This is a genomic window from Bradyrhizobium sp. JYMT SZCCT0180, from assembly GCF_018130165.1.
Lineage (GTDB): Bacteria > Pseudomonadota > Alphaproteobacteria > Rhizobiales > Xanthobacteraceae > Bradyrhizobium.
Genome location: NZ_JAFCLZ010000009.1, coordinates 55625 through 169219, shown reverse-complemented (window position 1 = coordinate 169219; position 113595 = coordinate 55625). Strand labels below are relative to the sequence as shown.

Genomic DNA, 113595 nt, shown 5'->3' with positions numbered 1-113595 from the left:
TGAATTTCAAAGCGCGCTTGCGACGATGCCGCCGAGATAGGCGCGCTGTACGGCATCGTTGGACATCAGCTCGGTCCCCGTACCGCTGCCGGTGATCTTGCCGTTCTCGATGAGATAGCCGCGATCGGCGATGGCGAGGCTTTCGCGCGCGTTCTGTTCGACCAGCAGCAGGCCAACGCCGCTCTCGCGCACCTTGCGCAGGCTTGCGAACAATTCGCGCACCAGGAGCGGCGACAGTCCGAGCGAGGGCTCGTCGAGCAGGAGCACGTCGGGATTGGACATCAGCGCGCGACCGATCGCGACCATCTGCTGCTCGCCGCCGCTCATCGTCCGCACCGTCTGTCCGAGCCGTTCACCGAGGCGCGGAAACAGCGACAGCACCCGCTCCCGCCGCGCCGCCTCCCCGTCACGCGCGCGCTTCGGGTTGGCACCCAGCAACAGGTTTTCCGCGACCGTCAAATCGGCAAAGATGCCGCGGCCTTCCGGCACCAGCGCCAGACCTGCCTCGACGATCTCGTGCGCCGGAAGACCTGCGATATCGCGCCCTGAAAGCGTGACGCGCTTGCCGGGAAGACAGGCCACGATGCCGGCGATGGCTTTCAGCAGCGAAGTTTTCCCCGCGCCATTGGCGCCGAGGATGACGACGATTTCGCCGCGGCCCACGCTCAAGCTTGCGTCCGTCAACGCGTGGTGCTGGCCATACGTGACGCCGATATTCGCGACCTCAAGCATTGGCGGGCGCTCCGAGATAGGCCTCGATCACAGCGGGATCGGACAGCACCTTGTCCGGCGTCCCCTCGGCAATCTTCCGGCCGCTGTTCATGACCACGCAGCGATCGCAAAGCGAACGGATCGCGTCCATGACGTGTTCGACCAGCAGGATCGACAGGCCTTCGTCCTTCAGCGAGCGGATCAGCGCAATGCCGATCAAGAGCTCCGAAGGATTGAGCCCGGCCAGCCACTCGTCGAGCAGAAGAAGCCGCGGCTTCAGCGCCAGCGCGCGGGCCAGCTCGAGGCGCTTGCGGTCGATATAGGTCAGTTCGGTCGCCATGCGCTGATCGGCATCTTTTAACCCGACCCGCTCCAACAACCGGATGGCGGCAGCGTCCATTTCGCCGCGTGCGAGGCGTGCCGGATGAAAAGCGAGGCCCGCCCTGACGTTCTCAGCGCAGTTCATGCCGTCGAGCACGCGGACCAATTGAAAGGTTCGCCCCAAGCCAAGACGCGCGATGCGATGCGTCGCCATGCCCGCAATGTCGTGACCGGCGAAGTGGATCGCACCGGAATCCGGACGCAGCACGCCCGAGACGAGGTTGAGCGCGGTGGTCTTGCCTGATCCGTTCGGACCGAGCAGCCCAACGATCTCGCCGGAGGCTACTGTCATATCCAGCGCATTGACGGCAACAAGGCCGCCGAACGCCCGGAGCAAGCCTTTGATCTCAAGAACAGTGGAAGCCGTCATGCTTTGGCCCCCTGCTCAATGCGCTGCGGCCGCCATTGCCGCCGGAAATTGTCCCACAGGCCGACGACGCCGGCGGGCAGCGCGTACACGATCAAGAGGAAGATGACGCCCATGATCAGCGTCGAGGCGGTCGGAAACCGCGCCGCCAGGAACTCGAACAGCAAGGTCAGCGGAATGGCGCCGAGCGCCGGTCCCCACAGCCGGTGCGCGCCGCCCAGCAGCGCCATGATCACGACTTCAAAGGAAATCGTGGCGTTGAAGGCGATCGACGGCTCGATATAGGTCCAGCGCGGCGCCATGATCGCGCCGACCAGCGTCATGAACACGGCGCTGATCGTGAATAGCGTCACCTTGGCAATGGTGACGTTGATCCCGCAATGTTTTGCGACGGTTTCGTCCTCGCCGATGATGCGCAGCGCAAAGCCGAGCCGCGAGCGCGCGATCAGCCAGCCGATCACGAACACCGCGACCGCCAGCACGAGAAGCTGCCAGTAGATATCCTTCTGGGTGATATCGACGAACACGTAGCGGCCGAGCACGCGGGACTTGTTGACTTCGAACCAGATCACGAGCTGGCGAATGAGTTCGGCGAGGCCAAACGTGAAGATCACGAAATGCAGGCCGCTGAGCCGCAGCGTGGAAAGGCCCACAATCACGGCCATCACCGCGCCGATCGCGGTCGCGATCAGCAGCACCACTGGCCAGGGCAGCAGCTCGCCGAGCACCGCCACCGTATAGGCGCCGACCCCGAAAAACGCCGTCGTTGCCAGCGAGACATAACGCGTTGGTCCGGAGAACAGGCCCCATGCAGTCGCCAGCACGGTGAATTGCAAAAGCCCGATCGCGAGAGCGAGGTAATAGGCGTCGACGTACGTCGGCAGCAGCGCCAGCACGGCGAGGCCAACGCAGGCCGCGAGCGCGGCGGCAAGGCGCATGGCGCTCATCGCTGCGCCCTCCCAAACAGGCCCGCCGGCTTGACCAGCAGCACGCCGAGGAACAGCGCGAAATTCACCGCCAGTGTCAGGCCCGGATCGACAAAGGTCGCGACCAGCGATTCACTCAGGCCCAGCGCAAGCCCGGCGACCAGACAGCCAAGCAGATTGCCGACGCCGCCCATGACGACCACGATCAGCGCCTTCATGGTGAAGATCACCCCCGATGACGCGCTGAAGGTCAGAAACATGCTGATCAGAACGCCGGCCGCCGCCACCAGCGCGCCGCCGAGTGCGAAGGCAAATGCGGAAGTTCTGACCACATCGATCGCCACCAGCTGCGCGGCCATCGGATCGACCGCAACCGCGCGGATCGATGTGCCAAGCCGGGTGCGGGTCAGCGCCAGATAGAGCGCCAGCCCGACCGCTACCGCCAGGCCGAACGCGATCAGCCGGTTCAAGGCGAGGATTTCACCGAACAGGCTGACCGGGATCGCGAGGAAGGAGTAGCTGAAGTAAGCACCGCCGAACATCGACAGCATGATGCCCTGCACGATGAACATCATACCGAAGGTCGCCAGAATGCTGTCGACTTCGAGCGCGCCCCGCGTTCTTGCCCGGCGCACCAATGGCGTGAGCAGGACGCGGTATAGCAACAGGCTCACGCCGAAACCGGCGGGAATGACGAGCGCCAGTCCAAGCAACGGGTTCAATGCCCATCCCGTGAACAGCCAGTAGGACGCAAAGGCCGCCGCGACGAGAAACTCGCCGTAGGACAGGTTCATGATCCGCGCCACGCCATATTGGAGCGTCAACCCCATGGCGATCAGCGCGTACATGCCCCCGAGCATCAGGCCGGTGAAGATGGCGTTCGTCATTTACTCAGTGCCGTCTGGAGCAATCGCCGATCACGGCGCCTTCCAGGCCGGCTTCGGAATAACAGGCGTCCGCGCGCCTTCGTTGGCGGCCGGTGCGACGCCGTAGAATTCGCCGTCCTGCCACTGCCCGACCCACCAATATTTGGTCGGCAGGTTGTTCTCGAACTTCACCTTGCCGATGATGGTGTCGAAGGTCCCGGTCTGCAGATCCTTGATGACGGCCTCACGGTCGATCTTGCCGACGCGCTCGATCGCCTGCTGCAGCATCTGCAGGCTGGCGTAGGTCACCGCACTGGCCCAGCGATCCGGCTCGGCGCCGTTCGCCGCTGACGCCTTGTGGCGCGCAAGATAATCCTTGATCGGTGCGCTGTCGCCGCTCCAGCCGCCGATCCCCATCACGCCCTGCGCATTGGCGCCGAACTTCTGCTTGAACAGAGGAAAAGCCGTGCCGACGCCGGTGTAGAAGATTTTTGGATTGAAGCTCGCGATCCGCGCCTGTTCGGTAATCCCGAGCGTATCCGGCGGATAGCTGAACGCGATGAAGACGTCGGGATTGAGCGCCTTGACCTCGTTGACAATCGGGCTGAGGTCCTGCGTGCCGACCGGATAGGTCTTGTCATAGGCCAGCTTGAAATTGGCTTTTGCCAGTGCAGGACGCGCCGCGCCCGACAGGTCGATGCCAAAACCGTCGGCGACGCTGACCATGGCGACGGTGTCGCCGATCTTGCCTTCACCCCGCAGCTTGACCAGGAGATCCACCAGCGTGTTGGCGGCGCCGGCGCTGGTGCCGAGCAGCCAGAAGCTGTTGGGCCAGCGTTTGGCCAGTTCAGGCGCGCGGTCGGTCACCGCGGTCGATGCGAGATGCGGATAGCCGGCCTTGTTGAGGATCGGCCCGACCGCGAGATTGAGGCCGGTGCCCCAGGGCGGCAGGATGAAGTCGACCTTGTCCTGGGTGATCAGCCGCTCGAGCGACCGCGCCGCTTCTTCGGCGCTGGAGCGATCGTCATATTGGACAACCTCGATCGGCACGCGCTTGTCGCCGAGCTTCAGGCCGCCCGCGGCGTTCACTTCCTTCACCCACATTTCGTAGTTCGGCAGCGTCGTCACCGCGGCGCCGCCGGCATTGGGGCCGGTGCGCGAAATCGCGTATCCGATCTTGACCGAGCTCTGCGCCAGCGCCGGCCCGTCGGCTGCGAAAAGGGCCGCCCCGGTGACGGCGAGTAATCCCGCTGCGAAGCGGGTGACTGATGACCCCATGTTCTCCTCCCAGAGACTTTTGCGTCCATCGCCTTGGAAGCGGCGTTCGACCGGATGCAGCCTATGGGAGTGCTCAGGCCATAGAATTGGACGTATCCGGGGATTGATTGTATCCTCCCGTCAAAGACCGCCTGCGACAAGCGGTAGATTGTCACGGTTGGGGGATGCCATGCAGTTGGGTTCGGTGCTGGAAGCCTTTGCGGAGAAGCCGATTCCGGCCCTCCATGCGGAGCGGTTTTCCGCCAGCCTTGCGCCGGCCCAATGGGTCATTCGTCAGCGCGGACTTCGCCGTTCCCATCTCATGGTGATCGAGGCGCGGCGTGGCGCCGTTGCGCTGCGCGGCACCCATGTCGCGTTTGAAGCCCCGGCGCTGCTGTGGCTGCCGGCAGATCTCGAGGGCGATCTGCAGGTCGAAGCCGGCGCGCAAGGTTATCTGATCGCGATCTCCGAAGATTTTCTCACCAAGACCGTCGCCGGCAGCGCCGAGGCGCTTCACCTCCGCCGCACCATCGACCGGCTTGTGCTCTTGAAGGCGGGACAGGTCGGCGAAGCGTTCAGCGCCGTGCTCCATGGCTGCGACGCGCTGGTGCGCGAACTGCATTCTCCCGGGCGTGGCAGTGCTACGATGACGTCATCGCATGTGCTGCTGCTCTGCCTGCATCTGTGGCGCTCCGTCATCTCAGGCGAGCCGCCCGACGAAGCCGCGCACCGGGGTGACGGCACCCGCCTGGTCGGAAATTTTCTCCAGATGGTCGAATTGCATTACCGCGATGGCTGGCAGGTCGCGCGTTATGCGGCCGCGCTGGGCGTTACCGAGGACAAGCTGCACGCCCACTGCAAGCGCGAGAAAGGCGTCAGCCCTCGCGCCGTCGTGCATCTGCGACTGATCGAGGAGGCCTGCACGCGCCTGCAGCAACTCGATCTTCCGGTCGAGCAGATCGGCTACGGTCTTGGATTTCGTGATCCCGGTTATTTCAGCCGGTTCTTTCGCAAGCACCAGGGCGTTTCGCCGGGCGTCTACCGGCGTCGTTCTCGACTGGAGCAGATGCGGCGCGGCGCGTCTTACGCGGCCTGGCCGTAACGTAACGTTTTCGAGCGCGGTATTATGGCGCAAACGCCACAAGAAAAATGAAGGGTCCACCGCCATCTAGGCGGCATGCCCCACGCCAAAATACTAACCAAGCAAGCCCTCTATACCCTCAGCCAACTGCATAGCGAGTTGGCGGGGAAGCTCTCCGCCAACCAGCGCGAGACCAAGCGGCTACGGCTGGCCATATTCCAGGTCGAAGCCGTCATGAAGATGCTCAGCCCGGACTTCAATATCCGGCTGATAGCGCCCAAGCGGCGGAATGTGGGCAACCCCTGGTTCAAGCGCGGGACGCTGGCTAGGGCCGTCATAGATACGCTGCGGAGGGCTGACGGGCCTATGACGGCCGACGATATATGTAAGGCGCTGCTGGCCGGGAAGACGCCAGCCGCCACCCGGAAGCAAGAGAACAACCTACAGGCGGCAATCTTGGCGGCCCTTCGGGCGCGCAAGGGCGGTGCGGTAGTTGCGGAAGGCTTCCCGCAACGCTGGCGTTTAACGTCAGGATGACGCCGCCTGAGTGGGGTGCCTTAAGTCTACGTCGATGAACTGGAGCATCCGGTCTGACAGTTGCCGCCTCTCAACCCAATATTGAGAGTCGGTAGGGTGATCTATCGCAAGCCACACTATCGACCCCCGCTCGGAAATCCCCGACGGCATTAGGTGAGATCGGTTCGGGTCGTCTTTATCGTACATGCTGTAATCGGGGGTGGCATCCAGCTCCGGAAACTGTTTCATCCGTATCGGGGCCTTCATTTCCTTATCTTTGGGAATCTCATATTTTTCGATCGGCATTCGCAATCGCTCAAAATCTGCGAACAGCGATTTGAAGTCATCACGTAAAGAAACGTCACGGGTTTGCAGCCCCACCTTCCGAGAGTGGGTCTCGCGCTGCCGGATAGACCGCAGAATTTCGTAGCCAGCCCCCACCCAAGTCTCAGAGAACGCGACTTGATAGGCATAGGCAAAATCAATTCCGTTGCCATCAGGATTAGTCGCGATCCGCTCCTGCAATTCGTCCTCTAAACACCGCAATAGCAGGTCTAGCTCGCCAAGCTTTTGGATATTGGCCCACATCCCGACCAAGCCCGATGGTGCCAGACGACCAGATAGCGAAGTCCAGCAAACGCTGGTTTCGTGGTACTTGGAACGAGCAATCGCGAACGCGGATTCTATGAACTGAGAAACAGTTGGTTTGATCTCAGGCATGGCAGCAGCCTCTAGGGCGGGCCATGCGTGCAGGCACCTGCACGGCCAAAGTTTACGGTCAGAAGCCCTTAGGAATTCCAGCCTGCTTTAAGACGGCATTGGCGGTATGCCGTGACTTGATCTTATTATCGACGGTGAAGCGGATGCCGGAGTGAGGGCTAAACCATATCTCATGGTCCCCTCGACCATGACGAACAAAATAGCAGCCAGCGTCCTCCAGAAGTTTTTTCAACTCCGGAGTGAAGCTGTTCATGCTGCTTGAGCGCCAACCCTAACTCGTCTTGAGTAACTGGCTATCACTTCAACGGGGATATCGAAGCCCTCGTCGTTGTCGTCGCAATCGTCCAAAAGGTCACGGATAAGATCGGGCAGTTTTGCGTCCAATTCATCTAGGCTGGACGCTTCGGTGACGAGGCCGGGAAGGTCTGGACTTTCAGCAGTCCACACTTTCACCTCGCTATCCCAAGTCGCTCTAACGACGATGAGATGGCCCATTTTAAAATTACCCCCTGCGGATGAGGTTTTCATCAAAGCAGTCCTTGTGAGTCATGGCAACCGTAGGCGGAGCAGGATGCCAGACAACGCTTTAAGCCTTAGTTAGTCGCGTCACACTAAAAAATAAGGCCCTTAGTTAGTATAACACATTGATTTGATGGACCATTTTGCTGGGTCGGGTTACCGAAACTTCATCTTGGGTTACCGCTCTTGTGGGCCACCTGTAGCCCAATAGGGTAATTTTCTCGCCCCAATGTGGTTTTTGCCTCACGCCTCCCGATGCCGCTGCCAGTAACCGGTGAAGTCCACTGACTTGCCGCGCTTCATTGCCAGCGCTGCTACACGGCTCACCTGATCGCCATTCGAGACGCGGCGGTTGTCCTCCCGCCATGACGACTCCTGCGCATAGCGCAGCAGGTACGCGCCAGCGATATGGTGGTGGATGCCGATCTCGGCACGGCGCAAGCGGCTGAAATATTCTTCAGCATAGTTCGTGCAAGCTCCGTCCAAGGAGTAGGCTTCTTGGTGATTGATTCGTTTCATTTCAAAGCGTTCGTGAAGTCCATCCCAAGAGGAGGCTTCGTCAGCATGAACGACCGTACCCTTGGCGATCCGAGCACGGATGAACGCGGCGGCTTGGCTTTCCGAGCCAAAAACTGCTGGCACAGAATTACCGCCCCGTTCACGGACGATAACTACGACCTTCCGTTTCCCATTTTGATTGCGGGCATAGCGGCGGTCGCGGCGATATTCTTTCTGATTTGCTGGCTTCACATAACCTCCAAAATAACCGCCATCTACTTCGGCCACCCGGCCTTCGCCGCCGACAACGCGACCCTTCATTTCCTCAGCCATTGCTTCACGTAGCTTGTGCAATAGGACGAAAGCGGACTTGTAGGAGAGGCCCAGGTCGCGGCTGAGAGCCAGCGCGGACTTGCCCTTCACTTCGTTGCAGAACACGGCAATGGCCGCCAGATAGCCACGCAGGGGCAGCTTGTGGCTGGCGAACAGTGTCCCGCTGGTGATGGTGAAATCCTTTTTGCAGCCCTTGCAGCGGAAGCGGAGTGCTCCATTTGGGCGGCGGGCTTCGTAGGCTTCGACCGAACCGCAGGACGGGCAAACCGGAGCACCATTCGTATCGGCCCAGCGGATAGCTTTGAAGGTCGTTTCGGCTTCCCCGTCAGTCATGCGGAAGACCTGAGCTAAGCTCAGGGTCTTTGCCGCTTTGCTGAGGAGGAAGTGTTGGGCCACGTTGTTACCTAACGAATACGATAGCTAACGAATATGATAGGTTTGACACTAGGTCAAGCGCAATCTATCATTTCCGTTAGGTAACATATTCGTTAGGAGGGGCCGATGGGCCTTGCAAAGACTGAGGAGGAATGGGCTACCCGCGCCAGCGCCTTCCTGAAGGCCAAAATGAAGGAAGCGGACGTAACCTATGCGGATTTAGCCAAAAGACTGAGGAAACACGGCCTAAAGGAGACCGAGGCCGGGATCACCATGAAGCTCAAACGGGGGACGTTCTCGGCAATATTCTTTCTGGCGTGTATTGCGGCCCTAGAACTCGAACAGGTAGTGTTGGAGGAAATCTAGGGGGCGGTAATGAAACGGCTGCGGTTTGGTTTGCTGTTTCTCATCGTTGCGCTCTATTTGCCAGTCGCGACCGCACTATCCCAAACTGACCATAACGCCGACGCTCAGAAGACCGAGCAGCCAGAGGCTATAAAACCCGATGCAAAGCCAGAGGGACCGCCGCCCTCTGCCCATAAACCCGAACGCAGCACCGAGGAGCGGGGTAAGCACGAAGAACACTGCGAGTATCGGGGGCCAGCTTGGTTCTCGGGCTTCTATTGTTTCTTCGCGCTCCATGACAAGTTTTGGGTCGCCTTCGGAACATTGATCCTTGCCGTAGGAACGGCAATCTTGGGCTTTGCGACAGTGTTCCTGTGGCGCGCTACGCGCCAGTTGGTTTTGGACGCCAAAGAAGCCAGCCAAAAGCAATTTACGGTCTCCGTGCTGGCTGCAAATGCCGCGAAAGAAACTGCCGATACCGCCAAAACCCAAGCCGAAGTGGCCCGCGACACCCTTTTCACAATGAGGGCGCAACTGCGGGCTTATCTCGTTGTTGAGGCGGATACGATTGAGGACTTTGAGACCGGGAGGGTCACAATGGGCCGCTTCTGGATTCGCAATGTGGGGCAAACCCCGCCGCGCGATGTCATTATGGCGACTGGCGTAGAGGTGGTCCCACGCGGACAAATCCCCACATTTGATGCCCCGCCTGCCGACGATCTCCGGGCGGAGCCAAATGCAAGAAGTGCCAATTTCTTCGAACAAATTTTGACCACGAAAGCCGCAACAAGGGTATTCCGCCAGGACGAAATAGACGCCGTTCTCGCTGACCGAAGCCGCGTCTGTGTGGGCGGTCGCGTTTATTACAAAGACATTTTCGGAGATGAGTGGCGCACGGATTTTCTGTACGTGTACTCCGGTCCAGAGACACGGACCATGATCCCGCAGCAGTACCAGTCCGGCAACAGGGCCACCTAACAGGATTGCGGCCAGCGCCGCGCGCGCCCACATGGCGCGCTCTATCTAATCAGGTTCCTCCCGGCCGCTTGTGGCGTTTGCGCCATAATACCGTTCGAGCGAAGCAAATCAGAACGGATGAACCGAGAGCGAGCTGAAGACGATGGCGGCGATGAGCGCAAACGAGCCGTAGAGCGCGGCGGTATGGAATCCGGTTCCGGTCCGGCGGGACAGGGAACGTGCATAGAGGTGCAGGCGGGCTTCCGCCGATAGTTCGCGCATTGTCGATTTCCAACGCAGCATGGGCTGCATATGGAATATCGTTCGCGCCAACTTGCAAGCGGGCCCGAAAAATAGTGATACGGCCCCTCCTCCGGACTCACTTTCCAGTGAAAAATTCTCTTGGCCCAATTCGGGCGAGAATTTTATTCGGGTCGATTTGAGCGAATTGGAACCCGCGGCGCTACGATTGTACCCCCATCAATAAACGTCCTGCTGGAACCTGCCCTTCTTCTTGAGTTCCGCGACAAACAGGACGGCCTCGTCGGTGGACCGGGCGCCGAACTGAGCGACGATATCGACCAGCGCGCGCTCGACGTCCTTGGCCATCCGCTTGGCGTCGCCGCAGATGTAGACGTTGGCGCCCTCGGCCAGCCACGTCCACACTTCGCGGCCGACTTCACGCATGCGGTCCTGCACATAGAACTTCTTGTCGCCGTCGCGCGACCACGCCAGCGACAGCCGCGTCAGCAGCCCCGACGTTTTCATCGCGTTGAGTTCATCCTGGTAGAAGAAGTCGCAGTCGCTGCGCTGATGGCCGAAGAACAGCCAGTTCTTGCCGGGCGCGCCGGTGGCGCGGCGATCATGCAGGAAGGCGCGGAACGGCGCGATGCCGGTGCCCGGCCCGATCATGATGATCGGAATTTTCGGATCCTCCGGCAGCGCAAAGCCGTGGGCCTTCTGCACGTAGACTTTGACCTCGTCGCCGGGCTGGATGCGTTCGGCAAGGAAGGTCGAAGCAAGGCCGAGCCGCTTGCGCTTGTTGATGACGTAGCGAACGCAGTCGACCGTCAGCGAGAGTCTTCCAGGCGTCGCGTTGTGCGAGGAAGAGATCGAATAGAGCCGCGGCTGCAACGCTTCCAGCGCTTCGACGAAGGCTTCGGGATGCGGCCGCACATTGGGAAACTTCTGCAGCACCGCCATCACATCGAGCGTCGCGGCATCGCCGTCGGGATCTTCACCTTGCGCCAGCGCCCTCGCCTTCTCACGCTGTGCGCCGCCGGTGAGGTAGGAGATCAGTTCGAACAGCGAATCCGGCGCCGGTGCCAGCGAGACATCGTCGAGCAACACTTCGCGCAAGGTCTTGCCGCGGACTTCGGTAGTGTGCGAGGCGCCGAGCAAGGCAATGATCTGATCGACATTGCCGAGATCGTTGCGGGCGAAGATGCCGAAGGAATCGCCGACGACATAATCGAGCCCGCAGCCCGACAGGTCGAAGTCGATGTGCCAGGTTTCCTTTTCCGATTGGCCCTTGTTGAGCAGATAGCGCCCGAGGAATTTGGCCGGCGCGGGATTGTCACGTGAACGGCCCGGCTCTCCGACGACCGCGGGCGCGGCAGCGGCAGGTGCCGTGGCAGCCGCCGATGGTGGCGCCGCCGGTGCCTTGTCCAGTTCCTCATACAGCGATTTCAGCATCCGGGCGGTTTCCTTGCCGCCGGGGACGCAGAGATTGAGCCGCGCCTCGGTCCTGCCGGCGATCGCGTCCGAATAGTCGTTGCAATTGTAGCCGCACTGGCCGCAGTCCTGCTGCGCCATCGCCGCCATCATCTTCCGCCGCAGCGGGCGGCCTTCCGCCAGCTTCATGCGGTCGGCAATCGGCATGGTCTGGTCGTGCCACGGCGCGCCGTCATCGACGTCGCCGCCGTCCATGACGGCGGCGCCCTGCTCGGCCGACAACGGCGTCGGCGCGTCGGACAAGAGACCGGCAAAGAATCCGTTCAGCCACGAGCGCTGCGCTTCGGAGAACGGCGCGCTGGAGGGAATGATCTCGATCTTGGGTGGCGGCGTGATCTGGTTCATGAGGAAACCTCAGCGTCGGCGAGCTTGCGCAGCGTCTCGCCGTCATGGCGGCGCGCAAAACTCAAAAACGTTTCATCGGGTGAAGCACGATTGGCGAGATAGGCCTTCAGCAGCCGCTCGACATAGACAGGCACGTCCTCCGCCATGACGTCGCGAAACACCTCCTGCCCGACATCGGCGTCCGGACCGAAGCCGCCGCCCGTAAAGACATGAAAGCCATCGACCGTGTCGTCGGTATCGCCGACCGGGACGCGCGCGCCGATCATGCCGATATCGCTGATGTAATGCTGCGCGCAGGAATGGTGGCAGCCGGTGAGATGGATGTTGATCGGCGTCTCGATCGGCGCCCTCGGATCGCACCAATCCGCGATCCTGGCGGCCGTGCGCTTGGTGTCGGCAAGGCCGAATTTGCAGCCCGCGCGGCCGGTGCAAGCAATCAGGCCGGCGCGGAGTTCAGAAGTCCCGATCGCAAGCCCGATCGCCTCGATTGCGGCCGTAGCCAGCGCAACCTTGTCGTCGGGCACACCCGGAATCAGCAAATTCTGCCAGACCGTAAGGCGGATATCGCCGTCGCCGAGATCCTGCGCGATCCTGGCGAGGCCACGCATCTGATCGCAGGTCACTTTGCCGAGCGGCAGAGCGACGCCGATCCAGTTCAGGCCTTCCTGCTTCTGCCTGTGCACACCGATATGGGCGGTGCGGTCGAAATTGGGCCGTGGCGCCAGCGCCTCCGCCGGCACGCGCGTAAACGCGTCGCCGAGTTTCTCCTCGACCAGCACAAGGAATTTTTCCATCCCCATGCCGTCGATGACATATTTCAAACGCGCCTTGAGCCGGTTGGTGCGATCCCCGAGATCGATGAAGACGCGGACAATGGCATCCGACACCCTGGTCGCATCTGCCGGCTTCACGATGATGCCTGTATCGGCGGCAAAATCCCGGTGACCGGTGATGCCGCCGATGCCGAGCTTGAACCAGACGCCGGGCTCGACGCCGAAACCGTCTTTCACCTCGACGGCGGAAAACGCGATGTCGTTGGTGTCTTCCAGCACCGCGATCTTGCCGGCGCCGTCGAAGGCGACGTTGAACTTGCGCGGCAATCCCGTCAGCGAACGGTCGTTGAGGACGTGATAGTGCCACTCGCGGGCGTATTCGCGGGTGTCGAGAATTTCCTGCGGATCGATCCCCGCCGTCGGCGTCCCCGTGACGTTGCGGATGTTGTCGGCGCCGGAGCCGCGCGAACACAGGCCGAGGTCCTGAATGCCTTCGATGAGCGCCACGGCGTTCTTCGGCGGGATTTCGCGCACCTGCAAATTCGCCCGCGTGGTGACGTGGCAGAATGGGCCGCACAGCTGTTCGGCGAGGTCGGCCATGCCGGCAAACTGCCAATGCTTCAAGATGCCGTTCGGGATCCGCAGCCGGCACATGTAGGAATCCTGCGCCGGCCCCACGTAAAACAGGCCGTAATAGCGCCAGCGGAAATTGTCCGCCGGCGACGGCCGCGCATCGACCAGCGCCTGTTGTTTCAGCCGCGGATAGACATCGAACGGATGCTCCTCGCGCTTCCACTTTTCCTGCTCGACGAGCTTCTTGCCGGCGGCGGTAACCCTGTCCTGTGCCTTGATGTGCGCGGCCTCAGGTCCGCTCGGCTCGGCATTCGCCTTGCCCGAACCGCCGCCGAGGCCGCGCCCGACCCTGCTGATCTGCAGGCCGGTGGTGAAGCCTTCGAGGTAGCGCTTCTGCTCGTCGGTAAAGTCGACTGTGAGCGTTTCCATTTTCATCTGACGTGACGAAGCTCCTGCGGCCACGATCGGTGGCGTCAACGAATGGGGTTTGACCGTTTGGAACTCGACGCAGCCGCGGTGCCGGGCTTTTGCTCCTGTTCGGTCCGACCAGCTTCGTTGCTGCGGAAATCCATCTTGGACTTGAGCCGACCGACATCCGCGTCGGTTTGGCTGCACTGCAACATACAAGTTGCGTGCCAAACCGATTGAGTAAAAAATATTCGAAATATCAGAGTGTTGGGATTTGGTTGGTGAAACTCTGAAGCTCGCTTCACAGCAACTTGGAAGGCAGCCAGTCTAATTATTAGGCAGTCAGTATGAGTGCCTAATTTTGCCTCATCTGGGTCAAGCCGTCACGGCTTCCAGCGGCCGATCTCGAACGCCGCCAGATGTCCGGCGATATCGTCGGGGGTGAAGGCGGGACCGGCAAAGGCACCGATCGCGTCCGCGCCGTTGCCCGACTTGCCAGGCTGTCCCATGGCCGCGTCATAGAGATCCGGCCTGAACACCTCCATAGCGGTCTTGAGCGCGTCCGGCCGCATCGCCGTCTGTCCCCAGCGCACCATCTGGGCGTAAAGCCAGGCGGCCTGGGCGGGATCGGGCCGCGCGGCGCCCTCGCGTCCGACCAGCAGATAGCGGCTGCTTTCGCGGATCTTGCCGTCGGGGGAAATCTTCAACCGGCCATCGAGCGTCCGCAGGATCACTTGGGCATCGACGCCGATATATTCCGGCTTTGCGAGGATATGCGCCGCCTCGCTGCGATTGTCCGGTTGCTCGATGAATTGCGCGGCGCGCGAGGCGGCCCGGATCAAGGCCGCCAGGACTTCCGGATTCTTGTCCGACCAGCTCTGCCGGACCGCGAGCACCTTTTCCGCGGCCCGCACCAGTATGTCGGAGACGAAATGCAGGATGTGACCGACGCCGAGATCGACGGCCACCGAATTCCAGGGCGCGCCGACGCAGAACGCATCGACATGCCCGTTGGCCAGGCTGTCCACCATGTAGGGCGGCGGCAGCACCACCAGATGGACGTCCTCGTCGGGATCGACCCCGCCCGCCGCCATCCAGAACCGGAGCTGGTAGTTATGGGTCGAGAACGGAAACGTCATGCCGAACGTCAGCGGCTCCGCGCCGGCCTTGCGCCGCGCCGCCACCACCCGGGACAGCGCCTGCGCCGTCACCAGCGGGTTGCGCGGGTCGCCGTCGATCTCGCCCATGATCGCCGCATGCAGCGCCGGCGAGATCGTAATCGCATTGCCGTTGAGCCCGAGATTGAACGGCGCCGCGATCGGCACCTTGACGTGGCCGAGGCCGAGACTCGAGGCGATGGCGACCGGCGCCAGCAGGTGCGCCGCGTCGAACCGGCCGATATTGAGCTTGTCGCGGACGTTGGACCACGACACTTCCCGCGTCAGCGTGACATCGAGCCCTTCGGCTGTGGCAAAGCCCTTGTCGACGGCGATGATCAGCGCGGAGGCGTCTACCAGCGGAATGAAGCCGATATGCAGCGGTGTGGTCATTTCAGCAGCTCCGACGCGGTCAGGATCGACTGCGCGATCTCGCCGATTTTCTTCTTTTCGCGCATCGCGGTGGACCGCAGCAGCACGTAGGCCTCGTCTTCCGTCAGGCCCTTTACCTTCATCAGGATCCCCTTGGCGCGATCGATGACCTTGCGTTCCTCCAACGCGGATTTGGTGCGGTCGAGCTCGTCCTGCAGCTTGGAAAAGGCATTGAAGCGCGAGATGCAGAGGTCGAGAATGGGCTTGATCCGCTCCTTCTTCAGGCCGTCGACGATATAGGCGGAGACGCCGGCATCGACCGAGGCCTGGATCGAGGCGGAGTCGCTCTGGTCGACGAACATCGCGATCGGCCGCCGCACGGCGCGGCTGACCTGGAACATCGCCTCCAGGACGTCGCGGCTGGGGTTTTCCAGGTCGATCAGGATGACATCCGGGTCTTCGGAATAGATCCGCGCCAGCAGGCTCTGCATTTCGCTGATATGGACCACGCGGGTAAAGCCCGCCTCCCGCAGCCCCTCTTCGAGAATGGCCGCGCGGATCGGGCTTTCGTCGACAATGACGATTTTCGGTGACGACTCAGCGCTCATCGATCAACTCTTAACCCGGCGAGCCCATCCATAGCACGTCATGGTCCCGCGCAAAGCCTTGTAATTGTGGGCAATTGGGACTAGCTCGTGCTGATCAATCAGGCAGATAAGATATGCAACAGGCCGCCGCGCCCAAGATCAGCTTTGTTTCGTTGGGATGCCCCAAGGCGCTGGTGGATTCCGAGCGCATTATCACGCGGCTGCGGGCCGAAGGCTATGAACTGGCGCGCAAGCATGACGGCGCCGACATCGTCATAGTCAACACCTGCGGGTTCCTGGACAGCGCCAAGCAGGAATCGCTCGGCGCCATCGGCGAGGCGATGGCGGAGAACGGCAAGGTCATCGTCACCGGCTGCATGGGCGCGGAACCCGAGCAGATCGAGGCCGCCTATCCGGGCGTGCTGTCGATCACGGGTCCGCAGCAATATGAGAGCGTGCTGGACGCGGTGCACCGGGCGCTGCCGCCGGTCCATAATCCGCATCTCGACCTGGTGCCGCCGCAGGGCGTCAAGCTGACGCCGCGGCACTACGCCTACCTGAAGATTTCCGAAGGCTGCAACAATCGCTGTAGTTTCTGCATCATCCCGAAGCTGCGCGGCGACCTGGTATCGCGCCCGGCGGGTGACGTGCTGCGCGAGGCAGAAAAGCTGGTCGCCGCCGGCGTCAAGGAACTGCTCGTGATCTCGCAGGACACGTCAGCCTACGGCGTCGATATCAAATATGCCGAAAGCCCGTGGCAGGACCGCCAGGTTCGCGCCAAATTCTTCGACATCGCAAAAGAACTCGGCGAGCTCGGTGCCTGGGTACGGCTGCAATATGTCTACCCCTACCCGCATGTCGACGAAGTCATCGGCCTGATGACCGAGGGCAAGGTTTTGCCCTATCTCGACATTCCCTTCCAGCATGCGAGCCCGGAAGTGTTGAAGGCGATGAAGCGGCCTGCAGCGCAGGAAAAGACGCTGGCGCGGATCAAGAAATGGCGCGAGCAATGTCCCGAGCTGACATTGCGCTCGACCTTCATCGTCGGCTTCCCCGGCGAGACCGATTCCGACTTTGCCTATTTGCTCGACTGGCTCGAGGAAGCCGAGATCGATCGCCTCGGCTGCTTCAAATATGAACCAGTCGCCGGCGCCTCCTCGAATGCGATCGGCAATCCCGTGCCCGACGAGATCAAGCAGGAGCGCTGGAACGCGCTGATGGCGCGGCAGCAGAAGATTTCGGCGCGCCGTCTGAAGCGCAAGGTCGGCACGCGGCAGCAGATCATCATCGACGAAGTCGGCCCGACCGTCTCGAAGGGCCGCTCCAAGGCTGACGCGCCAGAGATCGACGGCGCGGTCTATGTCTCAAGCCGCCGTCCGTTGCGGGTCGGCGAAATCGTCACCGCCAAGATCGAGCGTGCGGATCAATACGATCTGCACGGCAGCGTCGCGGGCTTCTGACCCTTCTGGTCAAGTCGACAGCCACGCCGGCACCCATCGTTCGGGCCGGGGCGCGCGGACAAGGTCGGCTCGCGCCTCTGCAATTGCGACGGGAACGTCATTGATCGCCGGACGCGTCTCATAATCGAAGCGCGGCAGGATGCGGCCATCGGCGCCCATCGAAAACGACATCGAATACCAAAGGCCGAGATCGGGTTTCGCCCGCCACATGTCGTCGCGCAGACCGCGCAGCAACGGTTCAATCGCGATGGCTTCCTCGATCGGCTGGCGGCCGCGATCCAGCACGCGCACCTGATATTGCTGGCCCGCCATCGCGACCTCGAAAATCGTGCGATCCCATGGCGTCTTGCCAGGTGGCCGGCGCGCAACCAGCTGGTCCGCCAGTCTGGTCATCGCCGGATGCGTTTCCCAAAACGCCTCGCGATCCCTGCACCATTTCTCCATCCATTGGCCGAAGTCCGGCAACCCGGTCGGCGGTTCCGTCAAACTCCTGAGGTCCCTCACACGGAAACGTTTGGCCAACCAGCCGGCGAGTTCGTGCGTCTCATCCTCTGCGTCTTCGTGCGGAGTAAAGTCGGTCCACACCACGTCTTCCTCAAATCGCTGGATTGCGATCTTGGCCAGCAAACCCTCGAGCGAAGCCGCGATGATTTCGTATTGGCCCTCGGAGCCCAGCACCACGATCGGCGCATTGGCGACGCTGACGCCGGCCCCATACCAGGCGCCGACGACCGAGCCTTCCGGCAACCGCGCAAACAGCGCGAATTGGTCGCGCAGCGGGCTGCCGTCGACGATCGGCGCATTGTCGGAAAAGTCCCCGACCAGCTCGTAGCAACCGGCATTGCCCCAATCGCGGCCTTTGAGCCAGCCCGCGAAATCAATCAGCAATGGCGGCACCTCGGTGCCAGGCGGAAATGCCCTGCGAATGCTCTCGATATCGATGGGATAGGAATAGTCGTCGGACACTGGGATGACCTTGTGCGGTTGGTGGGCCCGCCTTGGTCGGCTCCATTATCCAGCCGGTTCAATTGCGAAGCCTGGAAATGAACCGATCCGGCCGTTGCGGTCACAAAGGGAAACAATTTTCAGATTGGCAAAGCGGGCAGCGCGAGATCGAAGATGGCGAATTTCAAGAGCACTCAGATCGGCCTTGGCGCCGTAAAGGCCATGGTGTGTCTGTCGGCAGTGCTCACGGCCATGCCGGCTTTCGCGAAGGCACCGTCTCCCCTGGCGACGGCCCGAAGCTCATGCTTCAGCGGTGGCAAGGCCACTCCTGATCAGATCATCGCCGGCTGCACCGGCGTGATCGCGGCGAAAGGTACCAAGCCAAAAGACCTCGTCGGCGCCTTCCTCAATCGTGGCGCCAACTACCTCGCCAAGAACGACAGCGACCGCGCCATTGCCGATTTCAGCGAACTGATCCGGCGCAATCCGAAGCTTGCCGGCGCCTACACCAACCGCGGCGAAGCCTGGCGCCGCAAGGGCGAAGTTGTCAGGGCGATCGCCGATCTGGACCGCGCCATCGTGCTCAATCCGAAGGATTCATTCGCGTGGTTCAACCGCGGGATCACCTATAGCGACAAGGGTGAACCGGAAAAGGCCATCGCCAATTATGATCAGGCGATCCGGATCAAATCGAACGATCCCTGGTACTACAATAATCGCGGCAACTCCCATGGCGACATCAAGGAGTTCGCCCTCGCGATGGCCAACTATAATTACGCGATCAAGCTCGACCCGAAATTCGCGCTCGCTTACTTCAATCGGGGCACGGCCTATTCAAATCACGGAGACAAGGATCGCGCGCTCACCGACCTGAACATGTCAATCCAGCTCGACCCGAACTACGCCGCCGCCTATGGCAACCGGGCACGCTTGTTCAGGGACAAGGGTGACATCGACAGCGCGCTCGCCGACTTCGATCATTCGCTGCGGTTGGCACCGAATGAATATCGCGACGCCTATGCCCGCGGTATTGTTCACCTCGACCGTCACGACTTTTCGCGGGCGCTGTCCGACTTTGACCAGGCCATCCAGTGGAATCCGAAATACGCCGCCGCACTCAATGCGCGCTGCCTGACCCGGGCCATTGTCGGCCGGGCGCAGGAAGGCCTTGCCGACTGCGACGAGTCGCTCCGGCACCGGCCGGGCGACGCTCCGACCCTCGACAGCCGCGCGTTCTGCCACCTCAAGCTCGGCGAATTCGACGCGGCGATCGACGGCTTCACGGTTGCGCTCGGCGTCGATCCGAAGCTTGCTAACTCGCTGTACGGCCGCGGAATTGCCAAGCGGAAGAAGGGCGATGAAAGCGGCGCGCAGAGCGACATGGCCGCCGCCAGGGCCATCAAGGCCGACATCGCAGACGAATTCCGCGCCTATGGGATCGAGTGATGACCCGGCTCCCGCTTGACACGGCCGGCCATTCGGCTGTATGGGCCTGCGCCATGACATTGAACCGGACCATCCGCCGCGCAGCTTTCCGTCGTCGCTCCAGCGACGATGATGGGCTGCGCCATGTCCGACGACACCGCTGATCAACTAGTTCAGCAACGTTTTCGAGAAGGCCGCACCCGAAAAGTGCGGCCTTCTTGCGTTTCAGCCTGCCCTTCACCCAAACCCAACGAGGAGTTCGACATGACCAACGCTACCCAACCGTTCGACGCATTGATGAACATCACCGCGCGGCCGTCCACCGTCTTCGTCAAGGGCGAAGGCGCCTATCTGTGGGACGACAGCGGCAAGCGCTATCTCGATTTCATGCAGGGCTGGGCGGTCAATTGCCTCGGCCATTCGCCGGCCATCATCGCCGACGCGATTGCCGCGCAGGCAAAGCTGCTGCTGACGCCGAGCCCGGCGTTCTTCAACGAGCCCAGCCTCAAGCTCGCCAATGCGCTGGTCGCCAACAGCTGCTTCGACCAGGTGTTCTTTGCGAATTCGGGGGCGGAAGCCAACGAGGGCGCCATCAAGCTCGCGCGTAAATTTGGCACGCTGTACAAGGGCGGCGCGCATGAGATCATCACCTTTGTGGGCGGCTTCCACGGTCGCACGCTCGCCACCATGTCGGCGTCGGGCAAGAAGGCGTTTGAGCCGCTGTTCGAGCCCAAGGTCACCGGATTTCCCAAGGCGCAGCTCAACGATCTCGATTCCGTCAAGCGGCTGATTTCGAGCAAGACCGTTGCTGTCATGCTGGAACCGATGCAGGGCGAATCCGGCGTATGGCCGGCGACCGATCAATTCCTCAGGGAGTTGCGGGCGCTGACCCAGGAGCGCGGCCTGCTGCTGATCGTCGACGAGATCCAGACCGGCATGGGCCGGTCGGGAAAACTGTTCCACTACGAGCATGCCGGGATCGAGCCTGACATCATGACGCTCGGCAAGGGCATCGGCGGCGGCGTGCCGCTCGCTGCATTGCTGGCGACCGAATATGCGTCCTGTTTCGAGCATGGCGACCAGGGCGGCACCTTCAACGGCAACCCGCTGATGTGCGCCGCCGGCCTTGCGGTGCTCGAACACGTCGCAACATCAGGCTTCCTGAAGTCGGTGGTGGACACTGGTCTGTTTCTGGAAAGCGAATTGCAGAAACTGTCGGCGCGCCACGGTCTCGGCAACGTGCGCGGCCGGGGGCTATTGCTGGCGCTCGACCTCAAACTGCCGATCGGCGCCTCGATCGTCGCGCAGGCATTTGCGGAAGGCGTGCTGCTCAACTCGCCGCAGCCCGACGCGCTGCGGTTCATGCCGGCGCTCAACGTCACGCGCGAGGAGATCTCGATGATGATCGATTGTCTGGATTCGGTGCTGACCCAGATGGGAGCGGCGCGGATGGTGGCGTGATAGGCGGAGATTTGTAGGGTGGGCAAAGCGAAGCGTGCCCACCATACGGTCTCGCTGGGAAAGATGGTGGGCACGGCGCAAACGCGCCTTTGCCCACCCTACGCCAAAATCACGGCCTCAAAATAATCGCCCCGGTCGTCGCCCTGCCCTCCAGGTCGGTATGCGCCTTGGCGACGTCCTTCAGCGCGTAGGCGTGGTTGATCGGAACGTGCAGTTTGCCGTTGATGACGGCGGCGAACAACGTGTCGGCGCCCTCCAGCAGGTCACGGCGGGTGCTGACGTAATCGTTGAGTTTTGGCCGCGTCGCAAACAGCGAGCCGTGGTTGTTGAGCTCAGCGAGCGCGAACGGCGGCACCGGGCCCGAGGCGTTGCCGAAGCTGACGAACAGGCCGCGCGGCCGCAGGCAGGACAGCGAGCCCGGGAACGTGGTCTTGCCGACACCATCATAGACGACGTCGCACAGTTCGTTGCGGCTGATCTGCTTGACCCGCGCGACAAAGTCCTCCTCGTTGTAGAGGATGACGTGGTCGCAGCCATTGGCGAGCGCGAGGTCGGCTTTCGCCTTGGTGCCGACGGTGCCGATCACATGCGCGCCGAGCGCCTTCGCCCATTGGCAGGCCAGCAGGCCGATGCCGCCGGCGGCCGCGTGGATCAGCACGCGATGCCCGGGCTCGACCTTGAAGGTCTTGTGCAGGAGGTACCAGACCGTCAGGCCCTTGAGCATCAGCACCGCGCCCTGCTCGTAGGTGATGTGGTCGGGCAGCTTGACCAGCTTGTCCGCCGGGATCACGCGTTCGGAGGCGTAGCCGCCGAGATTAAAATAATAGGCAACGCGGTCGCCGGGATGGAAATTGGTGACGCCAGGACCGACCGCCACCACTTCGCCCGCGGCCTCATTGCCGGGGATGAATGGCAGCCCTGGCGCCTTGTAGAGACCGGTGCGGAAATACACGTCGATGAAGTTCAGGCCGACGGCGTGTTGGCGCATGCGGACCTCGCCCGGTCCCGGCGCCGGCACGTCGACGGCCTCATACACCAGGGCTTCCGGACCCCCTACCTTGTGCACGCGCACGGCCTTGACCATCACCTTGTCTCCCTCGGTATCGGCTTCAAGCGCCCCGGCTCGTGGCGGAGCGAAAGCCATCAAGGCCGTATTGTCAACTCGCGGGGGCCTAAACCCGCTGTTTGACGACTTTTTTGCGATTGCGCCGGGCCAGCACGTTGAACAATTCGACCGCGGCTGCGAACACGATGGCGAAATAGATGTAGCCGCGCGGGATGTGGAATTTGAATCCGTCCGCCACCAGCGCCACGCCGATCAGCACCAGGAACGCCAGCGCCAGCATCTTGGTGGTGGGGTGATCGGCCACGAACTTCGCCACCGGTCCCGACGAAACGTACATGATGAAGCAGGCGATCACGACGGCCGCGACCATGATCTCGATATCCTCAGCCATGCCGATCGCGGTGATGATCGAATCCAGCGAGAACACCAGGTCGACGACGATGATCTGCATGATCACCCAGAAGAACACGCTCGCGCTCGGCTTGGCCTCGGGCTCGGCCTCGCGCGCCTCCACTTCGGCGTGAATCTCATGCGTCGCCTTCGCGATCAGGAACATGCCGCCGCCGATCAGGATGATGTCACGCCAGGACAGCGTCACGGTTTTCACGGTCAGTACAGGTTCCGTCAGGCCGATCAACCACACCAGCACGCTGAGCAACATGATGCGGAACACCAGCGCCAGCAGCAAGCCGATCTGGCGCGCGCGATTGGCCTGCTCCGGCGGAAGCCTTGAGACGATCACGGACAGGAAGATGACGTTGTCGATGCCGAGGACGATTTCGAGCGTGGTCAACGTCAGCAACGCCACCCATGCTTCCGGGCTGGTCAGTAATTCCATCATGCCTTGAACGATTTCAGTTTGCGGATCACGGCATCGCTGCCGGCGACGTAGATGGCGATCGCACAGAGTCCGACGGTAATGGGAATGCCCACGACGAAGTCGCAGGCGATGGTGTAGGCCGCCAGCACGGCCCATGCTGCCAGCAGCCACAGGGTCAGCCAGCGCAGACGCACGACGCGGATCGGATGCAACACGTGGAACGGCGCGAAGGTCAGCGCGATCAGGACCGCTACGCCAAGAGTGGCAAGCACCGGCGATGGATGCAGCAGGAACAGATAGAATGCCGCGACGTTCCACACCGCCGGAAAGCCGCGGAAATGGTTGTCGGCCGCCTTCATGCGGCGGTCGGCAAAATAGAGCGCGCTCGAGGTCATGATGCCGATGCCGAGCAGCGGCGCCGCCAGCGGCAGCAGCAAGCCGCTTGCGGTGATGGCGTAGGCCGGAACGAACACGTAAGTGATGAAATCGACCACGAGGTCGAGCACGTCCCCGGACCAGTTCGGCTGCAGCCGCACCACGTCGAATTTGCGCGCGAGCGGACCGTCGATGGCGTCGATGATGAGCGCGACGCCAAGCCAGCCGAACATGGCGGCCCAGTGCTCGCGCACCGCTTCCAGCATCGCAATCAGGCCGATGCCCGCTCCAAGCGCCGTGAAGAGGTGGACGCCGAATGCGGCCGTCCGCATTCGCGTCGTAGCGGGAGATGCTATTGGTTCTTGAGTCTGGTCCATTGCTCCGGCAGTGCTAACAGGAATCGCCCCGATTTGCATACCGGCGGTTGCGGCGTTCCGCCGCGCAAATCGGTGGAAACATTTAAGAAGGTCAATGACTTGAAAATGCCGCCGCGAATGTCAATTGTTCCAATATGAACGATGCATCGCCAATTTATGACACCGTTGTGATCGGCGGCGGGCCGGCGGGACTGACCGCCGCCATCGCGCTGGCGGAGGCCGGTGCCAGGACCGCCTTGCTGGCCCGCCGCGTGCCCTATGCCGACAACCGCACCACGGCACTGCTGGGCGCCTCCACCGATCTGCTCGAACGTCTGGATGTCTGGCGCCGCTGCCGGGATCAGGCCGCGGCGTTACGGACCATGCGGCTCGTCGACGACACCGGCCGCCTGATCCGGGCGCCGGAAGTGCGGTTTTCGTCGCAGGAAATCGGCCTCGACCAGTTCGGCTACAATATCGACAACCGGACGCTGATGGCCGCGCTGGAAGAGCGCGCCGCCGAATTGTCCGGCCTGACGCGATTCGACGATGAGGCGGCAGCGGTCGATCCGCAGGATGCGATGGTTGCCATCCACACCCGTGCGGGCGGGTCGCTGTCGGCGCGGTTGGTGATCGGCGCCGACGGGCGGCAGTCCTTGTCGCGCGAGGCCGCCGGCATCGACGTCAAGCGCCGCGACCTGCACCAGTCGGCATTGACCTTCAACATCAGCCATTCAAGGCCGCACAAGAATATCTCCACCGAGTTTCATACCCCGCACGGGCCGTGCGTGTTCGTGCCCCTGCCCGGCAACCGCAGCAGCGTGGTGTGGGTTTCCGACGCAAAGGAAGCAGAGCGGCTGATGGCGCTCGGCGACGACGAACTGTCCGATGCTGCGGAAAAGCAATCGCATTCCATTCTCGGCAGCGTTCGGGTTGAACCCGGACGCAATCTGTTTCCACTCTCGATCGAGAGTCCAAAGCAGTTCGCCAGCCATCGCGTCGCGCTGGTCGGCGAGTCAGCCCATGTGCTACCGCCGATCGGCGCGCAGGGTCTCAACATGGGATTGCGCGACGCCGCCGACATCGCCGATATCGCCGGGCAAGCCCTGTCGCTCGGCGAGGATCCGGGCGCGCCGCAGGTGCTGGCGCGCTATCAATCCGCCCGCCGCGCCGATGTCGCCAGCCGGATGTTTGCCATCGACCTCGCCAACCGTTCGCTGCTCAGCGACTTCCTCCCCATGCAGTCGCTCCGCGCGGCGGGGCTGCACCTGCTCGGCTCGTTCGGCCCGCTGCGGCGGCTCGCCATGCGCGAAGGCCTCGCGCCGTCATGGAAGCGCGTGGGTTAGGCTGTGCACGCCTTGGGGCTTCTCTTGGTGCCTCCATAGAGGCACTAGATGTTCAAAGTTAGTGCTTATCCTCATCTACACTTTCCCAAAACTTCCCGTTGAAGCGAGACTCACGTAGCTGTTTGATTGGCTGATAGTCGCCAGGGCTTGTGTTCAGGGTTATCCCCGGCAGCAGAAGTGGTATCGTGAAGTCGTGCAAACTTGTCGCACGACGCATGATATTCTCGCGCGACAGATCATCCCCGCATTGTCTTAGCAAAAGGACCAATGCTGCAGCATATTGATAGCCGGCGGCTACAAAGGTGTCTTTCCCATCAGTATTCGGATTGTATTTCTGTACCCACTCAAAATATTCCTTCATGTCCGGATCGTCCTTCCACCTGGGGTCGGTCGGATCCTTCGCGAAGCTGGCTGATAAAATTCCGATCGCGTTCTCAAGTCCGGCTGGCTCGAGAACTCCCGAGATCGACTGAGATGTGTAGGTCAGGAACTGCAGCGGCCTCCAGGCCAGTTCGTTGGCTTTACGAATCGCCTGCGCCGCGAATTTTGGCCCGGCGGCAATGTAAAGAGTGTTCGCTCCTGATGCTTTCAGCGTCACCATCTGCGATTCGATTGTCGGGGCACCCACTTCGTAGGACAGTTCGCTGACAATAAGATGCTTTGCTCTTTCGCCCAGTCCATCCTTGAGCCCCTTTACATGCGCCTTCCCGTAGTCGTCGCTCTGATAGAGTATGGCAATCTTGGCATTGGGACTGTGCGCGAGGATGTATCTGGCATGCGTCTGCCCATCGAGTAGATAGGTCGGGATGATGCCGATCGACCACGGAAAATGTTCTGGATCGTTAAACTGTTCAGAACCGGAAAGCAGGAACAATTGCGGCACCTGGCGATCGTTGAGATATTTGCGCACGGCCAGATTTGCGGCGGTACCAAGCCCGCCGAAAATGACCGCGACGCCGTCTTGCTCCACCAGCCTGCGAGTCTGTTCGACCGTCTTCGGCGGACTGTAGGCGTCATCGAGGCTGATCAAGTTTATCTTCCGGCCGTTAACCCCTCCCTGATCATTGATCATCTTAACATAAGCAAGCTCGGCGCGGCCGATGGTACCCCACGCTGATACCGGGCCGCTGTAGGGCATGGTCTGCCCGATCTTGATCTCGTAATCGCTGACCCCGGGAGCGTATCTCTTCTGCGCCGTCGCAGAACCGATAGCGATGCCGCCGAAGATGATGGCTGCTGTCATCCATGTGCGTCGGAATTCCATCGAACCCTCCCTGGTAGCGGTGTTTAAGTAGCTGAAACGCATTCCCCCGATTCGACGAGCAAGGCCTTGGCCCGTTTGAGGTCGAGCGTGTTAAAGCCCTCGGTGAACCAACCGTAGATCGGCGCGAGAAGATCGTGCGCCTGCTGCGGTTTCCCCTGATCACACCACAGCCGCGCCATGTTTGTCGCCGCGCGCAGCTCCCAGGATTTTGCCTGCTGCTCACGCGCGACGCCGAGAGCACGCTCGAAATGCGCTTCGGCTTTCGCTGCATCGGGCGCTGGCAGCATCAGCGCAATTTTGCCGGCGACTCGATATGTTTCAGCCTGGCACCACTTGGACTTCGTTGTTTCCGACGCGCTCATCGCATCGCCAATACAGCGCCAAGCATCGTCAAACTGACCGAGCTCGGCGTGGCCGAGCGCCAGATATGATAGATTCAGTGGCATCCAAAGCGTTGAGCCCGTCCACCTCGTAGCGTCGATCCCGCACGAGATCATTTGGATTGCGTTCGGGGCGCTGCCGGTCAGCGCAAAGACGAAACCCTTAAAGATCGTACCCGCCGCCTTCCACAGTAATGTGCCTTTTTCGTCCGCCAACTTAACAACTTCATCAGCTTGCGCGATTGCTGCCGCGTAATCCCCGCACTGGATGCAGGTCAAAGGCACGTGGCTCAACGCAAACATCAGCGTAGTGGCCTGACCAATCGCACGCGCATTCTTGAGTGCACGGTGTGTGTCTGCGAGGGCAGCTTCGGGATAACCAAGCAACCACAGGGCCAACGCCCGAAATGATAAGATTGACACTTCGATGTCTTGTCCAAACCGCATCGCCAGTGGCCGATGCTCGGCTGGATTGTAAAGTGCGGCTCCCCGATCGTAATGCACCCTGGCCTCTGCGACGTCACCTGCGAGCAGCAGGGAATTGCCCATGATCCGATGCCCGATCATGAGCGGCACCGTCGCACCTTGCTTCTCCGCAAGAGCCAGGAACTGCCGCGCAAGCTCGCAGCAGATATCACCATTGAAGTTCACAAAACTCGCAACCCAGAAGCCATAGAGAACCGAAAACAGCAGTAATGGGTCGTCGGTAGACTCTCCGAGTGCCTCCGCTCGCTCGATAAACAGGCGCGCCCGATCGAGAGAAGCCTTTGTCTCAGGGGCCGCATAGCCTTTGGTGTGCATCATCGCATTGGCAAGCGCGACCTGGAGCTTGATTTGTTCACGGCGCAGCGCGGGCGTGGTAGGTAAGGTGGTAATCTGGTTGATGGCGCGTGTGAGCTGAGCCGCACCTTCGACCAGGGCCGAGCGCGCCAGTGACCGTTGCCCCGCCTCGCCCCACAGGCCCGCGGCCTTCTCGATCAGCCCGGCCTCGGTGCAATGATGAGCCAGCAGCTGCGGATGGGTTGCCACGACGTCCGCGAACTGGCCCTCAAGGGCATTGGCGATGCGGGCGTGAAGCGCGCGCCTCGGCTCGCGCAGCAGCGTGCCGTAGGCCGCGTCCTGCACAAGGGCGTGCTTGAACAGGTATGTCGCATGCGGCGGCACGCCCTGCCGGAACAGCAAACCGGCCGCAATCAGACGATCGAGCGCCGATCCGAGCTCCGCGTCCGGCTTGCCGGTCACTGCAGTCAGTAAGGCATACGAGAATTCGCGTCCAATTGCCGCCCCCTTCTGCGCGACCTCCTTGGCGGCGCCGAGCCGGTCGAGCCGCGCCATCAGGGATGCATGCAAGCTTGCAGGCACCGCCAAGGTGGGCGATGGAACCGCGGCGGCGGTCCGCCGTGCCTCGCCTTCGCTCTCCGCCTCCAGTACCGCCTTCGTCATCTCCTCCACGAACAGAGGGATGCCGTCGGCGCGCTCGATTATGTCCCGTCGGATGCCCGCCGGCAGCATCCGGCCGCCGACGATTCGGTCGATCAGGGAGACGATCTCGCGCTCCGCCAGCCGATTGATGGTGAGGGAAGTCACGTGAGGCCGCCCGATCCACGGTGGCTCGAACTCCGGCCGGAATGTCACGATCAGCAGCACCGGAAGGGCCTGAATACGTTCAACCACTAGACCGAGCACCTCCAGGCTCGTGGGGTCGGTCCAATGGGCATCCTCGAAGATCATCAGCACTGGGCTTTGCCGCGTCAGAGCCTCCAACTGAGAAACGAGTGCTTGCAGCGTTCTCTGCCGCTGTTGCTGGGGGGTCAGACCGAGCGCGGGGTAGCGGCCATCGTTGGGGAGCGACAGCATATTGGCAAACAGCACAATGTCGTGGCTCGACGTCGATGCCTGCGCAAGAAGGGTGTCGAGTTTGTCGCACTTCACCTGCGGTGCGTCGTCGTGCCTGAAGCCGGCGGCCCGTTCCATCTGACCGATGATCGGATTAAACGCGTTGTCCGTGTGCTGAGGCGAGCAAAAATAGCGCAGGCGCGTGTGCGGCTCACCGGCGAGCCGTTCCAGCAATGCGGCCGTGAGCCGCGACTTTCCGATGCCGGCCTCGCCCGAGATCAGCACGACCTGGCCTTCGCCGCCCCCTGCTCTGGACCAGCGCCGAAGCAGCAGTTCGCCTTCTTCGTCCCGTCCGACCAGAGCGGTCAGGCCCGTTGCGTGCATCGCCTCGAAACGACTTTCCACGGCACTCTCCCGGAGCGCCGCCCAGGCCCGCGCCGGGCCGACGATGCCCTTGAGGTCTTGTAGGCCGAGGTCCTCGAGCTCGAACAGATCGCCGAGAAGCCTTCGCGTGTTGTCGGCGATCACGACCATATTAGGCTCTGCGACCCCTTGCAGGCGCGCAGCGAAGTTTGGTGTCTCGCCGATAATACTGCGCTCCTGAGCCTCTCCTGATCCAATCAGGTCGCCGACCACCACCAGCCCAGTCGCAATACCGACCCGGGTTTGCAGTGGAACGGATGCCTGGAGTGCATTCACTGCCGCAACCACCTCTAGGCCCGCCCGCACAGCTTGCTCAGCGTCGTCCTCGTGCGACTGCGGATACCCGAAATAAATGAGCACGCCGTCACCCATGTACTTCGCGACGAAGCCGCCGAAGCGCCGCACGATCTCGGCGACGCAGTTCTGATACGCGGAAATCACCTCGCGCAAATCCTCCGGATCCAGGCGCGCGGAAAGCGCCGTCGAGCCGACCAGGTCGGAAAACATCACAGTAACTTGGCGGCGCTCCGCGAGGTCCGGCTGCCGCCCACCCACAGCTGTGCCGGCTGGTAGGCTGGCAGCTGCGGACGGGTGTTTCTCTAAATTTGCGAGATCTGCAATAGCGCGGAGAAGCTTGCGGCGATGGCCGAGTGACGCAACCCCGATCTTTTCGAGATCGGAATCATTCAGGTCACCCAGAATCGAAAGATCGATGTCGTTCTCAGCGAAGCAGCGCGTGTACCGCTCCAGGCCGAGACCCTTGAGCCAGTCCGCAACCTCCCGCATCGCAGCCTCCAACGCTCACGCTATGAGCTAAGGACCTTGGGAGCGAAGATCGGGAACACTATCCTGATAAGCTTCAGATCGCACCTCATTCATTAGGTCTTGGTAGCTGACCTACTGCGATCAGGATCGAAGCACGCGATTGTATGTTTGGCATTTCGTCATTTTACAAGGTACGGCCGGACCAAGTCGTAGGCCCAGGCGAAGCGAACATGTCCATGCTGGGTCATTCGCGTCGATTTGGCATGTCTGCGGCATGTCCGGTTAGGGGCAATCTCGGAAATGCAGGCTGATGAGTCCGCGCCCTGGTTAAGGCAGCGCCAGCCGTCCGCTCTGGATGAACCACATCACGCTGGTCAGCGTGACGACGGAGGCGAAGGTGCCGATCAGGACGGCGACCGACGCCGGCTCGATCCAGGTGTTGTTCTGCCGCGCGATCACGAACACGTTGAGCGCCGGCGGCAGTGACGCCATCAGGACCGCGGTGGCGGCCCAGGGCTGCGCGAACGGTCCGAACAGCAGCATCAGACCGAACACGATCAGCGGATGGATCAACAATTTGACCGCGATCACGCCGGGCACCTCCCAGGGCACGCGATCGAACGGGCGCAACGCGACGGTGACACCCAGCACGAACAGCGCCGTCGGTGCCGCGGCGTTCTGCAAAAACACCAGCGTGTTGTCGATCGCGACGGGGGGACGAAAATGCAGCGCCGCGGCAAGCGCGCCGGCGCCGGCCGACATGATCAGCGGGTTGAGCACGATCTGCCGCACCACGATGCCGAGCGTGTGCAGCAGCGAGCGATGCTCGCGATCGGTGAACGCGATCAGGATAGGTACGATCGAAAACAGGAAAATGCTGTCGCAACAAAAAATCAGCGCGGTCGGCGCCGCCGCCTTGGTGCCGAGCACGGCGAGCGCCAGCCCCGGGCCCATATAGCCGATATTGCCATAGGCGCCGGCCAGCCCGGCCAAAGTGGCCTTGCGCAGCGACAATTCGCCGATGACCCGGCCCGTCACAACGGCCGCGACGAAGGCGATCACGGTCCCGAGCGTGGTCGCAATCAGGAATGGCGGGTTGTTGAGTTCCGAAAACGGCGTCTTGGCCATGATGCCGAACATCAGGGCCGGCAGCGAGACGTAGAGCAGGAAGAAATTCATCCAGGCCAGCCCCGCCTCCGGCAGCCCCCTGGTCTTGCCGCAGGCAAAGCCGATGAAGATCACCCCGAAATAGGGAATCGCCAGATTGAGGATATCAGCCATGCAATGGGGGTCTTTTCTTCAACGTTTTCCGCGTGCTGGCGCCGGATGTGCCAGCTGGACTTGAGAGGTAATCAAGCTTTTGCCCCTAGCATCGGCCACAATCATGGTCTATTCGACGAGATATGATTAAAGCGCGCACCGCCAAATTCCAGATCGGTCAGATCGTCCGTCACCGGGTGTTTTCATTCCGGGGCGTGATTTTCGACATCGATCCGGTATTCAACAATACCGAGGAATGGTGGTTGTCGATCCCTGAGAACGTTCGGCCGCACAAGGATCAGCCGTTCTATCATCTGCTGGCGGAGAATTCGGACTCCGAATACGTCGCCTATGTCTCCGAGCAGAACCTGCTGCCCGACGAGTCCGGCGAACCGATCCGGCATTCGCAGGTCGCCGAGATCTTCGTCAAGGACAAGTCCGGCGGCTACCGTCCGCGCAATCCCTCGCTGAATTAGTCGCGTGTCCCGGACGCGGTGCAGCGTCCTTCACGCTGCTCCGCAGAGCTCAGATGCGCAATTGCGCATCGGGGGACCCATCTGGACCCCGGATCAGCAGCGCATCACCATAGCGCGTCAAAGACGCGCGTAAACGCGCTTTTGGCACTGCGCAGCATCTGGGGAACGACGACTGACTGGTCGTCCCCTGAACGAAAAAGGCGCCCGGACCGGGCGCCTTTTTGTTTGTCGATCGAAGCGGCGTTACTTGGCCGCCGGATTGGCATTGCCCGGCGCGCCGCCAGCGGGCGGGTTGGCCTCGAGCTTCTTGCGAGCTTCTTCAGCCCGCTTCTGCAGCTCTTCCTGCAACTTCTGCTGGGTCTTTTCGAATTCCTTGGGGTCGGTCGGCGGGCCGTCATAGGCCTTGGCGAATTCGGCGAGCGGCAGCGGCAGCGTGAGCGGCGCTCCGTTGGAGTTGATCGCCTGGACCACCAGGTTCTGGCCCTTCTTCAAGTTGGCCAGCAGTTCCGGGGTCACTTCGTAGTCCGACATGCAACCATTCTGGAAGCAGATCACATAGGGGCTCTGCGCCGGGGGATTGGCATCGACGATGACGCGGGTGCCGTGCACGAGCTGCATGCCGAGCGGCAGCGTCACGCGCAGGATCTTCTTCGGCTCGCCTTCCGGCTCGATGATGACGGCCGCGATGACCGGCTGGCCGGACTCGATGCGCCCGTCCTTGCCGGTGAAGCAGACCTGCTTGGCGCCGGCGTCCTGCCCCTTGAGGCAGAATTTGGTCCAGGGCGCATAGATCAGCTGGACCTGCTGGTCCTGCGTCTGACCGCCTGCGGGGGGAGCGCCGCCGGCAGCGGCCGGCGGGGCCGGCTGGGCGTTCGGGGCGGCAGGCGCCTGAGCCTTCGGAGCGGCTTTCGGGGCAGCCTTGGGAGCGGCCTTCGGGGCCTCCTTGGGCGCCGCTGCGGGGGCACCGGGGGCCGGAGCCGGGGTCTGGGCCTGCGCGCTCGCAACGAGCGCCGACAATGCCGTCGCCGCCAACAAGGCGGCAACCCGCCCACGCGGCCGGACGGCCAAAATACGGAAATTCATTGCGGAAAACCCTTTCTGAACGGGAGCGCCCGAAACCGCTGCAGGCACCGACACCTAGCCGTTTGGGCGGCTGTCTCCTAGTCAATTGAGGCGGATACGTGACAGCGCCACGCCCTGACCAATTGCACGCCTTCAATACAGCGGCAGACGAAAAGATCAATGCCGACAAGTATCTTTGGCTGCGGTCCCGGTGGACACCAAGGCCTATGGTCAAGGCCTATGGTAAAGCTCGCTGGTGTGTCATTCCGAATCAAATCCGCGCGTGCCGATGTTAGCCTTTGGACGTATCCGGCTTGGTATTCTCGCCAGCGTTGTGCTGGCGCTCGGCCTGGTGCCGATGGCGCTCGCGGGCAGGGCCCGCGCCGGTGAAAGCCATGCCATCTCCATGCATGGCGCGCCGGCCCTGCCCGCCGATTTTGCCCACATGCCCTACGCCAATCCGGATGCGCCGAAGGGCGGCCGGCTGGTCTGGGGTCTGCTTGGCACCTTCGACAGCCTCAATCCGTTCATCGTCCGGGGCCTCGCCCTGCAGCAGATCAGGGGCTTTGTCGTCGAGAGCCTGATGAGCCGCGGCAATGACGAGGCCTTCACGCTCTACGGCCTGCTCGCCAGGAGCGTCGAGACCGACGACGTCAGAAGCTATGTCACGTTCCATCTCGATCCCCGGGCGCGGTTCTCGGATGGCAAGCCGGTCGTGGCCGACGACGTGCTGTTTTCCTGGGCGCTGCTGCGCGACCGCGGCCGCCCCAACCACCGCCAGTATTACGCCAAGGTCGCCAAGGCCGAGGCGCCCGACCCGCTCACCGTCAGGTTCGATTTCGGCGGCGCGCCCGACCGCGAACTGCCGCTGATCCTCGGCCTGATGCCGATATTGCCGCGCCATGCCGTCGATCCCGAAACCTTTGAAGAAACCACGATGACGGGACCGGTCGGTTCCGGTCCCTACCGCGTCACTGCGGTGCGACCCGGCGCCAGCGTCACGCTGACGCGCAATCCCGACTATTGGGGCCGTGACCTGCCGGCGAACCGGGGCCTGTGGAACTTCGACGAGATACGGTTCGATTACTACCGCGAGTCCAACGGCCAGTTCGAGGCCTTCAAGCGCGGTCTGTACGATTTCCGCAATGAGGCCGAGCCGCTGCGCTGGCACGACGGCTATGATTTCCCGGCCGCCCGCAGCGGCGAGCTGATCCGCGACACCATCAAGCCGGGGATGCCGCAGCCGTCGGAGTATTTGGTGTTCAACACCCGCCGTCCGCTGTTTTCCGACGTCCGCGTGCGGCGCGCGCTGACGCTGCTGTTCGATTTCGAATGGATCAACCGCAACTACTTCTTCGGCCTCTATACGCGTGCCGGAGGCTTCTTCGCCGGGTCGGAATTGTCAGCCTATGGCCGCGCCGCCGATGCGCGCGAGCGCGAACTGTTGAAGCCGTACCTCGCGCATATTCCGCCTGACATTCTCGACGGCAGCTTCCGCCTGCCCATGTCAGACGGTTCGGGCCGCGACCGCGCGGCGCTGCGGGCCGCCCTCGCTCTGCTGTCCGAGGCCGGCTACGTGCTCGACGGCACCGTGCTGCGCCAGCGCGCGACCAAAACACCCCTCACCTTCGAGATCCTGGTCACGACGCGCGACCAGGAACGGATCGCGCTGGCCTACGCCAGAGACCTCAAACGCGCCGGCATCGAGGCCAGCGTGCGCGCGGTCGATCCGGTGCAATTCGACCAGCGCCGGCTCGGCTACGAGTTCGACATGCTGCAGAACCGCTGGGACCAGTCGCTGTCACCCGGCAACGAGCAGTCGTTCTATTGGGGCAGCCAGGCCGCCGATATATCCGGCACAAGGAACTACATGGGCGCAAAGGATCCGGCGATCGACGCCCTGATCGCGGCGCTGCTGGAGGCCCGCGAGCGGCCGGAATTCGTCTCGGCGGTGCGCGCGCTGGACCGGACCCTGATGTCGGGCTTCTACGCTATCCCGTTGTTTAACGTCGCCGAGCAATGGATCGCGCGATGGAATCGGGTAGAACGGCCTTCAACCATCGCTTTGACGGGCTACCTGCCGGAAACGTGGTGGCACAGACCGGACGCGCAAACCAAATGACGCAAGCCATCGATGTGACGCCGTGACCCAGCCAGCCGCTTCGCCCACGCTCGATACGTTGTTCAAGCGGTCGCTGGCACGGCAGCCGGATGCTATGGCGCTGGTCGATCCGCCGAACAAGCAGCGCGTCACCGGGCAGACGCCGAAGCGTCTCACCTACGCGCAGGCCGACCGCGCCATTTCCGCGCTGGCTGCGCATTTCATCGAATCCGGATTGCCCGCCAACTCCGTCGTCGCCGTTCAGCTGCCGAATACTATCGAATTCGCGCTGACAATTCTGGCCGCCTATCGCGCCGGACTGGTGGTCGCTGTGCTGCCCTTGCTGTGGCGGCAGTCGGAACTGACCATGGCGCTCAACCGCACCGCGGCGCGCGCGATCGTCACCACAAGCAAGGTCGATGGCATCGTCTATTCGGATCTGGCCATGAATGCCGCGGCCGAAGCGTTTTCGATCCGCCATGTCTGCGGCTTCGGCACCGATTTGCCGGAAGGGATGGCCTCGCTTGACAACGCGATCCTTCGGGAATCGACAACGGCGCGCGCGGTGATCCAGGATGGCCGCAAGGCGGCGCTGATCTCGTTCGATCTGACCTCGGACGGTTTCCGGCCCGTGCCGCGCGCCCACCTCGGCCTGATCGCCGGAGGGCTATCGGTCTCGCTCGAAAGCGACGTGCCGCAGGGCGCCACGATCCTGTCGGCGTTTTCGCCGATGTCGTTTGCCGGCCTCGCATCGACGCTGACGGTGTGGCTGCTGTCGGGCGGAACGCTGGTGTTGCACCATCCCTTCGACGAAGAAGTGATGGAGCAGCAGGTCAACGAGCATGCCTGCGACACGCTGATTGCCCCGGCCCAACTGGCGCTGCGGCTGGACGAACTCGACCTCGCGGGCAGCCTGCCCTCCCTGCGCAACGTCATCGGCTTGTGGCGCGCGCCGGAACAGGTGATGTCGAGCGCGTCCTGGTCGGCCCAGCAGGCAACGCTGACCGACGTCTATCTGTTCGGCGAAGTCGGTTTGTTCGGGGCGCGCAGGATTTCGGACGACGGTTCGCCGGCCCTGATCAAGTCAGGACCGCACGGCGCGCCGCGCGAACTGCCGGGCTCCTCGATCGCGGGCGACATCCTGCTGACGCCGCGGGGTACCCTGGGACTGCGCGGACCGATGATCCCGGTCGCGGCCTACGCGCCGCCGCCGCCACCCAGCGACTCGCTGATCGCGGCCCCGCCGCGCGATTACGTCGACACCGATTATTCCGCGCGGCTCGACCGCTCGACCGGCGCCATCAACATAACAGCGCCGCCGTCCGGCATCATGGCGGTCGGCGGCTACCGCTTCCTGGCGCAGGATCTGCAGGAATGGGCCCGGCGGCTCGGACAAGGCGCGCTGCTCACGGCATTGCCGGATCGCCTTAGCGGCCATCGGCTCGCCGGCCGCGCCCAGGACAACGCCCGCGCCCGCGACGCTCTGACGGAACTCGGGCTTAACCCGTTGATGGTCGAAGCGTTTCGCGACCGAGCCAACTCCACCTGAACGCAATCTGGCGGCTTGCGTTGACGCCACATTAAGCCCGGCAAACTAGGATCGCGCTCTCATACGTCGCGCGCTTGATCCGAGTTGTCAGATGTCCCAGCAAGGCCCGATCCTCGTCGTATCGACCGCAAGGCGGCCGTCGTTTGCCGCAGCGCTCGATGTCGCAAAGCTGTTTCCGGTCGTCGAGGCCGAATGGGCGGATGCGGTGCGCGCGGTCGAACAGATGCAGCCGGCCGCGGTATTGGCCGCCACGTCCGACGTAGATCCGACCACTCTTGCCGCATTGGCCGCGCCGATCGCCGCCCACCAACCTTACCTGCCGCTGATCGCGGTCGATCCGCAGGGAACGTTGCCTGAAAACGCCATTCCGTTTTTCCAGAGCCAAAATTCACAAGAACTCGGAGATTCCAGCCGCCTCGTCGCGCGCCTGCGCGCGGCGCTGCGTGTCCGCTCGCTGCACGCGACCGTGATGCGCCGGCTGGTGCCGGCCACCCGGATCGCGCTCTCGGACATCGACACCTTCCGGGACGCCACGGTGCTGCTGGTTGGCCGCGGCGGCGCCTACCCCACGCTGTCGGTCTCGCTCGGCGAGCAAACCGGCGTGGTCGGCGCCCTGAGCATCGAGGCTGCGGCGAAACATCTCAATACCCGCGACATCGACGGCATCGTGCTCAGCGAAGGCTTTAGCCCGCGCGTGGTCGATGCTTTCCTGACCGTGCTGGCGGAAGACGCCCGCTTCCGCCATCTGCCGGTGGTGGTGACGTCAGGCGATCTGTTGCCGGCCTATGAATTGCCGAACCTCGAAATCCTCTTGGGCGAGCCCGCACAAATGGTGGCGACCGCGTTGCCGCTGATCCGCCAGCATGCCTTCGAAGCGCATCTGAGCCGGACCCTGCGCTCGATCGACGCCGAGGGTTTGATCGACGCCCGCACCGGCCTGCTTACGCCATCAGCCTTCGAGCGCGACTTCGCCAGCGCCGTCTACCAGACCCAGCAACGCGGCGGCGGCCTGTCGGTCGCGCGCTTCGCCTTCGATCCCGCCCATCCCCGCGCCCAGTTCGACGGCGCGCGGATCATCAGCCGCCTGATGCGGCAGATGGATTTTGGCGCCGTTTGCGATGACGGATCGGTCGTGGTCGCCTTCGCCGAGACCGACCTCAAGACCGCACATACGATCGCGCGGCGGCTCTCCAGCGTGATGCGCCACACCAGCCATGGCAAGCGCGACACGCGCGCAGAACCAACCGTAACGGTCGCGACGCTGGACTCGAAGGATTCCGCGAAGGCGCTGCTCGCGCGCCTCGGCGAAGAGGCGCATCGCGCCGCGTCGTGAATGTTCTTCGGCTGTTGCGTTCCCCGGGCGCAATGCAGCATCAAAAGCGCGTTCACGCGCGTCTTCGACGCGCTATGGCGATGCGTTGCAGAACCGGGGTCCACATGACTGGCACGGGGCGGATGTGGGTCCCGGCTCTGCGGAGCAGCGTTGCACGCTGCGCCGCGTCCGGGACACGATCGAAACGCTACGCCGCCTTCTTGTTCTCCGCGAGATTGGCGAGCTGCCGCAAGATCTCCGTCGTGCCCATCAGCCGTTCTTCCGGCGTCTTCCATACCTGCAGGAACACCACCTTCATGTCGGGCCGCACCTTGGCGGCCTGGCCGTGCTGGCGGATGAAGAACACCAGCCGGTCCGGCTGCGCGAACTTGTTGTCGCGGAAGCTGATGACGGCGCCCTTCGGTCCGGCATCGACCTTCTCGACATTGGCCCTTCGGCAATAGGCCTTGATCGCGGCGACCTTGAACAGATAGCGCACCTCGTCCGGCAGCACGCCGAAACGGTCGCGCATTTCGGCGGCGAAATTGTCGATCTCCTCGTCGGTCTCAAGATCGGCGAGCCGGCGGTACAGCGACAGCCGTACCGCGAGGTCGTTGACGTAATCCTCCGGGATCAGCACGGGCATGCCGATGGTGATCTGCGGTGACCAGCGGTCGGCCGCGGGCTCGACCACACCGGCCTTGAGGTTGAGGATCGCCTCTTCCAGCATCGATTGATAAAGCTCGAAGCCGACTTCCTTGATGTGGCCGGACTGTTCCTCGCCGAGCAGGTTGCCGGCGCCGCGGATGTCGAGGTCGTGCGACGCGAGCTGGAAGCCGGCGCCCAGTGTCTCCAGCGACTGCAGCACCTTGAGCCGCCGCTCGGCCTGTCCGGTGATCTTCTGCTGCGCCGGCAGCGTGAACAGTGCATAGGCGCGCAGTTTCGAGCGCCCCACCCGGCCGCGCAGCTGATAGAGCTGCGCCAGGCCAAACATGTCGGCGCGGTGCACGATCAGCGTATTGGCCGAGGGAATGTCGAGCCCGGACTCGACGATCGTGGTCGAGAGCAGGACGTCGTATTTGCCGTCGTAGAACGCCGACATGATGTCTTCGATCACGGTCGGCGGCATCTGACCATGGGCGACAGCGACTTTCATCTCCGGCACGGTCTTGTCGAGGAAGTCTTTTACGCTCGCGAGATCCTCGATGCGAGGCACCACATAAAACGCCTGCCCGCCGCGGTAGCGTTCACGCAGCAGCGCCTCGCGGATCATCAGCGGATCATGCGGCGCCACGAAGGTGCGTACCGCGAGGCGATCGACCGGCGGCGAGGCGATGATCGAGAGGTCGCGCACGCCGGTCAGCGCCAGTTGCAGCGTACGGGGAATCGGCGTCGCGCTCAGCGTCAGCACATGGACCTGCGCGCGCAATTGCTTCAGCCGTTCCTTGTGGCTGACGCCGAAGTGTTGTTCCTCGTCGACGATCAGGAGGCCGAGATCCCTGAACTTGATCGCCTTGCCGAGCAGCGCATGGGTGCCGACCACAATGTCGACATTGCCTTCCGACAGCCCCTTCTTGACTTGCGTCAGTTCCTTCGCCGCCACCAGCCGCGAGGCCTGTGCGACATTGACCGGGAAGCCACGAAAACGCTCGGTAAAGGTCTTGCTGTGCTGCCGCGCCAGCAGCGTGGTCGGCACCACCACGGCGACCTGCTTGCCGTCGAGCGCGACCGCAAAGGCGGCGCGCAGCGCCACCTCGGTCTTGCCGAAGCCGACGTCGCCGCAGATCAGGCGGTCCATCGGACGGCCGCTTTCGAGGTCTTTCAGCGTGGACGTGATGGCGCCAAGCTGGTCCTCGGTCTCTTCATAGGGGAAGCGTGCGCAGAACTCGTCATAGACATGGGCCTGCACCGGCATTTTCGGCGCTTCGTGCAGATGGCGCTCGGCCGCGATCTTGATCAGTTCGCCCGCAATCTCGCGGATGCGGTTCTTGAGTTTTGCTTTTCGCGCCTGCCAGCCGCCGCCGCCCAACCTGTCCAGTTCGACATTGGCGTGGTCGGAGCCGTAGCGCGACAGCAGCTCGATGTTTTCGACGGGGAGGAACAGTTTGGTTTCGGCGGCGTAATGCAGCTCGAGGCAGTCATGCGGCGCGCCGGAGACTTCCAGCGTCTGCAGCCCGATGAAGCGGCCAATGCCGTGCTCGACATGAACCACGAGATCGCCGGCGGCCAGACTCGTGACTTCCGAGATGAAATTGTCGAGCTTGCGGCTCGCCTTGCGCGGCCGCACCAGGCGGTCGCCGAGAATGTCCTGTTCGCTGATGACGGCTACGTCGTCGGTCTCGAAACCGGATTCCATGCCGACCACCGCCAGCATCGCCTCGTTGCGCGGGGTCGCCTGCACCGTTCGCCAGGTGTTGACGCTGGTGAGGTTGAGCAGCTTGTGGTCACGCAGCATGCTGCCCATGCGGTCGCGCGAGCCCTCGCTCCACAGCGTGATCACGACCTTCTTGCGCTGCGCCTGCAACGCCAGCACGTGCGCCACAACGGCTTCGAACACGTTAACGGAGCTATCGGCGCGCTCCGGCGTAAAGTTGCGCCCCTGCCGTGCGCCGGCATCGAACACGTCAGAACTGCCGTCGGGCACCGCGAACGGCGTCAGCCGCGCCAGCGCGGCTTCCTCCAATCGTGTCGCCCACTCCACTTCGCTCAGATAGAGCCGGTCGGGCGGCAAAGGCTTGTAGATCGCGCCGCCGCCGGGATGCTCCAGCGCCTCGCGCCTTGCTTCGTAATAGTCCGCGATCTGCTTGAAGCGTTCCCGCGCCGCGTCCTCGCCCTGCGGTTCGATCGCGACCGGAGCGCCGTCGAGATAGTCGAACAGCGTGTCCATTCGCTCCTGGAACAGCGGCAGCCAGTGCTCCATGCCGGGATGGCGGCGGCCTTCGCTGACGGCTTCATAGAGCAGATCGTCGCGCTGCGGCGCGCCGAAGGTCGCGACATAGCCCATGCGAAAGCGGCGGATGGTTTCGGTGACCAGTTGGAATTCCGACACCGGCACCAGGTCGAGCGCGCGCATGTCGAGCAGCGTGCGCTGGGTTTCGGCGTCGAACGTGCGGATCGATTCCAAACTGTCGCCGAAGAAATCGAACCGCACCGGCTGGTCGAGCCCGGCCGGAAACAGGTCGAGAATGCCGCCGCGCACGGCGTATTCGCCGGGCTCGCGCACCGTCGAGGACCGGTTGTAGCCATTATGCTCCAGCCAGGCGACGATGGAGTCCATCGGCACGACGTGGCCGGGCGCCACCGACAGCGCCTGCGCCGCCACCACCTCGCGCGCCGGAACGCGCTGAACGATGGCGTTCACCGTGGTCAGCACGATCAGTGGCTTGTCGCTGCCGGCAAGCCGCGACAGCCGCGCCAGCGTGGTCAGGCGCTGCGCCAGGACGCCGCCATGCGGCGACACGCGGTCATAGGGCTGGCAGTCCCAGGCCGGAAACTGCATGACCGGCAAATCGGGCGCGAAGAACTCCAGCGCACGCGCCAATTGCTGCATGCGGGGACCGTCACGGCACACCACCGCAAGGCTCACCGCCGGCGGCTTCGGCTTGGCGGCGACCGCGCGTGCGAGATCGGCGACAACCAGCCCTTCCGCGCCCTCGGCGACATTGGCAAAGGTCAGCGCCCGGCCCGGGGCCAATAGCGCGGCAGGAGATTTCACAGGTGACTTCATGCGTCGTGGTCCACGGCGCGACGCGCCTTGATGCGATCGAACAGCGGGCTGGCGTATTCGGGATCGAGCGGCTTTTCGCCCGTCAGCGCGGCATAGAGATCGGGATCGGGCACCTCGAGCAGCCGTTCCAGTTCGGCCATGTCGGCATCAGACAGATCAGCGATCTCGGCATCGGCAAAGCGCCCCAGGATGAGATCCATCTCACGGGTGCCGCGATGCCAGCAGCGAAACAAAAGCCGCTTGCGGCGGTCATCGAGCCCATCGCTCGATCGTGTCGAACCCGTCATTGTCCCATTCCCATCCGAACGCCAAAAGCCCGGACGTGCCGGGCGGGGTTGATATAGCGATAGGAATGGCAGATGTCAGTACCTGTTCTGCGCTTCGCCGCTAGGCAAATCGTCATGGCCGGGCATAGCCGTCCAAAGGACGGCGTCGCTTACGCTCGCCTATGCCGGCCATCCACGTGTTGGCCACAAAAAAAGACGTGGATGCCCGGCAGCGCAGACAAGTGTACGTAGTCTGCGCCAGGCAGACTACTATGGCCGGGCATGACGATAGAAAACGGTCTTAGGCTTTCTAATGCGCCCTCCTCTGCTCAATCCGCTGTTTGCTCCGGTCACGACGCTTCCTGGCGTCGGGCCGAAGCAGGACAAATTGCTGCGCTATCTGCTCGGCCGCAGCGAGACGCCGCGGCTGGTCGATCTGCTGCTGCATCTGCCGGCCAGCGTGATCGATCGCCGCGCGCGGCCAAAAATCCGTGAAGCCGTGCAGGGAACCGTGGTGACGCTGGAAGTCACCGTCGATCGCCACCGGCCGCCGCCGCCGCGCAATTCGCGCGCGCCCTATCTCGTCTACGCCAGCGACGACACCGGCGACGTGGTGCTGACGTTCTTCCGCGCCAAGCCCGGTTATGTCGAAAAGCTGCTTCCCGTAGGCGAGAAGCGCTACGTCTCCGGCACCTTGCAAATGTACGACGGGATTCCCCAGATCGTGCACCCCACCAACGTCGTGGATGAAGCGGCCTTCGCGAAACTGACCGGCATCGATCCGGTCTATCCGCTGACCGAAGGCCTCGCGCTCGGCTCGCTGCGCCGCGCGGTCGCCCAGGCGCTGCAAAAGCTCCCCGAACTACCCGAATGGATCAGTCCGGAAGTCGTCCGCCGCTGCCACTTCCCGCCCATCCGGGAAGCGTTCACCCGTGTCCATGTCCCGGTCGAGCTCACGGACATCCTCCCGGATGGCCCGTTCTGGTCGCGGCTCGCCTTCGACGAACTTTTGGCGGGTCAACTGGCGCTGGCACTGGTGCGCGCGCAATTGCGCCGTCCGGCCGGTGACCGCCATGCCGGCGACGGCCATCTGCGCAGCAGGATCATCGACGCGCTGCCTTATGCACTTACCAAGTCGCAGCGCGACGCAGTCGCCGCCATCACCGATGATTTGCGCCAGCCGGTGCGGATGCTGCGGCTGCTGCAGGGCGACGTCGGTTCGGGCAAGACGGTGGTCGCCCTGCTCGCGGCCGCCGCCGTGACCGAGGCGGGCAAGCAGGCAGCATTGATGGCGCCGACCGAAATCCTGGCCCGCCAGCACATCAAGACCATCACGCCGTTGGCCGAACGGGCCGGCATGCGGGTGGCGATCCTCACGGGGCGCGAAAAGGGCAAGGAGCGGCGCGAAATCCTTGCCCAGCTGGAAGCCGGCGAGATCGACTTTTTGGTCGGCACCCACGCGCTGATCCAGGACGACGTGATCTTCAAATCGCTGGCGCTCGCCGTGGTCGACGAACAGCATCGTTTTGGCGTGCGCGAGCGCCTCGCGCTTACCAACAAAGGCGAGGCCGTCGATGTTCTCGTGCTCAGCGCGACGCCGATCCCGCGCACGCTGGTGCTGACCTATTTCGGCGACATGGACGTCTCGGAACTGCGCGAAAAGCCGGCCGGCCGGCAGCCGATCGATACCCGCACCGTTCCCAACAGCCGGCTCGACGAAGTCATCGACGGCGTCGGCCGTGCGCTCAAGGCGGGAAAACTGGTCTACTGGATCTGTCCGCTCGTGGAAGAGTCCGAGGCCGAGGGCATCGAGCACCTCACCAACGCCACCGAGCGGTTCGAGCGGCTGCAGCAGCGTTTTGGGGACCGCGTCGGCCTCGTCCACGGCCAGATGAAGGGCACCGAAAAGGACCGCGTGATGGCGCAGTTTGCCGTCCACGAAATCGGCCTCCTGGTCGCCACCACCGTGGTCGAAGTCGGCGTCGACGTCCCCGCAGCATCCATCATGGTGATCGAGAATGCCGAACGCTTTGGCCTCGCCCAGTTGCATCAATTGCGCGGCCGCATCGGCCGCGGGTCGGAGGCGTCCACCTGCCTGTTGCTCTACAAGGAGCCACTCAACGAGATGTCCACCGCGCGGCTGAAAGTGATCCGCGAAACGTCAGACGGATTCCGGATCGCCGAGGAAGATCTGAAACTGCGCGGCGAAGGCGACGTGCTCGGCATCCGGCAGAGCGGCCTGCCCGGCTACCGCATCGCCCGCTCCGAAGTCCACGGCCAGCTCATCACCCAGGCCCGCGACGAAGCGCTGCGGATCATGAAGGACAATCCGAAACTCAAAGGCGACCGCGGCGAAGCGCTGCGCTGTTTGCTGTATTTGTACGAGCGCGATGAAGCGATCCCGCTGATCGGGGCGGGGTGACTGGTTCTCCTCATGGTGAGGAGGCGCCCTTGCGCCGTCTCGAACCATGAGGCCACAGATGGGCCTGCATCCTTCGAGACGCGGCGAAGGCGCGCCGCTCCTCAGGATGAGGAGGAGTAGACGCCTGGCGCGGTGCCCTACTCCACCTTCGCCGGCTGCAGTGTGGCTGCATTCGCGGCGTTGGCGGCACGCGCTGCTTGCGCGGCCTGTGCCGTCGCGGCCAAGGCCGCGATCTTCTTCTGCGGATCGGAGCCGGGCTGCACCACGCCGCAGGACATGATCAGGGTTGCGGCGTCTTCGGCGCTCATGTCGATTTCGAGGATCTTGCTCTTCGGCACGTAGAAGAAGAACCCCGTGGTCGGGTTCGGCGCGCACGGCAGGAACACCGAAATGTGCTCGTCATTGCTGGGAAGACGACTGGAGATCTCCACGCTCGGCGATTGCGAGATAAGCACGATCGACCACATGCCCGGCGAGGGAAACTCGACCAGGCCGACGCGGCGGAAGCTCGACCCCTTCCCCGAGAACAAGGTCTCGAACACCTGCTTGACGCCGCGATAGATCGCGCGCACCGCCGGAATGCGGCCGAGCAGCCGTTCGCCAAGATCGACCAGCGTTCGCCCGATCAGGTTCGCGGTCAGAAAACCCAGCAGCGTCAGCGCCACCACGGCGATGACCAACCCGGAACCCGGCAGCCCGAAGGGCAGATAGGTTTCCGGCCGGTAGGCAATGGGCACGAACGGCCGCACCAGGCCGTCGACCCAGGTGACGAACCACCAGGTCAGGTAAAAGGTAATTGCGATCGGTCCGGCGACCACGAGGCCGGTGAGGAAATAGTTGCGAAAACGGGCCATTAGCCCGCGAGGGGCTTCCGGCGGGACGTCGGCCGGGTCGGACGGGGGCAGATCTTGGGGATTCATTGCGGTTCCAGGTCGCGGGGGCAGCCGGTCTTGTTCCAGCTAAGCCATCCTAGCAGGTTTTTGAAGGCCCGAGATGCCGGCAAGCACGCCCCTGCGGCTATTCGACCGTGACCGATTTGGCCAGATTTCGCGGCTGATCGACGTCGGTGCCCATGATTACGGCGGTATGATAGGCCAGCAGCTGCACCGGAACCGCATAGACCATGGGCGTAAAGGTCGCGGCCATGTCGGGCAGCACGATGGTGACCAGGGATTCGATGGTCGCCTCGGCAGCGCCCTTGGCGTCGGTCATCAGGATGATGTTGCCGCCGCGGGCGGCGACCTCCTGCATGTTGGAGACGGTCTTTTCGAACACCCGGTCATGCGGCGCGATCACCACGACAGGCATGTTCTCGTCGATCAGCGCGATCGGGCCGTGCTTGAGCTCGCCGGCGGCATAGCCCTCGGCGTGGATGTAGGAGATTTCCTTCAGCTTCAGCGCGCCTTCCAGCGCCAGAGGGTAGCTGGTGCCGCGGCCGAGATAGAGCACGTCGCGGCATTTGGCGATGTCGCGCGCCAGCTTTTCGATCTGCAGTTCGGTCGTCAGCGCCGCCGCCATCAGGCGGGGAACCTCGACGAGGCCATGGACCAGCTTGGTCTCGTCCTCGTCGGACAATTCGCCACGCGCCTTGCCGGCGGCAACGGCCAGCGCAGCCAGGACCATCAGCTGGCAGGTGAACGCCTTGGTCGAGGCGACGCCGATCTCGGGCCCCGCCAGCGTCTGCAGCACGGTTTCGCTCTCGCGCGCGATCGTCGAGGTCGGTACGTTGACCACGGACAGCGTGTGGACGCCCTGCGACTTCGCATAACGCAGCGCCGCCAGCGTGTCGGCGGTCTCGCCGGACTGCGAGATGAAGATCGCCAGATCGCCCTTGCGCAGCGGCGCCTCGCGGTAACGGAATTCCGAGGCGACATCGACCTCGACCGGCACGCGGGCGAGCCGCTCGAACCAGTATTTGGCGATATGGCCGGCATAGCTCGCGGTGCCGCAGGCGACGATCGCGATGCGCTGCACACCCCTGAAATCGAACGGCAGCGTCACCGGCAGCATCACGCGGTCAGTCGCCATGTCGACGTAGCGCGCCAGCGTATGGCCGACCACTTCCGGCTGCTCGTGGATTTCCTTGGCCATGAAGTGGCGGTAGTTCGCCTTGTCGACCAGCGAACTCGACGCCGTGTGCCTGATCGCGTCGCGATGAACGATCGCATTGTCCTTGTCGTAGATGGTGGCGCCCTTGCGCGTCAGCACCACCCAGTCGCCGTCCTCGAGATAGCTGACGGTGTTGGTCAGCGGCCCGAGCGCAATCGCGTCCGACCCCAGATACATTTCGCCGTCGCCGTGACCGATCGCGAGCGGCGGGCCGTTGCGGGCGCCGATCATCAGGTCATTGTCGCCGGCGAAGATGAAGCCGAGCGCGAACGCGCCGCGCAGCTGCGACAGCGCCGCTTTCACCGCTTCGACGGGGCCTACGCCCTGGCCGAGCAGATTGTCGACCAGATGCAGCACGATCTCGGTATCGGTTTCGGTCTTGAAGACCGCGCCCTTTTTCTCCAGCGCCTCGCGGAGTTCGCGAAAATTCTCGATGATGCCGTTATGGACCACGGCGACGCGTTCGGTCGCGTGCGGGTGCGCGTTGTTCTCGGTCGGCCGGCCATGGGTGGCCCAGCGGGTATGTCCGATCCCGGTATGGCCGGCGAGCGGTTCGGCCTCCAGCCGCTTTTCGAGGTTTTTCAGTTTGCCCTCGGCGCGGCGCCGCGCCAGATGGTCGCCCTCCAACGTGGCGACGCCGGCCGAATCATAGCCGCGATATTCCAGGCGTTTGAGCGAATCCACCAACTGCTCCGCGACCGGAGCGCGTCCGAGAATGCCGACAATGCCGCACATGCGGTTTAATATCCCCAAATCGTCGAAAAATTGCCGAAGCAACGCCATGTTCCCTTAACGGGAAACGCCGCCGCCCACCTACTCAATAATTATTGCGGATTGAGACAGTCTTAAGCGGCAAGATTAACGTCTACCATTGGTAAACGGCAGTCCGACGGACTTAGGCGAACGCGGCGCGGAGGGCAATGCGTCCTCCCTGCCCACCTCACCAAGCGTAGCGCACCACGCCCTTGCCGGCGTAGCTCTCGGTCACCTTCGAGAATTCGCCTTCAAACGTGCCTGCGATCGACCAGCCGTTGAGCCATTTCATTTCGGCGGAACCGGTCACCAGCGCCGCGTCGGCGGCTTGCCGCGCGCCATTGACGACGAAGCTGGCACCCGGCAGCGTCTGGAACGTGGCGCCGATTGAACGATCCGGGTTGTAATCATGCGCCCAGGCGGCGCGGCCGCGCAGCGTGAAGATGCCGTTCGGCACCGCGAATGATTTGTCCGTGCGGAGGCCGAGTTCGCTGCGGGTGCTAGTGACGCTCTTGGCGTTGTAGGCGAGTGCAAATGTGTTGGCGCCAACAATCGCCTGCTCGGTGTAAGCCGGCAGTTCGAACGTCGTGAACTGCCCGGCAGCGTATGGCGTCCAGCCAAAGCCTTGGCTGACAAAACGATAGCCGCCCTCGACGCGCCCCGACCACGCGTTGGCATTGAACTTCGCGCGCAATTGGTCGATGCCGGCGACCGTCACCGTGCGGTCGGTGGTGACATCCTGCCAGCCATAGGCGAGCGCGCCGGTGATATAGGCCGGACCGACATTGTGCCGGATGAACGCGCCGGCCTGGAACAGGTCGGAGCGACCGGAGCCAGCTCCGTTGACGCTGAAACTGGTGCCGCCGCCCGCCAGCGCGAAGCCAGCGAGCGTGTTCGGCGAGAGGCGATAGTCAGCGCCGACCGCGCCGGCCGCGAGGCTGCTGCGCGTGTTGTTCGATCCGAGTACCGTATTGCCGTCCGTGGTCTGCGAACCGCCAAAGCCTGCGGCCCAGACGCTCCAGCGTTGCTCGAAGTTTTGTACGATCGGCGGCGCCTTGGTGTAGATCGCCGCCAACGCATCGTTCGGCTTGCGTTTTGCCGCATAAGCCAGGCTATCTTCGGTATAGGCATTGGGATTGCCGCCACCGCTGACCGGATCGCCGCGGCCGGCGATGAACGGATCGGTCATCACCCCCATGAACTGGTTCATCGCATTGAACGTGGTCTGCTGCGATCCGGTTGCGGTTTCGCCGGAGACTTGCGAAAGCCCGGCCGGCGTCAGCGTACCGAACACCAGCGGGATGCCGCCGGTGGCATTGAAGAAGTTCGTCAGCGTATTGGCAACGTTCTGCTGGTTGCGGTTGAGGCCGCCAAGTTGCGCCAGCGCGAGTTGGAGATTGAGATAGGTATTATTGGCGTCGTAGCTCAGGCTCGACTGGAAGCTGCCGGGCAGATTGGTGTTCACGATCGATCCGAACGTGCCGCTGATGCTGGCGGCGTTGAGGATCGTGTACTTCTTCTGAACATAGCTGCCGGCCGCAAAATTCGCATTCACGGTCGCGCCGCCCAGCGTCGCGGTGCCGGTGACGTTGGTACGATCGGCGTTGGTTGGCGAGACCTCGACCAGATAGCTAGACGCCGCCGTGAACACGAGGCTGCCCTGCACGGTCAGGAGCCCGATCGAATTGCCCGGCGCCAGCGTGCCGCCATTGATCGTCGTGTTGCCGACCGTGCCGTTGCCGCCGAGCAAGCCGCCGGCATTCACGGTGGTTAGCGCCGACGACGCGGTCGAGCCGTTCACCGCCAGCAGACCTGCGTTGACCGTCGTGTTGCCGGTGTAGGTGTTGTTGCCAGTGAGGTTGAGCGCGCCGGCGCCGTCCTTCCGCAGCGCGCCGGCGCCAGAAACGACGCCGTCGAACTGGACCGCGTCCGAGCGGTTGAAGGCGAGCGTGCCGCTGTTCGCGACGTTGCCGAGGATCGAGCCGGTGGTGCCGCCGGCGCCGAGCTGCAGGGTGGCACCGGTCTGGATCGTCGTGCCGCCGGCATAGGTGTTGGTGCCAGTGAGGACGAGCAGGCCGGTATTGGGCACAACGAGGCTGTTGGGCGTCGCGACGGTGAGGGCTCCGGCGCCGGTGATCGGCCCGCTCGACTGGCCGCCGCCGACGAGCAGCGAGGGGCCGCTGATGACGACGGTGCCGGCCGACTGAAGATTGCGCACGGTCGCGCCGCCTGCATCGGCGAAATCGATTGTCGCACCGGCGGCGATGTTCGTGGCGGTTGCGAAGCTCGCGAAGAAATCGAGCGTGAAACTGTCGCCGCGCAACGTGCCGCCGAGGACATCCACCGTGAAGTTCGCCGCCACCCCGCCGCCGATGACGCCAACGCCGCCATCCAAGACCACCGTGCCGGTGCCGCCCGCCTCGCCGAATTGCATCCCGGCCGCGCCGACATGCAGGGCGAGCGCGCCCGTGAGCGTCAAGGTCTGGCCGTTGGCCGCGCTGATGCGGGAGGTCCCACCGGCGAAGACCTCGATGGCGTTTGTGAGCGTGCCGGTGATATCCGAGCGCAAGGCGCCAGCGGCGGTGGTGAAACTCACATTGCCGGTGCCGAGCGCGTCGGCGTCCCCGATCGCGAGCGTGCCGGACGTGATCGTGGTGCCGCTGGTGTAGGTGTTGGCATGATTCAGAATAACGGTGCCGGGACCCGCGATGGTCAATGCGCCGGCGCCAGCGACCAGGCCGTCGACTGTTAGACGCGCTGTGGAGCTCGCAGTGGTGATCACCGTATTGGAGTTCAGTTGCAGCGTTGTGTCGGAGCTAAAATCGTTTGTGAAATTGCTGCTCTGCACATTGATCGCCGCCGACCCAGCACTGACCTGCATGATCAGCGTACCCTGTTGAAAGTGATAGCCGCCGACGGCGACGGAACTATTGAGGTTCAGCGTACCGACCGTGAACGGACCACCGGTCAGATTAACGCTGAAGCTGACGCCGGGATTGACCGCGTCGAACGTCGCAGTTGCGTCGATCGCATTTGGAACGGTGGCGGGCGTCCAGTTGGCCGCGACGTTCCAGAATCCGATAGTGCCATTCCAGGTCTCTGCAGCAACGCGTTCGGTGAGAGCCACATTTGTCAGCACGGCGGCTGCGGCGCTGAACGCCCCCATCGCAATGGGGCGAACCAGCCGTGCGAGCGACCCCGCCAGTGCGGTGTCCGACTTGGCGCGATGGCGCGTGTTGAGCAGTTGGCGCGCCATCGCAAATTCCTAATAAATAACAGTCATGTACGACTCAGGCTTCAAGCCTATCGATGCGGGGGATCGGTAGCAACGCGACGGAACCGGGCCGACCGCTTTAAACGGTTGTGCGCCAATTGGGCAACAGCGGCCAATTGAACGAGGAGACAAGCGGGGTTTGCCGCGGGCGAACTAGCTTGTAGCGAGCGCCGTCGCCGTCACGCCTCACCAGGCGTAACGCACCACGCCCTTGCCGGCGTAGCTCTCGGTCACCTTCGAGAACTCGCCTTCGAAGGTGCCGGCGATCGACCAGCCATTGATCCATTTCATCTCGGCCGAGCCGGTGACGAGTGCAGCATCCGCTGCCTGCCGCGCGCCGTTGACGACGAACGACGCACCCGGCAGCGTCTGGAACGTGGCGCCGATCGAGCGGTCCGGATTGTAGTCATGCGCCCAAGCTGCGCGGCCGCGCAGGGTGAAGATGCCGTCTTGCACGGCGAAGGATTTGTCGGTGCGCAGGCCGAGTTCGCTGCGGGTGCTGGTGACGCTCTTGGCGTTGTAGGCAAGTGCAAATGTGTTGGCGCCGACGATCGCCTGCTCCGCGTAGGCGGGCAATTCGAATGTCGTGAACTGGCCGGCAGCGTACGGCGTCCAGCCAAAGCCGTGGCTGACAAAGCGATAGCCGCCCTCGACACGCCCCGACCAGGCATTGGCGTTGAACTGCGCGCGCAGACGGTCGATGCCGGCAACCGTCACGGTTCGATCGGTGGCGACGTCCTGCCAGCCATAGGCGAGCGCGCCGGTGATATAGGCCGGGCCGACATTGTGGCGGATGAACGCGCCGGCCTGGAACAGGTCGGAGCGGCCGGAGCCAAATCCGTTGACGCTGAAATTGGTGCCGCCACCGGCCAGCGCAAAACCCGCCAGCGTGTTCGGCGAGAGGCGATAGTCGGCGCCGACAGCGCCGGCGGCGAGGCTGCTGCGCGTGTTGTTCGAGCCGAGCACCGTATTGCCGTCCGTCGTCTGCGAACCACCAAAACCCGCGGCCCATACGCTCCAGCGCTGCGCGAACGCCGGGGCAACCGGCGGCGCCTTGGTGTAGATCGCTGCCAGCGCATCGTTCGGCTTACGCTTGGCAGCGTAGGCGAGGCTCCCCTCCTCCGCATACGCATTCGGATTGCCACCACCGCTGATCGGATCGCCGCGGCCGGCGATGAACGGATCGGTGATCAAGCCCATGAACAGGTTCATGGCGTTGAACGTGCTCTGCTGCGATCCAACGGCGGTCTCGCCCGAGACCTGCGTCAACCCGGCCGGCGTCAGCGTGCCGAACACCAATGGAATGCCGCCGGTGGTGTTGAAAAAATTGCTCACCGCATTGGCGACGTTCTGCTGGTTGGCGTTGAGGCCGCTGTATTGCGCCAGCCCGATTTCGAGATTGAGGTAGGCATTATTGGTGTCGTAGCTCAGGCTCGACTTGAAGCCGCCGGGCAGATTGGTGTTGACCGGCCCGTTGAACGTACCGTTCACGCCGCCGGTCGCGTTGAGGATGGTGTATTTCTTCTCGACATAGGTGCCCGCCGCAAAATTCGCATTCACGGTGGCGCCGCCCAGCGTCGCTACTCCGGTGACGAAGACGCGATCGGCGCTAACAGGCGATATCTCGACCAGATAGGTCGAGGCCGCCGCCATCGTCAGGCTGCCACTGACCGAGAGCGTGCCGATCGAATTGCCCGGCGCCAGCGTGCCGCCGGCGTTGACGATGGTGTCGCCGACAATCCCGCTGCCGCCGAGCGTGCCGCCGGCATTCACCGTGAAGGTCGACGCCGACGACATGTTGCCATTGACGCTCATCGTGCCGCCGTTGACGGTGACCGCGCCCGCGTAGGAACTGATGCCGGTCAGCGTCCAGTTCGAGGTGCCGGTCTTATCGAGCAAGGTCCAGCCGCCGAGGATCTTGCTGACGTTGAAGCTGTTGTCGGCGTTGCCCGCGAGGCGGAATGTGCCGCTGCCGCCGCCGAGCGCGTTGCCGTTCAGCGCGGCAGCCGCCCCGCTCATGATGAACGTATTATTGGCGCCGGTGAGAACTGCGGCGGTGCCGCCGGTCCCGGTGATGCTGCCGGTATTGGTGACGGTGGCTGTCCCGCCCGTCGCGATCAGGCCGATAGTGCCGGTGATCGAACCATTGTTCGCGATTGTATTGCTCGTGCCTCCGGCGACTGACACGCCGAAAGATGCCGTGCCAACCACAACCACGCCGGCGCCGACCGTGACGTTGATGTTGCCTGTTCCCGAAGCGGAGGAAATGCCGCTCTGGGCCCCCTGGATCGTCCCGGCGGTGACGTTCACGGTATTGAGTCCGGCGGCCGTGGAGGTGACGACGCCTTGGGTCACCGTCCCCGTCACATTGTTCGCGACGGTTGCGGTCGCCGTTCCCAGGCCGGACGCCGACACGAGCATGCCGACGGAGCCGGAAACGGTGCCTGCAGCCGCGACCTGCACATTGCCATTGCCACCTATGGCCGTTGCGAAAATGCCGAAGCCGCCGGTGGAGGTGACGTTGCCGACACCGCTCACCGTGACGTTGCCGCCGCCAACCGCGGAGGCGATGATGGCGGCGTTTGTGGCCGTCACGTTGCCGGTGCGGTTGACCGTGACGCTGCCGGAATTGTTGGTGCCGCTGACCTCCGCGGTGATACCGAAACCGCCGACGGCGTTGACGTCGCCGGACCCGCCCACCGTGACGGAGCCGTTGGTGCCGGCGAGGTTGTTGAGCTGTTTCGCTTCGATGCCGGTGCCCGCCGTGGCGGAAACGAGGCTGCCGCCGGTGACGGTGACGTTGCCGGTGCCGGCGTGGCTGGCGCTGATGCCCGAAGCGCCGGTGACGGTGCCGGAACGGTCGATCAGGATGCTGGACGCGTTCGTCGCCGTGAAGATGCTGGCAGCGATTCCGGCAGCGGCCGTGCCGGTGGCGCCGCCACTCCCGCTGATCGTGATGCCGCCGCTGGTGCCGCTATGCCCGACGACGATGCCAAAATCCGCGCCGGTCGCAGCGCCGCTGCCATTGACCAGGATATCGCCGCTACCTGCCGTCTTACTAGCCGAGATGCCTGAATTACTGGTGCTGAGCGCCGTCGCGTTGCTGGTGACCGTCACATTTCCTGCGCCGGCCGAACTTGCCGTGATCGCATCGGCTGCCCCGGTGACAGCGGCATTTCCGATATAGGTAACGGCGCCGAAGTTGTTGAGGAGAGTAACGCCGGAGCCGGCAATGTTGGTGATGCCAAATGTCGTGTCGTTGTTGTTGAAGGTCAGGCTGCCCGCCGCCGTGACGTTCGCGAACGCACCCCCAGCGTCGATCTTGCCGCCCGCATTGTTGTCGACGATGGTAGTGCCGTTAAAGGTCGTAGTGAGCGCGCCGGCGGTCGCCTGATTACCGGCATCGCAGGTCACGCTGGCCGTGCTCTCGCCGAGGCAGGCCGCTAACGCGCCCTGGGGATAAGCCACGATGGCGGCGACGAACGCGCCGGTGAAGGCCGTGCCGGCCAGCAGCGTGGTGCGGCGGCGCGGGGGAGAGAGCGTCGTGCAATCAGCGAATTGGGGTCCGTCCGGCCGCCCAACGAACCCCAAGAAGCGCATTTCAAATTTCCTAGCTAAACGCCTGCGGTCGACAGGACCGGCGCAGCCGTACCGATAACGAAAACGGTTAGAATCGGACTGTAGCAGCGCCGGATAACGCGCCCCCGGGTTTCATCGGGCTCTCGGTCGATTTGCCGGCTGGTGTGATGGCAGGGCAACAGCCGGTTGCAACTTATGCGGGCAACCGCCGAAGGAGACTGCACTACATGGTGGCGTTATGTTCGTCGAGCGATATCGCCGGGCGGTAAGTGCGACAAAACAACCCGACGGGCAAATCAATTACGATTTTCGGAAATCGTGTCAAGCCCCGAAATAAAAAATATTTCGCTTTCGCCGTCGGGCAAATCATCTCTACGAGTTCGCGTATCCCGTCCCACTCAGAGGGGCGTCGGCCGTCGTCACGACGAGGGGCGGGTTGCGGTGGACGTAACAGTTGCGATTGACGGTCGCGGCTGAAGCGTACGGCGAAAGCGTGTGGTCCTGGCGCCCGTAACGGCGTCAAGTCTTGCGGAGCGATCTGCGAGGCGACGGTGGCAATAGAGGCCGTCTCACCGGGGAGAGCGCGTCATAAGCCGTAAAGCCATTGCGCAGGGAATGTCGGATGTTCTCCGCTGCCCTGTATGCTCATGTGCAGCTTTCTTAGCACAATCGCACATGAGACCGCGGGTGCAGCGCGCATCCGGCATTCCCTGCGCCCTCTGAATTTCGGGGGGTAAGGAATTTCTGGCAAAGCTCGGGCGCAATGCGTCGCGAGAATGCGAAGGCATGTTTTGGATGATGGCGCCAACAACAAACACGGCTGTCGTCGCGGGCTTGACCCGGGACCCATAACCACAGGGAGAAGTTTTGCGGAAGGTATCTGCTATCGAGCCTTCACCGAGAGATCACGCGGTATGGGTCCCGGCCTTCGCCGGGACGACGACGACCAAGACGAGACGACGTCGCTCAACAACCTTCGCGCTTACCCCCTCAGCCTTCCTTCTTCGCCTTCGCCCGCAGCTTCATCTCGCGATACCTCGCTGCGCCGCCGTCGCGGTTGTTCTGCGGGCTGCGCTCGACGGCCAGCGCATCGTCGGGCACGTCCTTGGTGATGACCGAGCCCGAGCCGATATAGGCGCCTTTGCCGATTTTCACCGGCGCCACCAGCGACGAATTGGTGCCGACGAAGGCGCCCTCGCCGATGACAGTCTTGTGCTTGAAAAAGCCGTCATAGTTGCAGGTAATGGTGCCGGCGCCGATGTTGGAGTTGGCGCCGACATGGGCATCGCCGATGTAGGAGAGATGGTTGACCTTGACGCCGGCTTCGAGGTGAGCCGCCTTGGTCTCGACGAAATTGCCGATCCGCGCGCCATCGCCGAGCGAGGTACCGGGCCGCAGCCGCGCATACGGGCCGACGGACGCCTTCTTGCCGATCGAGGCCTGCACGATGTGCGAGAACGAATGGATCACCGCGCCGTCGGCGATGGTGACGCCGGGGCCGATCACCACGAACGGCTCGATGGTGACGTCGTTGCCGAACGTGGTGTCGGCGGCAAGATGCACGGTTTCCGGCGCGATCAGCGTTACGCCGGCGTCGAGCGCCGCCTTGCGCAGCCGCGCCTGCATGACAGCTTCGGCTTCGGCGAGCTGCGCCTTGGTGTTGATTCCGCGCACTTCATCCTCGCTGGTTTCAATCACGACGGCCTCCAATCCCATGTCCCTGACGAGAGTTACCGCATCGACGAGATAATACTCGCCCTTGCTGTTGGCATTGCCGATCCGCTCGAGGATCGAGAGCGCCTTCTTGCCGTCGAACGCCATCACCCCGGCATTGCACAGCGTCACCTTGCGCTCCTCGGCGCTGGCATCCGCATGCTCGCGGATCGCCACCAGGTGATCGCCTTCGATCAGCAGGCGGCCGTAACCGGTCGGGTCGGCGGCGCGAAAACCGAGCACGGCGAGGGCTGCGCCCTTCTCCAGCGGCGCGCGCATTCGCGCAAAGGTCTCGGCCGATATCAAAGGCGTATCGCCGAAGGCGACGATCAGGTCGTCGGCGCCGCGCGCCAGCGCCTCGCGGGCCGCCAGCACCGCATGCGCGGTGCCGAGCCGTTCGCGCTGGATGAAGGTCGCGGCATCGGGGCGTATCCGCGCAACCTCGTCGGCGACCACCTTGTGGTCCGGTCCGATCACGACGGCGACCGAGGCACCCGCGCCTTTCGGGGCGGCATTCAGCACATGCGCCAGCAGCGACTGGCCGGCGACGGGGTGCAGCACCTTGGGCAGCGAGGAGCGCATCCGCGTCCCCTCGCCGGCCGCGAGCACCACCGTCAGGCTGGATCGAGCAGTCATGAACAGTCCTCAAATATTAGGGCCAAACGCGCCGGCGCCGTCTTTAAGTGTTTTCGCTGTGAGTGGAAACCCGATTCGCCGTCCCGCAAAGTTCCGGATCCAAGATCATGGCAGAATTCCTGTTAATGTTTGACCTGTGATTCGGCAGGCCTCGGGAGGGCCAAGGACGTTTGGCCAAGAATTCCGACCATCGCGCTGGCGGCCTCGATACGGACAATACCGGCGGCGTGCTGAGCGGTTTGCTGGCCGAGGAAGAGGATCTCGACCGCCGCGCGCTGTGGCGGCTCGGATCGTGGGGCGTCGGTGCGGTGGCCGCAGTCGTCGTCGCCGTGATGGCCAACCAGACCCAGTTTGGATGGAAGCGCGACCAGATGGCCGCGGCCGATCTCGGCCAGCGCGCGCAGCAGATCCAGAATATTGCCAGTCAAACGGAACGCGAGGCGCGGCGGCTCGCAGCGGCCATCGATACGCTCAACAGCGATCGCGACCGGCTCTATACCCGCGTCACCGGCCTGGAACGCGGGCTGGACTCGGTGACCGGGTCCATCGCCCGCCAGAATTCCGCCGCGGCATCGTCCGCTGCGGCTTCGTCGGCCGAGCCCCAGGCTATCCAAAATCAGGCCGCGCAAACTCCCGCTCCCGCCGTGGCGCCGGTGGCAACGCAGACGGCTGCGGCAACGCCTGACAAACCCGTTGCCAATTCAATTGCTGCCGAGCCCGGCCCTGCGGCCGTTTCATCCATTGCCAAGGATTCCGCCAAGGAAACCACCAAGCCCGAGCTGCCGAAGATTGAAGCAAAGAAGACCGACCCGATAAGGTCTGAAGCCGCCAAATCTGAATTGGCCAAACCTGAGGCGGCCAAGCCTGAATCGGTAAAGCCTGAATCGGTAAAGCCTGAGGCGGCAAAGTCCGATACTGCGAAAATCGACACGGTGAAGATCGAGGTTGCGAAGGCCGACGCCGCGACGCCGGCGACGCCGCTGGTCGCCTCGCAGTCCTTCATGGCGCCGCCTGATCCGTCCGCCACCAAACTGGTCGAACCCACCAAGCCCCTGAGTTCGGTGATCGCAAGCCCGATCCCGGAAGTGATGGCGGCCGCACCTAGCACGGACGCCGAGGCGGACGAGGAAACCGGTCCGAAGGTTGCGATCCAACGGACTCAATTCGGGGTCGATCTCGGCACCGCCAATTCGGTCCCCGGCCTGCGCGCGCTGTGGCGCGGGCTGTTGAAATCGAAATCGAACGCGCCGCTCGCCGCGCTCCGCCCGATCATCGTGATCAAGGAAAGCACCAACGGGCTCGGCATGCAGCTTCGGCTGGTGGCCGGTCCCATCAACGACGCCGGAGCCGCCGCCCGGATCTGCGCCGTCCTGACCGAAAACAAGCGGAACTGCGAGACGGCGATCTTCGACGGCCAACGGCTGTCGTTGACCGGCGACAGCCCGGCGTCTGCGCCCGGGGCAAAACCCGCGCCGCGCCGGCGGGGTGCGGTGGCTAAACGAGCGGCCGTCGTCGTGGAGGACCCGGCAAAGAAGCCGGAAACAGCGGCAACGACCGCGGTCTCGTCCTGGTTCGGCAAGCGGAGCCAATAGATATTTCATTGCAATACAAGGGGTTGCGGCCAGACTCTGATCTGTTTTTGCTACCCCTTAATGTCCCGTGGTGGCTTGTCCCGGCGGCCATTCCCGACCATATTCGCCCCCCATCCAACCAAGCTCGAGAAAATGCCGCTGTGAAAAAAACTCCGTTCCGGCTGACGCCCTATCAGGTGCAGTTCCTGTTGGTGGTCGGCTTCGTCACCGTCGGCTACGCGCTGTATCTGCGCTATCTCGCGGTCGAGTTCTCGACCGTCGCGCTGGCGTGCGACGCCGGCTTGCAGACGATGATCTGCAAGGCCCGCACGCTCGCCACCACCCTGTTCAAAAATTCAGTGTTCGGCATCGTCGCCCTGATCATCGCGGTGCTTCACGTGATGCGGCCGTCGATCGTGCTGCTGACCGGCGGGCTGATCGCAGCCGGGCTCGGGATCGTGCTTTATAATGTCGTGCTGTCGGGGATCGCGATCGGGCTGCTTATTTTGGGATTTGCACGGCCCGCGCCCGCCACAGCGTAAGCGCGAGCAGCAAGTAGATCGCGCAGGTCCACATCGCCTGCCAGTTCTGCGCGCCTTCGTTCAGCCCGATATAGAGCGTGGTCACCACGAGCAGTCCGGCAAAGGCCGATTCAGCGATCGGGCGCGTGCCCTCCTTCGGCCGGTTGACCAGCATCAAGGCGGCAAACGGCACCACGGCCATGGTCAGCGAAGCGAACGGAAAATCGCGATAGCGCGGATCGAACGCAAAGCCGAGCGCGGTCTCCGCGCCGATCACCGTGGCGACGACCAGCGTCAGGCCGAGCAGCACTGACAGCACCGATCCGGTCCGGCCATCGCGCGGGCCGAGCAATTCGAGGAAGGTCGGCAGCGGCCGTCCGGACATCGCAGCGTTGGCGCAGAGCATCGGCGACGCGATCGCGGCCGCCAGCAGCGCCCCCCATTGCAGCCAGCCGCCGGTCCCGTAACTCTCGTAGAACATCTTGTCGGCGGCGACGCCGAGCAGCATGCCCGAGATTGTCGCCGAGGTGCCGACCGCAAGCCAAGCGGCAAGTCGCGGCTGCCAGGGCCGCCGCCGCAACGTCAGCCAGCCCGCGAAAAACACGAAAAAGCTGAGCGCCATGCCGCAGCCCATCTGCAGCTTCCAGAACGGGAAATTGCTGATGGCCTCGCCGGGCGGATATTTCACCGCGCGCTGCGCCGCGTCGATCAGGCCCCAATAGCCGCCGACGGTGCCTTCAAGTTGGCGCTTCCACGGCTGGTCGTAGGCCTCGATCAGGTTGACGCGAAAGCCTTCGCGCTTGGCGAGGTCGAGAATTTCGGAAACCACCCGCGCCTGGTTGGTGCGCGACGGCAGCGCGCCCTCGCGCATCCGCCCGGCGCTGGGCCAGCCGGTCTCGCCGATCAGGATCTCCTTGCCCGGAAAGGCGACCGCCATCCGCTTGCGGATCGAATCGACATGGGAGGCGGCAAACTTCGCGCGCACCGGCATGTCTTCCCAATACGGCAGGATATGAATCGTGACGAAGTCGACGGCGTCGTAGATCTCACGGTTGCGCAGCCAGAATTCCCAGACATCGGCATAGGTGACGGGAATGGTGACCTGCGGCTTGACCGCGCGGATATGGGCCGCGAGATCCGACGTCGTCATCTCGCCGCGCAGCAGCACTTCGTTGCCGACCACCAGCGCGGTAATGACCCCCGGATATTCCTTGGTCAGGCCGACCGCGACAGCGATCTGCGAATAGTTCTTGATCCGGTTGCTGCTCAGCCAGATACCCTGAATGACCTTGAGCCCGACCTTGGCGGCGATGGCCGGAACCTGGTCGAGCCCGTTCTCGATCGAATAGGTGCGCACGCAGTCGGTGATCTTGGCGAGTTGCGTCAGATCCTGGGTGATCTGTTCGGCATCGATATGCGTGGTCGGCACCAGCGGCGTCTGCTCGCCCCGGAACGGCGCATAGGAGACGCATTGCAATTTGGCGTTGGGATCGATCGGGGCGCGCACGAGCGTGATCGGGGTGGCCAGCCACCACCACAAAGCCGCGATCATACCTAGCGATGTCAGGAGAAGCGCCAGCGGCGTACGAGAAGAAATCGGTTCCATCCTCCGGGCGGGGACCGTCGATTAGCCGGTCACCGGCGTTCTGCCAAGAGTGATCTATCAGGAGGATAGACCTAATCCAAACAGCTGATCCAAAGAGCTGGTCCAGTGCTAGTCCAAAGGGCAGATCAAAGTCCTCCTCCACCTCTTCCCTGCGACGATTTTACCACGTGATGATAAAGTTGTGACTTTGCTGGACAAATTCCGAAATAACCGTCATGGGAATCCGGCAGCGTCTCCGCCGCAATGGAGACCTATTTGGACGGCAACTAGCCAAGCCATCACGAGCCGTGGGAATTGCCTTTTCGGTAATTCAGCGGCCATGTAACAAGTCGGGGAATGTATGCGTCGAAGTGGGCCTGATCTCAAAAGTGCGGTTTTGCGCCACCTCGCCGTTGCAGGCCTTGTCCTCCTGATCGGATCAGGCGGGGTTTTGGCCCAGAGCGGCACCCCCGCCCCGGACCAGCCCGGCAAGCCGGCGGCGGCTAGTTCGGCCGACGTGAACCGGGACAACCAGCGCAAGACCGACGAATTCGTCGAGGCCACGCAGGCCATCAACGGTCCGGCCGGAAACCCGGAATGCGTCTGGCTCGGCCGCCGCGTGGTCCGCCTGATGTGGCTGGACGACCTCGATACCGCGTTCCGGCACCTCGACCTCTATGACCGGTTCGGCTGCCCCGGCGGCCATGTTCAGGCCACCTTCCGCTGCCTGACCCGGTTTGGCGGCCAGATCGACCCCAAGGTCGCCGAAACCCTGTCGAGCCGGATCCATGCCTGCTGGATCAATCCCGGCGCCCAGCCCCAGGCGGCGGCAGCTGCCGCCAGCCCGGCCGCGCCTGCGGCCGCCGGCAATGCGGCGCCAGCGCCAGCCGCATCCCCCTCGCCGGCCCCCAGCGCCAGCCCCGCACCGGCGAAGTAAATCGCCAGTCGGATCAACGGCAACGCTCGCACGGAACGAACGGGATTATTCAGCGTTTGTTCAAGTCCGCGCCCTTAAAACGCCATGGCGTCATATCAGTTGTGAATTCGTGCGGCAGGATTATCCTTAATCTCGCCGCCGTGCCGGTCGAACCTAGGGGACGGGTTCGCTTTCCTCCCATTTTAGGCCCCGTATGGTTTAACCACCGATGCGTGCCGTCGTCGCCGTTCTGCTGTTTGTGACCGCAGCTCATGCTGCGTTGTGGGGTCTGTTCCAGGAAAAGCAGCCGGCGCCCGATTTCCGCGGCATTTTGCCGAGCGTCTCCTATGCGCCGTTCGAGGGATCTGCGCATCCCGACGTCGACAATATTCCGCAAGTCGAGAAAATCCGCGCCGACCTGAAGAAGCTGTCGACGATGACGCGCGCGATCCGCCTGTACTCCTCGACCGGCGGCGTCGAACTGGTTCCGCCGATCGCTGCCGAGTTCGGCCTCAAAGTCACCGTCGGCGCCTGGATCGACAAGAATTCCGACCGCAACGAACGCGAAATCGACGCGGCGATCAGCCTCGCCAAGCGCAACAGCAACGTCATCGGCGTCGTCGTCGGCAACGAGGTGATTTACCGCGGCGAGCAAAAGGTCGAGGACCTGATCGACCTCATCAAGCGGGTCAAGAAATCGGTCAATGTTCCCGTTACCACGGGCGAGATCTGGAACATCTGGCGCGACAATCCGGAACTGGCCTCGTCCGTCGACTTCATTGCCGCCCACGTGCTGCCCTATTGGGAAAACTTCACGGACAAGCAGGCCGTCGACCAGGCGGTCTACCTCTACCAGCTGCTGCGCGAGAAATTCCCGGGCAAGCGGATCGTGATCGCCGAATTCGGCTGGCCGAGCGCGGGCTATAATTTGAGAAATGCCGAGCCGGGTCCGTTCCAGCAGGCTTCCGTGCTGCGCAACTTCGTCGCCCGGGCCGACGCCATCGGCATGGATTACAACATCGTCGAGGCGATCGATCAGCCCTGGAAGTTCTTCGAAGGCGGCGTCGGCCCCTATTGGGGCATCCTGAACGCGTCGCGCGAACCGAAATTCGCCTGGACCGGCCCGATCGTAAACGAGAACTACTGGAAGCTCGCGCTGATCGCCGTCCTCGTCGGCATCCTGCTGTCGCTGCCGATCCTGCGCCTCGACCGGCCGACGGTCATGCAGGCCGTTATTTTGTCGGCCGCGGCAAACGGCGTCGGCGCCTGGACGGCCACCGTCTTTGCCTATTGGGATGGGCACTATTTCGTATTCGGCTCGGCCTTCGCGCTGACGCTGGGCCTGATTCTGCTGGTGCCGCTGGTCCTGATCGCGATGGCGCGAATCGAGGAGATTGCGGCGGTCGCCTTCGGCCGCGGCCCACGCCGGCTGATTACCAAGAGCGCGCCGCTGGCGCCCGCCACCATCGGCGAGAACGTCGCCTTCCCGAAGGTGTCGATCCACATTCCCGCCTATTTCGAGCCGGTCGAGATGCTGAAGCAGACGCTCGATGCGGTGTCGCGGCTCGACTATCCGAACTTCGAATGCGTCTGCATCATCAATAACACGCCCGACCCGGCGTTCTGGCAGCCGATCCAGGATCATTGCCGTACGCTCGGTGAACGATTCAAGTTCATCAACGCCGAGAAGGTGCAGGGCTTCAAGGCCGGCGCGCTGCGCATCGCGATGGAGCGCACCGCGGCGGATGCCGAAATCATCGGCATCATCGACGCCGACTATGTCGTGCATCCGGACTGGCTGAAGGACCTCGTCCCTGTGTTCGCGGACCCTCGCGTCGGCCTGGTGCAGGCGCCGCAGGAGCATCGCGACGGCGACCTCTCGCTGATGCACTACATCATGAACGGCGAGTATGCCGGCTTCTTCGACATCGGCATGGTCCAGCGCAACGAGTTCAACGCGATCATCGTGCACGGCACGATGTGCCTGATCCGCCGTTCCGCGATGGATATGGCTGGCGGCTGGTCCAGCGACACCATCTGCGAGGACACCGATCTCGGCCTGACCATCCAGCAACAGGGTTGGCTGACGCATTACACCAACGTCCGCTATGGCGAGGGCCTGCTGCCCGACACCTATGAAGCGTTCAAGAAGCAGCGCCACCGCTGGGCCTATGGCGGATTCCAGATCGTCAAGAAGCACTGGCGGCGCTTCCTGCCCGGCGCGAGCCGGCTTACCCCCGATCAACGCCGGGAGTTCTCGCTCGGCTGGCTGAACTGGCTCGGCGCCGAGAGCCTTGGCGTGGTGGTTGCGATCCTCAACCTGATCTGGGTTCCGATCGTGGCGTTTGCCGACATCGCCGTTCCCGACAAGATCCTGACGTTTCCGATCATCGCCTCGTTCGTCGTCTCGCTGGTGCATTTCATCGCGCTCTATCGCCTGCGCGTGAAGATCAAAGCCGGCCAGATGCTGGGCGCCATGATCGCGGCAATGAGCGTGCAGTGGACCGTGTCGCGCGCCGTTGCCCAGGGGCTGATCACCGAGCACCTCGCCTTTGCCCGCACCTCCAAGGGCGGCCTGTCGCGGATGTCGATCGAATTCCAGGCGTTCTGGGAAGCCGTGATCGGCGTGCTGCTGCTGATTGGCGCTGCCGTGCTGGTGGTCACGAACGGGTACAAGCAGGTGCACGAAATCTACGTGTTCGCTGCCGTGCTGGTGTTGCAAAGCCTGCCGTTCCTGGCCGCGGTAGCGATCGCGTTATTGGAAAACTCCCGCACCAACTCGTTCGCCTTCTGGCGCAACAGCGCGGTGCGGACGGCGGAACTGATCGGGATCCGCCCGGTCCGGCTGCCGACGGTCGCGCGCCCCTCCCAGCCGGTCGCATCCGAGATTCGCCGGGAAGCCAATTAACGGACGGTGAATCGATCGGCGCAGCCAGCTTGAAGAAGCCGGACTAACCGCAAGCCGAACCTCAGGAATTTGGATCGCACAGCCCATCATTTTCTGACGCCGGTGCTATTGACCCGCAGGGGTCCGCCCCCTACACAGCGCGTCGAGTGAGCGCGTAGCTCAGGCGGTAGAGCACGTGACTTTTAATCATGGGGTCGAGGGTTCGAGTCCCTCCGCGCTCACCATGTAATCAATTACTTATGTGATATTTTCGCTGTCGGAGGGTGCGCACTTTTTCTAACCTGTACACAACCTGTCCACATCTCGCGAGCTTTAGAGTTTGACGCCGTCACCATTGCGCTTAGTGCGATCGGCATCGTGGGGGCGGTGTTGGTCGTAGCGCTCTTGGCTTTGTTCGCCGTGGCTATCGCACTCACCGTCAAGGCTGAACAACACGGCGGCAGTGGGATCAAATAACCCTGCGTGCTTGGTGTTTCAGGGTCGTCGCTTTTGTTAGCGGTGTTAGAGTGTGCTCATGTCTAGCTTGAGTGCCTGCCGTGAAGGACTACCAACGCCAATTAGAAAAGCTCAGGGCCGACGCGGCCGAATGCAGACTGATTAGCGACCTGGCCACGGACCCGGCAAAGCGGGATCTGTTTGACCGGCTGGCCTTGCGTCTCTCAACCCTTGCGGATCAGGTCGAGCTTGCGATGATCGATGCGGTAAAGTCCGCAAGGGGCTAGTCCGCCGCGTACAATCGGAGCCTGCCGGAACAAACTAAGCCACCGTGTCTTCCCTCCTCATGGAGCACCGCACGGTCAAGTACGACGTTCGCCAGATCGAGCCTTCCATATGGATTTGGATTATCTTCACGGCTGACGCGAACCCAATAGTTAGTCCAGCCCGATTTCTGAGTAGGGAGAGCGCCGTCGATGCCTGCATCAACGAAATCAACAACGGCATCGAGCGCACCCGCACACGTGGGCCGTGACGAGCTTCACCCGACCGCGCGCCGTCGGCGCAAACGGCACCCGCGTGGTGCACGCCAACGCGGGGCCGCCAACCCAGTGGGGGTTTTCTCCCGGTTGGAGGCTTAGGGGCATACCGGGAGCTCAGAGTCGATTCCTAAGGCGCCGGATCGTTCCTGACGTCAAGAAGAAAGCCCGCGCCTGTTTCGACCCTCTGGTGGCCTCAGCGCGCTTCGCGCCGTGACTTTCTCTAGCGCAAGGAAAAGAAGAGCGCACAGACGAACCCATGCTCGGGTCAAAACCCTGGTCTCTTTCTCAGCTATCGCAGCGAAGAATTGGACCATGATCCCGGCAACGTAGTGAACGTCGCGCCGGAACCTACGCAGTCCCAAGCGGTACCTTGTCCTTGCGGCGACCGGCTCGGTGTTCACGGGATGCCTCATTCGGCTGATGTCCGTCATCCACAACGGACATGCCCCTCAACACCCCGTCATTGCCACTTGTTCCCGAAATTTTGCACTTGATGTCGGGGCCGTTTCCATGAAAAAGCCCCGCCGGTAAGGGCGGGGCTAAGTGGGTCAGCATCCAATACAAGGCCCGCGTGAGGGCCGCTGGCAGCGTATTAGCCTGACGAAGCCCCGCAAGAAGAACCCGCCGACGTGAACCGGCGGGCCTGACGCGGTGAGCATCTAGTTTGCCCAAGTAGTCGCGGCAGAGTCCAAAGCTGTTGTGATCTGGCCGCCATCGTTGAGGATCACTTGGGCTGCCTGAAACGCCGCCTCCGCAGACATCGCGATCTTAAGCACCGCGACCTGTTCGCGACCGCCGTCACCGGAGAGTGACGGTTGGGTGATGACGAAGACGAGCCGGCGGTTTGGGTCGATGCGATCAACGCGGCGGCCAACGCTTCGCAGAAGACCTCGTGCACGCCGTAAGTATCAATGGGGGTCGACGACATCATGTCCCTCCCCTTCCAGCTGGCCTGAGTTAGGGCCGAACGGAAGTTAGCGCTTCCCCTCGGCTCGATATTTCTGTAAACTTAAATTATGAAGAAGTCAATTTCTGTAAACAAAAAACCAGTTGGGCGACCCAAGAAGAAGGGTGGAGTTTACCCCGTGAGCGCCGTTCGCCTCCCGCCGGAGACCGCAAAAGCAGTCGACGATTGGGCGTCAAAGCAAATCGATGATCCAAACCGCTCCGAAGCAATCCGCCGGCTTGTAGAGCTGGGGCTAAAGGCGAAAGCGAAGTGAAAATTTGGAGCAAACAGAAAATTCAAATCTGGATTATTGTAGCTCTCGTTTTCGTCATTTGGGTGGTTTTGCAGAATCCCGCACGTTGGCGCTGAAAGCACAGAAGTGAACCGGCTAAGAAAGTATGTTGAGAGAATGCCAGATGGCCAAGAACTGCGTCTGGCTTACGCCATGTCGGAGTCCGCACTTCCTGACACGAGGCCTCGATCCCGCTGGCAGGAAATTACACCTTTTAACGCAGCCGACGAGGTCATGGCGGAGCCTGGGCTGAAGGACGTTTTCAAGGCCGCCATAGAGCGAGGTTTTGCGATCGTGCCGGAGAGCGGGCTGAAGGCCAAAGGGAAGTGAGGGCGGCGGGCAACGACGATAAGAGCCCGCTGATCGACCTCATAAGGTGCATCGTCTGCGACCAAACAATGAAGCTCGAAAAAAGCTCCCCCGATACTGAGGGCTGTGACATCATTCAATATCGCTGCGGCCTGTGTAACAGAATTGAGCTGGTGCGATTATTGCGCCGAAGTCGAGATTCGACGGACTGATCCAGCGATTTGCCAAGCTCCCCTCAGGGATGATCCGCGCACGGGACGCGCCGACCGCAAAACCCTCGATTGGGGGTTTTGGCGAGGGTCGGCTTCGCCCCCCCTTGCAATATAACGCGCTCGTTCCGGAGGAACGTTTCCCTGGTACTGCTTGTTGAACACCAGGGGCGTTTGGAGAAATAATGCAGGAAGAGTGTAATTCTAGTCCGGATCTGGGACTGGGTACGACTGTGCTAGCGGTAATGGGTGCAACTGCGTTGGTAGCTGTTTTCTTTCTCTTATCACCATGGAACGTCTCCCACATCGCAGACAAGGCCGCTCCTAGAACCGTGTACGTGGCTGCACCTCCCGATAGATGAGCAAGAGAGCGGCGCACCGATGACACCCGGGGTCCTTGTCGCCAAGCTTTGGGACCCGCGGACGAGCCCTCCGCGCGCTTGCTCGCTACACACTCTGATTGCGGAAAACTGCGGCCTTGTCGAGATCTTGGCTGAAGGGGCTAAGAAATGACGAAGACACCGGGCAAAGCTGAACCACAGAAGCCGATGAGCAAAGCCGAGCGCGAAGCGCGTAAGGCATTCCGCCACGTCGACGCCGAAAAGGCATTGACCGAGCACGAGATCGCGCAAAAGGCGTTCTCAAAAAACCGCGAGCGTCTCAAGGCCGAGCGGCTGGAGCGCGAGGCTGCAGCGCTACCGCCCACAAAAGCCCGACCCAAGGCGAAGAAATGACAGCTCCGAGTCCAGCGAGACGGCGTTGGACCTCCCAAGAGGAGCAGAATCTTGATGAGCTTCTCGATGCCGGAAAGGAAGCCGCCGAGATAGCTGTTGAACTGAATCGAACACGCCAAGCTGTCTATGCTCGATTGCAACGGTGGTACAGACGAGCAAAGCAGTTCGGCTTGTCCAACTCCGGCTGAAGATAAAGCGCTATCCCGAGTATGCCGCGACAGATACGAACCCTAGCGCTGGAGTCGTTTGTCTAGACGCTGCGAGCGCGCTTCAATGGGTCATGCCCTCCCTTACCCGCCGCCCTCACCCCGAACGCTCCGACTGCTGGCACGTCTTTCACGGTGACGTTCAGGTCGGCACGATCGCGATCCAGTCCGGCCTGCCGGTCAAAGCCAAACAATGGAGATGGGACGTCGGTTTCTACCCTGCATCGCGTCGGGGGCTTTCCCGCAGCGGTTACGCGGCCGCCTTCGAACAGGCGCGGGCCGGCTTCGAAGCCGCTTGGAAAGATTGTCTCCCGCGATGCACCGAGGACGATTTCATCGAGTACCGGCGCCAGCGTGCCTGGACGGCCTGGAAATACGCTATGCACGAAGCTGGCCTGCCGCTGCCGACGCAATCAACTAGTAGACAGGCACGGTGTTTCTGTGGCGCCGCGATCGATATAGCGGTAACCGACCGTCACGTTCACGATGCGCATATGGATTCGCAGCACGCATGAAGGTCAGCACTGACCGCCCCTATTCGGATCCTGAAAAGGCCGCGCGCAGGCTGCTGGATATCGCCAACGCGACCGAGCCGGTAGATGGAAAGATTTATATCGAGAAGATAAACGCGCAGATGCTGTACTTGGAGCGCGCCACCCCGGCCGAATACAAAGCCGGGCTTGATCTAGCGATATCGCGCGGTTGGCTGTTGCTGCACGAGAGCGGGACGTTCGTTAAATTCACCCAAGCCGGGACCGACCTGTTCGGCTAGGAACCAATTCGTCCTGCCGCGATTGACTGGGCGGCCGGGATCACGCCCGGCCGCGCCTTGCCACGGAAGGCTGTCATGGTTGTATCCTCACTACCCCGCTTCCTTGTTAGGCAAGACGGCAGCGGCACAAATTGGATGGTGTGGGACCGACTATTAAAGCGACCAGCTAGGCTTCAGGGCGAGGAGCTTGTGAAGCTGGCATTCTCGGCCGCTGAAGCCCTCCGGGATTCTCTGAACGCTGGTCGACCAAGCCATGGCTGACCGTCAGCACATTGGCCGCCGTTTACGTTCCAAAGCGTTCTTCACGGCGCTGAACTGTTCGCCTGAGAACGCGAAAAGCCGCCCCCTCAGTTATAGTACGCCCACAAAGGCAGAAACGATCAAGATTGCCGTCCCCACCGCTAGGATTATCACATCAACTATTACACGTCGCTTGGCAGATTCGGTCATGGCTGAGCCTCCATCCACGGGAAACCGCGTTGTCTGATCTATCGCGATCGAGCACTGTGCGTCAGCTCACATACATATCGAGAAAGTTCAACGAGTGCCTGACGGTTCGCAGCGCGAGTTTGACGAGCCGATTGAGACGCAAGACGGCACACAGCTACGCACTCTGCGCGAAGCGGTTGCCTATCTCGCAAAGACCGTCCCCAAATCAGAACGCGATATGCCGGCAGTCACGACCGCCGCGGAAATGCTGACGTATGCAGCGGAGCGCGGCACTGCACCATCGACAAGCGCAAGGGCCCGCCTCAGCAACGGCGGCGCGCGCCGATGGATTGCTGTGGACAACTGACCTTCGTCTTTAACTTTGTCGCCAAGGGCAACACTTGTTGCCCATTTACGCCTCACGAAACCGGAACTCCGTATCCTACCCTATGTGTGAAGGGGGGCGTCATGGAGCTATTTCGAGCTGAGAAGATTGCCACGGCTCGGGATCTATCAAACCATGACTGCCGCTTCTGCGCAGGAAGACTCACGCTTCTCAAAACGATCATGGAATCTGAAAGCGGAGTTGTCATTCATATGTTTGAATGCAGGCAGTGCGGAGAGCGCATTTGGACCGAATAGGTCAGCAGGCTGGAGCACATAGCCAACAGTCCGCCAACCCGCTGGGCGCCCCTCGGGAACGACAACATCCGCATTTGCGCCGACGAAAAAGCCCCGCCATTCCCGGCGGGGCAAGTGGGGTTGGCGCGTTTCGAAAAACGCGGGGCATTGCTGCTGCAAGTCGGTTCAGCCCTTGCGAACCAGTTCGGATCACCTCGAGTTAGTGGTGATCCAAGTCGCTTGAAGGACAGAAGCGGCGCCCGCACCGTCGGCTTTGCAATCGCATACGCTGTGGGAGTGGCCGCGGGTGTGATGCCCGCGGGTTATTTGCGCCGGCTTTGATGGCAAATGAAAAAGGCCACAGGCGTTGCGCGCTGCGGCCTTGCCGGGAAAATTGTCTGAGGGTGATGGGCGAGCCAGAACTGATGTTCGCAGTGGGTGCCGCCAGCACGGTGATGCCTGGGATTGTCCAAACAAAATCGAGCGGTCGCGCCTGCATCAGGATGGAGCCTGGTCCCACCCCGCACCAGCAACTAACCGAAGTTACGAAATCCCCACATCAGGATTCCCAACGTCACCACGAGAATGCACAGGCTGCCGACGGCCACCATGAGGAAGACCTCCCAGCCGGAGAGGCCTGCCTTTTTGGCTTTGACTGCCCCGACGCCCAGCAAGACAAACAACAGTGGGGCGACCAGCAGTGTCATTTGCGCTTCTTCGGCGCCTGAACCGGCAGATCGAGCACGCCAAACAATGCGAGCAGCAGGGCAACTTCTTCCTTCGAGCCAACTTTAATCATCGTCATCATCTCCTGTTCGAAGGTTAGTCGGCCTAAGATTTCGAGGGGTTCATGGCGATTTGGTTTCGCGATTGTTTCAGCTGTGTTTCGTCGGCGGATTTCTGAACAACCGGTAATGTGCCTGGATGGCAGGCCCTCAATAAAGAAAGGGGGACTCGGGGCCCTGTTGAGGTGTTGGAACGGTTTTTCCCGAAGCGGGTTCTCCGAACGGAGGCCTAACATGACCAAACCCCAGATCGTCCGCGTTTGGCGCGGGAGGACTACTCCAGACGTGGCAGACGAATACGAGGCCTACAATTACGAGGTCGGCATCAAGCCGCTGATCGAGAAGGCCCTCGCCGTCCAGACGTTCAGGGAGGACAGACAAAACGAGACCGAGTTTGTCACCATCTCTTATTGGGAGAGCCTGGAATCGATGAGCAGGTTCACGGGTGGAGACCCATCCAGGATTCATCACCTGGAGCGCGACAAGGATTTTCTGATCGAGCTTCCGAAGTCAGTTCAGATTCTGAAGATGCGGCATAGCCACGGAATCTAGCGCCCGTCCTGCGGACCCATTCAGAACACGCAGTCGGGCAAAAACCGTAAAAGAACCCACCACTCCGGCGGCCTCCTTCGTTCGTGATTTACGTCACATCTCCGTTGATCGCGATCCGCCATGATCGGAGCCTGCCGAGACATCGCAAAGATGGTGCGAGACAATGACCAGCGAAAATCGCGAACTGAGCGTTGAGGAACTAGGGTCCGTTGCGGGTGGCGGGCTTGTGGACAATGTCTTGCCCGAAACCGAGGCGAGCACGGCCGAGTTTCTGAAGAGATTTGGCGAGGGCGCCCTGCGGTTCAATGCTTTCATCAGCAGCGCCACAAATCAGGGCCCCGCGGTCGCGAATCAAGGGTAGTACCCGGCACGAAAATGGGCTCACCGGCATGGCCGGCGAGCCCAGAACCACCAGCGTTACGCGCTGGCTGGTCGAATCAGATCAGCATTTTTGCCCGTTTGAAAGCCGGCACTGGCCGCTACCGGGCTGGCTCTTTGGGTCTGAGGCCTTCTGGGCCTGCGCAAGCGATCCCCCGACGAAAACAGCGAGCGCAAACGCAATTGCAACGATAGCTGAAAAACGAACCATCAAAACCTCCCTATTGGAAATGCCACCTCCGCCCCCGCGGAGACTGGCGACCCGAAGTGTCACGATAATCGTGAGGCCGGTCAAGCCGAGTGGCCTCCCCCAAATAGATGAGGATAGCGGCCCATATCCCCATGCAACGCAGCAACGCATGTGCGGAAATCAGCGAAGCGAAACCGACCTGCCGGAGTGGAGACGTAGCTATTAAACCGGAAAGCGAACGGCGTCCCCTAACCGGCCTTCACCACATCGTCTGCCGCGCGCGCTCCGGCCATTCACGGTCGTATTTCTCGCCGCCCACGGTGTTGTTGCTCATCTCGGCCAAGATATCGCCTGGCGTCGGCAAGGTCTTCGGATCGACGCGCTTGTCGGGATTCCAGAGATCGGCGCGGACGATGGCGCGGGCGCACTGGAAATAGATCTCGTCCACTGTCATGACGATCACCGTGCGCGGCGCCTTGCCGTCCATCTTGAACGACGCCAGCAGCTCAGGCTCGGCGGAAACATGCGCGCGGCCGTTGACGCGCAGCGTGCTGCCGGAGCCCGGTATCAGGAACAGCAGCGCCACCCGTGGGTCGCGCACGATATTGCGCAGGGAATCGCAGCGGTTGTTGCCACGGCGATCCGGCATCATCAGGGTCTTCTCATCATGGAAGCGCACGAAGCCCGGCAGGTCGCCGCGGGGCGAGCAATCCAGCCCCTCCGGCCCGCAGGTCGCCAGCGCCACGAACGGCGACTGATCCATCAGCGCCCGATAGGACGGGGTCACGCGGTCCGCGACCTTGACCGTCGAAGCATCATTCGGAAAGCCATAGATGGCCTCGAGTTGTTCGATCGTCGAGACTACGGTCATCGCTTCTCCGGATTCTCTTTTTGACGCGTTTTCTTCACGCGAACCGCTATCCACTTCGCTTGAAAACGCTATCTACTCGTCCCACTTCTCACCCTTGATCGCGCGCACCAGCTGACGCGCGTGAAACTCGGCGCTGCCGGTGTTGACGATGGTGACGTCAGGCGCGGCCTCATCCACCGTCCGGCTCAGCCGGTGCTCGATCCTGCCGTCGCTGCCACGGTTTCGCATCGCCAGGCGCTCCGCCAGAACGTTCGGCGGCGCGGTGATCAAGATCACCGTGACGTCGGCATAGGCGCGGCGCATCGCTGAAATAATGGTACGCGAAACATTGGCGACAACCGTGTGCCCGGCGCGGATTTCGTCGTCGATGGCGCGCGATATCGCATAGCGGTGGCCGTGCGCTTCCCAGTGCATGGCATATTCGTCGCGCGCCAACGCCGCCTCGAACGTGCCGGCGCTGACCTCTTCATTGTCCTCGGAGGCCGAGGCCTGCCGCGTGATCACGCGGCGCGGGAATGCGATGGAGCCATCATCAGCGCAGGCCGCCTTGGCAAGCCCAAGCAGCGTATCCTTGCCGGCGCCGCTCGGCCCGACCACCAGGATGAGCCGGCCCGGTCCGATCGCGTCCGCATGGCCCGTCGATGTCGTGAGTATGTCGGTCATGCCACACGCTGCCCTTCCCGCCAGACGCTGCGCACCACCGGGATGTCGCGCGCCACATGCACCCTGATCAGATCGGCGCGTTTGCCGACCGCGATTTCGCCGCGGTCCGTAAGTCCCACCGCCTCGGCAGGCGCCTTGGTGACGGTGCGAACGGCAGAGGCGAGATCAATGGCAGGAACATGCCGCGGCAATTGCAGGGCGGCCATCAACAGGCTCGAGGGAATGTAGTCGGACGACAGGATGTCCAGCAGCCCCTCGCGGGCGAGATCGACGGCGGCGATGTTGCCGGAATGCGAGCCGCCGCGCACCACGTTCGGCGCACCCATCAGGATGCCGATGCCGGCCTGGTGCAAGCCGCGCGCGGCTTCCATCGTGGTCGGAAACTCGGCCACCGCGACCCCGTCGCGCACGGCGTCGATGACGTTTTCCTCCGTCGTGTCGTCATGGCTGGCGAGCGGTATCGCGTATTGATGCGCGAGGGCCACGATCTCGCGCATATTGGCCGCGGCATAGGTCTTCTGGTACACAAAGCGCCGCTCGAACAGCACGTCGAGCTCGGCGTCGGTCTTGCCGCCGTTCTTGCCGCGGTAATAGTCGCGCAGCTTTCCTTCATCGCGGAACTGGCGCTGCCCCGGCGTGTGGTCCATCAGCGACATCAGCCGGATGTCCGGCCGGTCGATCAGCTCCTTGGCTTCCTCGACGACGCTGGGCATCGGGATTTCGCAGCGCAGATGCAGGAAGTGATCGGCACGCAGCAGATTTTCCTCACGCGCCGTCGTGATCGCCTTGGCGAGCACGCCTGCCCTGCCGTCGACCTCCTCGGCGCCGTCCTCGCGCCATACCCGCAGCGAGTCCAGCACGGTGGTGATCCCCGAAGTTGCCAATTGCCCGTCATAGGAGACGACCGCGGCGATCGGATCCCAGAACACTTTTGGCCGCGGCACGTAGTGCGCTTCGAGATGGTCGGTGTGCAGCTCAATCAGGCCCGGCATGATGAGGTCGCCGGCGGCATCCTCCGCTCGCCCGGGGGCATCGCCCTCGCCGAACTCGGCGATGCGGCCATCAGCAATGGCGACCCAGCCGCGCGCGATCACGCGATCGGCGAGGACGAGGCCGGCATTGCCCAAAATGGTTTCGTGCTTGGTTGCGCTCATCTCACTTCTCTTCCCTATGCCGCCGAGGCAAACGACGTCACATCGACGATCCGGTCCGCGATCAAATGGCGGATCTCGTCGTCATGGACGATCGCGACCATCGCCACCCCCTGATGTTTCTTCTGATCGATCAGTTCAACCACGACGGCGCGATTGGCGGCGTCGAGCGATGCCGTCGGCTCGTCCAGCAGCAGGATCGGCAGATCGGATATGAAGCCGCGGGCGATATTGACGCGCTGCTGCTCGCCGCCCGAGAACGTCGAGGGCGGCAGCGCCCACAGCCGCTCAGGGATGTTCAGCCGGCGCAGCAGCGTGCCGGCCTGCTCCCGTGCCTCTGCACGGGCGATCCCGTTCACGATCAGGGGCTCCGCCACGACGTCGATGGTCGCCACGCGCGGCACCGCCCGCAAGAACTGGCTGACATAGCCGATGGTGGAACGGCGCACGCTGAGCACCTGTCGCGGCTCGGCGGTGGCGAGATCGATCACGGTGCCCTGGTGGCGGATGCCGATCCGTCCGCCGTCGCAGCGGTAATTGCCGAAGATCATCTTCAGGATTGAGGATTTGCCGGCGCCCGACGGTCCCGACAGCACCACGCATTCGCCAGGCGCGACGTGAAACGAGACCCCGCGCACCACGGGCAGTTCGACGCCGCCCTGCAGATGCATGGTGAAGGTTTTTTCGGCGTTGGTTATGTCGATCATCGCGGTCATTGGCCTAACTCATGCCGGCAAAATCGAGGAAACGAGTAACTGGGTGTAGGGTTCGCGGGGATCGTCGAGCACCTGATCGGTCAATCCGGTTTCGATGACCCGGCCACCCTTCATCACCATCACGCGGTGCGACAGCAGCCGCGCCACCGCAAGATCGTGGGTGACGACGATGGCCGCGAGGCCCAGCTCGCTGACGAGGTTGCGCATCAGGTCGAGCAGCCGCGCCTGCACCGATACGTCGAGGCCGCCGGTCGGCTCGTCCATGAACACCAGCCGCGGTTCGGTGACGAGGTTGCGGGCGATCTGCAGGCGCTGCCGCATGCCGCCGGAGTAGGTCCGCGGCGCATCGTCGATGCGGTCGGTGTCGATCTCCACCCGCTCCAGCCAGGACGACGCGGTGTCGCGGATGCGGCCGTAATGATTCCAGTCCACCGCCATCAGCCGCTCGCCGACATTGGCCCCGGCCGAAACCGCCATCCGCAGGCCCTGCGCCGGGTCCTGATGCACAAAGCCCCAATCGGTGCGAAACAAGAAACGCCGCTCGGCCTCGCCAAGCGCCGCCAGATCGCGCAGCACGCCGTCGCGCATCCGGTACGAGACGCTGCCCGCGGTCGGCGCCAGTTGCGCCGACAGCAGTTGCAACAGCGTCGACTTGCCCGATCCGGACTCGCCGACCACGGCCAGCACCTCGCCGGGATAGAGCGCAAAGGAGACGTCGCGGCAGGCGACCAGCTTCCCATAGGTCTTGCCGAGGTTTTCGGCGAGCAGCAACGGTTGATCGTCGAGGGTTTGCTCAGCCATGCGCCCTCTCCTTGTGCGGCGCGGCGCTCTCGCTGCCGCGATGCCCGGCCAACTGGCGGCTCTCGCAATAATCGGTATCGGAACAGACGAACATCCGGCCGCCCTTGTCGTCGGTGACGATTTCGTCGAGGTAGGAATCCCCGGCCCCGCACAGCGCGCAGGGCGCGTCGAACCGGTAGCGCGTGAAGGGATGATCCTCGAAATCGAGCGAAACCACAGTCGTATGCGGCGGGATCGCGTAGATCCGCTTCTCGCGGCCAGCGCCGAACAATTGCAGCGCCGGGCAATTGTCCATCTTGGGATTGTCGAATTTCGGTGTCGGCGACGGGTCCATCACGTAACGCGCGTTCACCTTCACCGGATAGGCGTAGGACGTCGCGATATGGCCGAAGCGCGCGATGTCTTCGTACAGCTTGACGTGCATCAGGCCGTATTCGCCGAGCGCATGCATGCGCCTGGTCTCGGTCTCGCGCGGTTCGAGGAAGCGCAGCGGCTCGGGGATCGGCACCTGATAGACCAATACCTGCCCGCCATGCAGCGGCGCTTCGGGAATCCGGTGCCTTGTCTGGATCACGGTGGCATCAGCGGTCGCGGTCGTGGTCGCAACGCCGGCGGTCTTGCCGAAGAATTTGCGGATCGAGATCGCGTTCGTGGTGTCGTCAGACCCCTGGTCGATCACCTTCAGTACGTCGTCGGGCCCGAGGATCGCCGCAGTCACCTGCACGCCGCCGGTGCCCCAGCCATAGGGCATCGGCATCTCGCGGCTGGCGAACGGCACCTGATAGCCGGGAATTGCGATCGCTTTCAGGATCGCGCGGCGGATCATCCGCTTGGTCTGTTCGTCGAGATAGGCGAAATTATACGTTGGCGCGTTCATTCCGCGGCCTCCTGCATCGGCGGCGCTTCCGTGGCCTCGGCGAACTCCTTGCGCAACTTGCGCAGCAGGCCGAGTTCGGATTGGAAGTCCACGTAGTGCGGCAGCTTGAGATGTTCGACGAAGCCGGTCGCCTGCACATTGTCCGAATGCGACATCACGAATTCTTCGTCCTGGGCCGGCGCGATCACTTCCTCGCCAAGTTCGCGGGCGCGCAGCGTGCGGTCGACCAGCGCCATCGACATGGTTTTGCGCTCGCTCTGCCCGAACGCCAGCCCATAGCCGCGCGTAAAACAAGGTGCCTCGGTGGCCGAGCCCTTGAACTGGTTGACCATTTGGCATTCGGTCATCGCGATCGCGCCGAGCGGCACGGCGAAACCGACATCCTCGGCCATGAATTCGATCTCGACTTCGCCGAAGCGGATTTCGCCGGCAAACGGATGGTTGCGGCCGTAACCGCGCTGCGAGGAATAGCCAAGCGCCAGCAGAAAGCCTTCGTCGGCGCGCGCCAGGTTCTGCAGGCGCAGGTCGCGGTCCGCCGGGAAACTGAGCGGCTCGCGCGTGAGGTCTCCGACCGGCGTCTCCGCATCCGCCTCAGGCGACGGCTCGATCAGGCCGTCCCGGCCCAGAATGTCGGTCACGCGCGGCGTCGCGGCGAGCGAGGCTTCGCTCGTCTCCGGTGTTTCCGGCGAAAACCCCTCGGCGAGCTGTGGGTCCAGCAAACGATGGGTATAATCGAACGTCGGCCCGAGGATTTGCCCGCCCGGAATGTCCTTGAAGGTCGAGGAAATCCGCCGCCGCACTTGCATCGCGCCGGTATCGACCGGCTCGGTGGCGCCGAAGCGCGGCAGGGTGGCGCGGAACGCGCGGACCAGGAAGATCGCCTCGATCATGTCGCCACGCGCCTGCTTGATCGCCAGCGCCGCGAGCTCGCGATCGTACAGCGAGCCCTCGGTCATGACCCGGTCGACGCCGAGCGATAACTGCTCGGAGATCTGGGACAGCGAGACCTCGGGAACGTCACGGTCGCCGCGCCGCTCATGCGCCAGCAGCCGATGGGCGTTCTCGATGGCGCGTTCGCCTCCCTTGACGGCAACGTACATAACTAGCCTCCTCTCGCGACCAGCCGCGTGGTGCGCGGTATCGCGACAATCGCATCGTCATGGACCAGCACGACATCGATGCCGCGCGGAAACAGCGCTACATTGATGGCAAGCCGTTCGAACAGATCATGCGGCTGGATCGCGGCCTGCAGGATCGCAGTGCCGTCGATGCCGGGGCCGCGCAGTTCGAGGGCAGGACCCTGCGTCAGGCTGTCGACCTGCAGGATCAGCGTCGTCGAACGATCCGGGTATTCATTGCTGCCGAACGCGAAGCGGTCTAGCGGCGGAAGCTCGCGCGGACTGCCGATCAGGGCAAAGCTGCTGATCGAGGAATCCGCGATCACAGGCGCGCTGGTGTGGAATTTGAGCCATTTGGCAACGTCCGCCGTTGCCGACATCCGGCTGTCGAGCCAGATCGGCGTATCATGGTCGAACAGCGTCAGCGCAATGGCCGCGGTGCCGCGCATCATGGCAGCCGGGGTACCGGCAACGGCCGTAATGCGCTGCACGCTGCCGGGACGGGCTATCGCATCCATCACCGTGCGGAAGGTCGATTGCGCCGACAGCACCTTGTCGGCAAATCCTGCGGGCAGTTCGGCAACCGTCGTCATCAACCCTCTCCCCGCACCAAGGTGTAGAAATCAACCCGTGTCGCCGCGGCCTCGGCCGCCTTGCGGTTCCGTTTCGCAGATATCGCAGCGCGCAGCGGCGCAATCACCTTTGTCTCGACGAGGCCGGCGAATTCATCCGACTGCACCATGGCGTCGCACAGCGCGATCATCCGCGCCTTGTCCCGGTCGCGGCCGAGCGTGTAGCCGAAGCCGACTTCGCCGGTCGAAAGCCGCACCGCCGCACGCGATACCGTGGCCTCGCCAAGGTTGAAGGCAGCGCCATCGCCGCCGATACGGCCGCGCACCATCACAAGGCCGTTTTCCGGCTCACGCAGATTCTCGTGAGCAGGCAGCATGATCGCCGCCAGACGGCGAGATATCTCGGATGGATCGGAATGCGTCAGCACCGCCATAACCGCCTTGCGCTGCGCCTGCTTGTCGTTCTCGGTTGCCGTCATATCCACCTTGCCGGAATCAAGTTGTCTATGCTAATAGACAACTTCATAACCAAACGCCATGACTGTTTGGTGACAACAGGGTTGTTTTTTCGGATGACCGTCCCGGATATATTCACACCATGAGCATGCAGGATGCGGCCACCGGTGTGGCGTTGTGGCGGCAAGTCGCCGACGGGATCGAGCGCGGCATTGCCGAGGGCCGCTTCGCCGCGGGTGAAAAGCTGCCGGGCGAGATGGAGATCGCCGAGACCTATCGGGTCAACCGCCATACCGTGCGCCGGGCGCTGGCGACGCTCGCCGAACGCGGGCTGGTGCGCGCCGAGCGCGGCAGCGGCACTTATGTCGAGACCCAGCGCCTCGCCTATCCCTTGCGCTCGCGGACACGGTTTTCCGAAATCGTCGGCGCCGGCGGCCATGAACCGCGCGGCCAGTTGATCGAGGCGTCCGACGATGTCGCTACACGTGAACTGGCGCGCGAACTCGGACTGAAGACGGGCGCACCCTTGGTCCGGATCGAAGCGCTACGGCTGGCCGACCGGACGCCGATCTGCGTAAGCACCTCATGGCTCTCCGCCGAGCGATTCCCCGACGCGGGACAGGTCTTCGCCAGCGTGCGCTCGATGACCAAGCTGGTTGCGCATTACGGCATCCGCGATTACCGCAGGTCTTCAACCCGGATCACCGCCGCCATAGCCGACGCCAGCGACGCCGCACGGCTTGATCTCGCGCTCGGCCGCCCGGTGCTGGTGGTCGACAGCACCGACGTCGATCCCGACGGTACGCCAATCGTGACCAAGCGCTCGCGCTTTGCCGCCGAACGCGTCGAATTTTTGGTCGACAATACGTAGATCGCACCTCGTAGGGTGGGCAAAGCGAAGCGTGCCCACCTCTCAGCATCCGAGACAAGAATGGTGGGCACGGCGCAAGAGCGCCTTTGCCCACCCGCACCGCCATCAAGCCACCGCGCGTTTGCCTATAATCGCAAACCGCAGCTTGCTGGAAATCCAGTCGATCGCGGCCACCGCCACCAGGATCATCAGGATCAGGAATGAGACTTTCTGCCATTCCAGCACCCGGATCTGCTCGGCGAGCTGCAATCCAATGCCGCCGGCGCCGACGATGCCGATGATGGTGGCCGAGCGGGTGTTCGACTCGATGAAATAGAGCACCTGCCCTGCGATCACAGGCAGCACCTGCGGCATCAGCCCAAACCGTATTTCGTGCAACGCATTGCCGCCGGAGGCCCGGATGCCCTCGACCTGCTTCTTGTCGGCGGCCTCGATCGCTTCGGAGAACAATTTGCCGAACGCGCCAAAGTCCGCCACCGCAATCGCCAGCACGCCCGCGAACGGCCCAAGCCCGACGACGTTGATCCAGACCAGCGCCCAGATCAGCGTGTCGACACCGCGGATCGAATCGAGAAAGCGTCGAACCGGGAAGCGGAAGATACCCGACGGAACGATGTTCCTTGCCGCCAGCAGACTGACCGGAAGCGCGAGCAACGCGGCAAGGGTCGTACCGAGCATCGCGATCGACAGGGTTTCACCGAGCGCAACGAGATAGACCGGGAGCGAACCGCCGGGATCGGGCGGGATCATCATCATCGTGATCCAGCCGAGTTGGCTTAGGCCTGCCAGCATCCGCGCCGGCGAAAACTCCAGCTCGACCAGCCCGAACACGAAGATCCCGAATGCCGCGAGCAGCATCGCGGGGATCGCGAGACGGGAGGAAGCCGGCCGGTCGAAGACTTCGGGATAGCGGCCGCGCAAATCCCCGGAGTCCGGTGCCAGCAACCGTGTCATGCCCGTGCCTCCTTGCCGAACAGCCGCCCGCGCGCCCATCCGGTGCCGATATCGATCAGGAACACGGTGACAATGATCATCAGCAGGATCGCGCTGACGTCGGAATAAAAGAATTTCCTGACCGCGACGACGAGTTCCTGGCCGATGCCGCCGGCGCCGACGAATCCCATCACCGAAGCGCCGCGCACGTTGATCTCAAAGCGCAGCAACGTGTAGCTGGCAAAACCCGCCGCGACCTGCGGCACGACGGCGAAGCGTATGCACGATATCCAGCTCGCACCGGTCGATCGCACCCCCTCGACCGGCTTCATGTCGATGTTCTCGACGATTTCGGAATACAGTTTTCCTAGCGCGCCAACCGAATGGATCATGATGGCGATAACCCCGGCCATCGGCCCGAGACCGAACGCAATCACGAAGATAAGCGCGAACACGATGTCCGGAACGGTACGGCAGAACTCCATCAGGCGACGAATCGTAAACCGCAGCCATGGCGCCGGCGAGGTATTTTCGGCGGCGAGAAAATTGAGCGCAAAGGCGAGGATCGCTCCGGCCAGGGTGCCGACATAACTGATCAGGACGGTCTCGCCGAGCAGCGCCAGCCATTTTTTCCAGCCCCAGAACCACTCGCCGATATCGGACCAGACCCGCGCGCCGCTCTCCAACGTGCCGATGCGGTCGAAGTAGCTAACGAAATTTCCGATCTTGTTGACGAACGTGACCGGATGAACCTCGGCGCCGATCGCGGCGATGACGAGAACCGCAAAGAACACCGCTGTTGCCAGCGTCATCCGCAGCCGCTTGCGCGCCACCGCCGCACGATAAGCGTCGTTAAGCACCTGGAGTTGCTGGGCTGGAAGGATGGATACGGCTGATGTCATGGTAGGCTGCTGTGCCGGTTATGTCCTGAACGGAAAAAGGCCGGGTCGCATGGACCCGGCCTGGTCTCGCTCCGCCGATCGATCAGGACGCCTTCTTCTTGCGAAGGTTGTCCACGAACTTGATCAGGTCGATCATACCGTCCCAATCCTTTGTCGTGGCGGGGTTGAAGGCCTTTTTCTGGCCGTCGGAAAGACGGTCGAAGGCGGCCTTGTCCTTGGTCGGTGCATCCGCGAACGCCTTGGCGATGCCGGCCTTCAGGCCGTCCGGAAGGTCCGAATTATAGGCATAGGGCCCATTGAGAATGGGCGCGGATTTGTGGACGATCCGGAAATCCTCCTTCTTCATCGCTGTGCCGTCGGCGTTCTTCAGCATGCCTTTGGTCAGCATCTGGGCCAGCGTGGAGTCGTTGTCGGTGGTCCATTGATTGGCGGCGACTTCGACGGTGCCCTGCGTGAGCGCCAGTATGGCGTTCTCATGGCTGCCGCTGAACACGACCTTGCCAAAATACGTGTCGGCATCGGAGATGCCCAGCTTGTCGAGTTCGAAGCGCGGCACGTTGTTGCCGGACGTCGAATTCGGATCGACCAAGGCGAGATTCTTGCCCTTCAGCTGGTCGATGTTCTTGTACGGGCTCGACGCCTTGACGAAGAACACCGAGTAATAACCCGTCGAGCCATCGGCATTGATGTCGTTGGCGAACGCATCGGTCTTGACGCCGGTCATCCGCGCGCGCGCGAACGACGCCGAGCCGTAGCTGGCGATATGGATGTTGCCGGAGCGCTGGCCTTCGATGACGGCGGCGTAGTCGTTGGCAATGCGCAGCGTGACCTTCACGCCGAGTTCCTTGGAGAGATAGGCGACGAAAGGCGCCCAGCGCTCGGTCACGCCAGAAGCGTTTTCCGCCGGCACGACGGCGAAGGTCAGTTCCGGATATTTGCCCTTCCAGTCCTGCGCAGAAGCGCTGGAGGCCGAAAACGCCAGCGCGGCCGCGCCGGCCAGAACGATACGACGGTTGATCATGGTGTGCCCTCTTGTTGTGTTACGCATTTTTTGGCCGTTTGCAGGTTTGCAAGCGGCCGCCCTGTTACAGAAGAAAACGCTCAGGCCGCCGCCGCGGTGCCCAGCTCCGGGACGGCAGCACCGCCAGGCGCATGAGCGGGTGCCGCGCCCATGACGTCGTTGGCTTCGAGATCGTAAAGCTCGCGCGCGATGAGGTCGGTCAGCGTCGCCGGCGCCCCGTCGAACACGATGCGGCCCGCGGACATGCCGATCAGACGGTCGCAATAGGTTCGCGCCAGGTCGAGCGAATGCAGGTTGCAGATCACGGTGATGCCGAAATGCTTGTTGATGCGCAGCAGCGCATCCATCACGATCCGCGTGTTGCGTGGGTCGAGCGAAGCGATCGGCTCGTCGGCGAGAATGATGTCCGGCTCCTGCACCAGCGCACGCGCGATCGCGACCCGCTGCTGTTGACCTCCGGAGAGCTGGTCGGCGCGCTGGGCTGCAAGCGAAGCCATGTCGAACTGCTCGAGCGCCGACATCGCCAGCGCCTTGTCCCGTTCGGGCCAGGTTTGCGTGAGCGAACGCCAGGACGGAATTTCGGCGAGCCGCCCCATCAACACATTGGTCAGCACATCGAGCCGGCCGACCAGATTGAACTGTTGAAATATCATCGCCGAGCGGGCGCGCCACTGCCGTAAATCCTTGCCGCGCAGCGCGGTGACGTCGACGCCTTCGAACAGGATGCGGCCTTCGGAAGGCTCAGCGAGGCGATTGATCATCCGCAACAGCGTCGACTTGCCGGCGCCGGAGCGGCCGATCACGCCGACGAAGCTACCAGGCGCGATCGAAAATGACGCATCATCCACTGCGGCTTTTGTGCCGAAACGGCACGTCAAACCTTCCACCACCAGCATGCAATGCTCCAGAATCCCACTCGTGGATCATCGCTAGCGATTGGACTTTACAGTTGTGTGACAATCACGCTGCGGTGCGGCGTCGTCCACACCCTCATCGCGCATGCGATATCCGTCATGCAACCGTCACGAAGATGTCATCATGCCCGTTGATGAGGTGCCATCGTGACACCATCTTTGTCGCGGAGAGACGCCCGAATGGCCGGCAAAATGCTTTCAGTCGACCCGACCGTCGATCCCACGGCGAAATTGCACGACACCCGGCTCGGTGCCTATTGCGAAGTCGGCGCGCGCACGATCCTGCATGAAGTGTCGATGGACGACTATTCCTACGTCGTCAACGACGCCCAGATCACCTACACTTCCATCGGCAAATTCTGCTCGATCGCGGCGATGACCAGGATCAATCCGGGCAATCATCCGATGCACCGCGCGACGCAGGCGCACTTCACCTACCGGGCCAGCGCCTATTTTCCCGGCGAGAGCGACGACGCCGAGTTCTTCGAATGGCGGCGCGCGCACCACATCCATATCGGCCATGACGTCTGGATCGGGCATGGCGCGATCATTTTGCCCGGCCGCAACATCGGCACCGGCGCAGTGATCGCCGCCGGCGCGATCGTGACCAAGGACGTCCCGGCCTACACCATCGTCGGCGGCAATCCAGCGCGGCCGATCAAACGGCGGTTTTCGGAAGAGGTCGCCGGCCGGCTCGCCGAGCTTGCCTGGTGGAATTGGGACCATGAGACGCTGCGCTGCGCCCTGCCCGATTTCCGCAAGCTCACGGTCGAGGATTTTCTGGCAAAATACGAAGCAGGCGCGGGCTCCGTCCGCGCGCAGATCAGGCATCAGGGTGCAGCATCGTGACTGACATTTTCATCGAGGGCGGCCGGGCCCTGCTCGGCCACGAAATCCACGAGACCTCGCTGCGGATCGCGGGCCGTGACATCAGCGCCATCGGCGCCGACCAGGGCCGCGCTTCGCTGGGTATCGACGCCGGCGGCTTGCTGGTGCTGCCGGGGATCGTCGATCTTCATGGCGATGCGTTCGAACGCCAGATGATGCCGCGCCCGGGCGTCGATTTCCCGATCGACGTCGCCCTTGGTGACAGCGACCGCCAGGCGATCAGCAACGGGATCACCACGGTCTATCACGGCACGACCTGGTCGTGGGAGCCGGGCCTGCGCTCAGGCGACAACGCAAGGCGGCTCTTGGAAGCGATCGAGTCGATGCGGCCGCAGCTTTCGGCCGACACCCGCTTCCATCTGCGTCACGAGACCTACAACCTCGACGCCGAGGCCGAGATCATCGAGTGGCTGTCGGACGGGCGCATCGACCTGTTCGCGTTCAACGACCACATGGATGGTACGGTCGCCAACCTCGACAAGCCGCAAAAGCGCAGCCGCATGGTCGAACGCACCGGGCTTTCGAACGAGGCGTTCGATTTGCTGGTGGCGAGCGTCGTTGGCCGCGCGCACGAAGTGCCCGCCTCGATCGCCCGGCTGGCGAAAGCGGCGCGTGACGCCAATGTGCGCATGCTGTCGCATGACGACGAAAGCCCCGAGATGCGGAAGGCGTTTAGGGCGCAGGGCGTCGGCATCGCCGAGTTTCCGGTCAATGAGGAAACCGCGCGCGAGGCGGCTGAGGCCGGCGACTTCATCGTGTTCGGCGCGCCCAATGTCGTCCGCGGCGGCAGCCATACCGGCTGGACCAAGGCGTCCGACATGATCGCCAAGGGTCTGTGTTCGGTGCTGGCGTCGGACTATTATTATCCGGCGCAGCTATTGGCAGCGTTCCGTCTTGCTGCCGATGGCGTGCTGCCGCTGGCCGAGGCCTGGCAGCTGATATCCTCAGCCCCCGCCCGTGCCGCCGGCCTCACCGATCGCGGCGTGCTCGCCGCCGGCCAGCGTGCCGACATTATCTTCGTTGATGACAAGGTGCCGCTGCGGCCGCGTGTCGTCGCCGTCATGGCCGCCGGACGCCTGGTGCATCTGACAGAGGCTGGCCGCCTGCGCAGTCCCTCAACGGCGCCGCGCAAGACGGTTGCGGCCGCCTGACGCGCCGAGTCTTTTGTCTTGACGCGTTTTCTTCACGCGAACCGGGCTCCACTTCGCTCGAAAACGCTTTAGTCTGCACCGATGTCGAATTATCCGCGTTACGCGATCTACTACGCCCCGGCGCAGGCCAGCGACCTCAATCGCTTCGGCGCGCAAATGCTTGGCTATGACGCCTTCGGCGGCGAAGACCTGCCGTTTCCGGAAGACGTCGCCAGCGCTGCACCGGATTGGCAGGACCTGACGGCCGATCCCCGCAAATACGGCTTTCACGCCACGCTGAAGGCGCCCTTCTCGCTGGCGCAAGGCAGGACGGAAGCCGAACTCCTCGCGGCGTGTGCCGCCTTCGCCGCAACGGCCCGCACGATTCCAGTCATCAGGCCAGTGGTCGGTTCGATCAGTGGCTTCATTGCGGTAATCCCGGCTGATCCGCCGCGCGATTTGATCCGCCTTGCGGCCGACTGCGTCAGCGAATTCGATACGTTCCGTGCGCCGCTCACCGAAGCGGACCGTGCGCGCCGCAATCCTTCCCGACTGACATCGGCGCAGCGCGCCCATCTCGACCGCTGGGGCTATCCCTATGTGATGGAAGAGTTTCGTTTCCACATGACGCTGACCGGCCGGCTTGACGCAAACCGGCTGGAGACCGTTCTGGCGATGCTGAGGAATCGTTTTTCCACCCTCGGCCTCGAGACGCTCGCAATCGACCGGCTCGCGCTGTTCCGTCAGGACAGTGCGGATTCCCGCTTCCGGATCGTCAGGCAGCACGTCCTCATGCCAGGCCAGGGTTAGACGCCGCCTTTGCCGCAGCGTCAGATGTGTTGCGACAGCACTTGCTTCTGCCGTCCATCCGGACGCGGGTCGATATCCACCGACCATAGATCCCGATTATCGACATCCTTCAAGGTCACCGTCATGACCTCCGATCGGCCATCGATATCGACGCGGCCGAAGAACTGCAAACCGAAACATGGCGCGAGGTTTTCGCCCTGCTCCGCGCTGCAGCCCTTTTGGAACGCCACCGCCGGTCCGAACGTATTGTCCAGCGGGGCCGGCGCCCAGGTCCCCGCATGCAGCGGTCCGGAGACGAACTCCCAGAACGGCTCGAAATCCTGGAATACCGCCCGGTTCGGATGGTAGCGATGCGCAGCCGTATAGTGCATGTCGGCCGTCAGCCACACCGTGTTGCTGATACCCATGCGCTTCATGAAGGACAGCAGATCGGCAATCTCGCATTCGCGCCGCTCCGGTGGGCCGTCGCCAAGCGCGATCGCATCCTCGCTGATCAATCCGATCGGCATGTCGGCGGCAATGACCTTCCACGTCGCATCGGACGCCGTCAGTTCACGCTTCAGCCAGGCCAGTTGCGCCGGGCCGAGAATGCAGGTGTCGCTGCGGTCGTCGCGATTATTCCACGTCGAATCGCGATAGCTGCGCATGTCGATCAGAAAGACGTCGAGCAGCGGCCCGTAGGCGACCTTGCGATAGATCCGCCCCGCCTGCCCGGCCAGGTTGCGGATCGGCATGAATTCATGAAACGCGCGGGCCGCCCGCGCCACCAGGCGGGAGCTGCCGTCTTCGGCGTAGCCGGTCTCGTCGGCGGTGCCGATCGGTGCCCAGTCATTGGTGACTTCATGATCGTCCCACTGCGCGAGCATCGGCACTTGCGCGTTGAAGGCGCGCAGATTCTCGTCGAGCAAGTTATATTTGTAGTTGGCGCGATACTGCGCGAGGCTGTGGGCAACGACGGATTTGTCTTCGGTGACGATGTTCCGCCAAAGGCCTCCGTCCGGCAGCTTCAATTCGGCTTCGATCGGACAGTCGGCGTAAATGTGATCGCCGGAATGGATGAAGAAGTCCGGGCGGTTTTCGAGCATGGTTTTGTAGGTCCGCATGCCGCCGCGGGCGAGATCGATGCCCCAGCCCTGGCCAGCGGTATCGCCCGACCACACGAACGAGACCGCGTGTCGCACTACCGGCGCAGTACGGAAATGGCCGCCCTGTGCCTCACCCGAAATCCCGGACTCGCCGATATCAGCGAAACGCACCCGGTAGAAAATATCCTGCCCCGGCGGAAGGCCATCGAGCAAAAGCTTCGAGGTGAAGTCATGCTCGGGCAGCGCTTCCGACGATGCGACGCCAAGGATCGACTTGAAGCTCTCGTCGGTCGAGCACTCCACCTGCATGCGCGCGGCGCGATCGGCCCTTGCCCATATCACCGCGGAATCGGCCGAGACGTCGCCTGACGCGATCCCGCTGGCGATGTGCGGACGATCCGCGGCGCGGCTCAGATAAGGTCTGGCAACACTTCCCAATGCTGCGACCGCGGCAGTGGATGCGGACCGAACCAGCAATTGACGTCTGGTCAAGCCTTGTCCGGTCAAGTCTTGCTTCGCGCGTATTCCAATCGGCATTCAAAGCATCCTCGTCGAATCGCGACGAAGGGTGCCCGTCCAAATTGACCGCAGCCCGAAGGTTTTGCGACAGTCGGATGAACCGCGCAGCAGCTACAGAATGAAGGTGTTCGCAATCTCAGCGGTGAAACGATCGCCGTCGGTTGCTGAGCGGAGGTGCGGATGTGTGGGAGGTAGACGAGGCCCGGAGTGCCTAGGAGTCCGGGCCTCGTGAGCCTCCAGTGGAAAGGCGTTCACTGTGATGAGCGACCACCCTGCCCCCCGCTGTTAGCGAGGCCGTTATAGATTGCGAAGCCGCGTGCCGCTAACCCGGACAAATACGGATGTTCAGATTACGATCATCGTGCGCTGCGTGAGAGGACCGCCAACGCAAAGGTTGCTAGACGCATCGCCGCACGCCTTGTGCCGCCAGGAGCATTTCAAATGAAGACGATTTTATCCGCGTTGATCGTGCTTGGACTATCGCTCGCCGCCGCGCCCGCTTTCGCCGCCGACAACCGCAACGTTTCGGTCATCAACGAGACCGGCTATGCGATCAAGTTTTTGGGTTTCAATTCGCCCGATGACGGCCTCGACGAATGGGAGAACGAACTCGACAAGACCCTGAAGAACCAGGACACCGCTTACGTCGAATTCGATGAGGACGAGGACGACGGCTGCGTCTGGAACATCAAGGTGGATTGGGCGAATTACGATGAATCGGTGCTCTGGAAGAACGTCAATCTGTGCAAATTCAACGTGCTCAGGCTGCGCTACGATTCCGGGACCAAGACGACGTCATTCATCGCGGAGTAATCGATTGGTCGCGTGATGCCGCCAGGATCGCGCGCAAAAATCACGCGCTGGCGCAGCGGTGCATTAAACGCAGGCAGCATTGCTTACAAAATCGTCTTGCCCGGGACTGTTCGATAGGGCTGATTTGACATGGGTCCTTGGCGCGACACCTGGGCACCGCCCGGCCTCGCACCATCTTTCCCATACGCCCCCGCCGATCCTCAGGGCCGGCGGGGGTTTTCATGTTGAGGGTGCTGGATCGGCACCGGTCGGCAAGAATGCCGTGCCCTTGGGCAAGCCCCACGCATCGCAATCAAGCCTGCCGCCCGAACATTCTGGAAGAGAATCGGCCATAAAGCGTTGAACTTGCGTCCCGTTCTGAATCGGAAACCGCATTCCGCGAGGCGAAACGTGCATTCTCCGCATTTTCCCTGGAATAACTGGCCCCCCGCGGTGTTCCGGCCTCCGATGCTGGAATTTGTCATCTTCAAGCGCCGCCGGAACTTTTGCTGGCAAGTGCGCGATCAGAGCGGGAAAATGATTGCAGGCGGACGGGAGAAAACCCGGCCCGCCGCCCGCTACCACGCGTATCGCGCCTTGTTCCTTGTGCTTTCCACCGGCTGGAAGGCGAGCGATCTGCAACCGCATTAGGCGCGATGGCATTGCCTCGCAGCGCGCCGCTAGCAGCCCCGGCAGATCCCGGTGAACGTGCTGGTCTCAACCCGGCCGCGCGGGCGTACGGGCGGCCTCTTTGACCTTGCCTGGCGCGGAACGGTGATCCGTTGTGACGCGCCCGCATAGGGCGGCACGACCACGCGCGAACCCGACGGCGACGCGTTGACCGAACCGGAACCGGTGATCGGCACCATCGTGTTGGTGCCGGGCGGTGGGATCCGGGAGGCGTTTCCGATTCCGCTGGGGTCGCCGACCACGCTGGGATTGGCCGGACCGTAGGGTATGCCGCTGATCGCGGAATTGCCCGCTCCGGCCGAGCCGGCAGGCGGCGGGAACTGCGCGAACGCGCTGCCGGGCGCGATCAGGCTGACCAGCATTGCGAAGCCAACAAGCGCCGGATGGCGGGACATTGAATCTCCAGGGAAAGCTGCGGACCCAACGTATATGTGGGGCGCGCTCGTTCCGAGGGTAAGGGTCGCGCCCGTCGTTTCCCGGAGTAGGTTTCCGTTAACGAATCAGACCTAACTAGGGGGCGATCACATCTGGAGATTCGGCGGCATGAACCAGCCCGTAATCCTTGATAATGATATCCGCGCCCTGCAGGAATGGCTGCGCTCGGCTTGGCAGCAACTCGCCGATCCCTCACTCACCACCTTTACGCGCCGCGAATTGCGCAATCAGATGAAGCAATGCAGCGCCGACCTGCGAACCCAGCTTCAATTGGCGGCGACGCGACTGTCACAGCCGGTCAAGGACCAGCCCCGCCCCCCCGGCAGGCCGGAGCTTCGCATCTGACTTGACCCTTGTCCCTTTGGCGATCACGCCCAACCGGCGGCGCGCGGGCCTGATCGGACGCGCGGATTGCAAGGCGAAGTCGGCCAGGAAGCTGCCAATGACGAGAGTGACAGTTTTCTCGGCGGCCTTGTGCGCGCTGCTTGCGTCGTCGGCATCGGCCCAAAGTCCGGCCCCCACCGCGTTCAAGGTGATCTCGCCGATCTTCGGTCAACTCGTCATGTTCAGCTTGCCCGCCAGTTTCGCGACGGTGTTCGAGAACACCAAAGGGACGAACTACGTCCGCGAGGCTGTGCTGAAGGGCGAGACGGTCAAGAGCTGGACCCAGATGATCACCGTGACCGGCGCCAAGGGGGCCGCCGGCAACGCCGGGGTTTCGCCGGAGAGCTTTGCGGGCTCGATGGTTGGTGGGTTCAAGTCGGCCTGTCCCGACACCTTCGCAGCGCAAGGATTTGGCGCGACCAAATTCGGCGATCAAGATGCATATGTCGCGGTGGCAAGCTGCGGCCGGGTCGAAACCAGCGCCGACAAACACAGCGAAACCACGCTCATCGTCACCGTCAAAGGCAGCGCCGATTACTACACGGTGCAATGGGCCGAACGCGCGCCGGCGGCAGGGCGAGGCGCAATTGACGAGACCAGATGGCTGGCGCGGTTGCGCCAATTGCAGCCGATTCGTGTCTGTCCGATCGTGCTAGGCGAGCCCGCGCCCTACCCGAGCTGTGCCAGCAGGAACTAACTGCGGCCCTCGGCACGCCGACTTGCACGGCGCGCCCTTTCGTTGATAACCCTGACTGTTGATAACCCGGACTAGCCGACCCCGGCGGCGGGTCTGATGGCTTTGGTGTGCTATCCGCATATCGGCCTGACTAACGACGGACGGAACATATGCGGATCACCCTCGTCGGTTCCCGCCATTTCGGCGTGACGACCTTCACCATGCTGCGCAACCACGGCGTCGAAATCGCGAGGATCGTCGTCCACGATAACGAAGATCGGCTGGCGGCCGCAGCGAGGGCTGCTGGCGTTGAAGTCGTCGTGCAGGCCGACGCCAGATTCGTCACCGCGGCGGAAATCGCCCCCGACAGCGACCTGATCGTGACCGCCCACAGCCACGCCCGCATCACCCGCGAGGCGCTGGCCGTCGCCAAGCTCGGCGGTATCGGCTACCACCCCTCGCTGCTGCCCCGGCACCGCGGCATTGCCGCGGTCGAATGGACCATCAGGGAAGGCGATCCGATTGCGGGGGGCACCATCTACCACCTCGCCGACCGGATGGACGCCGGCGCGATCGCGGCGCAGGAGTGGGTTTTCGTCAAGAAGGGCGAGACCGCACGCGAGCTCTGGGAGCGCGCGCTGGCTCCCCTCGGCCAAAAGCTGCTCGGCGAAGTCATCGATTACGCCAGGATCCACAAGACCCTGCCCGCCCGGCCCCAGGACGAGCAATTCGCCACCCTCGCGCCAAAGCTTTCCGACGCCAAGCACTGACCAAAAGGGGGAATATCCGGCAGTTTCAGCCAGTTAAGCATTCCGGCCCCGAATCATGGCCCGAAAAGAGAGCCCAATATGCGCTTTTATTCGTTCCGAGGCCGGAACCGGATTCACCTTGATGTGTTTGAGTTGTTGGGAACTTTCTGCGTTATTGCGGCGCACCAAAGTTTGAACACATTGTGACCGGATAACGCGCTCATCACACACAATTCGGGGAATTGATCCATGCGTTCCAACCGCATCAGCAAGCTGTTTTTGACTTCGTTTCTTGCCATCGCTGCCTTCGCGGCCGCTCCCGCCGCCGCCCAGCAGCCCTATGACGGGCTTTGGCAGGTTACCGTCGTCACCAAAACCGGCACTTGCGATGCGCGCACCGCATCAACCGTCACCGTCAGCGACGGTAAGGTAACGGGGTCCGGCGCCCCGGTTTCCGGCACCGTGAGTTCCGGGGGACTTGTGCGAGTCTCGATCAATGGTGCATATGCGAACGGTCAACTCAGTGGCAACTCCGGATCGGGGAAATGGAATGGGGCATCAGCTGGTGTACCGTGTAGCGGTCGATGGGAAGCGTCCCGTCAGTAAGACAAGCCGAACATCAGAATTCTTCGCCTATCCGCGGCGGCTGACAGTTGCAGCCGTCGCGTTTTTTATGACTTCGCTTGCAGTCCCAGCAAGTTACGCCCAGTCCTCCGGGCCCTACGCCGGCATGGCCGGCAAGTGGGCCGGCGCCGGCACCGTCACGCTGGACGACGGATCGAACGAACGCATCCGTTGCCGCGCGGTCTACGACGTTGCGGGCCCCAAGATGGACATGAGCCTCACCTGCGCGAGCGACGCCTATAGGTTCAACCTGACGGCCAACGTGGTCGACCAGGGCGGCGCGATCGTCGGGCAGTGGAGCGAAACCAGCCGCGGCATCACCGGCAGCCTGCAGGGCCGCGGCGGCGGCGGCAACTTCCAGGTCACGGCCGCCACCGTCGGCTTCAACGCCAACATCGCGCTCAAGACAGCCGGCAACAAGCAGTCCGTCAGCATCCGGGCCGACAGCCAGTTCCGCGCCGCCAATATTTCGCTTTCGAAGTAAACCGCAGCGGTCCGCGCCCCTGTCGCCAATACCAAATCGCCCGCTGAAGAGCGGGCGATTTTCGTTATGAGCGGTATTTGCGGTGACTAGCCGGTTTTGGGCGTCCCGAGCCTCGCAGCAGTATCCTTGATGGTCTTTGCGATCAGCAGGGCCTGTTCCTTGTTGAAGGCAAAATCCTGCACCCCGTTATGGGTCGTGAGCGATAGCACCATGATGTCGGGTTGCGCTTCGGGCCAGCCGGTTGCGAAGGCCGTCACGAAACTCGCTGAAGTCGATCGGGCTTCTGAGGTCGAGCGGTTGGTCATGATCTTATGTTTCCTGTGGTGTTCGAGCGCGCCTTAAGTCCGAGTCAGGACTTGGGCACTTAAGACTTGGGCACGTAAGCGGTGACTTCGAGTTCGACCTTGGCCCTGGCATCGACCAGTCCGTCGATATAGAGCAGCGTCGATGGCGGGAAGTTGCGACCGAGCGTCTCCTTCCAGGCCGCGCCGATGCCGGCGCCGGCCGCTTCATATTCGCTGCGGCTGGTCAGATACCAGGTCAGGCGAACGATATGTTCGGGACCAGCCCCTGCCTCGCCAAGCAGCTTGATGACCCGCTTGAGAGCCGTGCCGACCTGGGCGGCCATGTCGGGGTGATAATCGCCCTTCTCGTCGCCGCCGGTCTGGCCGGCCAGCACGATCCATTTGCCGGGACCATCGACCTCGACACCGTGTGAAAAGCCGCGGGGTTTCGACCATTCGGCCGGTTGTAGGATACGCATGGATAAGTCCTCCTGAGACGGGCCGATCCTTAGCACCGATCCAGCACGGCCTCCCACAGCGAAATTGGCGTCCACGCATCGCTGCGTCCGCAGATTTGCACGTTGCAAATCGCCGAGCGCTCGCCGATACCCGCCTGCCCCTCTAAGCCAGCCAACTCAGCCGCGAGCGCATGGACCGCACACCTTCCAAATCACTGGCCGCGCTGTGGATGTCGGGCTGGCTCGCATTGATGCTGATCATCGTGGTCGCTGGCCGCGAGGCGATGCGGGAACTGAATGTGTTCCAGCTGATGGAGATGCGCACCATCCTCGGGTTCTTCATGCTGTATCCGCTGATCCGGGCCAGCGGCGGGTTCTCGGTGTTGAAGACCACACGGCTGCACATGCATGTCGTGCGCAACATCATTCACTACGGCGCGCAACTCGGCTGGTTCTTCGCGCTGACGCTGATCCCGATCGGTCAAGTCGTTGCGATCGAATTCACGATGCCGATTTGGACCGCCATCCTGGCGGCAATGTTTCTCGGCGAACGCATGACGGTGTGGAAGGTCGCCGCCATTGTGCTCGGAGTCGTAGGCGTCGTGATCATCGTTCGTCCCGCCACCGGCGAGGTCAATCCGGGACAATTGATTGCGCTCGCCGCCGCCGTGGGCTTCGGCGTTTCGGTCGCGATGGTCAAATCGCTGACCCGCACCGAACAGGCGGTCGCGATCATCTTCTGGATGCTGGTGGTGCAATCTGTGGCCGGATTTTTTCCTGCGCTCTATGTCTGGAAGTGGCCTCCGGCCTATATCTGGGGCTGGGCCGCGGTGATCGCGTTTTGCGGCACGTTCTCGCATTACTGCATGGCGCGAGCATTGCGGCATGCCGACGCTACAGTGGTGATCCCGATGGATTTCCTGCGGGTTCCCCTGACCGCGACCGTCGGCTGGCTGGTCTATGCGGAGCGGCTCGACCTGCTCACCGTGCTCGGCGCCATCCTGATCCTGGCGGGCAATTTGCTGAACCTGCGGCCGGCCAGTCCGGTTCCCGCGCGGGCAGCAACCTGAATTGGGATTTTACCCACCAAATTGTGATCTGAATCTCATGAGATCTTGGATAGATTCAATAGTTTAAGAACGAATCATACGGCTCCCGGATCTGGGCAGACGGCCCATTTTTCTGGCGCGGTGTGTATTTTTTTCGTGTAACCTGCGGCCAACGTTGCCGCCGAAATCTTTTTCGATTCTGCCAGGGGGATTTTTCTGATGCGCTTCCCAACCCTTGTCCTTTCCCTGATCTGCATGGTCTTCACCGCCGGCGCCGCCAGCGCCGAGAGGCGGGTTGCCTTCGTAGTCGGGAACGGCACCTACAAGCACGTCGCCGCGTTGCCCAATCCATCGATCGACGCGAAGGCGATGGCGGGCGCGTTGCGCAATGTCGGTTTTGAAGTGGTCGAAGGCTCCAACCTGACCCGCGACAAGATGACGGAAAAGCTGCTCGACTTCGGCAAGAAGGCGCAGGGCGCCGACGTGGCCGTGTTCTTTTACGCCGGCCACGGGATCGCCGTCGGCGGCACCAATTATCTGCTGCCGATCGACGCCGACATCAAATCGGAAATGGACGTCAAGCTTGGCGCAGCCATCAATATCGACCTTACGCTCGACCAGACCATGAGCGATGCCAAGGTCAAGCTGGTGCTGCTCGATGCCTGCCGCGACAATCCGTTCGCGGCCAAGATCAAGTCCAACGCGCCGTCCACCCGCAGCGTGTCGGTGCAAACCGGCCTTGCCGAAATGAAATCCGGCGAAGGCACGCTGATCGCGTTTGCGACCGGCCCCGGCCAGACCGCGCTTGACGGCAAGGAAGGCGGCAACAGCCCGTTCACCCGCGCGCTGCTCGCCAACCTCACCCAGCCCGGCGTCGAGCTTCAACAGGCGATGACCAAGGTCCGCGCTCAGGTCCAGGAGGAAACCAACAAGGGTCAATTGCCCTGGGGCAACACCAATCTGACCGGCGCGGTTTACCTGAACGGTGCGCCCGCGCCTGCCGCGCCCGGAACCGCGCCGGCGGTGGCCGCCGCTGCACCGGGCAGCGACGTCGAGCTCGAGTTCTGGCGTTCGATCAAGGATTCGAGCAAGCCGGAAGAGCTCAACGCCTACGTGGCTCAGTATCCCAACGGTCAGTTCAAATCGCTGGCGCTGGCACGGATCGCCTCCCTTGAGAGCAAACCGGACAATGCCACGCGCAACCTGTCCACCGGCATCGATCCGGCGACGTTCAAGGACGAAGCGAACCAGGTCACCGAGGATCAGATCGGCCTCGACAAGGGCCAGCGCCGCGACATCCAGCGCCGCCTGAACGGTCTCGGCTTCGACACCAAGATGTCCGGCACCTTCGATGCACCGACCCGGGCCGTGATCACGCGATGGCAGGCCGCCCGCGGCTACCCCAAGAGCGGCTACCTCAACAGGCTGCAACACAAGGCCCTGCTCACCGAGATCGTGGCGGCGCCGCCGACCGCGAGTTCTGACGAGGAGCGGCCGAAGCGCCGCGCTACCAGCGGCGGCGGCCAGCAGCAGGCACAGCCGCAGCCGCAGCCTCAGCCTCAACGCCAGTATCAGAGTAATCCCGATCCGGCCGGCGCCGGGCGCTTCATCGGCGGCGTCGTGGGCGGCATGCTGCGCTAAGCGCTCAAAGACAATTCACAGCAAAAAGCCCGGGATCATCCCGGGCTTTTTCATTCGGAGCTGGGGTTGGACAGCCCCAAGCAATCCGCGCGGCCTTCGGCAAGTTTGACGAATTTGTCGCCGCCCGACGTCAGCCGGCACATCTCCACTTCCTTGCCCGCGGGCACCGACTTGGCACAGGTGATCTGCGGATTGTTGTCGTATTTGGTGGTCGAGAATCGGCACGTGACGATGCAGGAAGCGTGGCTGGCGAGCGGGTTCGTCATCGAGATGCTGGCGATCTCCTCGCCCGGCAGGATCGTGCAGGTGAACGGCGCCTGATCCGCCATCGCCGGATCGGCGAGGCAGCCGCCGATCGCCAATCCGACGCAGCTCAAGGCAACGAGCCGGAAGCGGGCCAGGACGGGACGCATTCGTGCGGATCTACTCGCGGGGTCTATTTGCCGGCGGCCTTGCGCAGCGCCGCGTTGATCCGGTCCTGCCAGCCGGCGCCGCCTTCCTGGAAATATTCGAGCACATCCTGGTCGATGCGCAGCGACACCAGTTCCTTCACGCCGGGAAGCGCCGTCGGCTTCGGTGGCGCCTCCACCACCTTGGTGGTGGTGCGCTTGAACGCCGCCTCGGCCTCGCTGCGGGCGTCGTTCAGGGTCCTCGGCCGTCTCGGCTGGTCCGCCATCGCTAAATTCCTTCAAACAATACGGTCGACAGATAACGTTCGGAGAACGACGGCACAATGGCGAGGATGGTCTTGCCGGCGGCCTCCGGCCGCTTGCCGATCTCAAGCGCGGCGGCGATCGCTGCGCCCGAGGAGATGCCGCCCGGAATGCCCTCGTTGCGCGCCAGCGCGCGCGACATTTCGATCGCGGTCGCCGAGTTGATCTTGACGATTTCGTCGATCACGGAACGATCCAGAATGTCCGGAATGAAGCCGGCCCCGATGCCCTGGATCTTGTGCGGCGTGTGCTGTCCACCCGACAGCACCGGGCTTTCCTCGGGCTCGACGGCGATCACGCGCAGCGAAGGCTTGCGCGGCTTCAGCACCTGGCCGACGCCGGTGATAGTGCCGCCGGTGCCGACGCCTGCGACAAAGAAATCGATATTGCCGCCGGTGTCATTCCAGATTTCCTCCGCGGTGGTGCGGCGGTGAATTTCGGGGTTGGCGAGGTTCTTGAACTGCTGTGGCATCACGGCGTTCGGCGTCGTGCGCACCAGCTCTTCGGCGGTCGCGATCGAGCCCTTCATGCCCTGCGCCGCCGGCGTCAGCACGATCTCGGCGCCGAGGTAGGCCAGCATCTTGCGCCGCTCGATCGACATCGATTCCGGCATCACCAGTTTCAACCGGTAGCCTCGCGAGGCCGCAACGAAGGCCAGCGCAATGCCGGTATTGCCGGAGGTCGGCTCGATCAGCACGGTGTCGGCGTGGATCACGCCGGCCTTCTCCATCGCGATCACCATCGCCGCGCCGATGCGGTCTTTGACGCTTGCCGCCGGGTTGAAATATTCGAGTTTAGCTAAAATGGTAGCGCTGACACCGTGGGCTTGCGGCAGTTTGCGCAAGCGGACGATCGGCGTGTCGCCGACGGCATCGACGATGCTGTCGAACACCCTGCCCCGTCCGGGACGGTGCACTGCACCCGTGGCTGACGATGCCTCCATCACAACGCTCCTATGGTGATAATATGCCCGGAATTCAGGGCTCTCTTACTTAGGAGGTGGCCGAGCTGATGCGCAAGTCCGAAACGTCAGAGTCAAAATTCGCTGCATCGCAAAATCGAAAGTTCGCCGATAACGTTGTTCCAACGCATTTGTGTTGCGACAACGTCAAATAAATCGGTTTATACTTTCGTCGTGAGTTGAGCTTCCGCTTCAGATCGCCAGGAGGTCACGATGCCAGCAGTTGCTGAAGTCCTGTCCGTCGCGTCTAGGCCCGACCCGCGTGGCTGTGATTTACCGACCTGCCCGGTATGTGCGGATTCCATGGTGGCCGCGGAAGCTTCCGCCTACATGTATGACAACGTCATCGGTTATCTCTGGACCTGCGATACCTGCGGTTACGGCTTCGTGACCAAGCATTCGATCCGGAGGTTCGCCTGTAACTGAGGTCCCTTACCTCGGAGCAATGTCACCGCGCGCCCATTCGGCGCGCGTTTGTATTTTGAACGCTTCAAAGCTTCCGTTGCCGATCGCGTCCCGCATGCCCTGCATCAGACTCTGATAGTACGCGATATTGATTTCCGACAGCAGCATGGCACCCAGGGTCTCGCCCGACCGCACCAGATGATGCAGGTAGGCGCGCGAGTATTCGCACGTCACCGGCCACGTGCTCTCCTCGTCCAGCGGCCTCGGATCGTCGGCGTGGCGGGCATTGCGCAGGTTGATCTGGCCGAAGCGCGTAAACGCCATGCCGTGCCGGCCGTTACGGGTCGGCATCACGCAGTCGAACATGTCGATGCCGCGCGCCACCGCCTCCAGCAGATCCTCGGGCGTGCCGACGCCCATCAGATAGCGCGGACGATCCTGCGGAAGCCGGGGCGCGGTCTCCTCGATCATGGCCAGCATCACCGCCTGGGGTTCGCCGACCGCAAGGCCGCCGATCGCGTAGCCGTGGAACCCGATCTCTACCAGTCCGCGCGCACTGGCGTGTCGCAGCCCGGGCACGTCGCCACCCTGCACGATGCCGAACAGCATGTAGCCGGAAGGCGCACTCTCGAAGGCGCGCTTTGAGCGCTCGGCCCAGCGCAACGAAAGCTGCATCGCGCGTTCGATGTCGGCACGTTCAGCCGGCAGCCGCACGCATTCGTCCATCTGCATGGCGATATCAGAGCCGAGCAGCCGCTGCACCTCGATCGATCGTTCCGGCGACAGTTCGACCTTGGCGCCGTCGATATGCGAGCGGAAGGTCACGGCGTGCTCGGTCACCTTGCGCAGCTCTGAAAGCGACATCACCTGGAAGCCGCCGGAATCGGTCAGCATCGGCCCCTGCCAGCCGGTGAACTTCTGCAAGCCACCAAGGGCTGCGATCCGCTCGGCCCCCGGCCGCAGCATCAGATGATAGGTATTGCCGAGCACGATATCGGCGCCGGCATCGCGTACCTCGCGCCAGTGCATGCCCTTCATCGCGCCCGCGGTGCCGACCGGCATGAAGGCCGGCGTACGCACCACGCCGTGGGGGGTGGAGAGCCGGCCGAGCCGGGCCTGGCCATCGGTGCCGAGCAGTTCGAAATGATTGGGTACGTCCATGGGTGAGCTTATGGCGTAACAGACGCGCCCTGTTCAACAGGCCATTCGGCCCCGTTTGGGCCGATTTTCGCTCCAAAACCCGTTGACGGCGGCACAAGTCTCCCGCATAAGTCCGCCCCATGAACGCGACCACCAAACGCACCGCAAAAACCAAAGCACCCTTGGGGGGCTCGGGAGCCGTGCGCGCGTAACCTGACGATCGCATCATCTGAACCGAAGCCCCGCCTGAAAAGGACCGGGGCTTTTTTTATTGCCTGCAGCTTACTCAAACCAAAGGAAAGACGAACTTGAGCAACGATCCAGTAGTGGCCATTGTCGGCGTGACCGGCGCCGTCGGGGCCGAATTCATCGCCACCATGGACAAGCGCAATTTCCGCGTCGGCAAGCTGAAGGCGCTGGCAAGCGCGCGCTCGGCCGGCCAGACCATCAACTTCCGCGGCGAGCAGGTGGTGATCGAAGAGCTCACCCCGCACTCCTTCCACGGCGTCGACATCGCCCTGTTCTCGGCCGGCGGCAGCATTTCGAAGAAGTATGCGCCGATCGCGGTGAAGTCGGGCGCGGTCGTGGTCGACAACTCGTCCGCCTTCCGGATGGACCCGGATGTGCCGCTGGTCATTCCCGAGATCAACGCGGACCGCATCCGCGACCACAAGGGCATCATCGCCAACCCCAACTGCTCGGCGATCACGGCGCTGGTGCCGCTGTGGCCGATCCACCGGCAAAACCGCATCAAGCGCATGATCATCTCGACCTATCAGGCCGCCAGCGGCGCCGGTGCGGCGGCGATGGAGGAACTGAAGGAATCGACCCGCGCCAGCCTCGAGGGACGGCCGTTCACGCCAAAGGTGATCCCGCTCCCCTACGCCTTCAACGTGTTCAGCCACAACACCGCGATCGATCCTGACACCGGCTACAACGACGAAGAGACCAAGGTCATCAAGGAGACGCGGAAGATTTTCGAGGACGAGAAGATCGCGATCGGCGTCACCTGCGTGCGGGTACCGGTGCTGCGCGCGCATTGCGAGGCCATCACTTTCGAATGCGAGCGCCCGATCTCGGAAGACGACGTCCGCGCGATCCTGTCGAAGGCGCCGGGCGTGAAGATCGTGGACGATCGGGCGAAGAATTACTTCCCGATGCCGATCGACGCGTCAGGCCAGGACGACGTGTTGGTCGGCCGCATCCGCAAGGATCTCAGTGATCCCACAGGCCATTCGATCGCGATGTTCGTCTCGGCGGACCAGCTGTTGAAGGGCGCCGCGCTGAACGCGGTCCAGATTGCGGAGCTGTTGCCGCAGCGCGCGATGGCGTGACGTGAACGCGTGGGGTAGGTTAGACGCCGCTAACCGACCCCACGCTTTTGTGCGCGAGGAGATCGCTGATGATACGGCTTTACTACTATCCCGGATTCATCAGCCTCGTTCCGCACATATTGCTCGAAGAAATCGGGGCTCCGTACCAGCTCATTTTCGTCAATCTGAGCGGCGGCGCGCACAAGGGACCCGATCATCTCCGACTGAATCCAAACGGTTTGATCCCGGTCCTCGTGCAGGATGACCTGGTCTTGTACGAATCCGCAGCTATCTGCCTGCATTTGGTCGATACCCATCCGGGTTGTGAGCTGGCTCCGGCCATAGGGACTGGCGAACGCGCACACTTTTACAAGTGGCTGTTGTGGTCCTCGAGTACGTTACAGCCAGCATTGTCGATGTATCTGCATCCCCATAAATGGGCCAACGATCCAGCCATGTTCCCCGAGTTGCGAACGTGTGCTGAACAGAAGGTGTATGGCTTGTTCGATTTGCTCGACGGTGCGCTCGAAGCTCACGGCGGCCCGTGGCTGTTGGGTGATGCTTACTCGGCAGTTGACGCGTGTGCGCTGACCCTGTGTCGATGGTCACGTGGAATGCCGCGTCCGGGAGCAAGCTGGCCCCATGTCGGGCCGTACTTGAATCGCATTCTGGCCAGACCTGCGGTTCAACGCGCGCTGCAACAGGAGCATTTGCAAGAACCCTGGCTTTGACCGATCGCATGCCGTCGAGTTGACGCGCCTTCCTTGCGTCGCCGGAAATGGGAAACTCCTGACATCGATGAGGAGTGCGTCGCGCCTGCTGGCTTCACGGCGAATCGTTGGTAAAGTTCGCGATCGCTACCGAACTTGAAGGCTGACGATGCCGAAGCGAAGCTGGGCGTATCTCCTTGGGCTGGTCTTGATCTGCGCGATAGCCGGATCGGGGTACTATTATTACAAGAGCAAATGCCACGGCATGGATGAATGCGCCGCTCAAGCCGCCGAAGGCCGGGAGCGGGACAAGCCGAGCGAGCCGCGTTGATCGACCTATGAAAGACCGACAGACCGCAGTGGTGGCGCGTTTCCTGCGCCCCTGGGCACGCCACAGCGCACATGTGTCGGTGGGTTCGCTGCGTTCTGGCCACCCTACGCCCTGCGCGAATATGCCCATAAACCCGGCCTGCCTTTTGCTTTCAAATGCTCCCGCAGCGTAGTAGCGTTTGGGCTGGTCCCCCGGCGACGACAGGACGTGTCACCGGGGGATAGTCGTCAAAGCGGGGCTGATTTGCTGTTTCCGACCGATCTCGCATCGTTTCTCGATCTCATCCGCCAGCACGGCGATGCGGCCTACAGTCTCTTGTTTGCTTATGCGGCCTCGCACAGCCTGCTGCTAACGCTGTTCGCGGGCTACGCCGCGCATGCGGGCGCACTGAATTTCGGCACGCTGATCATGGTTTGCTGGCTCGGCACCTTCACAGGTGACGTGATCCGGTTCTGGATCGGGCGGCGTTATGGCACACGCTGGCTCGGATCGTTTCCGAGGCTGGAACGTGCCGTCCAGATCGCAGCCCGACTGGCCGACCGTCACTATGCCTGGATGATCCTGTTCCATCGTTTTCCGCACGGCATTCGCGGCGTCGCGGGCTTTGCGTATGGAATATCGCAACTGCCCTGGTCTACTTTCCTGGCGTTCAATTTCGTCGCGGCGGGACTGTGGTCGTGCACGGTGGTCTCGGCCGGCTACGCTTTCGGTCAGGTCTCGGAGAAAATGATGAGCGATGCTTCCTCCGGCGTGGCCTTCGCGCTGCTGGTCGTGTTCCTCGGCCTGTCCTGGTTCTTGAGCAAGAAGCTCGAGCGCGCCGTCGAGCGAAGCTAAGCTAAAGCGTTTTCGAGCGAAGTGGATACCGGTTCGCGTAAAGAAAACGCGTCAAAAAAAACAAGAGCGTCGATCACTCCCGCGCGCGAAACAACAGGCACGCATCGCCATAGGAATAGAACCGGTAGCCGCCGGCGATGGCGTGCGCATAGGCCTGCTTCATCGTCTCCAAACCGCTGAACGCCGACACCAGCATGAACAGTGTCGAGCGCGGCAAATGGAAGTTGGTCAGCAAAATATCGACCGCGCGAAAGCGATAGCCCGGCGTGATGAAGATCGCGGTCTCCGCGCCAAACGGCTGGATGGTGCCGTCCTCGGCGGCCGCGCTTTCGAGCAGCCGCAACGATGTGGTCCCGACCGCGACGATGCGGCCGCCTTTGGCGCGGGCGGCATTCAAGGCGGTGGCTGTCTCGGCCGAGATCAAGCCCCATTCGGCATGCATCCGGTGTTCCGACGTTTCTTCCACCTTGACCGGCAGGAAGGTCCCTGCCCCGACATGCAGCGTTATCCGATGCAGTCCGACGCCGCGCTCGCGCAGCGCCGCCTCCAGCGCCGGCGTGAAATGCAGCCCTGCGGTGGGTGCCGCGACCGCCCCTTCATTGGCCGCGAACATGGTCTGGTAATCGGCAGCATCGCGATCGTCAGGCGTGCGCTTGGAAGCGATGTAGGGCGGCAATGGCGGCGTACCGAGGTCGGCGATCGCCTGATCGAGCGTGGGTCCATGAAACGAGAACGACAGCGTGATCTCGCCCTCCTCGCCCTTCGCCTCGACCTCGGCATCGAGATGGCCGAGCAGGCAGACCTTGCCTTCATTGCCGAAGCGCACCACGTCGCCCGGCGCCAGCTTCTTGGCCGGCTTGACCAGCGCCCGCCAGCGCGAGCCGTCGAGCCGCTTGATCAGTGTTGCCTCGATCTTCGGTTCGGTCTCGCGACCGATGCGGCGTCCCCTAAGCTGAGCCGAAATGACCTTGGTATCGTTCACGACAAGCTGGTCGCCTGGCTGCAGCCAGTCCGGCAGTTCGGCCACGGCCCGGTCGTGCAACACGCCGTCCGGCTGCACCACCAGCATCCGCGCTGAATCGCGCGGGCTCGCCGGTCGCAGCGCGATGTTGGCGGGGGGCAGTTCGAAGTCGAAGAGATCGGTGCGCATGGCGCAATGCGCTCCAGCGTAACCCAGGGACGTCAGATGCGAACCACAATGCGCAATTGCGCATTGTGGAATCTCGAGATTCCGGATTGCCGTGCTTTCGCACGGCCTTCGGAATGACGGCTGATGATCAGCCCGCGTCGGCCGCCATCGTGGCCTTGACGATCTTGTCTGGGTTCTGCACCGGCTCGCCGCGCTTGATCTTGTCGACGTTCTCCATACCGTCCGTGACCTTGCCCCAGACCGTGTACTGGCCGTTGAGGAAGGACGCGTCGTCGAAGCAGATGAAGAACTGGCTGTCGCCGGAATCCGGGCTCGCCGCGCGCGCCATCGAGGTGGTGCCGCGCACGTGCGGCTCCTTGTTGAATTCGGCCTTCAGCTTCTTGCCGGAACCGCCGGTGCCGGTGCCGTGCGGGCAACCGGTCTGCGCCATGAAGCCCTCGATCACGCGATGGAACACGATGCCGTCGTAAAACCCTTCGCGCACCAGTTCCTTGATGCGGGCGACATGGCCCGGCGCCAGATCCGGGCGCATCTCGATGGTGACGGGACCCTGCGTGGTCTCAAGGATCAAAGTATTTTCTGTGGCTGCCATGCTCTTCTCTCATCAGGTTTGGGTGGACGTTTGCGGGTTCGAAAAGGGATCGCCAGAGGCCGGCCGGCAACGGCACCGCCCAGTCCCTCGGTAAATGGCAACGGCGTACAGCGTTGCAATGTTTCCATCACCGCGATGCGGTATTTGAGCCGGTCGTTATCGCTGGCGTGTTCCGATTCATAGGTAATCTTGGGCTGGCCGAGAATGGCGCCGGCGCGGTTGAAGCTGACGACCACGGTGATGTCGATCGGGTTGGCTTGCGACAGCGGCGGCGGCTTCCAGCACGAATGCAGCCGCACAAAGATGTCCTTGAGCGTGTCGAGTTGCACCGGTTGTGCCGAGGCCGGCACCGTCGATGCCAGGCACAACAGCAGCGCGGCAAACCCGAGGAGCGGCTTGCTGCGCGACGTTGTCATCGCTCACTTGATGTCGGATGCGACTTGCACCTTCACCATCTTGTCTGGGTCGGTGACGCTGCCACCTTGCGATCCCGGCGGCGCCTTTTTCAGCTTGTCGACGACATCCATGCCGGACACGACCTCGCCGATCACGGTGTACTGGCCGTTCAGGCTCGAGCCTTCCGCGAACATGATGAAGAACTGCGAGTTCGCGGTATCGACGCTGTCGCCGCGCCGCGCCATGCCGACGATGCCGCGGGTGAACGGCACCTTGGAGAACTCCTGCTTTAGGTTCGGATATTTCGAGCCGCCGGTGCCGTTGAAGTTCTGGCCGTCGCCGGTCTGCGCCATGAAGCCGTCCATCACGCGATGGAACGGCACGTTGTTGTAATAGCCCTCGCGTGCGAGCTGCTTGATGCGCTCGGCATGCTGGGGCGCGAGGTCGGCCCGCAGCTTGATCACGATGCGGCCTTTCGTCGTGTCGATCACGACCGCATTGGCCTTGTCGAGATTGGCCGGCAGCGGCTGGGCGATCGCGGGAGCCGCGCAAATCAGCGCGGCGACAAAAGCAAGAATGCGGATCATGAAAACTCCGGGATCGAATGAGTAAGGCGTTGGGAGCGCGCGAGGCGCGCTAGCCGGCGAATTTGGCCTTGAGCTTGGCTGCGATCGAGGGCGGCACGAACGCGGAGAAGTCGCCGCCCATGCCCGCGATTTGGCGCACCAGTGTGGCGGTGATCGGGCGGACCGCGGGGGACGCCGGGACGAACACCGTATGCACCTCAGGCGCCATGGTCTGGTTCATGCCGGCGATCTGCATCTCATAGTCCAGGTCGGTGCCGTCCCGCAGGCCCCGAATCATGATGCTGGCGCCGGCCGCCCGGGCCGCCGTGACCGTCAGATTGTCATAGGTGCTTGTCTCGAAGGTGCAACCGGCTTTCTTGGCGATCGGCGCGCAGACCGCCTTGAGCATCTCCAGGCGTTCTTCGGTCGAAAACAGCGATTTTTTGCCGGGATTGATGGCAACGGCGACGATCAGATGGTCGCACAGGGTGACGGCATGCTGGACCACGTCCAGATGGCCGTTGGTGACGGGGTCAAAAGAGCCGGGATAGAGCGCGATACGGGGCATAGAACCCTCCTAACCCGCCCCGGGCGGCCCGGCAAGCGGGCCAGTTTGTTGTTTTGACGCGTTTTCTTCACGGCTACCGGTACCCACCCCGGATCGAGCCCGGCGCAGGCTTCGCTCGAAACCGCTCCGGTTCCCCGCAGACCCGCCTTTTTATTTGGGATCGGCCAATGAACCACTTTTGGGGTCGGCGCGTCTGCTTAGGCGAGCCGGCAATGTTTCGTCCCACCTGGGCGACGAAACAAAACTCGGCCCGGACGAAACCATTTTCGGGCTTGGCGAAGACACCCGGAAACGCCGCCTGGGTACACATCCATCCAACGAAACGACGGGCCGAACGGCCCATGACAGGGGACCGTCATGATCAAGGCACTTACCGCAATCACCTTTGCCGCGCTGATCGCCACCGCATTGACCATTTTGCCCGGTTTTGCCCCCTCGGTTGAAGCCAGCGTGCCGCAGGCGCTTGCGAAGGGTGACCGCCTCGACATCCGCACCGTCGGCAAGGATTGCTCGCAGCAGGCTTGGCCGAATTTCGAGGCCTCCTGCCTTCGCGCCGCCGGTTCCAAGTCGTTGATCCGGGAAGCTCGCCTGGTTACCGCCGACCGCACCCCATAAGGCTCGTCGATCCCACCAATTTAGTCGTCAGATTGCTCTGATTTGAAGTCCTCGGGATGCCCCCCCGAGGACTTCGGCGTTTCAGGAAGCCGCATCCGTTTTAGGGAAGGATCATTGCTGCGATCGACGCGCTCGGGCCCTGTCGTCCCAGCGGCTCAGCATTTGAGCCAGATCGCCATGCGCCTGTTTGGTAGGAGCCTGGTTGGTATTCGCAGGGCGCGGCCGTCCCGCCTCTACGTAGTTCTTCCATCTGCGGGCGCTCTCACGCCGTTTTCGGGACATGCGGTCACGCGTATAATATCCAGCAGCGTAAGCCACCCCGAGCAAAACCAGAATAGCAAGGACGTCCAGCATCTCATGTGCTCCGCGCGCAGGGCCTGAGGGGGCCGGACAGACAATCGGACATGATCAAGCAATCATCCAGATCATGAGCTTCCAGAACGACAGACCGAGCAAATACAACCACCCCGTCATCAAGGGAACGACGAGCGCAGCGTAAAGTGCGGCGACAAGGACGCTGCCGAGATCGGATCGGCCCGCACTCTCTACACGGCTTTCCGCGACTTTTGGGTGACGCGGTTCGACATCGATCGTGACGCTCGGATATGCCGACATGACTGAGTTCCACCTTGATCGACCACCAGCCGGCGGTCGAGTTAGCGGCGACCTTTGGCGAAAGTTTGGTGCGGTGGAACCAGGCTCTGGAATGCCGCAGCGTCACCAGGCATTCCATCGAATCCGCTTCCACCATTCGCGAGGATAGCTCTCAATCTGTCATATCGCGGCAAGGTCGGACGGCGTAACTTAGCCGCACAAAGCGGTATGTCCACGAGCACGGCTACCCCGGGGCACGCCGCCCTCGTCACCGGCGCGCCCACATATATCGGCAACCAACGCCGACCGCCTAACCAGACCGAACGTCGGCCTGATCCTGACTGATTTCTCTTGAGGATTGGAGACGAAAGCCATGAACGAGCTGCTTGCGAAAGTTCTCGATGCGCACGGCGGTCTGGAGCGCTGGCAAAGATACAATAAGGTCGAGGCCACCATGGTCACGGGCGGCGGCCTCTTTCCCCTCAAAGGCCTGTTGCAGGATAGCAATCCGCGGCGCATGACCGTGTGGCTGCATGAGGAGCGCTCGTCCGTCACGCCGTTCGGGGCTCCCGATCAGCGGACCATGTTCACGCCGGATCGGATCGCCATCGAGAAGCTCGACGGTACGCTGGTCGCCGAGCGATACGCGCCTCGGGATTCGTTCGCCGCCCATCAGATGCACTCACCCTGGGATCCGCTGCACCGTGCCTACTTCAACGGCGAAGCCGTGTGGACATATCTGACGACGCCATTCCTGCTGGCGATGGATGGGGTCCGTGTCGAAGAGACCGAGCCCTGGCGCGAGGGGCCCGAGACCTGGCGCGTGCTGCGCGCCCGCTTCCCCGGCTGGATGGAAACCCACTGCATGGTGCAGGACTTCTTCTTCGGCGAGGACATGATGCTGCGCCGTCATGATTACAGCGTGAACATCGCGGGCGGCTTTCCGGCCGCGCAACTCACGTCTGCGCATATCGAAGCCGGCGGTATTCGCCTTCCGAGCATGCGGCGCGCTTACGCTCGCGGTCCCGATCGCAGACCCGTCACGGACATGCTGCTGGTCTCAATCGACTTCAGTGCGATCGCCTTCACGTAGTCATCCGCCGGTCGAGGCCGCCGAGGTTGAGCACCGAGGTTCCACATTGAAACAAAAATTGATCGAATAAGGCAGAATAACGGGGATATTTCCCAAAAGCGTCTTGATTTTCCGCTCCGCTTTTTCTGGGGCGCGTTTTGTTTGATGGGTAAGAAGACATGACCGATCAACAATTGACAGTTCAGGCAATTAGCGAAGCACAACGCATACTGGAAGATTACCTTCGGCCCTGGCCGCAGAACAATGAAACTATCCTCGACAGCTTGGTGGAAGTTCTCGGCCGCCCCGATTTGGTGGTCGCTGTAAGCCGCTTGCAGCAACAGGCGCGCAAATGAGGAAACTCCCACCAATCGCCCTGGCCGTTTGGATTGCTACGTTCTTGCCAGTTGGGATGCCAGACGCGCAGGCCAAACAACAATGCAGCGCCGCGACGCCGTCAAATACGCACGGGCGCTGGTGGTCCTATCGTCTGATCGATGGACGAAAGTGCTGGTACGAAGGCAAGCCCATGCTGTCGAAAGCGTTGCTGGAATGGCCCAAGGAAGCATCCCCGCAACCCGTTTCCGCCGCAAAAGTTACAACCGCAGCCACAGAGAAGTCCGGCAATCCATTGGACGCCCAAGCCTGGGCACTGAAGGACTTTGATACTTTCGAAGCGCGATGGCGCGAACGGGTGAGCATGCAATAGGCACTGCCGCCAAAGGCAAGGTTTTAAGCACCGGTATCTCGCCAACGCGCCACAGACATTTGGTTCTTGGCGACTGGGAATATTGCTCGTCTTTCAACCAAGCGGAAACCAGCCATGCGAACGGCTGCAGATTTCAATCTCTTTTACGCGACCCCTGACCCCTGGCATATTTCCCACGCGCAATTCAGGGACAAGGTGTTGCGCCGATGCCTGAAGCCATTCATCCGGGACAAATCCGTTCTTGAACTCGGCTGCGGCGAAGGCCACTTGACGCAAGCTATCTTTGACAAAGCACGATCGGTGGTTGGCATCGACATCAGCGACGTAGCAATCGCTCGCGCCAAATCGCTAAGCCTGCCAAATGCCCGATTTGAAAGCGCTGATTTCTTGCAAGCCTCATTCGAGGGGTACGACGTGATCGCAGCCCTCGAATGCGTCTACTATCTGTCCCTGCCGGAGCGGGAAGCGTTTTTGGAGAAGGTCGCCAGAGAGCACTCCGGCAAGATACTTTTGCTTTCGGGTCCAATCGTCGACTACAGAAGACACTTCGGTCACAAGCGATTGATGTACGAGTTCACGGCTCTGGGGTTCGCTCCCCTCAGACTTCATAACCTGTCCGTCTACTGGCATCCGCCTTCATCTCGAGTTATCGCCGGCCTGATCAAGCTGCCACTTGGATACACCTTGCTTGATTGGATACCGGAGCCGATGATCTATCAAAGGCTGTACGCGCTTCGAGCACCGAAGCAGCGCTGACTGGATTGTTCGATAACCCGACAACGCGACTTCATGTGGTCTCTGCCGGAACAAGCAACTCGTCGACGCACGCGACTGCAGTGTCCGAGTTGGGTCATTGGCGGATGTAACCGCGCCCTTTCGCCATGAGGTGGCAAGATGAACGAGCTATCGCTAGTCAATGACAGCCTTCTGAAGCAACGCCTCACTGAGCTGGACTCAATAGCGAGCTGGACGCCGCATATCCTTTCGGACCTTGAGCGATTTGTTCGCACCGCCGGCGACTATGATCTCTTTCGCGTCAATCCTATTAAATACGCGACAGCTAACGGCCTATGTGAGTCCGAAGGAATCGAGCTATTTGTGTACGCCGCGAAAGTCGGCCTGTTCGAGATGCAGTGGCTGCTCACCTGCGCCTATTGCCCGCAGGTTGCAGGCAGTTTTCGGGAGCTAGACCAGGTCCACCCACGTTTCCAGTGCGAGTTCTGCAATGCGCTCAACGATGTGGCGCTCGACGACTACATCCAGGTCACGTTTACGATCTCGAATGCCGTCCGCGATATCGTATTTCGTCATCCTGAGATGCTGTCCGTGGAGGACTACTACCTGCGTTATAACTTTTCCAAGGACTTCAAGCCTCCGCACGGAATGACGCACGAGCAACTCGTCGCAGCACTCTCACGGGGATTTGCCGATATCGAGGCCAATCAGCAGAGCAGGTTCGAATTTGACGTAACCGCCGGCCGTTTCGAGGTGCTCGATCTCAGCCACAAGCTGCTTCTGGTTTTCTTTGCGAACGGTGAACCGGCGGAACCCCAGGCGACGCTAGTCCGGCTCGAGTCGGGTCGGTTCATAGTTCCCGATCGGTCGACTGGGCCGAGAGAAATGAGTCTTGGCGACGGGCGCTTTGCGTTTCGACAGACGACCGATCTTAGCCCCGGCAAGCACACCATTCAGATCGAGAACCGCACGAGCGATCGCGGACGCTTCTGGTTCCTCCAATACCCCTACCAGTTCGAGCCCCATCTGGTCGAATATGAGCCGTTTCTTTCCGGCAAGCGGCTGCTGCTCACCCCGTGCTTCGGCGAACTCTACAAGACACAGTTGGTGGATGAGCGGGAGAGCCTGGCAGTCTCCGACATCACCTATCTGTTCACCGATCTAAAGGATTCCACCCCGTTGTATGAAAGCGTTGGCGACGTGAATGCCTATTTTCTCGTGCGTCAGCACTTCGACATCTTGAACAAGATCATTCGGGAGCGATCTGGTACCATGGTCAAGACGATCGGCGATGCTGTCATGGCTGGCTTCGAGCGTCCGAAGGACGCTGTTCTCGCGTCAATCGAGATGATCGAAGAACTGTCACGGTTCAACCAAACTGCTTCACGACCACTCGGCCTCAAGGTCGGTGTGCACAGAGGCAGAGCCATCGCCGTAAGGCTCAACGACCGGATGGACTACTTCGGGCAGGACGTGAACATCGCCGCCCGCGTGCAAGGTCTCGCCCGCGTCAACGAAATTTGCCTGACGGAATCGGTGATGGAGGCTCCCGGAGTCAGTGACATCGTCAAAGGACGACCGGCGTCGCGCGACTACGAGAACTTGAAGGGCATCGGCCAGAAGATGGAAATTTATCGGATTGAAATCTCTCCGGTGTAGAAACGAACGATCGCTGGCCCGCTTCGCGGCAGGCCCGCAAGCTGCCAGACCGACATACCGCTTGTCGGCATCAGGCTGGCGCGCCCGACACGACTAACGAGCGTCCAGCAATCCGACTTCCGTCAGGCTCACCTCAAACCGAATCCGGCTCCACTGAAATGAGACCGCGCCCTGACAGGGCGCTAGCCGCCATTCCCGTTCTCGCCATTCTCGCCGTCGTCACCGATATGCTCGACGGAGACGACATGCTCGTCCTCGGCGGTGTCGAACACGATCACGCCTTGCGTCGAGCGGCCGGCGATGCGGATGCCCTCGACCGGACAGCGGATCAACTGCCCCTTGTCGGTCACCAGCATGATCTGGTCGCTATCCTCGACCGGGAACGACGCCACCAGCTTGCCGTTGCGGTTGTTGACCGACATCGCGACGATGCCTTTGCCGCCGCGCCCCGTGGTGCGGTATTCGTAGGACGAGGTGCGCTTGCCGAAGCCGTTGACGGACACGGTCAGCACCACCTGCTCCTGCGCCGACATTTCGGCATAGCGCTCCTGGGAGAGCTGGAGCGTACCTGAAATTTCCTCGGCCTCGACATCGGCGGGCTCCTCAGTGCCGGTCTCGCCGGCCACCGCGCGGCGCATCTTCTGGTACGCCGACCGCTCGTCCGAGGTGGTCTCGACATGGCGCAGGATCGACAGCGAGATCAGCTTGTCGTTTTCGGCAAGCGCAATGCCGCGCACGCCCATCGAGGTGCGGCCGGTAAAGACGCGCACATCGGTGACGGGGAAGCGTATGCACTGGCCGCCGGCGGCCGTCAGCAGCACGTCGTCGCGCTCGGTGCAGATCTGCACGTCGACGATCGCCTCGCCCTCGTCGAGCTTCATGGCGATGATGCCGGAACGGCGGACATCGACGAAGTCGGACAGCTTGTTGCGGCGGACGTTGCCGCCTGTCGTGGCGAACATCACGTCGAGATTACCCCAGGAGGATTCATCCTCCGGCAGCGGCATGATGGTGGTGATGCGTTCGCCCTGCTCCAGCGGCAGGATGTTGATCAGCGCCTTGCCGCGTGCGTTCGGCGCCGCCATCGGCAGCCGCCAGACCTTTTCCTTGTAGACCTGGCCGCGCGAGGAGAAGAACAGCACCGGCGTATGGGTCGAGGCCACGAACAGCCGGCTCACAAAATCCTCGTCGCGGGTCTGCATGCCGGCGCGGCCCTTGCCGCCGCGGCGCTGCGCCCGGTAGGCCGACAGCGGCACGCGCTTGACGTAGCCGGCATGCGAGACCGTGACCACCATGTCTTCGCGCTGGATCAGGTCTTCGTCCTCGACCTCGTCTTCCTGCTCCATGATGACGGTCTTGCGCGGGGTGGCGAAATCGGCCTTCACCTCGGCGAGCTCGGCCTTGACGATGGCCTGCACCCGCGCACGCGAGCGCAGAATCTCGAGATAGTCGGCGATCTCCACCGCGAGCTTGTCCAGTTCCTCGGAAATCTCCTCGCGGCCCAGCGCAGTCAGGCGCTGCAGGCGGAGGTCGAGAATGGCCTTGGCCTGCTCGAACGACAGCCGCGCGGTACCTTCAGCGGTCATCCGGTGCCGGGGATCGTCGATCAGGGTGATCATCGCCTCGACATCCCGCGCCGGCCAGTCCCGCGCCATCAGGCTGTCGCGGGCGGTGGTGGGATCGGGCGAGGCACGGATCACGCGAATGATCTCGTCGATATTGGCGACGGCGATGGCCAGACCGACCAGGATGTGGGCGCGGTCGCGGGCCTTGTTGAGCAGGAACTTGGTCCGGCGCGTGATGACCTGCTCGCGGAACGCGATGAACAGCGTCAGCAGGTCCTTCAGGTTCATGGTCAGCGGGCGGCCGGAATCCAGCGCCAGCATGTTGGCCGGGAAATTCGATTGCAGCGGCGTGAAGCGATAGAGCTGGTTCAGAACGACGTCCGGCACCGCTTCGCGTTTCAGTTCGACGACGACGCGGAGGCCCTCGCGGGACGATTCATCGCGCAGGTCCGAGACGCCCTCGATCTTCTTCTCGCGCACCAGTTCGGCGATGCGCTCCACCATGGTGGCCTTGTTCACCTGGTAGGGAATTTCGGTGATGATGATCGCTTCGCGGTCCTTGCGGATGGTGTCGATCGCGACCTTGCCGCGCATCACGATCGAGCCGCGGCCGAGGTGATAGGCCGAACGGATGCCCTGGCGGCCGAGGATGATGCCGCCGGTCGGAAAATCGGGGCCGGGTACGATGTTGATGAGGTCGTCGATCCCGAGCGCGGGGTTGTCGATCAGCGCCGTGCAGGCGTCGATGACTTCGCCGAGATTGTGCGGGGGGATGTTGGTCGCCATGCCGACGGCGATGCCGCCGGCACCGTTGACCAGCAGGTTCGGGAACTTGGCCGGCAGAACCGACGGCTCTCTCTCCGAATTGTCGTAGTTGGCCTGGAAGTCGACAGTGTCCTTGTCGATGTCGCCGAGCACGGCGAGCGCCGATTTCGTCAGGCGCGCTTCGGTATACCGGTAGGCTGCCGGGGGATCGCCATCGACCGAGCCGAAGTTCCCCTGCCCGTCGATCAGCGGCACGCGCATGGAGAATTCCTGCGCCATCCGGACCATCGCGTCGTAAATCGACTGGTCGCCGTGCGGATGATATTTACCGATCACGTCACCGACGACGCGCGCGGATTTGACGTATTTCTTGTCCGGCGTGTGCCCCTGCTCGTACATCGAGTACAGAATGCGGCGGTGCACCGGCTTGAGGCCGTCGCGGGCATCCGGCAGCGCACGCGCCACGATCACGCTCATGGCGTAATCGAGGTAGGAGCGCTTCATCTCGTCCAGAATGGAAACGGGACGAATATCGGAAGGCACCGGCGGCTCGCCGGGCTTGTTCTCATCGTTGTCAGACAAAGGGGGATCCGGTCAGTTCTAGGCTGGGAATCATATAGCGTATCGGGGGGCTTTTAACCACCCCAAGCCGCTCCCGGCCAGCTGTTTTTCCCTTCGTTTTTTCATGGACTTACAGGACCCGCGGCGCCTTTCTGGCAAGCCAGCGCGCCAGCCATTTCCAGGGCACCGATGCGGCCGTCTCCGGGATGAAATT

Annotated in this window: 106 protein-coding genes and 1 tRNA gene; 48 read left to right on the top strand and 59 right to left on the bottom strand. The window is 62.7% G+C overall.

Features of this window, described 5'->3' with window-relative positions; translation table 11 throughout:
- Nucleotides 1–6: 6 nt before the first annotated feature.
- From JQ641_RS15575 to JQ641_RS15555, 5 genes are read right to left on the bottom strand one after another with little or no spacing between them, the layout of a single operon-like run.
- On the bottom strand, nucleotides 7–732 hold the full coding sequence (locus tag JQ641_RS15575; protein WP_211996824.1) for an ABC transporter ATP-binding protein: 726 nt from the start codon (nucleotides 730–732) through the stop codon (nucleotides 7–9).
- Nucleotides 725–1462, bottom strand: coding sequence for an ABC transporter ATP-binding protein (locus tag JQ641_RS15570; protein ID WP_211996823.1), 738 nt, complete (start codon nucleotides 1460–1462; stop codon nucleotides 725–727). Before JQ641_RS15570 ends, JQ641_RS15575 begins: the two co-directional genes overlap by 8 nt.
- Nucleotides 1459–2406 (bottom strand): branched-chain amino acid ABC transporter permease, encoded by a 948-nt coding sequence (locus JQ641_RS15565; RefSeq protein WP_349628562.1) that lies wholly within the window; start codon nucleotides 2404–2406, stop codon nucleotides 1459–1461. Before JQ641_RS15565 ends, JQ641_RS15570 begins: the two co-directional genes overlap by 4 nt.
- Nucleotides 2403–3272, bottom strand: a complete 870-nt coding sequence (locus tag JQ641_RS15560) for a branched-chain amino acid ABC transporter permease (protein WP_249133094.1) — start codon at nucleotides 3270–3272, stop codon at nucleotides 2403–2405. The genes JQ641_RS15565 and JQ641_RS15560 overlap by 4 nt, the downstream gene beginning before the upstream one ends.
- A 30-nt stretch (nucleotides 3273–3302) precedes the next feature.
- The gene (locus tag JQ641_RS15555; RefSeq protein WP_211996822.1) at nucleotides 3303–4529 is read right to left on the bottom strand and encodes an amino acid ABC transporter substrate-binding protein; all 1227 of its coding nucleotides are present in this window, start codon (nucleotides 4527–4529) and stop codon (nucleotides 3303–3305) included.
- Nucleotides 4530–4698: 169 nt separating this feature from the next.
- On the opposite strand from JQ641_RS15555, the gene JQ641_RS15550 reads away from it, so the two are divergent.
- The gene (locus JQ641_RS15550; RefSeq protein WP_211996821.1) at nucleotides 4699–5610 is read left to right on the top strand and encodes a helix-turn-helix domain-containing protein; all 912 of its coding nucleotides are present in this window, start codon (nucleotides 4699–4701) and stop codon (nucleotides 5608–5610) included.
- A 75-nt stretch (nucleotides 5611–5685) separates the two neighbouring features.
- The gene (locus tag JQ641_RS15545; RefSeq protein ID WP_211996820.1) at nucleotides 5686–6126 is read left to right on the top strand and encodes a hypothetical protein; all 441 of its coding nucleotides are present in this window, start codon (nucleotides 5686–5688) and stop codon (nucleotides 6124–6126) included.
- Here the strand turns inward: JQ641_RS15545 and JQ641_RS15540 are convergent.
- The 4 genes from JQ641_RS15540 to JQ641_RS15525 all read right to left on the bottom strand — a co-directional run bounded on the left by JQ641_RS15540 (nucleotide 6118) and on the right by JQ641_RS15525 (nucleotide 8571).
- Nucleotides 6118–6825 (bottom strand): hypothetical protein, encoded by a 708-nt coding sequence (locus tag JQ641_RS15540; protein WP_211996819.1) that lies wholly within the window; start codon nucleotides 6823–6825, stop codon nucleotides 6118–6120. The two genes, JQ641_RS15545 and JQ641_RS15540, sit on opposite strands and share 9 nt — an antisense overlap.
- Before the next feature lie 58 nt (nucleotides 6826–6883).
- Nucleotides 6884–7078 (bottom strand): type II toxin-antitoxin system HicA family toxin, encoded by a 195-nt coding sequence (locus tag JQ641_RS15535; RefSeq protein WP_211996818.1) that lies wholly within the window; start codon nucleotides 7076–7078, stop codon nucleotides 6884–6886.
- Nucleotides 7075–7353, bottom strand: coding sequence for a DUF1902 domain-containing protein (locus JQ641_RS15530; protein ID WP_211996817.1), 279 nt, complete (start codon nucleotides 7351–7353; stop codon nucleotides 7075–7077). The genes JQ641_RS15535 and JQ641_RS15530 overlap by 4 nt, the downstream gene beginning before the upstream one ends.
- A 234-nt stretch (nucleotides 7354–7587) precedes the next feature.
- Nucleotides 7588–8571: an IS1595 family transposase gene (locus tag JQ641_RS15525; protein ID WP_211996816.1), complete on the bottom strand. Its 984-nt coding sequence runs from the start codon at nucleotides 8569–8571 to the stop codon at nucleotides 7588–7590.
- Between the two features lie 105 nt (nucleotides 8572–8676).
- Between JQ641_RS15525 and JQ641_RS15520 the strand changes: the two genes are divergently transcribed.
- Nucleotides 8677–8916, top strand: coding sequence for a DUF6471 domain-containing protein (locus tag JQ641_RS15520; RefSeq protein WP_211996815.1), 240 nt, complete (start codon nucleotides 8677–8679; stop codon nucleotides 8914–8916).
- A 9-nt stretch (nucleotides 8917–8925) separates the two neighbouring features.
- Entirely contained in the window at nucleotides 8926–9873 is a 948-nt protein-coding gene (locus JQ641_RS15515; protein WP_211996814.1) for a hypothetical protein, read from the top strand.
- A gap of 108 nt (nucleotides 9874–9981) precedes the next feature.
- Here the strand turns inward: JQ641_RS15515 and JQ641_RS15510 are convergent, their stop codons facing one another.
- The 5 genes from JQ641_RS15510 to JQ641_RS15490 form a co-directional block, all read right to left on the bottom strand.
- Nucleotides 9982–10134: a hypothetical protein gene (locus tag JQ641_RS15510; protein ID WP_192736006.1), complete on the bottom strand. Its 153-nt coding sequence runs from the start codon at nucleotides 10132–10134 to the stop codon at nucleotides 9982–9984.
- Nucleotides 10135–10332: 198 nt separating this feature from the next.
- Nucleotides 10333–11931 (bottom strand): sulfite reductase subunit alpha, encoded by a 1599-nt coding sequence (locus JQ641_RS15505; protein WP_211996813.1) that lies wholly within the window; start codon nucleotides 11929–11931, stop codon nucleotides 10333–10335.
- Nucleotides 11928–13712, bottom strand: a complete 1785-nt coding sequence (locus tag JQ641_RS15500) for a NirA family protein (protein ID WP_211996812.1) — start codon at nucleotides 13710–13712, stop codon at nucleotides 11928–11930. Before JQ641_RS15500 ends, JQ641_RS15505 begins: the two co-directional genes overlap by 4 nt.
- 356 nt (nucleotides 13713–14068) lie before the next feature.
- Nucleotides 14069–15235 carry a CmpA/NrtA family ABC transporter substrate-binding protein gene (locus JQ641_RS15495; protein ID WP_211996811.1) on the bottom strand — a complete coding sequence of 389 codons (1167 nt, stop codon included), beginning with the start codon at nucleotides 15233–15235 and terminating at the stop codon, nucleotides 14069–14071.
- Entirely contained in the window at nucleotides 15232–15822 is a 591-nt protein-coding gene (locus JQ641_RS15490; RefSeq protein ID WP_192736010.1) for an ANTAR domain-containing response regulator, read from the bottom strand. Before JQ641_RS15490 ends, JQ641_RS15495 begins: the two co-directional genes overlap by 4 nt.
- 113 nt (nucleotides 15823–15935) lie before the next feature.
- Here JQ641_RS15490 and rimO point away from each other — a divergent pair, with 113 nt between their 5' ends.
- Complete coding sequence (gene rimO, locus JQ641_RS15485) at nucleotides 15936–17261, top strand: 30S ribosomal protein S12 methylthiotransferase RimO (RefSeq protein ID WP_211996810.1); 1326 nt, start codon at nucleotides 15936–15938, stop codon at nucleotides 17259–17261.
- 9 nt (nucleotides 17262–17270) lie between these two features.
- Here the strand turns inward: rimO and JQ641_RS15480 are convergent, their stop codons facing one another.
- Nucleotides 17271–18227, bottom strand: a complete 957-nt coding sequence (locus JQ641_RS15480) for a hypothetical protein (protein WP_211996809.1) — start codon at nucleotides 18225–18227, stop codon at nucleotides 17271–17273.
- A 153-nt stretch (nucleotides 18228–18380) separates the two neighbouring features.
- On the opposite strand from JQ641_RS15480, the gene JQ641_RS15475 reads away from it, so the two are divergent.
- The gene (locus tag JQ641_RS15475; RefSeq protein ID WP_211996808.1) at nucleotides 18381–19652 is read left to right on the top strand and encodes a tetratricopeptide repeat protein; all 1272 of its coding nucleotides are present in this window, start codon (nucleotides 18381–18383) and stop codon (nucleotides 19650–19652) included.
- Between the two features lie 243 nt (nucleotides 19653–19895).
- Nucleotides 19896–21092 (top strand): acetylornithine transaminase, encoded by a 1197-nt coding sequence (locus JQ641_RS15470; protein WP_211996807.1) that lies wholly within the window; start codon nucleotides 19896–19898, stop codon nucleotides 21090–21092.
- Between the two features lie 109 nt (nucleotides 21093–21201).
- On the opposite strand, the gene JQ641_RS15465 is transcribed toward JQ641_RS15470, so the two are convergent.
- The 3 genes from JQ641_RS15465 to pcsA all read right to left on the bottom strand — a co-directional run bounded on the left by JQ641_RS15465 (nucleotide 21202) and on the right by pcsA (nucleotide 23730).
- Entirely contained in the window at nucleotides 21202–22176 is a 975-nt protein-coding gene (locus JQ641_RS15465) for a quinone oxidoreductase family protein (protein WP_211996806.1), read from the bottom strand.
- Between the two features lie 88 nt (nucleotides 22177–22264).
- Nucleotides 22265–22999 carry a TerC family protein gene (locus JQ641_RS15460; RefSeq protein WP_211996805.1) on the bottom strand — a complete coding sequence of 245 codons (735 nt, stop codon included), beginning with the start codon at nucleotides 22997–22999 and terminating at the stop codon, nucleotides 22265–22267.
- Nucleotides 22996–23730, bottom strand: a complete 735-nt coding sequence (gene pcsA, locus JQ641_RS15455) for a phosphatidylcholine synthase (protein WP_211996804.1) — start codon at nucleotides 23728–23730, stop codon at nucleotides 22996–22998. The genes JQ641_RS15460 and pcsA overlap by 4 nt, the downstream gene beginning before the upstream one ends.
- Nucleotides 23731–23864: 134 nt before the next feature.
- Between pcsA and JQ641_RS15450 the strand changes: the two genes are divergently transcribed.
- On the top strand, nucleotides 23865–25055 hold the full coding sequence (locus tag JQ641_RS15450; RefSeq protein WP_211996803.1) for a UbiH/UbiF family hydroxylase: 1191 nt from the start codon (nucleotides 23865–23867) through the stop codon (nucleotides 25053–25055).
- 58 nt (nucleotides 25056–25113) lie between these two features.
- Here the strand turns inward: JQ641_RS15450 and JQ641_RS15445 are convergent, their stop codons facing one another.
- The 3 genes from JQ641_RS15445 to JQ641_RS15435 all read right to left on the bottom strand — a co-directional run bounded on the left by JQ641_RS15445 (nucleotide 25114) and on the right by JQ641_RS15435 (nucleotide 31004).
- Nucleotides 25114–26319 carry an ABC transporter substrate-binding protein gene (locus JQ641_RS15445; protein ID WP_211996802.1) on the bottom strand — a complete coding sequence of 402 codons (1206 nt, stop codon included), beginning with the start codon at nucleotides 26317–26319 and terminating at the stop codon, nucleotides 25114–25116.
- 23 nt (nucleotides 26320–26342) lie between these two features.
- The gene (locus tag JQ641_RS15440) at nucleotides 26343–29744 is read right to left on the bottom strand and encodes an adenylate/guanylate cyclase domain-containing protein (protein WP_211996801.1); all 3402 of its coding nucleotides are present in this window, start codon (nucleotides 29742–29744) and stop codon (nucleotides 26343–26345) included.
- 306 nt (nucleotides 29745–30050) lie between these two features.
- The gene (locus JQ641_RS15435) at nucleotides 30051–31004 is read right to left on the bottom strand and encodes an AEC family transporter (RefSeq protein WP_211996800.1); all 954 of its coding nucleotides are present in this window, start codon (nucleotides 31002–31004) and stop codon (nucleotides 30051–30053) included.
- Between the two features lie 122 nt (nucleotides 31005–31126).
- Here JQ641_RS15435 and hspQ point away from each other — a divergent pair, with 122 nt between their 5' ends.
- On the top strand, nucleotides 31127–31459 hold the full coding sequence (gene hspQ / locus JQ641_RS15430; RefSeq protein WP_192736021.1) for a heat shock protein HspQ: 333 nt from the start codon (nucleotides 31127–31129) through the stop codon (nucleotides 31457–31459).
- Between the two features lie 243 nt (nucleotides 31460–31702).
- Here hspQ and JQ641_RS15425 read toward each other — a convergent pair whose 3' ends face one another.
- Complete coding sequence (locus tag JQ641_RS15425) at nucleotides 31703–32542, bottom strand: invasion associated locus B family protein (RefSeq protein WP_211996799.1); 840 nt, start codon at nucleotides 32540–32542, stop codon at nucleotides 31703–31705.
- Nucleotides 32543–32810: 268 nt separating this feature from the next.
- On the opposite strand from JQ641_RS15425, the gene JQ641_RS15420 reads away from it, so the two are divergent.
- From JQ641_RS15420 to JQ641_RS15410, 3 genes are all read left to right on the top strand, one after another.
- Entirely contained in the window at nucleotides 32811–34643 is a 1833-nt protein-coding gene (locus JQ641_RS15420) for an extracellular solute-binding protein (RefSeq protein WP_211996915.1), read from the top strand.
- Between the two features lie 22 nt (nucleotides 34644–34665).
- Entirely contained in the window at nucleotides 34666–36171 is a 1506-nt protein-coding gene (locus JQ641_RS15415) for an AMP-binding protein (RefSeq protein ID WP_211996798.1), read from the top strand.
- 91 nt (nucleotides 36172–36262) lie between these two features.
- Entirely contained in the window at nucleotides 36263–37504 is a 1242-nt protein-coding gene (locus JQ641_RS15410; protein WP_211996797.1) for a GGDEF domain-containing protein, read from the top strand.
- Nucleotides 37505–37691: 187 nt separating this feature from the next.
- Here the strand turns inward: JQ641_RS15410 and mfd are convergent, their stop codons facing one another.
- Both mfd and JQ641_RS15400 read right to left on the bottom strand, forming a co-directional pair.
- Nucleotides 37692–41210 (bottom strand): transcription-repair coupling factor, encoded by a 3519-nt coding sequence (gene mfd / locus JQ641_RS15405; protein ID WP_211996796.1) that lies wholly within the window; start codon nucleotides 41208–41210, stop codon nucleotides 37692–37694.
- A complete protein-coding gene (locus JQ641_RS15400) occupies nucleotides 41207–41497 on the bottom strand; it encodes an FAD assembly factor SdhE (RefSeq protein WP_211996795.1) in 291 nt (96 codons plus the stop codon). Before JQ641_RS15400 ends, mfd begins: the two co-directional genes overlap by 4 nt.
- Before the next feature lie 292 nt (nucleotides 41498–41789).
- On the opposite strand from JQ641_RS15400, the gene recG reads away from it, so the two are divergent.
- On the top strand, nucleotides 41790–43898 hold the full coding sequence (gene recG / locus JQ641_RS15395; RefSeq protein WP_211996794.1) for an ATP-dependent DNA helicase RecG: 2109 nt from the start codon (nucleotides 41790–41792) through the stop codon (nucleotides 43896–43898).
- Nucleotides 43899–44035: 137 nt separating this feature from the next.
- On the opposite strand, the gene JQ641_RS15390 is transcribed toward recG, so the two are convergent.
- The 5 genes from JQ641_RS15390 to glmU all read right to left on the bottom strand — a co-directional run bounded on the left by JQ641_RS15390 (nucleotide 44036) and on the right by glmU (nucleotide 55962).
- A complete protein-coding gene (locus JQ641_RS15390; protein WP_211996793.1) occupies nucleotides 44036–44818 on the bottom strand; it encodes a DUF502 domain-containing protein in 783 nt (260 codons plus the stop codon).
- Nucleotides 44819–44915: 97 nt separating this feature from the next.
- On the bottom strand, nucleotides 44916–46742 hold the full coding sequence (glmS, locus tag JQ641_RS15385; RefSeq protein WP_211996792.1) for a glutamine--fructose-6-phosphate transaminase (isomerizing): 1827 nt from the start codon (nucleotides 46740–46742) through the stop codon (nucleotides 44916–44918).
- Nucleotides 46743–46947: 205 nt separating this feature from the next.
- A complete protein-coding gene (locus JQ641_RS15380; RefSeq protein WP_211996791.1) occupies nucleotides 46948–50016 on the bottom strand; it encodes an autotransporter outer membrane beta-barrel domain-containing protein in 3069 nt (1022 codons plus the stop codon).
- Nucleotides 50017–50220: 204 nt separating this feature from the next.
- Nucleotides 50221–53634 (bottom strand): autotransporter outer membrane beta-barrel domain-containing protein, encoded by a 3414-nt coding sequence (locus JQ641_RS15375; protein WP_211996790.1) that lies wholly within the window; start codon nucleotides 53632–53634, stop codon nucleotides 50221–50223.
- A gap of 969 nt (nucleotides 53635–54603) precedes the next feature.
- Nucleotides 54604–55962: a bifunctional UDP-N-acetylglucosamine diphosphorylase/glucosamine-1-phosphate N-acetyltransferase GlmU gene (glmU, locus tag JQ641_RS15370; protein ID WP_211996789.1), complete on the bottom strand. Its 1359-nt coding sequence runs from the start codon at nucleotides 55960–55962 to the stop codon at nucleotides 54604–54606.
- 170 nt (nucleotides 55963–56132) lie between these two features.
- Here glmU and JQ641_RS15365 point away from each other — a divergent pair, with 170 nt between their 5' ends.
- Together JQ641_RS15365 and JQ641_RS15360 are read left to right on the top strand one after the other, a co-directional pair.
- Nucleotides 56133–57554, top strand: a complete 1422-nt coding sequence (locus JQ641_RS15365; protein ID WP_211996788.1) for a hypothetical protein — start codon at nucleotides 56133–56135, stop codon at nucleotides 57552–57554.
- Between the two features lie 140 nt (nucleotides 57555–57694).
- A complete protein-coding gene (locus JQ641_RS15360) occupies nucleotides 57695–58075 on the top strand; it encodes a hypothetical protein (RefSeq protein ID WP_211996787.1) in 381 nt (126 codons plus the stop codon).
- Here JQ641_RS15360 and JQ641_RS15355 read toward each other — a convergent pair.
- A complete protein-coding gene (locus JQ641_RS15355; protein WP_211996786.1) occupies nucleotides 58035–59660 on the bottom strand; it encodes a glycoside hydrolase family 17 protein in 1626 nt (541 codons plus the stop codon). The genes JQ641_RS15360 and JQ641_RS15355 overlap by 41 nt on opposite strands.
- A 340-nt stretch (nucleotides 59661–60000) precedes the next feature.
- Here JQ641_RS15355 and JQ641_RS15350 point away from each other — a divergent pair, with 340 nt between their 5' ends.
- The 7 genes from JQ641_RS15350 to JQ641_RS15320 all read left to right on the top strand — a co-directional run bounded on the left by JQ641_RS15350 (nucleotide 60001) and on the right by JQ641_RS15320 (nucleotide 67908).
- On the top strand, nucleotides 60001–60576 hold the full coding sequence (locus JQ641_RS15350) for a beta-1-3, beta-1-6-glucan biosynthesis protein (RefSeq protein ID WP_211996785.1): 576 nt from the start codon (nucleotides 60001–60003) through the stop codon (nucleotides 60574–60576).
- Nucleotides 60577–60784: 208 nt separating this feature from the next.
- Complete coding sequence (locus tag JQ641_RS15345) at nucleotides 60785–63463, top strand: glycosyltransferase (RefSeq protein ID WP_192736042.1); 2679 nt, start codon at nucleotides 60785–60787, stop codon at nucleotides 63461–63463.
- A gap of 148 nt (nucleotides 63464–63611) precedes the next feature.
- Nucleotides 63612–63687 (top strand) — tRNA-Lys (locus JQ641_RS15340).
- A gap of 312 nt (nucleotides 63688–63999) precedes the next feature.
- Entirely contained in the window at nucleotides 64000–64185 is a 186-nt protein-coding gene (locus tag JQ641_RS15335; protein ID WP_211996784.1) for a hypothetical protein, read from the top strand.
- A 2520-nt stretch (nucleotides 64186–66705) separates the two neighbouring features.
- Nucleotides 66706–66930: a hypothetical protein gene (locus tag JQ641_RS15330; protein ID WP_211996783.1), complete on the top strand. Its 225-nt coding sequence runs from the start codon at nucleotides 66706–66708 to the stop codon at nucleotides 66928–66930.
- Between the two features lie 280 nt (nucleotides 66931–67210).
- Nucleotides 67211–67651, top strand: coding sequence for a hypothetical protein (locus tag JQ641_RS15325; RefSeq protein WP_211996782.1), 441 nt, complete (start codon nucleotides 67211–67213; stop codon nucleotides 67649–67651).
- Entirely contained in the window at nucleotides 67648–67908 is a 261-nt protein-coding gene (locus tag JQ641_RS15320) for a hypothetical protein (protein ID WP_211996781.1), read from the top strand. Before JQ641_RS15325 ends, JQ641_RS15320 begins: the two co-directional genes overlap by 4 nt.
- Before the next feature lie 1583 nt (nucleotides 67909–69491).
- Here the strand turns inward: JQ641_RS15320 and JQ641_RS15315 are convergent.
- Nucleotides 69492–69665: a hypothetical protein gene (locus tag JQ641_RS15315; protein ID WP_192736054.1), complete on the bottom strand. Its 174-nt coding sequence runs from the start codon at nucleotides 69663–69665 to the stop codon at nucleotides 69492–69494.
- A gap of 312 nt (nucleotides 69666–69977) precedes the next feature.
- Here JQ641_RS15315 and JQ641_RS15310 point away from each other — a divergent pair, with 312 nt between their 5' ends.
- Nucleotides 69978–70295 (top strand): antibiotic biosynthesis monooxygenase family protein, encoded by a 318-nt coding sequence (locus tag JQ641_RS15310; protein WP_211996780.1) that lies wholly within the window; start codon nucleotides 69978–69980, stop codon nucleotides 70293–70295.
- Nucleotides 70296–70458: 163 nt separating this feature from the next.
- Complete coding sequence (locus tag JQ641_RS15305; RefSeq protein WP_211996779.1) at nucleotides 70459–70656, top strand: hypothetical protein; 198 nt, start codon at nucleotides 70459–70461, stop codon at nucleotides 70654–70656.
- A 466-nt stretch (nucleotides 70657–71122) separates the two neighbouring features.
- On the opposite strand, the gene JQ641_RS15300 is transcribed toward JQ641_RS15305, so the two are convergent.
- From JQ641_RS15300 to phnG, 9 genes are all read right to left on the bottom strand, one after another.
- Entirely contained in the window at nucleotides 71123–71734 is a 612-nt protein-coding gene (locus JQ641_RS15300) for a pyridoxamine 5'-phosphate oxidase family protein (protein WP_211996778.1), read from the bottom strand.
- A 72-nt stretch (nucleotides 71735–71806) separates the two neighbouring features.
- Complete coding sequence (phnN, locus tag JQ641_RS15295) at nucleotides 71807–72397, bottom strand: phosphonate metabolism protein/1,5-bisphosphokinase (PRPP-forming) PhnN (protein WP_211996777.1); 591 nt, start codon at nucleotides 72395–72397, stop codon at nucleotides 71807–71809.
- Nucleotides 72394–73551, bottom strand: a complete 1158-nt coding sequence (locus tag JQ641_RS15290) for an alpha-D-ribose 1-methylphosphonate 5-triphosphate diphosphatase (RefSeq protein ID WP_211996776.1) — start codon at nucleotides 73549–73551, stop codon at nucleotides 72394–72396. Before JQ641_RS15290 ends, phnN begins: the two co-directional genes overlap by 4 nt.
- Nucleotides 73552–73565: 14 nt before the next feature.
- On the bottom strand, nucleotides 73566–74264 hold the full coding sequence (gene phnL / locus JQ641_RS15285; RefSeq protein WP_211996775.1) for a phosphonate C-P lyase system protein PhnL: 699 nt from the start codon (nucleotides 74262–74264) through the stop codon (nucleotides 73566–73568).
- 9 nt (nucleotides 74265–74273) lie between these two features.
- Nucleotides 74274–75065, bottom strand: coding sequence for a phosphonate C-P lyase system protein PhnK (phnK, locus tag JQ641_RS15280; protein ID WP_211996774.1), 792 nt, complete (start codon nucleotides 75063–75065; stop codon nucleotides 74274–74276).
- Nucleotides 75058–75942 carry an alpha-D-ribose 1-methylphosphonate 5-phosphate C-P-lyase PhnJ gene (locus JQ641_RS15275; RefSeq protein WP_192736062.1) on the bottom strand — a complete coding sequence of 295 codons (885 nt, stop codon included), beginning with the start codon at nucleotides 75940–75942 and terminating at the stop codon, nucleotides 75058–75060. The genes phnK and JQ641_RS15275 overlap by 8 nt, the downstream gene beginning before the upstream one ends.
- Nucleotides 75939–77042, bottom strand: coding sequence for a carbon-phosphorus lyase complex subunit (locus tag JQ641_RS15270; RefSeq protein ID WP_211996773.1), 1104 nt, complete (start codon nucleotides 77040–77042; stop codon nucleotides 75939–75941). The genes JQ641_RS15275 and JQ641_RS15270 overlap by 4 nt, the downstream gene beginning before the upstream one ends.
- Before the next feature lie 2 nt (nucleotides 77043–77044).
- Entirely contained in the window at nucleotides 77045–77653 is a 609-nt protein-coding gene (phnH, locus tag JQ641_RS15265) for a phosphonate C-P lyase system protein PhnH (RefSeq protein ID WP_211996772.1), read from the bottom strand.
- The gene (phnG, locus tag JQ641_RS15260; RefSeq protein WP_211996771.1) at nucleotides 77653–78111 is read right to left on the bottom strand and encodes a phosphonate C-P lyase system protein PhnG; all 459 of its coding nucleotides are present in this window, start codon (nucleotides 78109–78111) and stop codon (nucleotides 77653–77655) included. Before phnG ends, phnH begins: the two co-directional genes overlap by 1 nt.
- 119 nt (nucleotides 78112–78230) lie before the next feature.
- On the opposite strand from phnG, the gene phnF reads away from it, so the two are divergent.
- Complete coding sequence (gene phnF, locus JQ641_RS15255; RefSeq protein ID WP_211996770.1) at nucleotides 78231–78959, top strand: phosphonate metabolism transcriptional regulator PhnF; 729 nt, start codon at nucleotides 78231–78233, stop codon at nucleotides 78957–78959.
- Nucleotides 78960–79064: 105 nt separating this feature from the next.
- Here the strand turns inward: phnF and phnE (JQ641_RS15250) are convergent, their stop codons facing one another.
- The 4 genes from phnE (JQ641_RS15250) to phnC form a co-directional block, all read right to left on the bottom strand.
- On the bottom strand, nucleotides 79065–79913 hold the full coding sequence (gene phnE, locus JQ641_RS15250; protein WP_192736067.1) for a phosphonate ABC transporter, permease protein PhnE: 849 nt from the start codon (nucleotides 79911–79913) through the stop codon (nucleotides 79065–79067).
- Nucleotides 79910–80794 (bottom strand): phosphonate ABC transporter, permease protein PhnE, encoded by an 885-nt coding sequence (gene phnE / locus JQ641_RS15245; RefSeq protein ID WP_211996769.1) that lies wholly within the window; start codon nucleotides 80792–80794, stop codon nucleotides 79910–79912. Before phnE (JQ641_RS15245) ends, phnE (JQ641_RS15250) begins: the two co-directional genes overlap by 4 nt.
- Nucleotides 80795–80876: 82 nt before the next feature.
- Complete coding sequence (phnD, locus tag JQ641_RS15240; protein WP_211996768.1) at nucleotides 80877–81815, bottom strand: phosphonate ABC transporter substrate-binding protein; 939 nt, start codon at nucleotides 81813–81815, stop codon at nucleotides 80877–80879.
- Between the two features lie 80 nt (nucleotides 81816–81895).
- Nucleotides 81896–82711 carry a phosphonate ABC transporter ATP-binding protein gene (phnC, locus tag JQ641_RS15235; RefSeq protein WP_192736070.1) on the bottom strand — a complete coding sequence of 272 codons (816 nt, stop codon included), beginning with the start codon at nucleotides 82709–82711 and terminating at the stop codon, nucleotides 81896–81898.
- Nucleotides 82712–82909: 198 nt separating this feature from the next.
- On the opposite strand from phnC, the gene JQ641_RS15230 reads away from it, so the two are divergent.
- The 3 genes from JQ641_RS15230 (at nucleotide 82910) to JQ641_RS15220 (ending at nucleotide 85557) form a co-directional block, all read left to right on the top strand.
- The gene (locus tag JQ641_RS15230; protein ID WP_211996767.1) at nucleotides 82910–83578 is read left to right on the top strand and encodes a transferase hexapeptide repeat family protein; all 669 of its coding nucleotides are present in this window, start codon (nucleotides 82910–82912) and stop codon (nucleotides 83576–83578) included.
- Entirely contained in the window at nucleotides 83575–84768 is a 1194-nt protein-coding gene (locus tag JQ641_RS15225; RefSeq protein WP_211996766.1) for an alpha-D-ribose 1-methylphosphonate 5-triphosphate diphosphatase, read from the top strand. Before JQ641_RS15230 ends, JQ641_RS15225 begins: the two co-directional genes overlap by 4 nt.
- 81 nt (nucleotides 84769–84849) lie before the next feature.
- Complete coding sequence (locus JQ641_RS15220) at nucleotides 84850–85557, top strand: DUF1045 domain-containing protein (protein ID WP_211996765.1); 708 nt, start codon at nucleotides 84850–84852, stop codon at nucleotides 85555–85557.
- Between the two features lie 20 nt (nucleotides 85558–85577).
- Here JQ641_RS15220 and JQ641_RS15215 read toward each other — a convergent pair whose 3' ends face one another.
- Nucleotides 85578–87179 (bottom strand): alkaline phosphatase D family protein, encoded by a 1602-nt coding sequence (locus tag JQ641_RS15215; protein WP_211996764.1) that lies wholly within the window; start codon nucleotides 87177–87179, stop codon nucleotides 85578–85580.
- 423 nt (nucleotides 87180–87602) lie between these two features.
- On the opposite strand from JQ641_RS15215, the gene JQ641_RS15210 reads away from it, so the two are divergent.
- A complete protein-coding gene (locus JQ641_RS15210; RefSeq protein WP_211996763.1) occupies nucleotides 87603–87974 on the top strand; it encodes a hypothetical protein in 372 nt (123 codons plus the stop codon).
- 447 nt (nucleotides 87975–88421) lie between these two features.
- Nucleotides 88422–88604 carry a hypothetical protein gene (locus tag JQ641_RS15205; RefSeq protein WP_192736076.1) on the top strand — a complete coding sequence of 61 codons (183 nt, stop codon included), beginning with the start codon at nucleotides 88422–88424 and terminating at the stop codon, nucleotides 88602–88604.
- A gap of 29 nt (nucleotides 88605–88633) precedes the next feature.
- Here the strand turns inward: JQ641_RS15205 and JQ641_RS15200 are convergent, their stop codons facing one another.
- Nucleotides 88634–89038 (bottom strand): hypothetical protein, encoded by a 405-nt coding sequence (locus tag JQ641_RS15200; protein WP_211996762.1) that lies wholly within the window; start codon nucleotides 89036–89038, stop codon nucleotides 88634–88636.
- Nucleotides 89039–89186: 148 nt separating this feature from the next.
- Between JQ641_RS15200 and JQ641_RS15195 the strand changes: the two genes are divergently transcribed.
- From JQ641_RS15195 to JQ641_RS15175, 5 genes are all read left to right on the top strand, one after another.
- Nucleotides 89187–89423, top strand: a complete 237-nt coding sequence (locus JQ641_RS15195) for a hypothetical protein (RefSeq protein WP_211996761.1) — start codon at nucleotides 89187–89189, stop codon at nucleotides 89421–89423.
- Between the two features lie 97 nt (nucleotides 89424–89520).
- Entirely contained in the window at nucleotides 89521–90159 is a 639-nt protein-coding gene (locus JQ641_RS15190; RefSeq protein WP_211996760.1) for a hypothetical protein, read from the top strand.
- Nucleotides 90160–90308: 149 nt separating this feature from the next.
- The gene (locus JQ641_RS15185) at nucleotides 90309–90908 is read left to right on the top strand and encodes a formyltransferase family protein (RefSeq protein WP_211996759.1); all 600 of its coding nucleotides are present in this window, start codon (nucleotides 90309–90311) and stop codon (nucleotides 90906–90908) included.
- Nucleotides 90909–91136: 228 nt separating this feature from the next.
- On the top strand, nucleotides 91137–91493 hold the full coding sequence (locus JQ641_RS15180) for a hypothetical protein (RefSeq protein ID WP_211996758.1): 357 nt from the start codon (nucleotides 91137–91139) through the stop codon (nucleotides 91491–91493).
- Nucleotides 91438–91995 (top strand): hypothetical protein, encoded by a 558-nt coding sequence (locus JQ641_RS15175; protein WP_502754963.1) that lies wholly within the window; start codon nucleotides 91438–91440, stop codon nucleotides 91993–91995. Before JQ641_RS15180 ends, JQ641_RS15175 begins: the two co-directional genes overlap by 56 nt.
- 86 nt (nucleotides 91996–92081) lie before the next feature.
- Here the strand turns inward: JQ641_RS15175 and JQ641_RS15170 are convergent, their stop codons facing one another.
- Both JQ641_RS15170 and JQ641_RS15165 read right to left on the bottom strand, forming a co-directional pair.
- A complete protein-coding gene (locus JQ641_RS15170; protein ID WP_192736082.1) occupies nucleotides 92082–92300 on the bottom strand; it encodes a hypothetical protein in 219 nt (72 codons plus the stop codon).
- A gap of 59 nt (nucleotides 92301–92359) precedes the next feature.
- Nucleotides 92360–92758, bottom strand: a complete 399-nt coding sequence (locus JQ641_RS15165; RefSeq protein ID WP_192736083.1) for a RidA family protein — start codon at nucleotides 92756–92758, stop codon at nucleotides 92360–92362.
- Between the two features lie 170 nt (nucleotides 92759–92928).
- Here JQ641_RS15165 and JQ641_RS15160 point away from each other — a divergent pair, with 170 nt between their 5' ends.
- Nucleotides 92929–93807, top strand: a complete 879-nt coding sequence (locus tag JQ641_RS15160) for a DMT family transporter (protein ID WP_211996756.1) — start codon at nucleotides 92929–92931, stop codon at nucleotides 93805–93807.
- 198 nt (nucleotides 93808–94005) lie between these two features.
- Nucleotides 94006–95427, top strand: a complete 1422-nt coding sequence (locus JQ641_RS15155; protein ID WP_211996755.1) for a caspase family protein — start codon at nucleotides 94006–94008, stop codon at nucleotides 95425–95427.
- Nucleotides 95428–95477: 50 nt separating this feature from the next.
- Here the strand turns inward: JQ641_RS15155 and JQ641_RS15150 are convergent, their stop codons facing one another.
- Genes JQ641_RS15150 through cysK form a run of 3 tightly spaced genes read right to left on the bottom strand, consistent with a single transcriptional unit; the run spans nucleotide 95478 to nucleotide 97083 of the window.
- Entirely contained in the window at nucleotides 95478–95840 is a 363-nt protein-coding gene (locus JQ641_RS15150; protein ID WP_249150458.1) for a hypothetical protein, read from the bottom strand.
- 23 nt (nucleotides 95841–95863) lie between these two features.
- On the bottom strand, nucleotides 95864–96103 hold the full coding sequence (locus JQ641_RS15145) for a BrnA antitoxin family protein (RefSeq protein WP_192736086.1): 240 nt from the start codon (nucleotides 96101–96103) through the stop codon (nucleotides 95864–95866).
- A 2-nt stretch (nucleotides 96104–96105) separates the two neighbouring features.
- On the bottom strand, nucleotides 96106–97083 hold the full coding sequence (gene cysK, locus JQ641_RS15140; protein ID WP_211996754.1) for a cysteine synthase A: 978 nt from the start codon (nucleotides 97081–97083) through the stop codon (nucleotides 96106–96108).
- A gap of 231 nt (nucleotides 97084–97314) precedes the next feature.
- Here cysK and JQ641_RS15135 point away from each other — a divergent pair, with 231 nt between their 5' ends.
- The gene (locus tag JQ641_RS15135; RefSeq protein WP_192736088.1) at nucleotides 97315–97527 is read left to right on the top strand and encodes a hypothetical protein; all 213 of its coding nucleotides are present in this window, start codon (nucleotides 97315–97317) and stop codon (nucleotides 97525–97527) included.
- A 6-nt stretch (nucleotides 97528–97533) separates the two neighbouring features.
- On the opposite strand, the gene tgt is transcribed toward JQ641_RS15135, so the two are convergent.
- Nucleotides 97534–98667, bottom strand: coding sequence for a tRNA guanosine(34) transglycosylase Tgt (gene tgt / locus JQ641_RS15130; protein ID WP_211996753.1), 1134 nt, complete (start codon nucleotides 98665–98667; stop codon nucleotides 97534–97536).
- A gap of 287 nt (nucleotides 98668–98954) precedes the next feature.
- Between tgt and JQ641_RS15125 the strand changes: the two genes are divergently transcribed.
- The 4 genes from JQ641_RS15125 to JQ641_RS15110 all read left to right on the top strand — a co-directional run bounded on the left by JQ641_RS15125 (nucleotide 98955) and on the right by JQ641_RS15110 (nucleotide 101834).
- Complete coding sequence (locus JQ641_RS15125) at nucleotides 98955–99980, top strand: aspartate-semialdehyde dehydrogenase (protein ID WP_211996752.1); 1026 nt, start codon at nucleotides 98955–98957, stop codon at nucleotides 99978–99980.
- A gap of 68 nt (nucleotides 99981–100048) precedes the next feature.
- Nucleotides 100049–100690 (top strand): glutathione S-transferase family protein, encoded by a 642-nt coding sequence (locus tag JQ641_RS15120; protein WP_211996751.1) that lies wholly within the window; start codon nucleotides 100049–100051, stop codon nucleotides 100688–100690.
- A gap of 148 nt (nucleotides 100691–100838) precedes the next feature.
- Nucleotides 100839–101000, top strand: coding sequence for a hypothetical protein (locus JQ641_RS15115; RefSeq protein WP_211996750.1), 162 nt, complete (start codon nucleotides 100839–100841; stop codon nucleotides 100998–101000).
- Between the two features lie 243 nt (nucleotides 101001–101243).
- Nucleotides 101244–101834, top strand: a complete 591-nt coding sequence (locus tag JQ641_RS15110) for a DedA family protein (protein ID WP_211996749.1) — start codon at nucleotides 101244–101246, stop codon at nucleotides 101832–101834.
- Nucleotides 101835–101907: 73 nt separating this feature from the next.
- Here JQ641_RS15110 and queA read toward each other — a convergent pair whose 3' ends face one another.
- The 5 genes from queA to coaD all read right to left on the bottom strand — a co-directional run bounded on the left by queA (nucleotide 101908) and on the right by coaD (nucleotide 105106).
- Nucleotides 101908–102984, bottom strand: coding sequence for a tRNA preQ1(34) S-adenosylmethionine ribosyltransferase-isomerase QueA (queA, locus tag JQ641_RS15105; RefSeq protein ID WP_211996748.1), 1077 nt, complete (start codon nucleotides 102982–102984; stop codon nucleotides 101908–101910).
- A 127-nt stretch (nucleotides 102985–103111) separates the two neighbouring features.
- Nucleotides 103112–103576 carry a peptidylprolyl isomerase gene (locus tag JQ641_RS15100; RefSeq protein WP_211996747.1) on the bottom strand — a complete coding sequence of 155 codons (465 nt, stop codon included), beginning with the start codon at nucleotides 103574–103576 and terminating at the stop codon, nucleotides 103112–103114.
- The gene (locus JQ641_RS15095) at nucleotides 103552–103992 is read right to left on the bottom strand and encodes a UCP034077 family protein (RefSeq protein WP_211996746.1); all 441 of its coding nucleotides are present in this window, start codon (nucleotides 103990–103992) and stop codon (nucleotides 103552–103554) included. The genes JQ641_RS15100 and JQ641_RS15095 overlap by 25 nt, the downstream gene beginning before the upstream one ends.
- Before the next feature lie 3 nt (nucleotides 103993–103995).
- Nucleotides 103996–104559 (bottom strand): peptidylprolyl isomerase, encoded by a 564-nt coding sequence (locus JQ641_RS15090; protein ID WP_192736097.1) that lies wholly within the window; start codon nucleotides 104557–104559, stop codon nucleotides 103996–103998.
- A gap of 49 nt (nucleotides 104560–104608) precedes the next feature.
- A complete protein-coding gene (gene coaD / locus JQ641_RS15085; protein ID WP_211996745.1) occupies nucleotides 104609–105106 on the bottom strand; it encodes a pantetheine-phosphate adenylyltransferase in 498 nt (165 codons plus the stop codon).
- Between the two features lie 357 nt (nucleotides 105107–105463).
- Here coaD and JQ641_RS15080 point away from each other — a divergent pair, with 357 nt between their 5' ends.
- Nucleotides 105464–105721, top strand: a complete 258-nt coding sequence (locus JQ641_RS15080; protein ID WP_192736099.1) for a hypothetical protein — start codon at nucleotides 105464–105466, stop codon at nucleotides 105719–105721.
- A 408-nt stretch (nucleotides 105722–106129) separates the two neighbouring features.
- Here JQ641_RS15080 and JQ641_RS15075 read toward each other — a convergent pair whose 3' ends face one another.
- On the bottom strand, nucleotides 106130–106336 hold the full coding sequence (locus JQ641_RS15075; RefSeq protein WP_211996744.1) for a hypothetical protein: 207 nt from the start codon (nucleotides 106334–106336) through the stop codon (nucleotides 106130–106132).
- A gap of 352 nt (nucleotides 106337–106688) precedes the next feature.
- On the opposite strand from JQ641_RS15075, the gene JQ641_RS15070 reads away from it, so the two are divergent.
- From JQ641_RS15070 to JQ641_RS15050, 5 genes are all read left to right on the top strand, one after another.
- The gene (locus JQ641_RS15070) at nucleotides 106689–107408 is read left to right on the top strand and encodes a hypothetical protein (protein ID WP_211996743.1); all 720 of its coding nucleotides are present in this window, start codon (nucleotides 106689–106691) and stop codon (nucleotides 107406–107408) included.
- A gap of 158 nt (nucleotides 107409–107566) precedes the next feature.
- Nucleotides 107567–107743 (top strand): hypothetical protein, encoded by a 177-nt coding sequence (locus tag JQ641_RS15065; RefSeq protein ID WP_211996742.1) that lies wholly within the window; start codon nucleotides 107567–107569, stop codon nucleotides 107741–107743.
- On the top strand, nucleotides 107740–108096 hold the full coding sequence (locus JQ641_RS15060; protein ID WP_249150456.1) for a hypothetical protein: 357 nt from the start codon (nucleotides 107740–107742) through the stop codon (nucleotides 108094–108096). The genes JQ641_RS15065 and JQ641_RS15060 overlap by 4 nt, the downstream gene beginning before the upstream one ends.
- A 114-nt stretch (nucleotides 108097–108210) precedes the next feature.
- Complete coding sequence (locus JQ641_RS15055) at nucleotides 108211–108852, top strand: class I SAM-dependent methyltransferase (protein WP_211996741.1); 642 nt, start codon at nucleotides 108211–108213, stop codon at nucleotides 108850–108852.
- Between the two features lie 138 nt (nucleotides 108853–108990).
- Nucleotides 108991–110490, top strand: coding sequence for an adenylate/guanylate cyclase domain-containing protein (locus tag JQ641_RS15050; protein ID WP_211996740.1), 1500 nt, complete (start codon nucleotides 108991–108993; stop codon nucleotides 110488–110490).
- A 182-nt stretch (nucleotides 110491–110672) separates the two neighbouring features.
- Here JQ641_RS15050 and gyrA read toward each other — a convergent pair whose 3' ends face one another.
- The gene (gene gyrA / locus JQ641_RS15045; protein ID WP_211996739.1) at nucleotides 110673–113402 is read right to left on the bottom strand and encodes a DNA gyrase subunit A; all 2730 of its coding nucleotides are present in this window, start codon (nucleotides 113400–113402) and stop codon (nucleotides 110673–110675) included.
- Between the last annotated feature and the right edge of the window lie 193 nt (nucleotides 113403–113595).

Coding starts and splice junctions, on each gene's coding strand:
- glmS (WP_211996792.1), bottom strand. CDS start 46,742: ATGTGCGGCATTGTCGGCATTCTCGGACGCGCTCCGGTCGCGGAGCAG.
- cysK (WP_211996754.1), bottom strand. CDS start 97,083: ATGGAGGCATCGTCAGCCACGGGTGCAGTGCACCGTCCCGGACGGGGC.
- JQ641_RS15515 (WP_211996814.1), top strand. CDS start 8,926: ATGAAACGGCTGCGGTTTGGTTTGCTGTTTCTCATCGTTGCGCTCTAT.
- phnD (WP_211996768.1), bottom strand. CDS start 81,815: ATGATCAACCGTCGTATCGTTCTGGCCGGCGCGGCCGCGCTGGCGTTT.
- phnC (WP_192736070.1), bottom strand. CDS start 82,711: ATGCTGGTGGTGGAAGGTTTGACGTGCCGTTTCGGCACAAAAGCCGCA.
- JQ641_RS15355 (WP_211996786.1), bottom strand. CDS start 59,660: ATGGAACCGATTTCTTCTCGTACGCCGCTGGCGCTTCTCCTGACATCG.
- JQ641_RS15420 (WP_211996915.1), top strand. CDS start 32,811: ATGTTAGCCTTTGGACGTATCCGGCTTGGTATTCTCGCCAGCGTTGTG.
- JQ641_RS15220 (WP_211996765.1), top strand. CDS start 84,850: ATGTCGAATTATCCGCGTTACGCGATCTACTACGCCCCGGCGCAGGCC.
- JQ641_RS15305 (WP_211996779.1), top strand. CDS start 70,459: ATGACCAGCGAAAATCGCGAACTGAGCGTTGAGGAACTAGGGTCCGTT.
- JQ641_RS15465 (WP_211996806.1), bottom strand. CDS start 22,176: ATGGTCAAGGCCGTGCGCGTGCACAAGGTAGGGGGTCCGGAAGCCCTG.
- JQ641_RS15160 (WP_211996756.1), top strand. CDS start 92,929: ATGGACCGCACACCTTCCAAATCACTGGCCGCGCTGTGGATGTCGGGC.
- JQ641_RS15435 (WP_211996800.1), bottom strand. CDS start 31,004: ATGGCTGATATCCTCAATCTGGCGATTCCCTATTTCGGGGTGATCTTC.
- queA (WP_211996748.1), bottom strand. CDS start 102,984: ATGCGCACCGATCTCTTCGACTTCGAACTGCCCCCCGCCAACATCGCG.
- JQ641_RS15290 (WP_211996776.1), bottom strand. CDS start 73,551: ATGAGCGCAACCAAGCACGAAACCATTTTGGGCAATGCCGGCCTCGTC.
- JQ641_RS15495 (WP_211996811.1), bottom strand. CDS start 15,235: ATGACCACACCGCTGCATATCGGCTTCATTCCGCTGGTAGACGCCTCC.
- JQ641_RS15205 (WP_192736076.1), top strand. CDS start 88,422: ATGCTGGAATTTGTCATCTTCAAGCGCCGCCGGAACTTTTGCTGGCAA.
- JQ641_RS15345 (WP_192736042.1), top strand. CDS start 60,785: ATGCGTGCCGTCGTCGCCGTTCTGCTGTTTGTGACCGCAGCTCATGCT.
- JQ641_RS15145 (WP_192736086.1), bottom strand. CDS start 96,103: ATGGCGGACCAGCCGAGACGGCCGAGGACCCTGAACGACGCCCGCAGC.
- JQ641_RS15565 (WP_349628562.1), bottom strand. CDS start 2,406: ATGAGCGCCATGCGCCTTGCCGCCGCGCTCGCGGCCTGCGTTGGCCTC.
- JQ641_RS15070 (WP_211996743.1), top strand. CDS start 106,689: ATGAACGAGCTGCTTGCGAAAGTTCTCGATGCGCACGGCGGTCTGGAG.
- JQ641_RS15135 (WP_192736088.1), top strand. CDS start 97,315: ATGCCAGCAGTTGCTGAAGTCCTGTCCGTCGCGTCTAGGCCCGACCCG.
- JQ641_RS15075 (WP_211996744.1), bottom strand. CDS start 106,336: ATGTCGGCATATCCGAGCGTCACGATCGATGTCGAACCGCGTCACCCA.
- JQ641_RS15180 (WP_211996758.1), top strand. CDS start 91,137: ATGCGTTCCAACCGCATCAGCAAGCTGTTTTTGACTTCGTTTCTTGCC.
- JQ641_RS15310 (WP_211996780.1), top strand. CDS start 69,978: ATGACCAAACCCCAGATCGTCCGCGTTTGGCGCGGGAGGACTACTCCA.
- JQ641_RS15410 (WP_211996797.1), top strand. CDS start 36,263: ATGTCCCAGCAAGGCCCGATCCTCGTCGTATCGACCGCAAGGCGGCCG.
- JQ641_RS15175 (WP_502754963.1), top strand. CDS start 91,438: ATGGGGCATCAGCTGGTGTACCGTGTAGCGGTCGATGGGAAGCGTCCC.
- JQ641_RS15510 (WP_192736006.1), bottom strand. CDS start 10,134: ATGCGCGAACTATCGGCGGAAGCCCGCCTGCACCTCTATGCACGTTCC.
- JQ641_RS15170 (WP_192736082.1), bottom strand. CDS start 92,300: ATGACCAACCGCTCGACCTCAGAAGCCCGATCGACTTCAGCGAGTTTC.
- JQ641_RS15190 (WP_211996760.1), top strand. CDS start 89,521: ATGACGAGAGTGACAGTTTTCTCGGCGGCCTTGTGCGCGCTGCTTGCG.
- JQ641_RS15330 (WP_211996783.1), top strand. CDS start 66,706: ATGACGAAGACACCGGGCAAAGCTGAACCACAGAAGCCGATGAGCAAA.
- glmU (WP_211996789.1), bottom strand. CDS start 55,962: ATGACTGCTCGATCCAGCCTGACGGTGGTGCTCGCGGCCGGCGAGGGG.
- JQ641_RS15470 (WP_211996807.1), top strand. CDS start 19,896: ATGACCAACGCTACCCAACCGTTCGACGCATTGATGAACATCACCGCG.
- JQ641_RS15165 (WP_192736083.1), bottom strand. CDS start 92,758: ATGCGTATCCTACAACCGGCCGAATGGTCGAAACCCCGCGGCTTTTCA.
- JQ641_RS15200 (WP_211996762.1), bottom strand. CDS start 89,038: ATGTCCCGCCATCCGGCGCTTGTTGGCTTCGCAATGCTGGTCAGCCTG.
- JQ641_RS15555 (WP_211996822.1), bottom strand. CDS start 4,529: ATGGGGTCATCAGTCACCCGCTTCGCAGCGGGATTACTCGCCGTCACC.
- phnN (WP_211996777.1), bottom strand. CDS start 72,397: ATGACCGACATACTCACGACATCGACGGGCCATGCGGACGCGATCGGA.
- phnE (WP_211996769.1), bottom strand. CDS start 80,794: ATGACATCAGCCGTATCCATCCTTCCAGCCCAGCAACTCCAGGTGCTT.
- JQ641_RS15535 (WP_211996818.1), bottom strand. CDS start 7,078: ATGAACAGCTTCACTCCGGAGTTGAAAAAACTTCTGGAGGACGCTGGC.
- hspQ (WP_192736021.1), top strand. CDS start 31,127: ATGATTAAAGCGCGCACCGCCAAATTCCAGATCGGTCAGATCGTCCGT.
- JQ641_RS15425 (WP_211996799.1), bottom strand. CDS start 32,542: ATGAATTTCCGTATTTTGGCCGTCCGGCCGCGTGGGCGGGTTGCCGCC.
- JQ641_RS15530 (WP_211996817.1), bottom strand. CDS start 7,353: ATGAAAACCTCATCCGCAGGGGGTAATTTTAAAATGGGCCATCTCATC.
- JQ641_RS15350 (WP_211996785.1), top strand. CDS start 60,001: ATGCGTCGAAGTGGGCCTGATCTCAAAAGTGCGGTTTTGCGCCACCTC.
- JQ641_RS15315 (WP_192736054.1), bottom strand. CDS start 69,665: ATGACACTGCTGGTCGCCCCACTGTTGTTTGTCTTGCTGGGCGTCGGG.
- JQ641_RS15115 (WP_211996750.1), top strand. CDS start 100,839: ATGCCGAAGCGAAGCTGGGCGTATCTCCTTGGGCTGGTCTTGATCTGC.
- mfd (WP_211996796.1), bottom strand. CDS start 41,210: ATGAAGTCACCTGTGAAATCTCCTGCCGCGCTATTGGCCCCGGGCCGG.
- JQ641_RS15325 (WP_211996782.1), top strand. CDS start 67,211: ATGCCCTCCCTTACCCGCCGCCCTCACCCCGAACGCTCCGACTGCTGG.
- JQ641_RS15540 (WP_211996819.1), bottom strand. CDS start 6,825: ATGCCTGAGATCAAACCAACTGTTTCTCAGTTCATAGAATCCGCGTTC.
- JQ641_RS15185 (WP_211996759.1), top strand. CDS start 90,309: ATGCGGATCACCCTCGTCGGTTCCCGCCATTTCGGCGTGACGACCTTC.
- JQ641_RS15475 (WP_211996808.1), top strand. CDS start 18,381: ATGGCGAATTTCAAGAGCACTCAGATCGGCCTTGGCGCCGTAAAGGCC.
- JQ641_RS15150 (WP_249150458.1), bottom strand. CDS start 95,840: ATGCGTCCCGTCCTGGCCCGCTTCCGGCTCGTTGCCTTGAGCTGCGTC.
- JQ641_RS15400 (WP_211996795.1), bottom strand. CDS start 41,497: ATGACGGGTTCGACACGATCGAGCGATGGGCTCGATGACCGCCGCAAG.
- rimO (WP_211996810.1), top strand. CDS start 15,936: ATGCAACAGGCCGCCGCGCCCAAGATCAGCTTTGTTTCGTTGGGATGC.
- JQ641_RS15320 (WP_211996781.1), top strand. CDS start 67,648: ATGAAGGTCAGCACTGACCGCCCCTATTCGGATCCTGAAAAGGCCGCG.
- phnL (WP_211996775.1), bottom strand. CDS start 74,264: ATGACCGCGATGATCGACATAACCAACGCCGAAAAAACCTTCACCATG.
- JQ641_RS15055 (WP_211996741.1), top strand. CDS start 108,211: ATGCGAACGGCTGCAGATTTCAATCTCTTTTACGCGACCCCTGACCCC.
- phnE (WP_192736067.1), bottom strand. CDS start 79,913: ATGACACGGTTGCTGGCACCGGACTCCGGGGATTTGCGCGGCCGCTAT.
- JQ641_RS15215 (WP_211996764.1), bottom strand. CDS start 87,179: ATGCCGATTGGAATACGCGCGAAGCAAGACTTGACCGGACAAGGCTTG.
- tgt (WP_211996753.1), bottom strand. CDS start 98,667: ATGGACGTACCCAATCATTTCGAACTGCTCGGCACCGATGGCCAGGCC.
- JQ641_RS15520 (WP_211996815.1), top strand. CDS start 8,677: ATGGGCCTTGCAAAGACTGAGGAGGAATGGGCTACCCGCGCCAGCGCC.
- JQ641_RS15080 (WP_192736099.1), top strand. CDS start 105,464: ATGATCAAGGCACTTACCGCAATCACCTTTGCCGCGCTGATCGCCACC.
- phnG (WP_211996771.1), bottom strand. CDS start 78,111: ATGACGGCAACCGAGAACGACAAGCAGGCGCAGCGCAAGGCGGTTATG.
- JQ641_RS15375 (WP_211996790.1), bottom strand. CDS start 53,634: ATGCGCTTCTTGGGGTTCGTTGGGCGGCCGGACGGACCCCAATTCGCT.
- JQ641_RS15560 (WP_249133094.1), bottom strand. CDS start 3,272: ATGACGAACGCCATCTTCACCGGCCTGATGCTCGGGGGCATGTACGCG.
- JQ641_RS15275 (WP_192736062.1), bottom strand. CDS start 75,942: ATGAACGCGCCAACGTATAATTTCGCCTATCTCGACGAACAGACCAAG.
- coaD (WP_211996745.1), bottom strand. CDS start 105,106: ATGCCCCGTATCGCGCTCTATCCCGGCTCTTTTGACCCCGTCACCAAC.
- JQ641_RS15450 (WP_211996803.1), top strand. CDS start 23,865: ATGAACGATGCATCGCCAATTTATGACACCGTTGTGATCGGCGGCGGG.
- recG (WP_211996794.1), top strand. CDS start 41,790: ATGCGCCCTCCTCTGCTCAATCCGCTGTTTGCTCCGGTCACGACGCTT.
- JQ641_RS15575 (WP_211996824.1), bottom strand. CDS start 732: ATGCTTGAGGTCGCGAATATCGGCGTCACGTATGGCCAGCACCACGCG.
- JQ641_RS15505 (WP_211996813.1), bottom strand. CDS start 11,931: ATGAACCAGATCACGCCGCCACCCAAGATCGAGATCATTCCCTCCAGC.
- JQ641_RS15155 (WP_211996755.1), top strand. CDS start 94,006: ATGCGCTTCCCAACCCTTGTCCTTTCCCTGATCTGCATGGTCTTCACC.
- JQ641_RS15195 (WP_211996761.1), top strand. CDS start 89,187: ATGAACCAGCCCGTAATCCTTGATAATGATATCCGCGCCCTGCAGGAA.
- JQ641_RS15550 (WP_211996821.1), top strand. CDS start 4,699: ATGCAGTTGGGTTCGGTGCTGGAAGCCTTTGCGGAGAAGCCGATTCCG.
- JQ641_RS15570 (WP_211996823.1), bottom strand. CDS start 1,462: ATGACGGCTTCCACTGTTCTTGAGATCAAAGGCTTGCTCCGGGCGTTC.
- JQ641_RS15545 (WP_211996820.1), top strand. CDS start 5,686: ATGCCCCACGCCAAAATACTAACCAAGCAAGCCCTCTATACCCTCAGC.
- JQ641_RS15100 (WP_211996747.1), bottom strand. CDS start 103,576: ATGGCAGCCACAGAAAATACTTTGATCCTTGAGACCACGCAGGGTCCC.
- JQ641_RS15090 (WP_192736097.1), bottom strand. CDS start 104,559: ATGATCCGCATTCTTGCTTTTGTCGCCGCGCTGATTTGCGCGGCTCCC.
- JQ641_RS15270 (WP_211996773.1), bottom strand. CDS start 77,042: ATGTACGTTGCCGTCAAGGGAGGCGAACGCGCCATCGAGAACGCCCAT.
- JQ641_RS15390 (WP_211996793.1), bottom strand. CDS start 44,818: ATGAATCCCCAAGATCTGCCCCCGTCCGACCCGGCCGACGTCCCGCCG.
- phnK (WP_211996774.1), bottom strand. CDS start 75,065: ATGGCTGAGCAAACCCTCGACGATCAACCGTTGCTGCTCGCCGAAAAC.
- JQ641_RS15065 (WP_211996742.1), top strand. CDS start 107,567: ATGACCGATCAACAATTGACAGTTCAGGCAATTAGCGAAGCACAACGC.
- pcsA (WP_211996804.1), bottom strand. CDS start 23,730: ATGGACCAGACTCAAGAACCAATAGCATCTCCCGCTACGACGCGAATG.
- JQ641_RS15500 (WP_211996812.1), bottom strand. CDS start 13,712: ATGAAAATGGAAACGCTCACAGTCGACTTTACCGACGAGCAGAAGCGC.
- phnH (WP_211996772.1), bottom strand. CDS start 77,653: ATGACGACGGTTGCCGAACTGCCCGCAGGATTTGCCGACAAGGTGCTG.
- JQ641_RS15490 (WP_192736010.1), bottom strand. CDS start 15,822: ATGAGCGCTGAGTCGTCACCGAAAATCGTCATTGTCGACGAAAGCCCG.
- JQ641_RS15210 (WP_211996763.1), top strand. CDS start 87,603: ATGAAGACGATTTTATCCGCGTTGATCGTGCTTGGACTATCGCTCGCC.
- JQ641_RS15445 (WP_211996802.1), bottom strand. CDS start 26,319: ATGGAATTCCGACGCACATGGATGACAGCAGCCATCATCTTCGGCGGC.
- JQ641_RS15095 (WP_211996746.1), bottom strand. CDS start 103,992: ATGACAACGTCGCGCAGCAAGCCGCTCCTCGGGTTTGCCGCGCTGCTG.
- JQ641_RS15460 (WP_211996805.1), bottom strand. CDS start 22,999: ATGATGGAATTACTGACCAGCCCGGAAGCATGGGTGGCGTTGCTGACG.
- JQ641_RS15300 (WP_211996778.1), bottom strand. CDS start 71,734: ATGACCGTAGTCTCGACGATCGAACAACTCGAGGCCATCTATGGCTTT.
- JQ641_RS15440 (WP_211996801.1), bottom strand. CDS start 29,744: ATGCGGGAGGTTGCGGACTGGCTCAAGGGTCTCGGCCTGGAGCGGTAC.
- phnF (WP_211996770.1), top strand. CDS start 78,231: ATGAGCATGCAGGATGCGGCCACCGGTGTGGCGTTGTGGCGGCAAGTC.
- JQ641_RS15050 (WP_211996740.1), top strand. CDS start 108,991: ATGAACGAGCTATCGCTAGTCAATGACAGCCTTCTGAAGCAACGCCTC.
- JQ641_RS15060 (WP_249150456.1), top strand. CDS start 107,740: ATGAGGAAACTCCCACCAATCGCCCTGGCCGTTTGGATTGCTACGTTC.
- JQ641_RS15120 (WP_211996751.1), top strand. CDS start 100,049: ATGATACGGCTTTACTACTATCCCGGATTCATCAGCCTCGTTCCGCAC.
- JQ641_RS15380 (WP_211996791.1), bottom strand. CDS start 50,016: ATGGCGCGCCAACTGCTCAACACGCGCCATCGCGCCAAGTCGGACACC.
- JQ641_RS15230 (WP_211996767.1), top strand. CDS start 82,910: ATGGCCGGCAAAATGCTTTCAGTCGACCCGACCGTCGATCCCACGGCG.